We start from the raw sequence: 115,343 nt of genomic DNA, 5'->3' as shown, positions 1-115,343 counted from the left end.
GTTAATCCGCCCAGGGTGAGTCGGGACCTAAGACGAGGCCGACAGGCGTAGCCGATGGACAACGGGTTGATATTCCCGTACCCGTGTGAACGCGCCCCTGGTGAATCAGTGATACTAACCACCCTGAAACCGCGTGTGAACCTTCGGGTTCGTGCGTGGCGGATGCGTGGGACCTGATCTGGTAGTAGCCAAGCGATGGGGTGACGCAGGAAGGTAGCTGAGCCAGTCAGTGGTAATACTGGTGTAAGCCTGTAGGGAGTGACCTAGGCAAATCCGGGTCACACATATCCTGAGAGGTGACGCATAGCCGAATGAGGCGAATTCAGTGATCCTATGCTGCCGAGAAAAGCCTCTAGCGAGCTTTCACACGGCCCGTACCCCAAACCGACACAGGTGGTCAGGTAGAGAATACTAAGGCGATCGAGATAACTATGGTTAAGGAACTCGGCAAAATGCCCCCGTAACTTCGGGAGAAGGGGGGCCTCGTCTGGTGATCACTCTTGCAGTGTGAGCTGGGTGGGGCCGCAGAGACCAGTGAGAAGCGACTGTTTACTAAAAACACAGGTCCGTGCGAAGTCGTAAGACGATGTATACGGACTGACGCCTGCCCGGTGCTGGAAGGTTAAGAGGACCGGTTAGCCATTTCGGTGGCGAAGCTGAGAATTTAAGCCCCAGTAAACGGCGGTGGTAACTATAACCATCCTAAGGTAGCGAAATTCCTTGTCGGGTAAGTTCCGACCTGCACGAATGGCGTAACGACTTCTCAGCTGTCTCAACCATAGACTCGGCGAAATTGCATTACGAGTAAAGATGCTCGTTACGCGCGGCAGGACGAAAAGACCCCGGGACCTTCACTACAGCTTGGTATTGGTGTTCGGTTCGGTTTGTGTAGGATAGGTGGGAGACTGTGAAGCGCTCACGCCAGTGAGTGTGGAGTCGTTGTTGAAATACCACTCTGATCGTATTGGACCTCTAACCTCGGACCATGATCTGGTTCAGGGACAGTGCCTGGTGGGTAGTTTAACTGGGGCGGTTGCCTCCCAAAATGTAACGGAGGCGCCCAAAGGTTCCCTCAGCCTGGTTGGCAATCAGGTGTCGAGTGCAAGTGCACAAGGGAGCTTGACTGTGAGACTGACAAGTCGAGCAGGGACGAAAGTCGGGACTAGTGATCCGGCACCGGCAAGTGGAAGCGGTGTCGCTCAACGGATAAAAGGTACCCCGGGGATAACAGGCTGATCTTCCCCAAGAGTCCATATCGACGGGATGGTTTGGCACCTCGATGTCGGCTCGTCGCATCCTGGGGCTGGAGTAGGTCCCAAGGGTTGGGCTGTTCGCCCATTAAAGCGGCACGCGAGCTGGGTTTAGAACGTCGTGAGACAGTTCGGTCTCTATCCGCCGCGCGCGTTAGAAACTTGAGGAAGGCTGTCCCTAGTACGAGAGGACCGGGACGGACGAACCTCTGGTGTGCCAGTTGTTCCACCAGGAGCACCGCTGGTTAGCTACGTTCGGAAGGGATAACCGCTGAAAGCATCTAAGCGGGAAGCCTGTTCCAAGATGAGGTTTCTCACCCCCTCGAGGGGGTAAGGCCCCCGGCAGACCACCGGGTTGATAGGCCAGAACTGGAAGCCCAGTAATGGGTGTAGGTGACTGGTACTAATAGGCCGAGGACTTACCACAAAGAAGCTACGCGTCCACTGTGCAGTATCTGAAACAACACACAGATACCCTTTTCCCTTTACGGAACCCCCGACAAGTTCCGCACCCACCCGGGTGCGTGGCCACGGAGGGGAAACCGGAAAAGGGACGATGGGTGTGACAGTTTCATAGAGTTACGGCGGCCATAGCGGAGGGGAAACGCCCGGCCCCATTCCGAACCCGGAAGCTAAGCCCTCCAGCGCCGATGGTACTGCACTCGACAGGGTGTGGGAGAGTAGGACACCGCCGAACATCCGTTACCGAAAGGGGACCCAATATACTGGGTCCCCTTTCGTGCTTTGTGTGAAAGGAATGACTGTGTCGGAGAGCGACGACGGACGTCGATCCTTCCGCGGAGGCGGTGCCTCTAATTCTGGACGAGGCGGTGCCTCTAATTCTGGACGAGGCGGTGCCTCTAATTCTGGACGAGGCGGTGCTTCCGGTTCGGACCGAGGCAGTGCCTCAGGGTCGAGCAGAGGTGGCCCGTCGGGTGGTCGTGGTGGATCGTTCGGCGGACCGCGAGGTGATTCTCGTGGCGGTGCCGGCAATGACCGGCGGGGTGGGCAGCGCCGTGGGGGCGAGGGCGGATTCACTCCGCGGGGTCGTGATGGTGACCGCCCGCAGCGGCAGGATGCCCGTCCCGACGAACCCGACCTGCCGGAAAATGTCGAGGCCGGTGAACTTGATCCGACTGTCCGGCGTGACCTGCTGAGCTTGGACAAGACGAACGCGAATACCGTTGCGCGGCATCTGGTGATGGCGGGCAAGTTGGTTGACGACGATCCCCGACTGGCCCTGGCGCATGCGCGTGCGGCGCGGCAGCGGGCCGGACGTATCGCCGTCGTTCGTGAGGCCGCGGGCATCACCGCGTACCACGCTGGTGAATGGGCAGAAGCGCTGTCCGAGCTGCGGGCCGCACGTCGGATGGCTGGCGGTCCCGGACTCCTCGCCGTGATGGCGGATTGCGAACGTGGACTGGGCCGACCAGAACGGGCGATCGAACTGGGTCGGAGCGATGAAGCAGCGGCTCTGTCTGGTGACGATGCCGCCGAGCTGCGCATCGTAGTTGCAGGTGCGCGCATGGACCTCGGGCAGTTCGATCAGGCCGTGGTCACGTTGCAGACGCCGGACCTCGACGCTTCCCGTACCGGTCCGGGCGCTGCGCGTCTCTTCTATGCGTATGCCGACGCCCTGGTGGCCGCCGGCCGTATCGAGGATGGCCTGAAGTGGTTCCTCAATTCGGCTGCGGCGGACCTCGAAGGTGATACCGACGCAGAGGAGCGTGTGGCCGAGCTGACCGGAGACGATCAGTGACGGTGGAGAACGGTGTGGCGTCGTCGCTGCGTGAGGGATATGACGCTCTGCTACTCGACCTGGACGGCACCCTGTATGAGGGTCCGCTGGCAATTCCCGGTGCCCGGGCCGCGCTGGCGCCGGGAACGCAAGCCCTCTATTACGTGACCAACAATGCGAGTCGTAGCCCAAGTGAGGTCGCCGCACACCTGACCGAGCTCGGTTTCGACGCCTCGGAGTCGAGGGTGGTCACGAGTTCGCAATCCGCAGCTCGACTCCTCGCTGAGAAGATCGAACCCGGTGCTGCAGTGCTGGTGGTCGGGACGGAAGCCCTGGCGGATGAAGTGGCGCGGGTCCGCTTGCGCCCGGTGCGGTTGTTCGCGGATTCGCCCGTCGCGGTGGTGCAGGGCCATTCTCCGACAACCGACTGGGCGATTCTTGCGGAGGCGACTCTCGCCATCCGGTCGGGAGCTCTCTGGGTAGCGGCCAATGTCGATTCCACGCTCCCTACCGAGCGTGGGCTGGTGCTGGGCAACGGATCTATGGTGGCCGCTCTGCGCACCGCAACGTCCTGCGTACCTTTGGTTGCCGGTAAACCGGCAGCGCCTTTGATGGAAGACGCGATACGCCGTAGTGGGAGTTCGCGCCCTCTGGTTGTGGGCGACAGACTCGACACCGACATCGAGGGCGCCAACGCGGTGGGTCTCGAATCCCTGTTGGTGCTCACCGGGGTCAGCACTGCCATCGACGTCCTTCGGGCAACCGAGGAACAACGCCCGACCTTCATCGCGTCCGAACTGGATGCCCTCAACCGGCCTGCTGACGAATCGCGGGTCGGCGAGGACCGCCGGTTCTCCGTCGAGTTCGATGGCACTGATCTGGTGATCGAACCGAAAGGCGAATCGATCGGCACTGCCGATTCGGTGACGCTGCTCCGGCACGTGGCTGTGTCAGCATGGAAGTACCCGGAGTTCGGCCGCGTCACGTCCACTCACCCGGCAGTCAGCGCGCTCGTGTCCGATTGGGGTGCTTGACCGCGCAACTCGAGTGCCCGCAGATCCTTTGTGTCCGCGGTGCGGTTCGCTGTATGCGTATCCGAAGGGGATCGACTAGCGTTGTGCCCGATGAGCACGCCAATACCGCGCCCGGGAGCCCATCTACCTGGGCCAACGCCGATTGTCGACCCCGAGAAGATTTCCGCGGAGGTGGACGGATTGCTGACGCGGCTGCACGCCGTCGAACCAGATCCCGAGGACCCACACGGAGTCGGTGTCATTCCGAAGAAAGCGCATCTGCTCGAGAAGGCCCACGACGTTCTGGTGGAAGCGCTGGCCGCCGTGGACAAGATCTGAGGTGGCCCGACGCGCGCGGGTGGATGCCGAACTCGTTCGGCGTGGACTGGCCCGGTCCCGTGAACACGCCCAGGAACTCATAACATCCGGCAGAGTGCTGATCTCCGGAGTAGCTGCGACCAAACCCGCTACCGCCGTCGAAGCGGGAACACCGCTACGGGTGGTCGAGGTGGACAACGAGGTGTCCTGGGCTTCGCGGGGCGCCCACAAGTTGCTCGGAGCTCTCGAAGCGTTCGGACCCGGCGGGCTCTCGGTCGACGGAAAGCGGTGTCTCGACGCCGGCGCCTCGACGGGGGGTTTCACGGATGTACTTCTCCACCACGGCGCCCGGGAGGTGGTCGCGGTGGATGTCGGATACGGCCAGTTGGTGTGGCGGTTGCAGTCGGACGATCGGGTTCGTGTGGTCGACCGCACCAACGTGCGTGCTATCGACGCCGAGCGCATCGGCGGACCTGTCGATCTCGTGGTCGCCGACCTGTCGTTCATTTCCCTCGAACTCGTGCTGCCGGCCTTCGTCGCGTGTGTGACTGCCGGGGCAGATCTCGTTCCGATGGTGAAGCCGCAGTTCGAAGTCGGTAAAGATCATGTCGGGTCGGGCGGAGTTGTCCGTGACCCGGAACTGCGGGTGGCTGCCGTGCTCAGGGTGGCAAGGGCCGCGGAGTCCCTGGGGCTGCGTACGCTGGGAGCCGTCGCGAGCCCGTTGCCAGGTCCCTCCGGAAATGTCGAGTATTTCCTGTGGCTCCGTTCGGGTGCCACTGCGGTGCCGGAACCGGGTGTCGTACCCGGGGTTGATGATGAACCGGTCGACTCGATCGAAGAGTTGATCCGCACCGCGGTGCAGGAAGGACCACAGTGAGCGGGGGAAGCAGCGGCACGGCACGCGAGATTCTGCTGGTGGCGCACCCGGGCCGGGCCGAAATCACTGAGACGGCACGGCGCGTCGGTGAGATCTTCAAGAGCGCTGGAATCGGACTGCGCGTCCTCGTCGACGAGGTCGACAACACGCGCATCGAACCAATGGACGGCATGGCGCCCGACGAGTTCCTCGTGCCGGGATTCGAGGTGACGATCGTCCAGGCCGGTCCGCACGCCGCCCTCGGCTGCGAAATGGTGCTGGTCCTCGGAGGAGATGGGACTTTCCTTCGCGCCGCGGAACTTGCTCAGGCCGCGTCCATTCCGGTGCTGGGTATCAACCTCGGGCGCATCGGCTTCCTCGCCGAAACGGAGGCCGAACATCTGGACGAGGCACTCGGTCAGGTGGTGCGCCGCGAATACCGGGTGGAACAGCGCATGACGCTGGACGTCGTCGTCCGGGTGGACGACGAGATCATCGAGCGGGGCTGGGCGCTCAACGAAGCGAGCATCGAGAACCGGTCCCGGCTCGGTGTTCTCGAAGTAGTGCTCGAAGTCGACGGCCGCCCCGTGTCGGCGTTCGGATGCGACGGAGTGCTCATCTCGACACCGACCGGGTCGACGGCCTACGCCTTCTCCGCCGGCGGTCCCGTCGTGTGGCCCGAACTCGAAGCCCTGCTGGTTGTCCCGAGCAATGCCCACGCACTCTTCGCGCGGCCGCTCGTCACCAGCCCGGAGTCGATCATTGCTGTCGAGACGGTGGCCGGTAGTCATGATGGCTTGGTGTTCTGTGATGGCAGGAGAACTCTCGAACTTCCTGCGGGTGCGCGGGTGGAGGTGGTGCGCGGTAAGGAAGCTGTTCGCTGGGTGCGACTCGACTCGGCTCCCTTCGCCGATCGCATGGTGCGAAAGTTCGAGCTGCCCGTCACCGGGTGGCGAGGAAGGAAACCCTAGACGTGCTGGCAGAGATCAGGATCGACAACCTCGGTGTGATCTCCGAGGCGTCCGCGCAGTTCCACGAAGGCTTGACAGTACTCACCGGTGAGACAGGCGCCGGAAAGACGATGGTGGTGACCAGCCTCCATCTCCTCAGCGGTGCCCGGGCAGACGCGGGCCGGGTGCGTCTCGGGGCGCCGCGAGCCGTCGTCGAAGGTCGTTTCGTGACGGACGAGAATTCCGAACGCGTCGAGCGGGCCGTTGCCGAGTTGCTCGAGTCGACCGGCGCGGAGCGGGACGAAGACGGCACCATCATCGCTGTGCGGACGGTCAGCAGCGACGGCCGCTCGCGCGCGCACCTCGGCGGCCGCAGTGTCCCGGCAGGAGTGCTGTCCGACTTCACCGACCCGCTACTCACCGTGCACGGGCAGAACGACCAACTGCGGCTGTTACGACCCGACCAGCAGCGTGCTGCGCTCGACCGATTCGCGGAGAAAACCGTCGGCCCTCTGCTGGCGCGGTACCGCAAGCACCGCGACGAGTGGCTGACCGCACGATCGGAGTTGATCGAGCGAACCGGCCGCACGCGCGAACTCGCGCAGGAGGCCGATCAGCTGACGTTTGCCCTCAACGAAATCGACGGCATCGCACCCACCCCGGGGGAGGACGAGTCGATCGTCGCGGAGGTGCGCAGGCTCAGCGAACTCGACTCCTTGCGGTCGGCAGCGCAGGAGGCGCAGACCGCGCTTGCCGGCGGCGACGAGATGGACGGTGACGGCGTGTCGCCGCCCGCCCTCGACTTGTTGTCCGAAGCCCGCGCCCGTATCGAGTCCGCCACCGATCCGGAGCTCGACGGGCTGGGTTCGCGTCTTGCCGATGCCATCGCCGTGGTCACGGACGTGTCGGCCGACCTCACCACCTACCTGGCCGGACTGCCCGCGGACCCCGGCGCGCTCGATTCGCTGTTGTCGAGGCAGGCGGAGCTCAAGAACCTCACGCGCAAGTACGCTGCGGACGTCGACGGCGTGCTCGAGTGGGCTGAGAACGCGCGGGCGCGGCTCGAGAAGATCGATGTGTCGTCCGATGCGCTGGCCGCGCTGACGAAGCAGGTGGAGGAGTCGGCGGCGGCGACTGCGGAGGCGGCATCGAAACTCACCGCCGCCCGTGTCAAGGCTGCGGCCAAGCTCGCCAAGGCAGTGAGTTCGGAGCTGTCCGGTCTCGCGATGGGCCGCGCAGCTCTCGACGTGTCGGTACGCGCACGTGCGGCGGGCCCTCAGGACACCGCTCCGCTCACCGTCGAGGGCGCACAGGTGCATGCCGGGTCCTCTGGTGTCGACGAAGTCGAATTCAGGTTGTCGGCCCATAGTGGTGCACAGTCGCTGCCGATCAGCAAGAGCGCCTCGGGCGGTGAACTTTCCCGGGTGATGCTGGCACTCGAGGTGGTGCTTGCCGGATCCGATTCGGGTGCGACCATGGTGTTCGACGAGGTCGACGCAGGAGTAGGCGGTCGCGCTGCGGTCGAGATCGGCAAGCGACTGGCCCGGCTGGCGAGAACCCACCAGGTGATCGTCGTGACCCACCTGCCGCAGGTGGCGGCATTCGCCGATACCCATCTGGTGGTCGACAAGGTCGACGACACCGACGGAGTCGTCAGTAGCGGGGTGCGCACCCTCACCGATGACGAGCGGGTTGTGGAACTGGCCAGGATGCTCGCCGGTCTCGACGACACCGAAACCGGTCGTGCACACGCGGAGGAACTGCTGGCCACGGCAAAAGCGGAACGCGCTGTCTGAGCGAAAACTGTTGGTGATGGTGGGACCGATGTGGTAGCTGGTTCGGCGCGCCTCCACAGGTGGGCTGTGCATCCGCGTCATCATCGAAGCCATGAAGATGCCGGCACTGCTGTCACGTAACACCGAAACTTTGCCTGGGGTCAGCGGCATCGCCAGGGTGGACCGCAACACAGCCAAGCTGCTGAGGCGTGTCGGGCCAGGTGACGTCGTCGTTCTCGACGAGCTCGACCTCGATCGCGGTACCGCGGACGCCTTGGTCAAGGCCGGCGTTCTCGCAGTGGTCAACGCGTCTCCGTCGATTTCGGGGCGCTATCCGAATCTGGGACCGGAGGTGATCGTCGCCAACGGGATCCTCCTGATCGATTCCGCGGGAACCGAGGTTTTCAAGAGCATCAAGGACGGAAGCAAGGTCCGGATCGACGGCGGCTGCGTTTATTCGGGGGAGCGGCGCATCGCCAAGGGCGACGAGCAGACCGAGGCCGAAATCTCCGATCGGATGATCGAGGCGAAGACGGGACTGGTCGATCACCTGGAAGCGTTCTCCGGCAATACGATCGAGTTCATTCGCACCGAAAGTCCGCTTCTCATCGACGGGGTGGGAGTGCCGGATGTCGACGTCGACATGAAGGATCGGCACGTGGTGATCGTGTCCGACGGAGCGGATCACGCGTCGGATCTGAAAAACCTCAAACCGTTCATCAAGGAATACTCGCCGATCCTCATCGGGGTGGGGGCAGGCGCCGACGTTCTCAGATCTGCCGGCTACCGGCCCGACCTCATCGTCGGTGACCCGGAGGACATCACCAGCGCGACGCTGAAGTCCGGCGCCGAGGTGGTGTTGCCGGCAGACCAGGACGGGCATGCCTCGGGCTTGTCGCGTATCCAGGACCTGGGCATCGGGGCGATGACGTTCCCGGCTTCCGGGTCTCCGTCGGACCTGGCACTGCTCCTTGCCGATCACCACGGTGCCTCGTTGATCGTGACCGTGGGCAATACGGTCTCTCTCGACGAGTTCTTCGACCGCGGCCGCCGCGACAGCAATCCGTCGGCGTTCATGACCCGATTGAAAGTCGGACCCAAGCTGGTGGACGCCAAGGCCGTGGCGACCCTTTACCGCAGCAGGGTGTCGGGAGGCGCCATCGCTCTGCTCGTACTGGCCGCTCTGGTTGCGGTGATCGTGGCCCTCGTGGTGTCGAATGTCGGTGGGGAAGCTCTGGACTGGGCTATCGCGACCTGGAATAGCTTTGCGCTGTGGGTGCAGGGGTTCTTCAAGTGATTTCTCTGCGTCAACATGCCATTTCGATCGCAGCGATCTTCCTGGCGCTGGCAATCGGGGTGGTGCTGGGATCCGGCCTGCTGTCGAGCGGTCTGGTGTCCGGTCTCCGCGATGACAAGGTTGATTTGCAGAACGACATCGAAAAAGCGAACGAACGCAACAACCAGCTGACCGAGCAGCTGAATTCGGCCGATGGTTTCGACTCGGCGGTGGCCGGCCGGGTGGTGGCCGACGCCCTTGGGGGGCGAACTGTCGTCGTGGTGACAACGCCCGACGCCGACCCTGCCGACCTCGACGGGGTGAACCGGATGATCGGGGCGGCCGGTGGCAGCGTCACGGGACGGGTGTCGCTGACGGACTCGTTCGTCGACGCTACTGGTGGTGACCGGCTGCGCACGGTCGTCAACAATGTCATCCCCGCCGGTGTCACTTTGAAGACGGGTGCCGTGGATCAGGGCAGCCTGGCGGGTGACCTCCTGGGCTCGGTGGTTCTGCTCGGCAAGGAGACCGGTCAGCCGCAGAGTTCACCGCAGGAGAGGGCGCTCGCTCTGGAAACGTTGCGAGGTGCGGGTTTCATCACCTACGACGACGGCGGGGTCGAGCCCGCCCAGCTCGCGGTGGTGCTCACGGGGGACCGTGACGTGGAGGACGGCGCCAGCGGTAACCGGGGCGCGGTGGTTGCCCGGTTCGCGGGAGCGTTGGACTCGCGTGGCGGTGGAACCGTCCTCGCCGGTCGTCCGGCTTCAGCGCAGGGAAACGGTGCGGTCGCCGTTGCCCGTGCCGATGCCGCACTGTCGGCGGCGCTCACGACGATCGACAACATCGACCGCGAAGCAGGGAAGATTACCGTTCCGCTGTCGTTGCAGGAGCAGCTCGGCGGCGGCGCCGGCCGGTATGGGACCGGACCCGGAACCACCGGAGTCACGGTCGGGGGGACGCCCGCGTAGTGCACGTCACACCATGGGGGAGTGCAATCTCGGCGCGTTGTTTCCCGCAGGTCTGCCGAGGTGTTACCGTGAAGTCCCGTGGGTCGGCAGGCCCCAGCATTGCTCGAACAGACCAAGCCCTGCACAGTCGTCACGGGAGCCCCTTTGCCACAGTCACGCACTTCTTCGCGTACCGCCACCAAGCACATCTTCGTCAGCGGCGGCGTCGCCTCCTCGCTCGGCAAGGGCCTCACAGCCTCGAGTCTGGGACAATTGCTGACCGCGCGAGGGATGCGCGTGACCATGCAGAAACTGGATCCGTACCTCAACGTCGATCCGGGAACGATGAATCCCTTCCAGCACGGAGAAGTGTTCGTGACGGAAGACGGCGCCGAAACCGACCTCGATGTCGGCCACTACGAGCGCTTCCTCGATCGCGACCTTTCCGGTCAGGCGAATGTGACCACGGGGCAGGTGTATTCGACGGTCATCGCCAAGGAACGGCGGGGTGAGTATCTCGGGGACACGGTCCAGGTCATTCCGCACATCACGGACGAAATCAAGAGCCGCATCCTCGCCATGAGTGGGCCGGACCTGCAGGGTCAGCGTCCCGATGTGGTGATCACCGAGATCGGCGGCACCGTCGGCGACATCGAGTCGCAGCCGTTCCTCGAGGCGGCACGTCAGGTGCGACACGACGTCGGCCGCGACAATGTCTTCTTCCTCCACGTCTCACTGGTTCCGTACCTGGCGCCGTCGGGTGAGCTGAAGACGAAACCCACACAGCACTCGGTTGCCGCGCTGAGGAACATCGGTATCCAGCCCGACGCGCTGATCCTGCGCTGCGACCGTGAGGTCCCGCCGGCGCTGAAGAACAAGATCGCGCTGATGTGCGATGTCGACGTCGACGGATGTATCTCGACACCCGACGCGCCGTCGATCTACGACATTCCGAAGGTTCTCCACAGCGAGGGTCTCGACGCATACGTCGTGCGTCAGCTGGGACTACCGTTCCGGGACGTGGACTGGACGGTCTGGGGAAATCTGCTCGAGCGCGTCCACCAGCCGCGCGAGACGGTGCGGATCGCGCTCGTCGGCAAGTACGTCGACCTTCCCGACGCGTACCTGTCGGTCACCGAGGCACTGCGAGCCGGAGGCTTCGCTCACCGATCCAAGGTGGAGATCTCCTGGGTTCCCTCGGACGCCTGTGAGACCGAAGCCGGAGCGCAGGCAGCGCTGGGGGATGTGGACGGGGTGCTGATTCCCGGCGGTTTCGGGATCCGCGGCATCGAGGGCAAGCTCGGCGCCATCCGGTATGCACGCCACCGCAAGATCCCACTGCTCGGCCTGTGCCTCGGCTTGCAGTGCGTCGTGATCGAGGCCGCCCGCAGCGTGGGGCTCGAGGATGCCAACTCTGCGGAGTTCGAGCCCGAGACGACGCATCCGGTCATCTCCACGATGGCCGATCAGGAAGACGTCGTGGCCGGCGAAGCCGACCTCGGTGGAACGATGCGCCTCGGCGCCTATCCCGCCGTGCTGGCCAAGGGGTCGGTCGTTGCGCGGGCGTACGGCAGCGAGCAGGTTTCCGAGCGTCATCGGCACCGCTACGAGGTCAACAATGCCTACCGCGACCGCATCGCCAAGAGCGGACTTCTCTTCAGTGGGACCTCGCCGGACGGGCACCTCGTCGAGTTCGTCGAGTACCCAGCGAAGCAGCATCCGTTCTTCGTCGCAACGCAGGCCCACCCGGAGCTCAAGAGCCGTCCGACTCGTCCGCATCCCTTGTTCGCGGCATTCGTCGCAGCGGCGTTGACGTACAAGCTCGAAGAACGTCTTCCCGTCGACGTCCACGGTGAGGAGCGGACGGTCGAGGTCGCCGTGGCGGACGAGGTGGCTGCCGCCACCGACCGGGCGTCGATCGACAGTGCCGGATAAGTAGAGCCGGCGCATGACCGACACCGATCGGCACGAATTCGACATTCTCGACTCGCGCGTCGTCTACAGCGGGGCCATCCTGGCATTGCGTCTGGACGAGGTGGCGATGCCGAATGGGCGGACAGCCGAACGAGAGGTCGTCGAGCATCACGGCGCAGTTGCCGTCGTGGTGCTCGACGACGAGAACCGGCTCGTCCTCATCCACCAGTACCGCCACCCGGTGGGCCGCCGGCTGTGGGAGATTCCGGCGGGCCTCCTCGACGAACCGGACGAGGACCCGCTCGAGGCTGCGAAGCGGGAGCTGGCCGAGGAAACAGGACTCGCGGCGAAACAGTGGGCGGTCCTCGTGGATGTGGCTGTCTCGCCCGGCTTCACCGACGAGTCGGTGCGGGTGTTTCTCGCGGAGGACCTCTACACCGTCCACCGGCCCGAACCGGAGCACGAAGAGGCGGACCTCGAGATAGAGCGGTTCCCGCTCGACGAGGCGGTGGCGATGGTCCTGCGCGGTGAGATCGTCAACGCCACCGCGGTTTCCGGGATCATGTCGTTGGCCGCAATCAAGTCGCGACCCGACACGCCACTACGCGACCGGGATGCACCGTGGGTCGATCGTCCGGCGAGTTTCAGTGAGAGAGAACGCTCACGTGCCGGGGTCGAAGCCGCGGGAGAATGATCCGGTGATCGCGCGGCAGGTCGAAACCTACATCGATCACCTGGCAGTCGAACGCGGTGCTGCCCGCAACACCATCTCGTCGTATCGGCGTGACCTGTCGCGGTACACACAATTCCTCGCCGATCGAGGGATCACGGACATCGGACGGGTCCGCGAGCAGGATGTCAGTGAATTCGTCGTCGCGCTGCGCAGCGGTGACCCCGAGCGCGGCCTGCCGGCGCTGGCCGCGAGTTCGGCCGCCCGCGCGTTGATCGCGGTGCGCGGGTTTCACCGTTTTGCCGCCGCTGAGGGGATGGCGGCGGTGGACGTGGCTCGGGTAGTCCGACCACCCTCGCCGGCCACCCGGCTTCCCAAATCGTTGCCCGTCCGCGAGGTGCTGTCGCTACTCGAGGCCGTCGGCGGCGCAGGGCCCGCCGACGGGCCCAGAGCGGTGCGCGACCGCGCTCTTCTCGAGTTGCTGTACTCCACGGGGGCCCGGATCTCCGAAGCGGTCGGCCTCGATGTAGACGACATCGACACCGAGAACCGCTCCGTCCTGCTCCGGGGCAAGGGCGGAAAGCATCGTGTCGTCCCCGTGGGCAGGCCCGCGGTCGAAGCCCTCGACGCCTACCTCGTCCGCGGCCGGCCGGCGCTGATGTCGCGGGGCACGCCCGCGCTCTTCCTCAATGTCCGCGGTGGTCGACTGTCACGGCAGAGCGCTTGGAAGGTGTTGCAGACTGCGGCGGAGGCTGCCGGGATCACGGTAGCGGTCTCGCCACACACGCTGCGGCACTCGTTTGCCACTCACCTTTTGGACGGGGGCGCCGACGTGCGCGTCGTCCAAGAGTTGCTCGGACACGCCTCCGTCACGACGACGCAGATATATACCCTGGTCACGGTGGGTTCGCTGCGCGAAGTGTGGGCACACGCCCACCCTCGGGCGCGGTAGGCGAACGCGTGTCGAGGGGAATATTCATGGTACGAAGCGGTAGCGTTCGTATAACGATGTGTGATCGACAGCGAGCATCGAGAGAACAGGGGATCATCGGACCGTGATGACACCGCAGCCGCCAGCAGCGGAGTCAGGGCACTCGCAATCGGAGGGCGACATGTTCGACATGCGACAGACCGACCCCGCAGCCCTGTTCGACGACACCGTCGTCGAATCGGGTGAGCTCGGCCCCACCGGGAGACCGACCCGTGCCGTGCCGGAACCTGCGCCGCTGCCATCCCACGGTCCCGCGAGGATCGTCGCGATGTGCAACCAGAAAGGCGGAGTCGGGAAGACGACGTCCACGATCAACCTGGGGGCGTCCCTCGCCGAGTACGGCCGTCGGGTCCTGCTCGTCGATCTCGACCCGCAGGGCGCGCTGTCTGCCGGCCTGGGGGTCGCGCACCACGACCTCGACCTCACCGTGCACAACCTGCTCGTCGAACCCCGCGTGTCGATCGACGATGTGCTGATGCGGACACGCGTCGAAAATCTCGACCTGTTACCGAGCAACATCGACCTTTCCGCCGCGGAGATTCAGCTCGTCACCGAGGTCGGACGGGAACAGACCCTGGGCCGGGTGCTGCATCCCGTGCTGGACCGGTACGACTACGTCCTCATCGATTGCCAGCCGTCCCTCGGCCTGCTCACCGTCAACGCTCTCGCCTGCGCGGACTCGGTGATCATCCCCATGGAATGCGAATACTTCAGCCTGCGTGGACTGGCGCTGCTCAACGACACCGTCGAAAAGGTGCACGACCGACTGAACCCGAAGCTCGAACTCGCCGGGATCGTGGTGACCATGTTCGACGCCCGCACGCTCCACGCCCGCGAGGTGATGGCCAGGGTGGTCGAGGTGTTCGGCGAGGTGGTGTATGACACGGTGATCAACCGGACCGTGCGATTCCCGGAAACCTCTGTGGCCGGTGAGCCGATCACCACCTGGGCGCCGAAGTCGCCCGGTGCCGAGGCGTACCGCGCGTTGGCCCGTGAGGTCATCCACCGTTCCGGCCGGTAAGTGGTGAACACCCAGGACGTCGTGGCTCCATCGCATACCGAGAATCCCGGCGCGGCATCGGTGCCGGCCGAGTCGAACGATCAGCAGGCCTCCGCCGTCAAGGCCGGCTTCCGGGTGACCCTGCGGAACTTCGAGGGACCCTTCGACCTGCTGCTCACGCTCATCAACCAGCGTGAGCTCGACGTAACGGAAGTCGCGCTCCATCAGGTGACCGACGACTTCATCGTTTACACCCGCGAACTCGGTGCGGAGATGGGCCTCGACCAGACCACCGAGTTCCTGGTGGTCGCCGCAACACTCCTCGACCTCAAGGCGGCGCGACTCCTTCCTGCCGGACAGGTGGAGGACGCCGAGGATCTGGCCCTGCTGGAGGCCCGTGACCTGCTGTTTGCCCGACTGCTCCAATATCGCGCGTACAAGCAGGCGGCCCAGCTGTTCGGCGAACTCGAAGCGGCGGCCCTTCGGCGATATCCGCGATCGGTCGCACTGGAAGACCAGTTCACAAGCCTGCTTCCCGAGGTTTTGCTCGGTGTCGACCCGCAGCGATTCGCCGAGATCGCCGCAACCGTGTTCACCCCACGCCCGACTCCGACCGTGGGACTCGACCACCTGCACGACATGCACGCGGTGTCGGTGCCGGAGCAGGCCGCCCGGATACTGGAACTGCTTCGCGGACGTGGCGCGAATCAATGGGCGAGCTTCGGTGAACTGGTGTCGGAATGTGAGGTAGCAGTCGAGATCGTGGCACGATTTCTCGCGCTGCTCGAGCTGTACCGCGAGCAGTCGGTGCTGTTCGAGCAACCCGAGCCTCTCGGTGAATTGTTGGTGAGCTGGACCGGGGGCGACGTCCGTCTCCCGGTGACCGAGGAGGATTACGGATGAGCTCGGCCCCGCACGACGAGCCCCACCAGCCCCATGCCTCCGGCGGTGACGACGAGCCGGCTTCGCTCGGCTGTGACGACGAGCCGGCTTCGCTCGGCGGTGTCGATGAGCCGGCTTCGCTCGGCGGTGACGACGAACTGTCGGACGCCGAGCTCGAGGCCGTTCTGGAGTCGCTGCTGTTGATCGTCGATTCGCCTGCCGGGGTCGATCTGCTGTCCTCCGTGACCGGGGCTTCTGTGAAACGCATCACCGAGACCCTCAACCGGATGTCCGCCGAGCTCACGGCCCGCAGTAGTGGCATGGACCTCCGATATGCCGGTGACGGTTGGCGTCTCTATACCCGCACCGTCTACGCGCCCTACGTGGAGCGCCTGCTGCTGGATGGGGCACGCTCCAAGCTGACGAGGGCTGCTTTGGAGACTCTTGCTGTCGTGGCATACCGTCAACCGTTGACCCGCGCACGGATCAGTGCGGTGCGCGGCGTCAACGTGGATGGTGTGGTGCGCACGCTTCTCGCTCGTGGATTGATCGCCGAAGCCGGGGTCGATCCCGATACCAACGCCACGCAGTACTCGACGACGGAGCTCTTTCTGGAACGGCTGGGCTTGGCCTCTCTGGCCGATCTGCCCGCCCTGGCCCCGTTGCTGCCGGACGTGGACCTGATAGACGACATCAGCGACAGTCTGGAATCTGACCCACGATTTGCGAGAATGAATAAAGCTACGGCGTCCACGGACAAGTTGGACACCGGGCTCGACACCGAAGACTGACAGGGATCGTAGAAAAAAGTGAAGAAACCCGCTCGCCGAGATGGCACACCGGATCGCAACAACAACAAGCATCGCACCGACAAGACGGAGACCGGCCACAGGTCGGGCCGGTCGGACACCGGCCAGCGTCCAGGTCGGCCGGAGGCCGCAAAGACCCGAACAGGTCGGCCGGACGCCGCGAAGACCCGAACAGGTCGGCCGGACGCCGCGAAGGGCCGCTCAGGTAGGCCGGACGCCGCGAAGACTCGAACCGGCAGGCCGGAAGCCCCGGTCGCCACGAACAAGCGAGGCAAGCCGAAATCGGCCAAACCCCAGCGCGCGCAAACTCAGGCCCCCAAGGTCAGCAATGCCAAGCCCGCCCGGCACCAGCATGCAGACGCCGAAAGGCCCGTCGGGCCCCCACAGGGCGACGGTGTGCGGCTGCAGAAGGTGCTCGCCCAGGCCGGAGTCGCGTCACGTCGCGCCGCCGAGGAACTGATCTCCCGGGGGCGGGTCGAGGTCGACGGTCGCATCGTGATCGAGCAGGGATTGCGGATCGACCCCGAAAACGCTGTCGTTCGCGTGGACGGGGTACGCGTCGTCGTCCAGAAGGATCTGGTCCATCTCGCGCTGAACAAGCCTCGCGGCTGGCAGTCGACCATGTCCGACGACCTCGGTCGTCCGTGCGTGGGTGACATCGTCTCCGAAAGGGTCGCGGCCGGTCAGCGGCTGTTCCACGTGGGCCGCCTCGACGCCGACACCGAGGGTCTGCTGCTGCTGACCAACGACGGCGATCTGGCCCATCGGCTCATGCACCCGTCGTTCGAGGTGTCGAAGACCTATCTGGCGACCGTGTCCGGTGCACTCGAGCGCGGTGTCGGGAAGAAGCTCAAAGAGGGCGTCGAACTCGACGACGGGCCGGCGAAAGTCGACACCTTCACCCTCCTCGACATCAACGAGGGCAAGTCTTTGGTTCGGGTCACGCTGCATGAAGGCCGCAAGCACATCGTGCGCCGACTGTTCGACGCAGTCGGGCACCCGGTGATTCGGCTCGTCCGGACGGACATCGGTCCCGTGGCCCTGGGTGAACAGCGCCCGGGAACGCTGCGAGTCCTCGGCCGCGGCGAGGTCGGCGGCCTGTACGGGGCGGTGGGTCTGTGAGCGCCGCCTCGCTTGTCGTCGCCATGGACGGACCGTCCGGAACCGGCAAGTCGAGTGTGTCTCGGCAGCTGGCGCAGGAGCTCGGAGCCCGCTACCTCGACACCGGTGCCATGTACCGGATCGCTACCTTGCATGTACTTCGCAAGGGAGTGGACCTCGGGGATCCCGACGCGATTGCCGACGCCACCGCCGGTCTGCCCTGGTCGATCGGCACCGACCCCACCCGTGAGCAGGTTCTGCTCGACGGTGAGGACGTCGCCCAGGAGATTCGAGGTGACGCGGTCACCAAAGCTGTCTCTGCCGTCTCCGCCGTCCCTGCCGTTCGCGCTCGCCTCGTCGAGGCGCAGCGTCGTCTGACAGCGGAGGCGGACCGGATCGTCGTGGAAGGGCGGGACATCGGGACGGTCGTCCTGCCCGACGCCGACGTAAAGATCTTTCTCACCGCTTCGTCGGCCGCCCGCGCTCAGCGCAGGAACGCGCAGAATCTCGCGGAGGGGCGAGGTGACGATTACGCCGCGGTCCTCGCCGACGTCGAGCGTCGCGACCACCTCGACTCCACACGCGCCGTGTCGCCGCTGCGGCCGGCAGAAGATTCTGTGCTGGTCGACACCAGCGAACTCGGAATCGACGACGTGATCGGCAGGTTGCTGCTGGTGGTAAGCGAGAGAACTGGAGCAGTGCAGTGACCGAACAATTCACAACTGAATTCGCGGGCGACGGAACGTGGAGCGAAGAGTCCGACTGGGAAGTCGTCGATCTGGAGGACGGAACCGACGGCGAAGCCCATATTCCCGTACCCACCGTTGCGGTGGTAGGCCGTCCGAATGTGGGTAAATCCACGCTGGTCAACCGCATCATTGGTCGTCGCGAGGCGGTCGTCGAGGACATTCCGGGTGTCACCCGCGACCGCGTTTCCTATGAGGCCAACTGGAGCGGTCGCCGATTCCTGGTACAGGACACCGGTGGTTGGGAGCCCGATGCGAAGGGTCTCCAGCAGTCCGTGGCGCGGCAGGCGGAACTGGCGATGCAGACCGCGGATGCGATTCTCCTCGTGGTCGACGCCGTTGTCGGCGCTACCGCCACCGATGAGGCCGTCGCCAAGGTCCTGCGCCGCTCCAAAACTCCAGTCTTGCTGGTAGCGAACAAGGTTGACGACGGGCGCACCGAATCCGAGGTTGCGGCCCTGTGGTCGCTGGGTCTCGGGCAACCGCACTCGGTGAGTGCGACACACGGTCGAGGTACCGGCGACCTCCTGGACGAGGTTCTCGCCGCGCTGCCCGAAACCCCTCGCGAAGGTATCCCGGGTGGCGGTCCGAGGCGTGTCGCTCTGGTCGGGAAACCGAACGTCGGCAAGTCGAGTCTGCTGAACAAGCTGTCGGGTGACGAGCGTTCCGTCGTCCACAACGTCGCGGGCACTACCGTCGACCCGGTCGACTCGATCGTCGAGCTCGGTGGCCGGCCGTGGCGGTTCGTCGACACGGCAGGCTTGCGTAAGCGCGTCAGTCACGCCAGCGGCGCCGAGTTCTACGCCTCCCTTCGCACGAAGAGTGCCATCGAGGCCGCCGAGGTCGCGATTCTGCTCATCGATGCGTCAGAGCCGATCTCGGAGCAGGACCTGCGCGTGCTCAGCATGGTGGCCGATGCGGGTCGCGCGCTCGTGATCGCCTTCAACAAGTGGGATCTCGTCGACGAGGATCGCCGCCTTCAGCTCGATCGGGAAGTCGACCGGGACCTGGTCCGGGTGCCGTGGGCCCAGCGGGTCAACATCTCGGCGCACACAGGTCGGGCGGTACAGAAGTTGGTACCCGCGCTGGACACGGCGCTCGAATCCTGGGACAAGCGCATTCCGACCGGCCGGCTCAACAACTGGCTGAAGGAAGTCGTGGCTGCCACTCCGCCGCCGATGCGTGGGGGACGTCTCCCACGGGTGATGTTCGCCACCCAGGCCGGAACGCGGCCGCCGACCTTCGTACTGTTCACCACCGGTTTCCTCGAGGCCGGGTACCGGCGATTCCTCGAGCGGCGCCTGCGTGAGGAGTTCAACTTCGACGGCAGCCCCGTCCGGATCTCGGTTCGTGTCCGGGAGAAGCGGGACCGACGCGGACGGTAGCTCGGGAGAATCGCCCTGACCAGGCGATTAGCGTTCAGGACTGCCACTGATGTAATCTCATCGAGCACCTGAACGAGGGTGTGGACGGGCTGTGGCGCAGCTTGGTAGCGCACTTGACTGGGGGTCAAGTGGTCGCAGGTTCAAATCCTGTCAGCCCGACCGCACATGACCTGGTGGACGAACATGTCCGCCAGGTCATTGTCGTTTCTGGCCTTGCTCCCTCGCGCGAGACTCGCGGACACCGGGAAGGCAATGGCCGAGGGAGCGCGGACGGTGACGCATCCGCGCTGTTCTGGCGTCAGTTCGTGACGATGACGGGGTCACCGATCTTGGCGTGGTCGTAGAACCATCGCGCATTCTCGATGCTGAGATTGATACAGCCGTGACTGACGTTCTCGCGCCCCTGCGAGGCGACCGACCAGGGCGCGCCGTGGATGAAGATCCCGCCCCAGGTGATGCGGGTGGCGTACTCCACGTAAAGCCGGTACCCCTCCGGGGAGTCGATCGGGACGCCGTACGTCGACGAGTCCATCACCATGTCGCGGAACTTCTCGAGGACGGGGAACGTGCCCAGCGGCGTTTCGTAGCCGGGTTTACCAAACGACGCCGGCATGGTGTGCACTACGCGGTCGTTGATGCTCACGGTGAACTGGTGTGTCGTAGTGTTCGCTACGGCGACCAGCGCGTCGCCGACCTGGAACTGGGTCTTCGATCCCGCGAATTCGACGGTGACCGCGGTGTGCGCCGGCCAGAAAGCGTCCGGGCTCCACCGCAGTTCGCTGTCATCGATCCACGAATAGTGTCCGGTCACAGGCGTCGACGGGGAGATCGCGACGGAGCGTTCGGCGCTCGCCCGGTCGGCGACGGGCGATCGGAACCGGATGATGATCGGATGCGCGACGCCGACGACCTCACCGCTCGAGGGTGCGATGGCCGGAGCGACGACTTTCGCAACGACGGCCGACGGTACAGCGGTGCCGGTGGCACTCACCCCGCACAAGGCCAGGATGGCGAGAACCGCCACGAGAAACAGGCGTGCACCGTGCTGCTGCGCTCTACGCATGGCCGTCAGCCCTTCGCATCACTGTGAGCTCATTTCAGTGAAACACAGCGTCGTCCGGGAACGGAACCGAGGAGATGTCACGACTTCATGACTGCTCGACGGTCCCGCGAGTAGCGTCAGTTCCGGGATGTCAGCGAAGCGGAGGCGCACATGTCCGGACGATTCGAAGGCACCGTGGTGATCGACCGCCCCATCGAGTACGTGTTCGCCTATCTCGCGGCAGGCGTCAACGACCCGGATTTCAGTCCCCGTGTGCAGAAGATCACGAAGTCCACCGACGGACCACCCGGAGTCGGGACGGTGTTCGTCAGCACCGTGAAAGATGCCGGAATGACCACCACACGGGAATTCGAGCTGACCGAATTCGAGGCACCGAGAAAGATCCGGTGGACCGAACGATCCAAGAACATCGTGACGGCGAAGGAAGGCGGCTACGACCTCGAGCCGGCCGGAGCCGCCACGAAAGTCACCATCTACAACGAGCTGGAAGGCCACGGAATCGGCAAGCTGATCGCTCCTCTCGCGCTCCGCGCTGCACGCAAGGACGCGCCGAACTTCGCTCGGCGAATCAAGGCGGCCGCGGAGAAATGATTCTCCTGTGTGCCGGCCGACAGCGTGACGTACCGAGAGATTCAAACGGCAGGAAATCACGCGCAGGGGCGGATAGTGTCGGGTGATGGTTGATGCGCCCGTCCTCGACAGAAACCACCTCGCCGACGCGCTCGCACACTTCGAACCGCGGATAGTCGATCCGACCAATCGTCGATCGGCGGCAGTCGTGATCGCCGTGATGAGCGACGGATCGGGTGGGCAGGCCATTCCACTCACCATGCGCCCGACCAAGATGCGAGCGCACCCGGGCCAATTCGCATTGCCCGGGGGCGGCGTGGATGCGGGGGAGACCGGGGCGGACGCGGCGCGCCGTGAATTGCACGAAGAGCTCGGTCTCGATGTGGAGCCGTCCGCGGTTCTCGGCCGCCTCGACGACTACGTCACCCGCTCCGGCTACGTCATCACACCGTTCGTCGTGTGGTCGGATCGATCGATCACTACTCTCGTTCCCCATCTCGAGGAGGTGGCGGAAGTCTTCGCGGTGGGACTCTCCGAAATCGACACCGAGCCGCGGTTCGTCGACATCCCCGAATCGTCGAAGCCGGTGATCCAATGGCCGTTCCGGCGCCACCTGGTACACGCGCCGACCGGCGCCGTGGTGTACCAATTCCGGGAAGTCGCGCTCCACGGCCGCCACACCCGCATCGACGGGTTCGACCAACCGGTCTTCGCTTGGCGTTAGCCGAATCACGGTGGGGTTGCCGCGACTAGGGTCATACCCTGTGACCATCTTCGAGTCCGTGGCTCGCAAACTCGACCGCACCGGCGTCGACCCTGTCGTCTGGCATGCTCCCGCACCGCCCACTCCCACAGGTCTTCTCGCGCCCAACCGAGTGCTCGACGATGCCGAGCGATGGCAGCTGCCGTCCGGTGAAGGCCCGGAAGACGTCGCCGTCGATGCCGAGGGACGGGTGATCACCGGGGGCAACGACGGTCGGATCTGGCGGTTCGATATCCACGGGAAGGCGATCCCGATCGCCGACACCGGCGGGCGCCCCCTCGGGATCGAGGTGCTGGACGACGGCCGATTTCTCGTGTGTGATGCCGCGCGCGGGGTCCTGCGGGTAGATGACAGTGGGCACGTCGAGGTGCTGGCCGAATCCGCTGTGGGGCGACCGATCCTGGCGTGCAACAACTCTGCCGTCGGCCGTGACGGGATCGTGTATTTCACCGACTCGTCGGCCCGCTTCACCATCGATGATCATCGGTACGATCTTCTCGAGCACCGGGGGACCGGCCGACTGCTTCGGTTGGACCCGAAGACGGGGGAGACCGATCTCCTCGCAGAGGGGTTGCAGTTCGCCAACGGCGTCGGATTGGCGGCAGATGAATCCTTCGTCCTGGTCGCCGAGACCGGGGCCTATCGAATTTCTCGCGTCGACCTCACGGGCCCGTCTCGGGGAAGCGTGTCGGTATGGGCGGAGAACCTCCCCGGCATTCCCGACAACATGACGTCGCACACGTCGGCCGGTCTGTTCTGGGTGGCGCTCTACAGTCCGCGCATGAGAGTGCTCGACATGCTCGCGCCGTATCCGACGTTACGGATTCTGGCAGCAAATCTGCCCGAAGCGGTGCAGCCCGCCCCGCAGCGTGCCGGCTGGGTGATCGCCCTCGACTCGAACGGGACGATCGTGCACAGCCTGCGCGGTGGTAAAGGAAGCTACTCACCCGTCACCGGTGTCCGGGAGCATGAGGGGTGGCTGTATCTGGGAAGTCTGACCGCGGACTGTGTTGCCCGAGTCCGAGCGCCGCGATGATCGGACTCGGTTCGCATATCGACGAGTGACACGTGGCTGAGGTGGCCCACGGTCGCCTGAAGCCCGGACCCGTTGTGGAAGAGTGGCGAGAGCGTTGCGAGGAGCAGCGCGCGACACTTCGCAATCGAGGGCTGGGGAGACTGTGGTGGATTCGGTGGACCGGGACATCGTGCGGTCGGACCGCATCGTGACCGTGCCCAACGTCCTCAGTGTCATCCGCTTGATCGGCGTGCCGCTGTTCGTCTATCTCTTGCTCGTCACCCACGCCGACGGGTGGGCGCTGGCCATCCTCATGATCAGTGGATTCACCGACTGGCTCGACGGCAAGCTGGCGCGGGTACTGAACCAGTCCTCGAAGCTGGGTGCGCTCCTCGACCCCTTCGTCGACCGCCTCTACGTCGTGACCACCTTGGTGACTTTCGTGGTGCGCGGGTTCATTCCCTGGTGGGTGGCCGCCATCCTCATCGGGCGTGACGCCGTTCTGGCACTGACCCTGCTCATCTACCGGCGCCGCGGACTGCCCCCACCGGACGTGATCTATCTGGGTAAGGGTGCAACCTTCCTGCTCATGTTCGCGCTGCCGATGATCCTCGCCGCGCACGTCGACTGGGATTTCGCCCCGGTCGCGCAGCCTGCGGGTGCCGCTCTCCTCATCTGGGGCACAGCGTTGTACCTCTGGACCGGTCTGCTGTACATCGCCAACGCATTCGTCGTCGCACGTACCGTTCCCGTGCGAGCCCCGGGTGGCGACGACCGCGAGGTCCGCTGATGAAACGGATCGACACCGGCGTCCGCCGAAATCCGGTGCCGTCCCTTCTCCGGTCCCTGATGAACGATCACTTGGACCCCGGCTACGAGGGCGCCGCCGAGGATCGCGAACACGGCCATGCGCGGCAGACCCGGTGGGGGAACCGGGTATGGATTTCGCTCGGTGCGCTGCTGATCGGCCTAGTGCTCGCGGTGGCGTACCGCCAGGCCACCGAACGCCTGCCGGGTACCGAACAGGTCCGGGCAGAACTGCTCGGCAAGGTACACGACGCCGAAGCCCGCGTCGGGAGTCTCGAGGACACCCGCGACGGCCTGTCCGTGCACACGGACGACGCCCGCGCCGCAGCCTTGGCGGGTGATGCCCGTGGATCCGCCGTCCTCACGGAGCTGCGCGCCCTCGAGGGTGACGCCGCGGTCGAGGCCGTCCGCGGTCCAGGACTCACCGTGACACTGACCGATCCCGCGGCTCGGCCCAACCTGTCCGACTCGTCGCAGCGCTCGGTGGGCGGAAAGGCTGTGGTGCTCGACCGCGACCTCCAATCAGTCGTCAACTCGTTGTGGGCCACCGGAGCCGAGGCCGTGGCGGTCGGTGATGTACGGATCGGTCCTACCGTGACGATCCGGCAGGCGGGCGGCGCGATGCTCGTAGACAATCAGCCCGTGTTCTCGCCATACGTGGTGTCTGCGATCGGACCGCAGAGGCCGATGCAGACGGGATTCGTGGTGAGCGATGCGTATTTGCGGATGTCGAGTATTGCTCAGCTGTACGGCATCGGCTTCTCGGTGGCCGAAGCAGACGAACTCGACCTTCCCGCGGCCCCGGCTCGCGAGGTGCGCTCGGCGCAGGTGGCAGGAACTCGATGAGACGGCGGAGTGACGAGGAACTCGATGAGAGGGCTAGTGACATGGAGGCGGCGCTCGGATGAAGGCAGTGCTCGGATGAAGGCAGTGCTCGGATGAAGGCAGTGCTCAAGGGTGGATCGGCGGTGTACGGCGTCCTCGCGCTGGTGGTGGGCATCGTGCTCGGAGTGGTGTTCAGCCCTCAGGTGCCCGATGCCGTGCAGCCCTACCTGCCGATCGCTGTGGTGGCGGCGCTCGACGCCGTGTTCGGCGGACTGCGTGCCTACCTGGACGAGATCTTCGATTCGAAGGTGTTCGTCGTCTCGTTCGTGTTCAACGTTCTGGTGGCCGCGCTGATCGTGTGGCTGGGGGATCAACTGGGAGTGGGCACCCAGTTATCGACCGCGATCGTCGTGGTCCTCGGTATCCGGATCTTCGGCAACGCGGCGGCTCTCCGCCGTCGCCTCTTCGGAGCGTGATCGGGCAATGAGCGGTCACGAGGGCAGACACGAACTCCACCAGGACGAATCGGCGTCGCGCCGGTCTCATGTCGTCTTCGCCGTGCTGGCCGCACTTCTTCTCGGTGGCCTGGGAATCGCGATCGTGACTCAGGTGAAGAACACCGGCTCCGGTGACACGCTCGACTCCGCGAGTCCGGCGGACCTCCTGGTCGTGCTCGATACGCTGAACCAGCGGGAGGCGGCCCTGCGGCAGGAGATCGCTACCCTCGAGCAGACGCTGGACACTTTACGACGAAGTGGTAGCTCGGGTGCCGCCCTCGACGAGGCACGCGCACGCCTGACCGCGTTGTCGATCCAAGTGGGGAGCGCACCGGCCACGGGGCCCGGGGTGACGATGAGCATCACCGACCCAGGGAAAGGGGTGGGCTCCGAAGTGCTCCTCGACCTCGTGCAGGAGTTGCGGGCGGCGGGTGCCGAGGCCATCTCACTGCAAGGCGCGCAGGGTGCTCCCATCCGGATCGGCGTCGACTCCTGGGTATCGGGGTCTGCAGGCGATCTGTCGGTGGACGGTCAGCGCGTGACCGCGCCGTACAGCGTTGTCGCGATCGGGGATCCGCCCACCCTCGCGGCCGCTCTCAACATTCCCGGCGGGGTGGTCGACACCGTCGCGCGCAGCGGTGGACAGCTCGAGATCGAACAATCACAGCAGGTCACGATCTCCGCCTTGCGGGAGTCGAAACCTCGCCAATACGCTCAGCCCGGAAATTGATCTTCGCATCCGCCCGCGGATTGCCATCGAAAGGACGCCACTGTGAGTGAGCTCGAAATTCCCGCCGATCGTCGGTACACAGCCGAACACGAGTGGGTCGAGCGGACCGGAGCCACGACGGTGCGGATCGGCATCACCGATTTCGCGCAGTCCCAGCTCGGTGACGTGGTGTTCGTCCAGCTGCCCGCTGTCGACGACGAGGTGACTGCGGGCGAATCGCTCGGCGAAGTGGAATCCACCAAGAGTGTGTCCGACATCTTCGCGCCCCTCACGGCGAAAGTCGTTGCCGCAAATGCTGATCTGGACGGCAACCCGGAACTCGTGAACTCGGCGCCGTACGCGCAGGGCTGGCTCGTCGATCTCGGGGTCGACGACGAGGCGACGCTCGACGCCGCCCTCGCGGAGATGTTGGATGCGGCAGCCTATGCCGACATCACCGCAGGCTGATCTCGGCGGGCTGAGGAAGCGGTGTTCCGCCGCCTCCGGGAACCCGGCGGCCCCCGTCTCGGTCACGACGGGTCGATCCGGCGGCGTATTACCGGTTCGTAATGTGCTGGCGGCCTGTCTTACTACACGCACCGGCGCGCGCAGGGTACGGTCGAGGTGAACGCATGTGCCGTGTCGGGGCGCAGGTCCGTAGTTTGACTGTGGTTGTGGCAGTGCACGGAAGATAATGTGCACAAATATCGAATTATGTAGAACCGAGTGGCATTGCGTAGTCCAGCGAATCTTGCTGGATGATCGAACTAGGAGGAGAAACGGTGAGCGAGAACGGCAATGACGCGGTTTATGGGGAGTCCCCGGCGGAAACGACGTCGGTCTTCCGCGCGGACTTCCTCAACGAGCTCGACACCTCCTCGGCAACCCAGGCGCCGGAGGCTCCGGTGTCGGGTGTGGAGGGACTGCCAGCAGGTTCCGCTCTGCTCGTCGTCAAGCGCGGACCCAACGCGGGTTCACGCTTCCTGCTCGACCAGCCGACGACCTCTGCGGGGCGCCATCCCGACAGCGACATCTTCCTCGACGACGTGACGGTCAGCCGTCGTCATGCGGAGTTCCGCCAGGAGGACGACGAATTCCAGGTCGTCGACGTAGGAAGCCTCAACGGCACGTACGTCAACCGGGAACCGGTCGACTCCGCGGTGCTGGCCAACGGTGACGAGGTCCAGATCGGGAAGTTCCGTCTGGTGTTCCTGACGGGTCCGCGTACCACCGCGGGTGGCTCGCAGATCGGTGAGACGTCAGCTGGTGCGGGTAGCCAATGACCGCGGTGCGGCAGCAGCAGGCGCAATCGGGAATGTCGATCGGCTCGGTGCTGGATCGACTGCGGCCCGATTTCCCTGATGTGACGATCTCGAAGATCCGATTCCTCGAAGCCGAGGGTCTCATCAGCCCCCAGCGGACTCCGTCGGGTTATCGGCGCTTCTCGATCGCCGACTGCGAACGTCTGCGCTACGTCCTCACTGCGCAGCGAGACCAGTATCTGCCGCTGAAGGTCATCAAAGAGCAGCTCGAGGCCATCGACAGAGGTGTGGCCACGGTCGGTGCCGGCGACTCGTCGCCGCGCCGGCCGCGGGCCCTCACTGTCGCTCCGGGTGAGGTGTCACCCGAGGAGTTCCTCACCGATCGGGAAGTCCGGATCAGCCGCGACGACCTGATTTCCCGGGCAGGCATCGACGAGAAATTCCTCGTGGAACTCACCCGAGGAGGTCTCGTCGTGCCCGGCCCGGCCGGCTTCTTCGACGAGGATGCCGTGACGCTTGCACGCACGGCGCGGGCGATGTCCGAGTTCGGCCTCGAAGTGCGGCACCTGCGGGCATTCAAGCTCGCCGCCGACCGTGAGGCAGGGCTGGTGGCCCAGATAGCCGGGCCGGTGGCCAAGGGACGTGACGCGGGTGCCCGTGACCGCGCCGAGGAAATGGTCCGGGAACTGGCGGCGTTGTCGCTGACTCTGCATACGTGTCTGGTGAAGTCCGCTGTGCGCGGTGCCCTGGACCGGTGAGTTGTTGCCAGGCACGCCTCTGACGGGGAACTTCTCAACGACGCTGCGCTCGAACGGCTGTACGGTCGACAGCGGACACGAATCGAATAGAATCCTGGTAGGCACGGTGTGCCGCGTACGGACCATTGCAGGGTGGAGGCAGACGCGATGAGCGAAATGCACGTGATCGGAGTTCGTGTCGAGCAGCCTCAGAGCCAGCCTGTTCTGCTGCTGCGCGAAACTGACGGCGACCGGTACCTCCCTATTTGGATCGGGCAGACCGAGGCCACCGCAATCGCACTCGAACAACAGGGTGTCGAGCCTGCCCGGCCTCTCACACATGATCTGATCAAGAATTTGATCGAGGCCCTCGGCCGCACCCTCAAAGAAGTGCGCATCGTCGAACTCCGCGAAGGCACGTTCTACGCCGATCTCGTGTTCGATCAGAACACGCGGGTCTCCGCTCGGCCTTCCGACTCGATCGCCATCGCGTTGCGTATCGGAGTCCCCATTTTCGCCGAAGAGTCGGTTTTGTCGGAGGCGGGACTCGTCATGCCGGACGAGCGTGAAGACGAGGTCGAGAAGTTCAAAGAGTTTCTCGAATCCGTCTCGCCGGACGACTTCAAGGCCACCGACGGCTAGGGCTCCTCTTCGCCCAGTAACGGTTGAGGTTCTTCCGGCGCGTTGCGTTGACCCTGACTGCTCGGAGTCATAGCGTTCGGTGCAGTGATTTTCTGCCTTGCAGATTCGATCGGGCGTACGCTGAGTAGGTTCAGGGTATGGATGTGCTCGGTGTCACTGGTGGCGACTACGCCGCCCGAGTGCTGTGGTGCATGCGCCGCGGCTACTGGCGACGCGTGTCACAGGCGCACTGATCGTCGGGTTCAGTGCAACATGCGAGAGGGAGTAGTCAGTGGGAGATCGGCCGCAGGAGAATCCGCTGAATCTTGCGCCCGGCGACAACGTTGCCGAGCCAGAGTTCAGCTCCGAAGAGATCCAGCCGGGCCTCTTCCCCGACGATTCCGTGCCTGACGACCTCGTCGGATACCGCGTCCCCATCGCCTGCCAGATCGCCGGAATCACCTACCGGCAGCTCGACTACTGGGCGCGGACGTCACTGGTGGTGCCGTCCATCCGTGGGGCGGCCGGCTCGGGGAGCCAGCGCCTGTACTCGTTCAAAGACATCCTCGTTCTCAAGATCGTCAAGCGCCTGCTCGATACCGGCATATCCTTGCAGAACATTCGTGTGGCCGTCGACCATCTGCGTAAGCGTGGGGTGCGCGACTTGGCCAAGATCACACTCTTCTCCGACGGCACCACTGTCTACGAGTGCACGTCCGCCGAAGAGGTTGTCGACTTACTGCAGGGTGGCCAGGGCGTGTTCGGTATCGCCGTGAGCGGTGCCATGCGTGAGCTGACCGGCACCATCGCGGACTTCCCGGCGGAGCGTGCCGATGGTGGCGCGCTCGAGCAGAGTCCCGAAGACGAACTCGCGTCCCGGCGGAAGACTCGCGCAAGCCGTAAGACGGGCTAAGTTCTCGTCGGGCAGACAAGCGCCGGGTGACGCCCGGTCGATTCCACCGCAGAAATGCGTGACATGGGCGTGCGTGAAATGGTCGCGGGTGACATAGACTGTCGGTGCGTCGACGCCGTGCGGGAGAGTTCCGGGCACTGCATGCACAGAAAATCGTGTGTGGAGGACCCGGGCGCCGAAGGAGCAGCACCTCCCCGTCAATCTCTCAGGCACACAGGACCGTGCGGGCTCCGACGTCTCTGGAAAGCGGTGGGAGCACCCACCCGCCCACGGGGAAAGGGCCCGTCCACACCTGGACGCCGGTACCGAATCTCTCAGGCGCTCGAACGCGAGCAGGCGACAGAGGGGGAGGGACGCACCGCTGCGCGGGGCGGGTCCTAGTCCTCCGAACTGCTTGGGAGTTGTCGTGATCGACGCTGGAAGCCGTACATTCGCTGACCGCCATGTCGGCCCGAACGCGGCGGAACTCGCGCACATCCTCGACGTCGTGGGTGCCGGATCCCTGGACGACCTGGCGTCGAAGGCGGTCCCGGCCGCCATTCTCGACGGCGTCACGAATGGTGTGGCCGACGGGCTCGACGCTCTGCCTGCCCCGGTGTCCGAGCACGAGGCTCTCGCCGAGCTTTCTGCACTCGCCGCCCAGAACACCGTGGCGACCACGATGATCGGACTCGGGTACTACGACACCCTTACGCCTCCGGTTCTGCTCCGGAACATCATCGAGAATCCTGCGTGGTATACCGCCTACACCCCGTACCAGCCGGAGATCAGCCAAGGGCGTCTCGAGGCCCTTCTGAACTTTCAGACGATGGTGGCCGATCTCACCGGTATGGAGGTCGCGAATTCGTCAATGCTCGACGAGGCGACCGCAGCCGCTGAGGCCATGACACTCCTGCGGCGCGCGAACAAGTCCAAGTCGCCGCGGTTCGTGGTGGATGCCGATCTGTACCCGCAGACCCTCGCCGTGGTCGAGACCCGGGCCGAGCCTCTCGGTATCGACATCGTCGTCGCTGATCTGTCCGCCGGGCTGCCCGATGGTGACTTCTTCGGTGTCCTCGCTCAACTGCCGGGCGCGTCCGGCCGCATCGTCGACTACACCGACGTCATCGCCGAGGCTCACGAGCGCGGCGCCCTCGTCGCGCTCGGCGCCGACCTCCTGGCCCTCACCCTGATCACGCCGCCCGGCGACATCGGCGCGGACGCCTGCTTCGGCACCACTCAGCGGTTCGGTGTCCCGATGGGGTTCGGCGGTCCGCACGCCGGGTACCTTGCCGTGCACACCAAGCATGCCCGCCAGCTACCCGGCCGCCTCGTCGGCGTGTCCGTGGACGCCGATGGTGACAAGGCGTATCGACTGGCTTTGCAGACCCGTGAGCAGCACATTCGCCGGGAGAAGGCTACGTCGAACATCTGCACCGCCCAGGTGTTGCTTGCCGTCCTCGCGGCCATGTACGCGAGTTATCACGGTGCGGAAGGCCTGAAGGCGATCGCGGAGCGTGTCGCGAATGCTGCGCACTCGCTCGCCGCCGCCCTCCGCAAGGCTGGGGTGACCGTGGTGCACGAGCACTTCTTCGACACCGTCCTCGTTCGCGTCGAGGGGCAGGCGTCGGCAGTCGTGGCGAAAGCCAAGGAGTCGGGAATCAACCTCCGCTTCGTCGATGCCGATCACGTCGGCATCGCCTGTGACGAAGCGACGACCCCAGCACACCTCGAGAGCGTTCTCGCGGCATTCGGCGGTGCCGGTGCGGTCGGCGTCGAACCGGGCACCGCGGTGCCCCACCCTCAGCGCCGCGGCTCCGACTATCTCCAGCACGAGGCCTTCACGCGGTATCGCACCGAAACCGGGATGCTGCGGTATCTGCGAGCGTTATCGGACAAGGACATCGCACTCGACCGCAGCATGATCCCGTTGGGTTCGTGCACCATGAAGCTCAACGCGACCGCCGAAATGGAAGCAATCACCTGGCCGGCGTTCGCCCGACTACACCCGTTCGCACCCACCGGCGACGCGCCGGGGATTCTCCGCATCATCGAGGACCTCGAGAACTGGCTGGTGGACGTGACCGGTTACGACGCGGTCAGCCTGCAGCCGAATGCCGGCAGTCAGGGCGAGTACGCGGGACTTCTGGCGATCCGCAACTATCACCTGAGCCGCGGCGACGACCACCGCGACACCTGCTTGATTCCCTCGAGCGCCCACGGCACCAACGCGGCGTCCGCCGTCATGGCCGGTATGCGCGTGGAAGTGGTGGCCTGCCGACCCAACGGTGACGTCGACCTCGACGACCTGCGGGCGAAAATCGCCGACCATGCCGAGCGCCTCGCGGCGATCATGATCACCTACCCGTCCACCCATGGCGTGTATGAGCACGAGATCGCCGACATCTGCGCGGCCGTCCACGACGCCGGGGGTCAGGTCTACGTGGACGGCGCCAACCTCAACGCCCTCGTCGGGCTGGCCCGACCCGGTCGGTTCGGCGGCGACGTCAGTCACCTGAACCTGCACAAGACGTTCTGCATCCCGCATGGCGGCGGTGGCCCCGGTGTCGGACCCATCGGCGTGCGCTCCCACCTGACGCCGTTCCTGCCCGGGCACCCGCTGGCGCCGGAACTCGGCACTGCCGGACCGATTTCTGCGGCACCCTATGGAAGCGCCTCCATCCTGCCCATCACCTGGGCCTACATTCGGATGATGGGCGCGGTTGGACTGCGCCGGGCCAGCCTGACGGCCATCGCCTCGGCCAACTACATCGCACGCCGCCTCGACGAGTACTTTCCCGTCCTCTACACGGGCGAGGGTGGAATGGTGGCCCACGAATGCATTCTCGACCTGCGTCCGATCACCAAGGACACCGGTGTCACTGTGGACGATGTGGCAAAGCGTCTCGCTGACTACGGTTTCCACGCCCCGACGATGAGCTTCCCGGTAGCCGGGACGCTGATGGTCGAGCCCACCGAGAGTGAGAATCTCGAGGAGATCGACGCCTTCTGTGAGGCGATGATCGCGATCCGTGCCGAAATCGACAGGGTAGGGGCAGGCGAGTGGCCGGTCGACGACAATCCGCTGCGCGGAGCCCCGCACACGGCGGGCTGCCTCGTTGCCGAGTGGAACCACCCGTACTCGCGAGAGGTCGCTGTCTTCCCCCGAGGCAAGGCTCGGCCGAAGGTGTGGCCTGCCGTGCGTCGCATCGACGGAGCGCACGGTGACCGCAATCTCGTATGCTCCTGCCCGCCGATCTCGGCATTCGAAGGGGCCTGACGGCTGGGCCCGCCCTGCTCACCCGGGGCGGGCCCGGACCGGGTCAGTCGGCGCGCACCAGTTCGAGGATCGTGATCTCCGGCGGTGCGGCGACGCGTACCGGCGGGCCCCAGGCGCCGACTCCGCGCGTGGTGTAGAGAACCGTGTTCCCGATCCGATCCAGACCGGTCACCGAAGGTTGCTGCAGCGGCACGAGATAGCGGAGCGGCCACATCTGCCCGCCGTGCGTATGCCCCGATAGCTGCAGGTCCACGCCCAGATCCGACGCCTCCAGCGCCTGCCGCGGTTCGTGGGCGAGCAACATCACGAACGTCGACGGGTCACGTCCCGCGAGGGCTGCAGACAGGTCGGGCTCGTAGGGCGCCGGCGACGAGTAATCGTGAATGCCTGCGATGTCGATCGTTGCTTCGCCGCGGCGGAGAGCCACCCGTTGGTTCCGGAGGGTGGCGATGCCGAGACGGTCCCAGACATCCAGCCAGCGGCCGCCGTCGTCGGCGTAGAACTCGTGGTTTCCGCTGACACCGAAAATCCCCATCGGTGCGCGAAGATCCGCGAGGGGTTCGAGGTCGGGCGCGACCTTGGACACCGTTCCGTCCACCAGGTCTCCCACAATCGCCACCAGGTCGGGTTCCTGCGCGTTGATCACATCCACGACCTCGCGGGTGAAGCCCACTCCTCGTGCCGGACCCACGTGGAGATCGGACACGAGGGCGACGCGCACACCGTCGAACTCGGGAGGAAGGCGCCGTAGCGGGACACGGACGCGTACCACCTTCGGGCGGGCGGCCTCGGCGACCCCGTATCCGGCGGCCACGACGGCGCCGACCGCGACAATCGACGTCGCGAGGCGCAGGGTGCGGCGCCGGGACAGGTCGACCTGATCGGCACTCTCGCCCCTGTGGCGCAACCGCGCGACAACGCGAACGACCAGCGAACCGATCGCCACCAGGAGCAGGCCCAGCACCAGATACAGCAGTGCTCCGAGCCACGCCCACCCCACGAAACCGGGAGGTCGCGCCCATCCGGTGTCGAATACCTCACCGCTGCCGGCGCCGATCACGGCAAGAACCCACAGCACGACGAGGACGACATCGACGACGACGGACCACGGCCGGGTCAGGCCCGTGGCCCGCACGAGCCGCCGGTGAAGCCACCAGGTGAGCAGGGCGAGGACGACGCCGAAGACAACGACCCTTGTCATCGGACTACCGCGGGGGAAGCGGCCCGCTGTGACACGGGTACGAGCGGGTGAGGGAGTCGAATCTGCGGATACATGGCGGTGCTTTCTGTCACGGTGTCGTCGCACCCGTCGACGACGTCAGCGGGGTCCTTGCAAGGTGATGTTCCGGGCCGACGGCACGCAGCTGCGCTCGTGCTAGTGCGGTCGAGCGCCGATGCCCGACTTCCGGCGCGGAAAGGGTCAAGACAACAACTTGCCGATGGCTGTGGCCAAAGCGGGTCCGTCGGAGGACGGGACCTTCTCGAGCGACCCGCCGGTGCGATCGGCGACGGCCTGAAGGGTATTGAGATCAGAGTTCTGCCCGATGGTCACGACGTCGATGCGAACAGGCTTCGACGGATCGCCCGCGGCTGCGAGGGACGCCAGGAGATCGGCGCGCGTGAGCGAACCGTCGTCGTTAGCGCCGTCGGTCAGGAGCAGCACCGAGTTCGTGCGTCCCGGGGTGTATCCGGCGACCGCGCTCTTGTACGCCGCCTCGAGCGAGGCGTAGGTGGCCGTGCCTGCGGCCGGGACGGCCTTCGCCAGCCGGGCACCCAGGGCTTGCCTGCGGCTTCCCTCAATGAAACCACCGGCCGAGAGCGGGCCGGTGGCAACCACCGTCGTGTAGGGGCGGGTTCCGTCGAGGTTGGTGCTGTATTCCCACAACCCCAGGCTCGAGGCGTCCGGCGAGCGGCTGACCTGGGCCGCCAGTGCAGCAGTCGTATTCGTCAAGCGTGAGGTGGCTCCCTCGCCGGCACCCATCGAACTGGAGACGTCGAGCAGAATTGTCGACGTCCGTTCGGTCACGGGATTGCGGATGACCCCCATCATCGCTTCGGCGGCCGCGGAATCGGCGGGCAACAGCGTGGTGGGGAAGCCGGGGAACGTCAAGGCTGTGTCATCCGGCCTGCCAAGTCCCTCCACCCTGAAGCCCGCATCAGCGAGCACCTGACCCTGCTCCGGCTCGCGAAGAAACTCCGTGAACTGGGCAGCGGCCCGGCTCTGCGTCTCGTCGACAGCGGGCCCCGACAAGATGGCCGCCGGATGATCCGCTACCGGGGTCGCGCCCTTCGGCACGAAAGTGGTGACATCTGAGCCAGGGGCCTCGCGCAGCGCCCGGTAGACCTGCTGTTCGGTGACCGGTACCGCGTGAATGCCCTCCATGGACGGGTCGTCCGCGTCGGCGAGGAGGGTGAGGGCCTCGCGCGTCGTCGCCGGCTTCGCGCCGGGCAGTGCTTGATACCCGAGCGCCAGCCCGGTGAGCGCGGAGGTGACCTGGGTCGATCCGGCCTGCTCGGCCGTGACCGGGCCGGCAGAATCGCCGGCAACGGAGGCGGCGACGGCTTCGACCGCCAATTCTGTACTGCCGGAGCCGGATCCGACGGGTAGCGCCAATCCCAGGCTTCCCCACTCGGAGAGCCCAAGGGTCGCCAATGACCCTCGCCCTGTCTGCAGCGACGGCAGATCTTTCCACTCGACCGCAGCGGTGGTCAGGGCGTTCTCGAACTCGGACCTCACGGCGAGCACCACGGGGCTCGCGGCAAGGGGGCGAGCCTCGCCGTTGACGACGGCGGGCGGCACCTGACGGACCCATTGTGAACTGGACGGAATCCACAATGCAGGACGCGGGCCGAGAAGCTTGTCGTCCCACGCGCCGTCCGGGCCTGCGATCAGGGCATCGCGCACCTCGCCGGAGTCGACCGGCGTGACGGTGACGGAGATGCAGTGATCACGGATGACGGGGGAGGTAGCGGTGAAGCGGTCCGCGAGAGTCCGGATATCTGCGGCGATGTCCGGGTCGGCTGCGACAGTGAGCACACTGTCACCCTCGACACACGCGCCGGCCGCTGCGGCACCCTGATCTTCGATTCGGTCGGCCAGCTGGAACCAACCGAACACCCCAACGACGATCACCACGACGAGGCCGAGCGCGATCAGGGGTCCCTTACTGATACCCCTGGCGCCCTTTCCACCGCGATGATTTCCCACGTGGTTACCTGCTCCTGTCGGTCGAGTCGATCGAAGTCGACTTCCGCAGTGTAGTGAAGCGCGGAGCGGAAGCCGGAAAAGCGGCCCCCGCCACCAGATGATGACGAGGGCCGCTGACCGTGCGCAGTACTCAGGCGTTGGCGGCCTTGTACTCGCGACGACGGCGATGCAGGATCGGTTCCGTGTAACCGCTGGGCTGCTTGCCGCCTTCGAGGATCAGTTCCTTCGCCGCCTGGAATGCGATGCTGTCATCGAAGTTCGGCGCCATCGGGCGGTACGTCACATCAGCCTCGTTCTGGCGGTCGACCACCGGTGCCATCCGCTCGAGGCTGGCGACCACGTCGTCCTCCGTGACGATGTCGTGGCGCAGCCAGTTCGCGAGGAGCTGGCTGGAGATCCGCAGCGTGGCACGGTCCTCCATCAAGGCGACGTCGTGGATGTCGGGCACCTTCGAGCAGCCGACGCCGGCGGTGATCCAGCGGACGACGTAACCGAGGATGGACTGGCAGTTGTTGTCCAGTTCCTCCTTCTTCTCTGCCTCGGACCAGTCGGTGCTCGGGGCGAGAGGAATGGTCAGGATGTCGTCGAGGGTGGCCCGGGGCTTGCCCTTCAGTTCGTCCTGAACAGCGAAAACGTCGACCTGGTGGTAATGGGTGGCGTGCAGGGTGGCGCCGGTGGGGGACGGAACCCACGCGGTGTTCGCGCCGGCCCGTGGGTGACCGATCTTCTGCTCGAGCATCTCGGCCATCAATTCGGTCATGGCCCACATGCCCTTGCCGATCTGGGCCTTACCCTGCAGTCCGGCAGCCAGACCGGTGTCGACGTTCCAGTCCTCGTAGGCAGCGATCCACTTCTGCTTCTTCATCTCGGCCTTGCGGACCATCGGTCCGGCCTCCATCGACGTGTGAATTTCGTCGCCGGTGCGGTCGAGGAATCCGGTGTTGATGAACACCACCCGCTCCGACGCCTCCTTGATGCAGGCGGCCAGGTTGACCGTGGTGCGGCGCTCCTCGTCCATGATCCCCACCTTGAGGGTGTTGGCGGGCAGCCCGAGGACTTCCTCGACACGGCTGAAGAGTTCGGTGGTGAACGCGACTTCCTCGGGACCGTGCTGCTTGGGCTTGACGATGTAGATGGAACCGGTCCGGCTGTTGTCGAGGGGGCCGTTGGCCTCGCTGATGGACAGTCCGTGGACCGCGCAGAGGCTGGTGACAAGGGCGTCGAGGATGCCCTCGGGCACTTCGTTGCCGTCCGAGTCGAGCACTGCCGGGTTGGTCATCAAGTGACCGACGTTGCGCACGAACAGCAGTGACCGTCCGTGCAGCGAGAGTTCTTTGCCGTCGGGTGCGGTGTAGGTGCGGTCGGCGTTGAGCTTGCGCGTGAAGGACTTTCCGCCCTTGGCGATCTCCTCGACCAGGTCGCCGCGGTTGAGGCCGAGCCAGTTCCGGTAACCGATCACCTTGTCGTCCGCGTCGACCGCGGCAACCGAGTCTTCGAAGTCCATGATCGTGGTGACCGCGGACTCGAGGACGACGTCCTTGACACCGGCGGCGTCGGTCTTGCCGATCGGGGACTCGGCGTCGATCTGGATCTCGGCGTGCAATCCGTTGTTGCGGAGCAGAACGCTCGTGGGGGAGTCCTTCTCACCGAGGTAGCCGACGAACTTCTCCGGCTGCGCGAGAGTCGTGATGTTGCCGCCGTCGAGTTCGACCTTCAGCTTCGCCCCGTCGACGAAGTACCGGGTGGAGTCGGCGTGCGACCCGGACGACAGGGGTGCCGCGGTGTCGAGGAACTGGCGAGCCCACGCAATAACCTTGTCGCCACGGACCTTGTTGTACCCGCTGCCCTTCTCCGCGCCGCCTTCCTCGGAGATGGCGTTGGTGCCGTAGAGGGCGTCGTACAGCGATCCCCACCGCGCGTTCGAGGCGTTGAGTGCGAACCGTGCGTTCAGAATGGGCACGACCAGCTGCGGGCCGGCCGTCGACGTGATCTCGGTGTCGACGTTCGCGGTCGAGACCTCGAACGGTTCCGGAGCGGGAACCAGGTAGCCGATCTCCTCGAGGAATGCCTTGTACTCCGCCGTGTCGATGGGCTTGCCGGCGCGGTCACGGTGCCATCCGTCGATGCGGGACTGCAGTTCGTCACGCTTCGCGAGGAGGTCCCGGTTCTTCGGGGCGAGGTCGTGAACAACCTTGTCGGCGCCGGCCCAGAAGGCGTCGACATCGACTCCGGTTCCGGGAAGAGCTTCATTCCCGACGAAGTCGTAGAGAACCTTGGCGACCTGAAGACCGCCGACCTGAACACGCTCAGTCATGAATAGCCTCACTCTTCCGCTATCGGAGCACCGGACGGGTGCCATGAATCGCGACCAATGTTACCTGGGAGTAAAGGCGTGGGGCCGATGACGTCCGGCCTGGCGGATGCGCTCAGACCTTCCCGCCGGTGGAAGGCTCGAAGACCGGGGTTTCCGGCAGTGCGGACAACTCGGGGCCGGTGCCGAAACGCTGCAAGTCGCCCGCGGCCTCCGCTGCGCTGAGGCGCGAGCGGCGCCATGCGACGACCAGCAGTCCCGCCCACAACCCGACGAGCACGACGTAGCCGAATGCCGACAGCGCTCCACTCACGTCGAACGTCGAAAAGAGCTTCTGTGCGTTGGTGATCACGATGATTCCCCCGACACCGGTCCCGAGCAGCGTCGCCGGGACCCGGCTCACCAGCCACGCCGCCAGGGGTGCAGCGAGGACTCCGCCCAGCGCCAGTCCGGCGATGATCAGCAGGTTGTCGAAGAAGGCGCTACCGAGGCCGAAGATGAAGCCGAGACTGGCCGCACCGGACACCAGGAACTCCGAGGCGCTGACAGACCCGATGACGGTCCGCGGTGCAGTTTTGCCGCGGGAGAGCAGGGTGCTCGACGTGATCGGACCCCAACCACCGCCACCGCTGGCGTCGATGAATCCACCGAACAAACCCAGCGGCGACAGAAATGCGGCCGTGTGAGGGGACGTTCGGGCGCCGTCGACCGCCGGCGGCCGGATCGAGAACCGGAGCAGCACATAGATTCCGATGGCCAGCAGAATGGTGGCTGTCACCGGGGCCGCCGCTGCGGTCGACAAGCTGGACAGGACGACGGCACCGAAAAAGGACCCGATCGCGCCGGGCACGCCGAGTCGCAGGACGAGTGACCAGTCGATGTTGCGGAATCGCCAATGCGCCGCCCCGGAAGCGAGGGTCGTGCCGACCTCCGCGAAATGAACGGCAGCGCTCGCCTGCGCCGGCCCGACCCCACTGACGACGAGCAGGGTCGTGGCCGTCACACCGAAAGCCATCCCGAGCGCTCCGTCTACCAGTTGGGCACCCACGCCGACCAGCGTGAAGATCAAGAGCTTGAACATCGGGACTCCGAGCAGGGGGAAGCGAACGTCAGGACAGCGAAAGACCGGCCCGAAGGCCGGTCAGCAACATCCCTGATCGAAAGCATGACCCCGGCGCGACGGCCAGAACGGCATGAGAGCGAGCACGGCCGCGGGGCCTGACATCGCGCTCGAGCCGTTCATGGATACTCCGTATGCCGTGAGAGGAGGCGCGGCCTACCCGCGCACGTCGTTCGAGATTAGCGGGGCGGTTCGACGCCTGTCACGTCGACCCGCCCGGCCCGTCACAACTTGCGTGCCGAGATTTCCAGACCCGCGTCGCGGAGGCGGGTGACCAGGACGTCACCGAGCGCCGTCGCCGGAGTGAGGACACCGGCCGCGTCGGGGAGCGCATCGCCGCCGAGAACCAGGCCGAGCGCGGATTCACCCAACATGACCGCGGTGGCGCGGTACCCCGGATCGCCTTGGGCCTTCACCCGAGCGGTGTACCGGGCACCCGTCGTGGTGGTCGTATAGATGTCGATCGTGAAGTGGCCTTTGCGTTGCGCATCCTCGCTCGGACCTTCGCCGGGTGCGGGAAGCACCCGGTCGAGGAGGTAGCGGGTGGGCGGGACGCTGAGGCCGAGTACCAAGCCGCCCAGACCGACGGCGACGGCACCGGCGATGAGAGGCGAGACCGGAGACTTGCCGACGCTCATGACCTCGCGATACTTGAATTCGCGCCCGTACGCCCATTTCCGGAGGGCGTTGCTGCGCCGCACGACGCGGGTGTTGTAGGACGCCATCACGAACGGCGCCTTCCAGCCCTCGAGTTCGGGGGCGATGTCCTTACCGTTGACCACGCTGACATCGGACTGTTTTCCGAGATCGGGTTCCTGAGACCGGTCCGGGCTGAGCGAATAGGGCGATGCCGCGAGCCGGCGCAGCGCCGAATCCTTCTTCGACACGTCGACCTGGGTCCGAAGGGAGTCGATGGTCCCTCCACTCACGCCGCCTCGGAGCGAGGTGACGACCAAGGTGGTGTCGGTGAGTTCGCCGGCCCCGTCGGCCTGCACGGCTTCGTGGAGTACATGCACTCCGATGTCGGACGGAATGGAGTCGAAACCGCAGGAATGCACGATTCGTGCGCCGGTCTCACGGGCTTTGTCGTGGTTGGCGTCGATGCTGTCGCGGGCGAACAGCACCTCACCCGTGAGGTCGACGTAGTCGGTGCCGGCCTCGGCGCATGCAGCGACGAGGCCGTGCCCGTACTTGGCGTAGGGACCCACCGTCGTGGCGACCACTCTGGTACCGGCGGCCAAGGCGGCGAGCGACGCCTGATCGTCCGAGTTCGCGACGATGATCGGCCACTGTGCTGCGCGGGGGCCGAGCGACGATCGCACCGATTCGAGCTTGGCCTGCGAGCGTCCGGCAAGGCCGATTCGCACATCGTTGGGCGCTGTGCGGGCGAGATAGTCGGCGAGAAGTTTGCCGACGAAGCCGGAAGCCCCGTAGACGACCAGATCCAGTTCACGTGCGCTGTCTGTCATGGCTCGACACTACAAGCTCGTCCAGCCACTCCGGGGGCTACGAACCGGCGTGACCGGAAGGGGTGTGCGCGAATGTGCTGCGGGCCCGGACACGGAGAATGCCGTACCCGGCCCAGGAGAGGACGACGCCGAGGGCGGCCGATATCTGGATCGCGCCGGCAGCCGACTCTGGGTACAGAACTCCGGTCAAGTAGTGGTCGATGAACCCGGAGGACGGCAGTGGAGCCTGTCCGGCCTGCACCCGGGCCCAGCTCTCGAGATGCGTGAGTGGGCAGTCGATACCTACGAGGAGTCCGGTGAAACCCCAGGCGACGGCCGCGACGTGGAGGCCGATCGTGCGCGGCAGGCGCCAGGCGAGGAAGCCGCCGGCGGCGACATACAGGATGAAGGCCAGGTGCACGACGACCGTCGCGTCGGCAACCACCCTGTAGAAAGCTGCACTCCCCATCGGTGTACTCCTGGTTCCGGGACCCGCCCTGTCATCCTAGGCGCGGCGGCGGCCCGGCCGCCGGAAGAGCGTTCAGGCGGAACCGTGCAGTTCTTCCTTGACGACGAGAACCGGGATGTCGACCTCGAGGAGGAGCCGTTGCAGCCAGCGTTCGAGAAGGAACTTGCCGATCGGTGACATGCGTCGGGTACCTACGACGAGGAGGTCGGCACCACTACGGTCCACCAAGGTGTGCAGCGCACTGACCTGGTCGCCGTCGCCCGCCTCGGTGCGCAACTCCCACGAGGCCTCGCCGACGCCGTTACCCTCGAGCGTGGCCTGGACTTCGGCGCACAGAGCGGAACGATCCGATTCGGCGTCCGCATCCGCAACCTCGTCGACGACGGAGAGAACCACGAGCTGTTCGTGTCGATGCACGGCCTCACGGGCGGCGTGGACGATCGCCGCCCGGCCCTCGGGGCTGTCTCGGTGGACAACGGCGATCGCCATGTGTGGTGCCTCCAGTTCAGGATTCGTTTCGAACCCCATTATCCCCGTGCACCAGTGTCCTTCGGCTGTGTTGATGCTCTCTGGCGCGCCGGATGGGGTGCTCGGTCACCAGGGGGAGGGTTCGTAATCCTTCAGGAAGCAGCCGTGCAGGTCGATGCCCTGCTCACCCTGCACGATCGGGTCGTACACCCGCGCCGCGCCGTCGACGAGGTCCAGGGGGGCGTGGAAACCCTCGTCGGCCAGCCGCATCTTCGTGTAGTGCGGTCTCTCGTCGGTGATCCAGCCGGTGTCGACCGCCGTCATGAGGATGCCGTCGTCGAGCATTTCCTTGGAACTGGTCCGCGTCAGCATGTTCAGCGCTGCCTTCGCCATATTGGTGTGCGGATGCCCTGGTCCTTTGTATGCCCGGCTGAATTGACCTTCCATCGCCGACACGTTCACCACATACTTGCGCCGGGCGGCGGCCGCCGCCATCGCGGGTCGCAGCCGGGATACCAGGATGAACGGCGCTACCGAATTGCACAATTGCACTTCGAGCAGCTCGATCGGGTCGACCTCCTCGACGGTCTGGACCCAGCTGTTCGTGTGCGCGAGATCGGGCAGGAGGCCCCCGGCGTCGATGGCGAGACCCTGCGCGATGCGATCGGGGGAGGCGGATTTGGCGACGAGTGCGAGGGAGCTGACGGATTCCGGTGCCATCGCCGCACCGGCCATGGCCGACACGTCGGACAGGGAGCCGGCCAAAGCCGCCGGGTGCGCGTCGCTGGTCTTTCCAAAAGTCAGGACGTCGGGAAGAACACCGGCGGGCAAGGCGCCCGATTCCGCGTCCGCCAGTGCGCTGTAGGCGCCGGGGGAGCGCCGCACCGTCTGGGCGGCATTGTTGATGAGAATGTCGAGGGGGCCCTGGGCGGCAACGGAATCGGCGAGAGCGACCACCTGCGCGGGATCGCGGAGGTCGATACCCACCACCCGCAGACGGTGGATCCAGTCGGCGCTGTCCTCCATCGCCTTGAACCGTCGGATCGCGTCGTTGGGGAACCGTGTGGTGATCGTGGTGTGCGCGCCGTCGCGGAGCAAGCGCAACGCAATGTACATCCCGATCTTGGCGCGACCACCGGTGAGGAGCGCCCGGCGTCCCGTGAGGTCGGTGCGTGCGTCCCTCTTCGCGCGGCTCTTCCCGGCGCAGTCGGGGCACAGTTGGTGATAGAACGCGTCGACCCGCGTGTACCGCTGTTTGCAGATGTAACAGGGGCGGGGACGGATCAGCGTGCCCGCGGTGGCGCCGTCGGCGTTCGACGTGAGCGGAATGCCGGCGGTCTCGTCGTCTATCCGATCAGGCGACCCGGTCGCCGTGGCGGCGACCACCCGGCGGTCCGCCTCGGCGACAGCATCCCGGGCGGCGAGTCGGCGCCGCTTCTTCAACTTCTTGAAGAGATGGCCCACGGCGCGCTGCACGGTGACCGAATCAGGGTCGGATTCGTCCAGACTTGCGGCCTGATCGAGAACCCGCAAACAGATCTCCAGATCTGCCGGATCGATTGCCGTCGCTGTTTCACCCATCGAACTTCGCCCTCTCACGAAGAAGGCCCCGGTTCGATGAACCGGGGCCTTTTCGTCTGTCTCAACTCAGAGTGTCCGAGGGGGGACTTGAACCCCCACGTCCGTTAATAGGACACTAGCACCTCAAGCTAGCGCGTCTGCCATTCCGCCACTCGGACTCGCACCCATTTCCTGGGCGCTGGGAAAGACTATCCGATGAAGCGCCACGGCCCAAATCGCCCCTTTCACCTGAGCGTTTCCGGTGGCGCGGTGGTAGGAAAGTGAAGTGCCGACTACACAGGAAACGCCAGGCCGGGGTCGCGCCGAAGCCGAGGTCGTCGAGCTCGTCAGCTCACTGATCCGCTTCGACACGTCCAACACCGGGGAACTCGCCACGACCAAGGGTGAGCGTGAGTGTGCGGAGTGGGTCGCCGCTCAGCTCCAGGAAGTGGGATACGAGACGGAATACGTCGAATCGGGGGCGCCGGGGCGGGGGAACGTCTTCGCGAGGCTGAAGGGGTCGGACCCCACCCGCGGTGCGCTGATGTTGCACGGTCACCTCGACGTCGTGCCCGCCGAGCCCGCCGATTGGCGCGTCCACCCGTTCGCCGGCGCCGTCGAGGACGGCTACGTGTGGGGCCGCGGCGCCGTCGACATGAAAGATATGGTCGGCATGATCCTGGCGGTGGCCCGCCAGTTCAAGGCCGAGGGAATCGTTCCGCCGAGGGATCTCGTGTTCGCGTTCGTCGCCGACGAGGAGGCCGGGGGCAAATACGGCTGCCAGTGGCTCGTACAGAATCGTCCCGACCTGTTCGAAGGTGTCACCGAAGCCGTCGGCGAAGTCGGTGGGTTCTCGCTCACCGTTCCGCGCCCGGACGGCACCGAGCGACGGCTGTATCTGGTGGAGACCGCGGAAAAGGGTCTCGGCTGGATGCGTCTGACGGCCAAGGGCAGGGCCGGGCACGGCTCGTTCCTGCACACCGACAATGCCGTCACCATTCTCGCGCAGGCAGTCGCCCGCCTGGGTGCGCACACCTTTCCGCTGGTCATTTCCGATTCGGTCGTCGAATTCCTCGCCGCTGCAGGCGAGGAAACGGGCCTCGATTTCGATGCGACGTCGCCCGACCTCGACGGCACCCTGGCGAAACTGGGCAGTATCGCCAATATCATCGGCGCCACGCTGCGGGACACCGCGAACCCCACCATGCTGTCCGCCGGCTACAAGGCCAACGTCATCCCGCAGACCGCGGAGGCCGTGGTCGACTGCCGCATCCTGCCCGGTCGGCAGGCCGAGTTCGAGGCCACCGTCGACGAGCTGATCGGGCCCGACGTGCAGCGGGAGTGGATCACCAACCTCGACTCCTACGAGACGACGTTCGACGGTCACCTGGTGGACGCCATGAACGAGGCGATCCTCGCGCACGATCCCGGTGCGCGGACCGTGCCGTACATGTTGTCCGGCGGCACGGACGCCAAGGCATTCGCCAAGCTGGGTATCCGATGCTTCGGCTTTGCGCCGCTGCAGCTGCCTCCCGACCTCGACTTCAGTGCCCTGTTCCACGGCGTCGACGAACGGGTACCGGTCGACGCACTACTGTTCGGGACGCGTGTGCTGGAGCACTTTCTGCTCCACAGCTGATCCATCGCCCATTCGCGACAAGAGAGGAACCGCATGTCCTACGACCCGTACGAAGCACTTCCCGACCTGCCGAGTTTCGAGCTGACCTCCGCCGACGTCACCGACGGGCAGCCGCTGAAGAAGGATCAGGTCAGTGGAATCATGGGAGCCGGCGGCTTCGACAACTCGCCACAGCTGTCGTGGTCGGGATTTCCGCCCGAGACCAAGAGTTTCGCGGTCACCGTGTTCGACCCGGATGCGCCGACCGCCTCGGGTTTCTGGCACTGGGTAGTGGCGAACATCCCGGCGGACTGCACGTCTTTGGTGAACGGTGCCGGTGACGACGACGGTACCGGGCTCCCGAATGGCGCGATCCAGCTGCGGAACGACGCCGGGCAGCGCCGCTTCATCGGGGCAGCCCCGCCCCAGGGGCACGGCCCGCACCGCTACATCGTCGCTGTCCACGCTCTGGACGTCGATACCCTCGACGGCGTGAGCGAGGATTCGACTCCGGCATTTCTGGGATTCAACCTGTTCTCGCACGCCATCGCCCGGGCGAGGATCACCGGCACCTACGAGCAGTAGGTCAGACAAGCAGCAGGTCGGAAATCGGTTGCCGGCGACTTCTCTCGGAAGTCGCCGGCCACCGGTCGTTGAGGCACCCGTATCAGCGGATTACTCCCGCGCCCACCGCGTCCGCGATGCTGTCGAAGCCGGCGTCGCGGACCTTGCGCGCCAACCCCTTGTGGATACGGCGCGCCCAGAACGGTCCGCCGTAGATGAAACCCGTATACCCCTGGACCAGGGTGGCCCCGGCCAGGATGCGTTCCCAGGCCTGCTCCGTGGTCTCGATCCCGCCCACCGAGATCAGCACCAGCCGATCGCCGACCCGCGCGTGCAAGCGGCGCAGCACTTCGAGGGACCGTTCCGCGACCGGTGCGCCCGACAGCCCGCCCGCCCCGATCGCGGTGACCTCGGCTTTCGGGGTCCGCAGGCCGTCACGCCGGATGGTGGTGTTGGTGGCGACGATCCCGGCGAGACCCAACTCGACCGCGAGATCGGCGACGGCGTCGACGTCGTCGTCCGACAGGTCGGGGGCGATCTTCACCAGGACGGGAACGTTGACGGTCTCCTGAACTGCGCGAAGCAACGGCCGCAGCGACTCGACAGCTTGCAGGTCGCGTAGTCCCGGTGTGTTGGGTGAACTGACGTTGACTACCAAGAAATCGGCAAGGGGCCCGAGAAGCCGCGCACTTGCTGTGTAGTCGGCGGGCGCTTCAGCCGCGTCGACGATCTTGGTCTTGCCGATGTTCGCCCCGATCGGAACACTCGCGCGTCGCTGCCGGAGGTGGTTCGCGGCATTGCCTGCGCCGTGGTTGTTGAACCCCATTCGGTTGATCAGGGCGCGGTCGGCGGGCAGCCGGAACAAGCGGGGAGCTGGGTTGCCGGGCTGAGCCTGCGCCGTCACGGTTCCCACCTCGGCGAAACCGAATCCGAGGGGACCCCACGCGTCCACACCGGTGGCGTCTTTGTCGAAGCCGGCGGCCAGTCCCAGCGGGGCGGGGAAGTCCAGTCCGAACACGGTGTTCCTCAGCACCGGATCATTGACCACGAGGACCTTGCCAACCAGCTGGCGCAGCGGGGTGACGCCTGTGGCCAGGCGCATCGCCTTGAAGGCCAGATGATGAATGCGCTCCGGGGGAACGAGGAACATCAGCCGCAGGAGCAGGTGATACAACGGGATCTCCCTAGATAGCGGGGTCGGGAACATGGTGGGTGGTCTTTCGTCGTTTGAGCAGTACGCGCCGGCTGCCGTCGGAGTACAGCCGCACGCGCGAGAGCTCCCAGCCACCGAACTCCGCCTGTATGGCGAGTCTCATCGACGCACTGACGCGGGTGACGTCCGGTGGCAACCGCAGCGGCACGTACTCGAAGTCTTCGGACTCGATTTCCCAGCCGGAGGGGAGACGGCGTGAATGCGACGACATCTATGAGCTCCTCGTCGGTATCTGCTGCAACCCGTCACCCGTGCCGGAACCGATGAGTAGATCACCGCTGACGGTGTCCACCGCGATCGAGTTGGGCTGGCGGACCGTGGGATAGCGTGCGGTTTCCACCCCGACGCCGCTGGCGAGGTCGTAGGCGACCACCTCGTTCGTACCGGTCGACGTGACCCACGCCCGGTTGGCCTCGTCGTCGTAAGCGACGCCGTAGGGTGCATCTCCCGCCGGAAACCGCTGGCGCAGCATCAGAGTGTCTGTCGTGTACGCCAGCAACTCGTCACCGGCCGTATCGGTCACCAGAATGCGACCGAAGTGATCGGTGGTGAGTTGAGTCGCACCTTCACCGGCGCGGAGAGCGGCACCGAGGGAGGATTTCGGAATGTCGACTTCCGTGACGGAAGTTTGACCGCGGTCGAGTGCGGTGAGCGACTCGCCGACAACGGCCAGTGCATCTACCGAGGTCAATCCGTCGATCACTTGTGACTCGGCGCCCTCGCTGCCGGTGATGTGAATTTCGCCATTGCCGAGTCCTACGGCCAGCCGTCCGTCGGGCAGCTGCGCCACCGACCGGACGTCCCCGTCCGCCGAGACGGAGTCGAGCTCGGCGGATCGGAGGTCCAGCCGTCCCACCTGGCCATTCATGGCGAGCAGTGCAGTTCCGCCGGGGGCTAGGGACACCTGCGTCACAGTCTCGTTCAACCGAATCGAACGCGGTGCGGCGCCGAGGTCGCCGCCGGCGAACAGAAGAACTTCCCTCCGGTCGCCGACCAGGACGACGGCGGTACGCGTGTCGGGGTCGATTGTGACCGACTCGATAGGTTGCCCGATCGGATGGACGACACCGGCAGGCGTCGTGGCCTGTGCGGGTGACTGAGCTGCACTGGCCGGCGCAATGGTGACTGCTTGATCCTCGTCGTTGCTCGAAGAACAGCCCGTGACCAGCAAAAATGCCGCTCCGACGCACGACGCGACGACGCGCGCTCCAGGTCTGCCCATGCGCTGCTCCTCGGGTTTCTCTTCTGTCCGTACCTGCACAACTGTCCACCAAGCATCCCTGATTCGCGAAACACCGGGCAAAGCGGTCGGTGCCCAGCGCGTCGCGAGGCGATACCGTAGGGGCTATCGACCCCACGTGCGGTTGTTCCCGACAACCGGACGAGGTCATCGAGGAGAACACCGTGGAACTACCCGAAACACCGACGTTCACCGTCGAAGACGTCTCGGTCGGCCCGCACGCGCACGGCTTCGGTCGCACCGCAGAGGGGAACTCCTATGCCTTCCGGGTACGGAAGAGCACCCTGTTCGTCGAGGTGTACCGGGCGGACGTCGAGACGGATGTGCCGGCACCGGACGACATCATCGCGACGGCTCGTCGCTCGATTCGCGAGATCGATCTGACCGACGAACGCTCCATCGTCGCGGTGGTGCGGGATGCGGTAGCCGCCCCCGATTCGGTTGTCGTCGGACAGGAAGACGGCAGAACGGTCCGCGCTGTACTGAGCCGCCTCGGCGCCGTCATCGACGGACTCTGACACCCATACGGCCTCAGCGTCGGTCACGTCGAGGTAGGACAAGGGGCGTCCCGGTTTCCGGGTGCGCGATGACCTCCACCGGATGGCCGTAGACGCGGGTGAGGAGCTCCGGGGCCAGCACTTCCCGGGGTGGGCCGTCGGCGGCGACGCGGCCGTTCTCGAGCACGACGATCCGGTCCGCATAGGCGGCGGCGAGCGCAAGGTCGTGCAGCACCACCACCACAGCGGTGCCGGCGCGGGCACGGTCGCGTGCAAGCCGCATCACTGTCTCCTGGTGACCGAGGTCGAGCGCTGCGGTCGGTTCGTCGAGCAGAATCGTCTCGGTGCGCTGAGCGAGCACTCGTGCCAGCGCGACGCGAGCACGCTCACCGCCGGAGAGAGCGGTGAAAGGTCGATCGGCGAAGGGCTCGACATCGCAGATTCTCATCGCCTCGGCGACTGCGGTGACGTCCTCGTCCGACCGGGACGTTCTGGCCCACGGGGACCGGCCCATCGTGATGACCTGGCGTGCGGTGAACGAGAATCCCACCGTGTTCTGCTGGGGGAGTACGGCGCGGCGCTGAGCCATCTGGAGGGGCGTCCACGTGTCGACGTCCCGGTCGTCGAGGTGGACGAAGCCCGACTGCACGTTCTGATCGCCCGACAGCGCCGCGAGGAGGGTTGATTTGCCGGCGCCGTTGGGTCCGACGAGTACGAGTACCTCACCGACGCGCACGTCCACCGACACCTTGTCCAGCACGGGTCGTCCCCCGCGGTGGACGTCGATGTCGACCGCGCACAGTGTTACCGCGCCCGGGCGGGGTACCTGCGGAACCGGATCGGTCCGGCGGAGGAAATTCTGCGCGAGAGCTTCCCGGATTCTCGTCCGCAGACGGCTGGGGCTCACGCCCAACCGCCCTGGCGGGCTCGGGTACGGCGGAGCAGCCAGAAGAAGAACGGTCCACCGACCAGAGCAGTCAGCATGCCGAGGGGAAGGTCCGCGTTGGCCACCAGGGACCGGGCGCCCAGGTCGGCGAGGAGGAGCACCAGCGACCCGCACAACGCGCTGGCCGGAATGAGCACTCGGTGCCCCGGACCGACGGCGATACGCATGAGGTGGGGTACCACCAGGCCGACGAACAGAATGATCCCGGTGAAGGCCACGCTCGACGACACCAGTAGCGCGACGATGAGGACGGCGATCAGGCGCAAACGCTCGACGTCGAGTCCCAGATGTCGCGCTGCGCTCTCACCGAGCGAGAGTAGGTCGAGTTTTGCCGCGATCACCATGGTCGCGGCGATACCGGCGACGGTCATCGGCGCCACTACCGCGACAGCGCTCCACGTGGCGCCGTTGAGGCTTCCCAGCTGCCAGAACACGATCTGGTCACGGGCGGCCGGCGAGGCAATGAAGGTGAAGAAGGCGATCAGTCCGCCCGCGAAGGCATTGACCGCGACGCCTGTGAGTACGAGGGTGACCACCTCGGTGCGGCCGTCGTGGCGGGCGAGGACGTACACGGCGACAGTCGTGATGAGTCCGGCGATGAACGCGGACGCGGCCACGGTCCACCCGGCCGCGAACGCCCCGCCGACGACGATGGCGGCACTGGCACCGACGGCTGCCCCGGCGGAGACCCCGATGACGCCCGGCTCGGCCAGAGGGTTGGCGAAGACGCCCTGCAGGAGAGCACCGGCGCAGCCGAGAGCCGCGCCGACGAGGATCGCGAGGACGACCCGGGGGAAGCGGACCTCCCACAGCGTGACCTCACCGCTGGGATGTGCGGGGAGGGGACCCAGGTCGAGTCCTACGCGGTGCGCGATGCTGCCGAGCACCTCGCCCGGTCCGGTGGGCACCTGGCCGATGCACGCGGAGAACACTGCGGCGACCGCGAGCGCGATCAGCAACCCGGCCAGCACGATGCCGGTGCGTGTTCGAGAAGAAGCCTGAGCTGGTGTGACGGTGCCGAGGCTCATCGATCGGCCGGCTGATAGACGGCGTCCGCCAAGGCGTCCAGCACACGACCGGTGTTGGGTCCGAAGCTGAGAAGCACCCCGTCCTCCATGTCGACGACACGCTGGTTCTTTCCTGCAGGGGTCTGCGCGACACCGGGAATCTTCGCGAGTCCGTCGATCCCCCCGATCGATTCGAGGCCACCCGTCATCATCAGGATCACATCGGGTGCTGCGGCGATGAGGGCCTCGCTGGTGATGGGCGCGAACTGCTGGGTGATTCCGGAGGCCGTGCCTGCGTCGACGGCTCCGAGGGCCTCGATCAACGAGTCGGCCCCGGATCCCCGCCCGCCGATCATGGTGATCGCGGTGCCGCGCAGATAGAGGAAGGCGATCTTCAACGGATTCTCACCGTCGGGCGCCCGGCTGCGGGCCGCTGCGATCTCGTGGTCGGTGCGGGCAGCGAGTTCGGCTCCGCGCTCGGGGACACCGAGCGCGTTCGCCACCGCGATGATCTGCGGGGACACGCCGGCGAGGGTGCGCGTCGGGTCGAAGTAGACCACCGGAACGCCCGCCGCGCGCAATTGATCCTGAACGCCTTTCGGTCCGATGCTTGTGTCGGTGAGAATGACCGTCGGCGCGAGATCGAGTATTGCCTCGGCGCTGAGTGACTGGCCGCCCGGCGTCACCACCGGCACATCGGCGGCGGCGGGGAACTCGGCTGCGATGTCGCGGCCGACCACGTTGTCGCCGAGCCCGAGAGCGAAGACCGTCTCCGTCAGAGTGCCGTAGCGGTCGGCGGTCACGATCCGGCTCACGTCGTCGATCGTGACGTCCACGCCGTCGAAGCTGCGGACCGTAGTGGGCAGCAGCGGTGCGGCCGTCGACGCGACAGGTTGCGGATCGAGATCGTCCAGCACCGCGGTGTGCGCGCCGTGTGGGCCCGTCCCACCGTCACCGGTTGCGGATGTGCATGCGGAAGCGCCGACGGCGGCGACGAGCACCACTGCAAGTACTGCGAGAACTGATCGGAGAGTGCACGTGCGGACCACGGGCCTCACCGCGCGAGGTAGCTGTCGATGTCGGCTTCGAGATCGGCGAACAGGTCACCGTTGAGTCGATACGCGAGGTTCACCTCGTCGATCACTCGTTGCTGATCGGCCGCGGACAACGGGGCGGCGTCGAGTTTCGCGCGGTACGCATCCTTGAACAGTTTCGGTTTCGGGATCTCCTCGAAGATGTAGAACCGCAGGCCGTTCTCGGTGTATCCATATGCTCGTTCGAGCATCCGGCGAATGATCTGACCACCGGACAGATCGCCCATGTACCGAATGTAGTGGTGCGCAACGAAACCGGCGGGCCAGTCGTACGCCACCTCACGCAGCCGCTCGAGGTACCGGGTGGTGGCGGCGAGCGGGGACACGGTGTCGCGCCACGACGAACCGCGCAGGTAGGCCAAATCCGCTTCCAGGGCCGGTACGCGTATCAGCTTCTCGGACAGAAACGGTGAGGCCACCGGATCATCCGTGTGGGTGCGTCCGGCGTCTTCCAATTCGCGGTAGACGAGATAGGTCTGCGCAAGCAGTTCGGCGTAGCCGTCCGAAGTCAACTCTCCGGCGAGTAACGCTCCGACGAACCGGGACTGTTCGGTCTCGCGGTGAGCGGAGTCCGTGCCGTCCTTGATGCGCTCGGCGAAACCGACCGCTCGGCGATCGGCCGCGTCGGCCTCGTTCAGCGTGGTCATGAGCTCTCCTGCATCTACGACGTCGACCGTTGAGCACCAGGTTAGCCTGGCCTGCTTTATCGCGGCATTCGCACGGAGGGCGCCCCACGGCCCCTCAGGCGCTGACGTCGTCGAGAGCCGCCGAGATGGCGGGCGGCAATTCGAGTTCCTCGGCGACGAGGACACCGGTCAGCTGGGCGATGTCCCGGGCGCCGACTACGGCGCTCGCGACACCGGGACGGTCCCGTGCCCAGGCGAGCGCGACCGCAAGCGGTGAGGTTCCGAGCCCGTCCGCGGCGGTGACGACGGCATCGACGACACCGACCGAGGAGTCGGTGAGGTAGTTCTGCACGTCCTGGGAGTGCGCGTCGTCGGCCCCGCGGGAGTCGACGGGAATCCCGTTTCGGTATTTGCCGGTCAGGACGCCGCCCGCAAGGGGCACCGCCGCGAACACCCCGATCCCGTGATGTGCGGCGGCAGGAAGAAGTTCCTCTTCGACCCCGCGCGCGAGCAGGGAGTACTCCACCTGCGTGGCGACGAGGGTGGTACCGCGAGAGGCTCCCGCAGCGGTGGCCAGCTGCCACCCGAGGTAGCCGCGGGCGCCGACATACCGGACGCGGCCACTCGAGACCGCGAAATCCAGTGTCGCGGCCACCTCGTCGACCGGGGTGAACGGATCCCAGGTGGCGACCTGCCACATGTCGAGGTAGTCGGTTCCGAGTTCGCGGAGGGTGGCATCGAGTTGAGCGAGCAGCCCTCGGCGCGAGCAGTCGACCCGCAAGGGGCCGTGCGGGTTGATGCCGGCACTCGAACTCAGGACGAGTTCGGTTCGGGGTACCACGTCGTCGAGCAGTTCCGCCAGAATGCGCTGCGCTGCACCGTCACCGTAGGCGGGCGAGGTGTCTACGAGGGTGCCGCCGGCATCGACGAAGGCCGCGATCTGCGCGGCGGCTTCGTCGCCGTCGGTGTCGCGTCCCCAGGTGAGTGTGCCCAGGCCGAGGCGTGACACCCGCAGACCACTTGCTCCGACCGATCTCTGTTCCATAACCGCCTGCGTCTCGTGCTGTTTCCCCGGACGGCGACTGCCACCCGGGACGGGCCACCACAGGAGCAGAGTAGTGGTGTCGCGCGGAACCGGCCGTCCTGCCACGCCGGATTCTGCTGCGACCGGGGCCTCCCGGTACCGTGGCGCCGGTGAATGACGAACGCGACATGGGAAATTGGCGTCCTGACAGCAGATTCGAGGCCTCGCGGGCCGGTGTGTTTCACCTCGGGACGGGTGAGTGATGGGGGAGGCGATGTCGTGGCTCCAGGCGATCGTCCTCGGAGTCGTCCAGGGGTTGACGGAGTTTCTGCCCATCTCCTCGTCCGGCCATCTGCGGATCGTGTCCGAGGTCTTCTTCGGTGACGACGCAGGCGCCTCCTTCACCGCCGTCACCCAGCTCGGCACCGAGGCGGCCGTTCTCATCTACTTCGCCCGAGACATCGGCCGGATCGTCGTCGCGTGGTTTCGCGGATTGCTGCATCCCGAGCATCGAGGTGACCTCGATTACCGGATGGGCTGGTACGTGATCATCGGCACCCTTCCGGTCGGAATTCTCGGCTTCCTCTTCAAGGATCAGATCCGCACCGGGGCACGCAATCTCTGGCTGATCGCCACCATGTTGATCGTCTTCGCGCTCGTCATCGCAGCGGCGGAGTACTACGGACGCAAGGTCCGTCCGGTCGAGGACCTTCGCGCCAAGGACGGCATCCTCATGGGTTCGGCCCAGGCACTCGCGTTGATACCCGGCGTCTCGCGGTCCGGCGGCACGATCAGCGCGGGCCTGTTCCTCGGACTGACCCGAGAAGCCGCGGCACGCTATTCGTTCCTGCTGGCTATTCCGGCCGTGGTCGCATCGGGTCTGTTCAGCCTCCCCGACGCCTTCGAGCCCGCGGGGGAGGGCCTCAACGCGAGCGGTGCCCAGTTGCTCGTTGCGACGCTGATCGCCTTCGCCATCGGGTACGCCTCGATCGCGTGGTTGCTCCGCTTCGTCGTCGACCACTCGATGTACTGGTTCGTCGGCTACCGGATCATTCTCGGCGTCGTGGTGCTGTCACTCCTGGCAACTGGTGTCGTGTCGGCAACCTGAGATCGGGCGGCCTGCGGGTGCGCGACACTAGGCTGGGCCAATGACTGTTGTCCTGCTGCGCCATGGGCGGTCGACCTCCAACACTGCACGCACGCTCGCCGGCCGGTCGCCGGGAGTCGAACTCGACGACCACGGCCGGGAGCAGGCAGAGGCGGTTGTCGCCCGGCTCGCGGACGTCGTGATCGAGGAAATCGTGCACTCACCGTTGTTGCGGTGTGAGCAGACGGTGCAGCCACTCGCGCGGGCGCGGGGGCTCACCCCGGTGGTCGAACACCGGCTCGTCGAGGTCGACTACGGCGACTGGACCGGCCGTGAACTGAAGGCCCTGCTGGAGGAGCCGCTGTGGAAGGTCGTCCAGCAACATGCGTCCGCCGCGGTTTTTCCGGGCGGCGAGGGCCTCGCCCAGGTGCAGGCCCGGGCAGTCGCAGCCATCCGTGAGCACGATGCCCGGCTCGCGGAACGGCACGGCCGGGACGTGGTGTGGGTGGCATGCTCGCACGGTGACGTGATCAAGGCGGTGCTCGCGGATGCGCTCGGCTCCCATCTCGACGGCTTCCAGCGGATCGTCGCCGAACCCGCGTCGATCAGCGTCGTCCGCTACACCTCCACCCGGCCGTACGTGCTCAAGATGAACGACACCGGCCACGACCTGTCGGCGGTCAACACTCCACCGGCGTCGGGGGACGGTGCCGCCGCCGAAGTTTCGGGGTCGGTCCCCGGCGGGGAGGTTCGCCTGTAACGATTGACGGATAATGAACGGGGCACGCTGCTAGGAAGAGTCCCAGACGGATCAACGAGTGGGCAGCGCCGCAGAAGGGCCCGGCTCCAGCTGAAGGAGGTGCAATGTCACGCGCAATTCACGTATTCCGCACTCCTGACCGGTTCATTGCGGGAACGGTGGGTGAGCCCGGCGACAGGACGTTCTATCTCCAGGCGGTTCACGAGACACGTGTCGTCAGCGTGTTGTTGGAGAAGCAGCAGGTTCAGGTACTCGCGGATCGGATGGGACTCCTGCTCGAGGAAGTACACCGCCGGTTCGGTACGGAAGTACCACCGCAGGGCGCCGAACTCGATGACGCGAGCCCGCTCGTCACCCCCATCGACGCCGAATTCCGGGTCGGAACCATGGGCCTGGGCTGGGACGCGGACGCCGGAGCCGTCGTCGTGGAGCTGCTGGCCGTCACCGAGACCGAGTTCGACGAGTCCGTCGTTCTCGACGACTCCGAGGACGGCCCGGATGCCGTACGGGTCTTTCTCACCCCGTTGCAGGCCAGGGACTTCTCGCTGCGTTCCGAACGAGTCATCGCCGCCGGCCGGGCGCCGTGCCCGCTGTGCGGGGAGCCGCTCGCGCCGGAGGGGCACATTTGTATCCGCACCAACGGATACCGCCGCGGCCACAGCTTCGGCCTCACCCCGGAAACGGACGAGGAGGACTGACAGTTGCCCGCCGAGGAGTCGGACCCTCTGGAGTTCGGCGAACTGACCCTCATCGGCCAGATCACCCACGCCAGTAACGCGACATTGGTCTGTGATGCGATGATCGGTGAGACCGCGGTCCGGTGTGTGTACAAACCGATTCGCGGGGAGCGGCCGCTGTGGGACTTCCCCGACGGAACCCTCGCCGGCAGGGAGTACGCGTCGTATCTGGTGTCCGAACAGCTCGGATGGGGTGTGATTCCGCGCACTCTCCTTCGGGACGGTCCATTCGGACGGGGGATGGTGCAGCAATGGGTGGACACGGCCGACCGCCACGGAGACGATCGGCCCGGACTTGATCTGGTCGACATCTGCGCGCCCGGCGCGGTGCCGGACGGTTGGTTCGAAATTCTTCGCGCCAGCGACATGGATGGCGAGCCGGTGGCCCTCATCCACGCCGACGACCCCCGGCTGCAGCGCATGGCTGTCCTCGACGTACTCATCAACAACGCCGACCGCAAGGGTGGGCATGCGCTCGAAGGACTCGACGGTTCCGTGTACGGAGTCGACCACGGCATCTGCCTGCACAGGGAGAACAAATTACGGACCGTGCTGTGGGGGTGGGCGGGGACGCAGGTGCCGGGTGCCCTGGTGGTCGACATCGCCGAATTGATACCCGCGCTCGAGGGCGACTTCGGTGCGCGGCTCGCGGAGCACATCACCTCCGCCGAGGTCGCGGCGCTCTACGAACGGGCGGTCGACCTGCTCGACGCCCCCGTGATGCCGCGTCCCAACGGGCACCGGCCGATCCCGTGGCCCGCATTCTGAGACGTTCGTGCACGACCCAGGAATCCGGGTTCCCGGCGACGGGCGGCGGCTCCCTCGAGGGCGGTGACGCCGGTCCACTAGGCTCGCAAGCATGCAGTCTTGGTCCGATACCGCTGTCCCGTCCGTCCCTGGCCAGGGTCCCCCTCTGCGGTTGTTCGATACCGCTGACCGGCAGGTTCGACCGGTCACCCCGGGGCGCACGGCGACCATGTACGTGTGCGGTATCACTCCCTACGACGCCACCCACCTCGGCCACGCCGCCACCTACCTGACATTCGATCTGGTCAACCGGCTGTGGCGTGACGCCGGGCACGAGGTGCATTACGTCCAGAACGTTACCGATGTCGACGACCCGCTGTTCGAGCGCGCCGCCCGTGACGGCGAAGACTGGGTCGTCCTCGGCATGCGGGAGACGGCGCTCTTCCGCGAGGACATGGAGGCCCTACGGGTCATCCCGCCCCGCGACTACATCGGCGCGGTCGAATCCGTCAACGAAGTGGTGGAACTCGTCGAGAAATTCCTCGCCTCCGGTGCCGCGTACATCGTTGACGACGCAGAGTTCCCCGATGTGTACTTCCGCACCGGTGCCACCGAGCAGTTCGGTTACGAGTCCGGATACGACCGCGAGACGATGGAGAAATTCTTCGCCGAGCGCGGGGGAGACCCCGACCGCCCCGGCAAGGAAGACCCCCTCGACGCCCTGGTGTGGCGTGCCGCCCGCCCCGGCGAACCGTCGTGGCCGGCACCGTTCGGGCAGGGCCGTCCCGGCTGGCACATCGAGTGTTCAGCTATCGCCCTCAATCGCATCGGCTCGGGCTTCGACGTGCAGGGCGGAGGCAGTGACCTGATCTTTCCGCACCACGAGTACTCGGCTGCACATGCCGAATCCGTGACCGGCGACCGTCGCTTCGCACGCCACTACGTGCACACCGGGATGATCGGTCTCGACGGCGAGAAGATGTCGAAGAGCCGTGGCAACCTCGTGTTCGTGTCGAAGCTGCGGGGCGAAGGCGTCGACCCCGCTGCCATCCGGCTCGGACTGCTGTCGGGGCACTACCGGCAGGACCGTCCGTGGACCGAGCAGGTGCTCGCCGACGCGCACACCCGGCTGAAGCTGTGGAAGGACGCCGCCGCCCTCGAGTCGGCGCAGTCGGCGACGGACACGATCGCCCGGCTGCGTCAGCATCTCGCCGACGACCTCGACACCCCCAAGGCGCTCGACGCACTCGACGGCTGGGCCCGCCGCGCGCTCGATCACGGCGGTTCCGACACCGATGCCCCGCGCCAATTCGCTGCAGCGGTCGACGCGCTGCTCGGCGTCCGACTCCACCCGTGAGTACTTCTTAACCAACCGAGGTTAAGAAGTACTCACGGCTCCCGGTAGTCACACCTCGGCGAATTCGAGCCCGCCCTCGACGGGGGAGGGCACTCGTCGACGCAGGGGTGATCCGAGTGCCCGCGCCAGATCGGTGCCGTCGTGTTCGGCGAGCAGTTCGCCGTCTGCCCATACCAGCAGTGCGGCGCTGACGCTGTGTTCCGCCGTCGAGTGCGCGAGGTCGTAGTGTGCACACCCCGGGACCCCGGCGTAGGTGATCCAGAGGTCGTACCCGGTCATGAACAGGTCGAGGTCGAATTGGACGCTCAAACCGAGGAGTTCACCCCGACCGTTGTCGTCGACGCCGGCGAAGGCCTCGTCCAGGGCGAGAAGTCGCGGTGCGTGTGGATCAGCGGAGTCGAGCATCACGTGGGCGGCCGCGAACAGTGGCAGGTGGAGCGACACCGACTGTTCACCGCCGGACAGTGCACTGTGGCGGGCGACGGTGAGGCGGTCTTCGCTGCCGTCTCCGCCGACGAGGGTGAAGGAGAACACCCGCCATCTGCGGTAGTCGAGTGCGGAGGCGAGGATCTCGGGGTACGAGCGTTCGGGGTGCGCGGCCCGGGCGATGCGAATCTGGGCTGCGAAATGTGCACGCATGGCAGCGAGATCGTCCGGACTCAGCGCGGACGCGTCGCGATCGAGCAGCTTCGAGATGGCGCGGGCGTTGTCGTCGAGGTTGTCCGCGAGAACCCAGTGCACGCCGATCGTGTTACCGGAAGACATCCGCCGCTCCCGCATCTCCGAACCCATTCGCGCGATCAGGTCGCGGGCGTCGACGGTGCGTTCGTGGATCTGCTGAGCGAGTCCGGTGAGCAGGGCGTCCTCGAGTATGCGCCGTTCCGAGTCGGTGAGGAGCAGTTCCTGATCAGCCCGGGCAGCGGCGATGCGGGACGCGAACGCACCCACCGACGAGTAACCCTGATCGTCTTGCACCTGTACCACGGTGAGCCCGTCGGGTGCATCCCATTGCACGCGGTAGTCCTGACCCGCGGATGCGAGGCCGGCGTCGAAGTCCTGCAGGGCTGTGGTGAGCGCGGTGCGGGTGGACTTGCGTGCCGCCTCGCTTACTCGCACCGCGTCGGTGGCCGAGTCCAGCGCGCTGTACAGGGCGAGCACCTCGGCGGGCAAGACCTGTGCTGTGCTGTCCGCGTTCTGAATTCGGTAGACGAGCTGATCCGCGTTCATCCAGGCCGCAGGACTCGCCGGCCATACGTGGTCGGTGTCGACGCCGAGTAGTTCGAGGAGGTCGCGTCGTGCGTACGGGGCCAGGCGCGCCGCATCGTTGTGGGTTTCGGTGAGCGCGATGCGCAGGGTGGCGACTGCCGCCGCGTAGGCGCCCTCCGCTTTGCCGATCGCCTCTCCCGCATCCTTGTCCGCTTTGCGGGCCTCCCGCTGCCGCTGCTTGCACGCCTCGATCCGGGCATGCGCTTCCTCGAGTTGAGCATCGATGTGTTCGGCGCTGGCGCCGAGGCTCTCGCGAAGGGTGTCCAGCCGTTGGACCTGTGTTGCGAGACTCTCTTCGGCGATGGCCGCCTCCTCGGCGAACTCCTCCGCGTTGCCGCGTGCTTCCGCGAGCCGCTCGTGCGTTTCCCGGGTGTGCTCGAGTTCCTTGAGATGCTCACGCCGACAGCGCAATACCAGCTCGCCCTGCTTCTCGAAGTGCCGGATGGCTGCGGCCAGTGAGTCGATCTCGCGTGCCACGTGTGGAGTTCGGTGGGTGACGGCCGCGGTGCGCAGCTGCTTCTCTTTGCCCGACAGGTCGGCGATGGCCTGATCGAGATCACGATCCGCCGCCGCAGACGCCTCGGTGCGTGAGCGGAGCATCCCCGCATTCTCGGTCACCGATTTGAGTGCGCGGAGAACCGATGCGGTGCGGGGCAGTGACCGGCTGGTCGTGGCGACCTGCGCGGACAGCGCGACGGCCTCCGCCTCGGCGGTGCGGGCGTCGGTCAGCGCTGCCTCGGACTCGTCGATGGTCCGATCGAGTTCGGCGATGCGGGCCGCACGCCTGCGCGCACGTGCCGTCGCGCCGATATACTCCGCGTCGCCCTTGGCATGCGAACCCTGTTGTACGCCTTGTCGATACCCGCCCGCACCATCGACGGCGACCGTTGTGCCGGACACCGAGGTGCTGTCGGGCACCCAGGCGATGGACTCGAGGACGGCCTGCACGCGATCGGCGGGGACGCCGGTGTCGGGCTCGACCTCGAGGACGTCGGCCAGGGTGGGACCGTTTGGGCGATCGCCCGTCGGTAGTGGCAGCAGAAATTGCTCGGACTCGGTATCCGGCAGCGGTCCGTCGCCGCCGAAGATCCACCCGTCGAGGAGGTTGGCGGCCTGTAGCGCGGACTCGACGCCGGTCGCGACTGCGGCCTCCACGTTGTCGCGGAAGCGGACCAGACGCCACAGTGGTGCGCCGGGCAAGTCCTTCCGCGACCCCGTTCGGGCCGCGAAGGGCGCCGGGGCGTCGTCGTGCTCGGCGGCAACCTCCGCACGGTTGGCCCGCAGGTCGCTGATCCGTTCGGTCAGGGTCGCAATGTCCGATTCCGCGCGCCGACGACGGAATTGGAGCGACTCGACGCCGTCGGCGGTATGTGCGGTGAGCACTTCGGCCAAGGTGGGTGCGTCGTCGTCGCCGACTCGGTGCAGCGCAGCGTCGAGTGCGTCGAACAGCGATGCGGGCACTCCGAGGGACGTGTAGAGCGGCGCATGTTCGACCCACCAGGACCGCAGGGCGACAGCGGTTTCGCTGCGTGCGAGCTCGACAGCCGCTTCGGCTTCGAGGACCGCGGCCCTGGCCTGCTCGAGTTGCTCGCGACTGCGACGCGCTGCGGCGTCGGCGCGGGTTCGTTCGGTGGCGGCTTTCTCGACCGTGCTCAACGCGGCCCGCACGGCCCGCACGTCGCCGTCCCGCTCCGCGGCGTGCCCGTGCAGCGCAGCAGTCAGCTGGTCGGAGCGGGCACCGGCGGGCAGTGGGGTCCACGTGATGCCGGCGTCCTCGGCAGCGACGTGCAGTTCGTCCTCGGCGCGCGCGAGCGCCTCCACCAGTTTCGCGACAGCGGCGTCTGCCCGTTCGGCTTCCTCGGTGCGCTGCGACAGCGTGGCCCGCGCTTTGGCCGCCTTGTCGACCTGTTGCTCGGTGGCCTTCTCGAGAGTGGCCACGGCTTGGGCGAGATCGTCGAGTTGTGTGCGTCCCTCGTAGGCGGTGGAACGCTTGAGGGCGTCGAGGTTTTCGGTCGCCTGATCCAGTGCCCGCTCGGCGTCGATGAAGCCCTGTTCGGCCGCTTCGCGTGCTTCCCGGCTGCGGGTCTGCTCGGCCGCAGTCTCCCGTAGTGCGGTAATCCCGTTCTCGACGGCGTCGAGTCGCCCGGCCAGCTGGTCGACATCCGAACGCGCCTGCTGGCGCAGGTATTTGGTGTACACACCGATGAACCGTTGGGTTGCCCCGTCCGCCGCGGCGAGGCCTTCGAGGGCACGTCCGACTTCTTCCATGTCGCTGAACGAGCGCGCAGCCTCGAGGACCAGTTGCTCGTCGAGGGGTCGCAGCCCGTCGGTCAAGGCCTGGGACAACCCCTTGGGATCGAGGTTCTTGGCAAGCTGTGGACGCCGGAGGGTGAGGATCAGGTTGATCAACTGGTCGTATCGCTCGGCGCCGAGGCCGAACATGCGTGCATCGATCGCAGCGCGATAGTCCACCGGCCGATCGGTCAGACAATCGGTTCCGATCTGCTCGCCCAACTGCTTCTTCGTCAGCGGGCGATCGTCTGCGCCGAGCAGGGAGAAGTCGACGCCGACGCGACCGTCGGCGACGAAATACCACCGGGTGACCTTGTCGTTGGACCTCGTCGCGCGCATGCCGACACCGACCGTCACGGCCTCGGGATCATCCTTCGGCCCTCGACAGAACTCCATCCACACGTACGAATACGCGCTGTCCTGGCCACGGTAGAGAAGGTTCGACTTCATCGTCCGCTCCTCACCCGCAAATGGATTGAGGCGCCGCGGTTCGATGCGGCCGTCGAGGACGAACGGGAACAGGACTTCGAGCGCCTTGGTCTTGCCCGACCCGTTGGGTCCCCGCAACACCAATCGTCCGTCGGCGAAGGAGAACTCCTGGTCGCGGTAGTCCCAGAGGTTGATGATTCCGGCACGGGTGGGCCGGAAGCGCGCGCTGGTCATGCGAAGGTGTCCTTGCTGTCGTTCGAGGAATGGGGGAACAGATCGATTTCGGGGGTGCGGTCGCGAATGTTGACCACGACTCCGCGATACCGCGCCAGCGCCGGTAGTACGAGAATCCCGCCGGGAACGGCGGCGACCAGGCTGAGGCGGTCGAGCAGTGCGACTGCGGCACGTCCCAAACCCTCGGGATCTGCCTGCCACCCGGCAGCGAACGTCTTGCCGAATCGATCGACCAGCGACGCCATGGTCAGTCGAATCCGGCTGTCCTCGACGAACGGATACGCAACCGGTTCGGCGGCCGGTAGCGGCGCCGCGTTGTCGGGGGCATCTGTGGCCAGGCTGTCGAAAATTCCGGACAGGGGAACGGCACCGTCCAACTGCTCGATCAGAGCTGTCGCCTGTCGGTCGGGCACCGGCAGCTGCACTGGTTCGGCCCCGTCGGGATCGAGCAGGTGATCCGCGAGTTCGCCCGCCAACAACAACGCGACCTGCGCGACGGTGCCGGTGCCCGGAAACCGGATGTCGGACAGACGTCCCGAGGAGTCGATCATGGCGACGCCCTCACGCCGCCTTTCGGCGACCAGTCCGGTGAGAAGTTCGACGTCGGCTGCCGTTCGAGGGAGGGCGAGCTGCAATTGTTCGTCCTCCTCGAGTTCGGCCGCGTAGACGACGGGACGCTCGATGAGGGCGCGTCGGACGCGCCGAGCTACTTCCTTGGTGTCGACGGCGCGGTCGAACGCCGCGGGATCGGAGTCGCCGCCGCGCCCGGAAAGAAGTTCACGGACCGACCGGAGATGCTGGAGAGCGCGGGACGGCCGGAACAAGGCGATGACCACCGAGCGGTCGATGTCGTACAGCGCCTCACCCGCATCGGGATTGGCTGCCCAGCTACCCGCGTCACCGTCGGCCAGCGCTATCGCGCCCCGGGTCGCGAGCCAGCCGACCGCGTCGACGAAGGCGTCCCGGTCGGCGGCCCGCTCGGTGGCGAGTTCGATGCCCTCGACCTGCGCCGCGGAGGCGGCCACGTGGTCTGCAAGTTCGGACAGGGTGATCTGATTGCCCGCCCGCCCCAGCGCGGCCAGTGCCAGTGCAAGGTATGCATAGCGGTACCGGTCGAACGTTCGATCCGTCGCGGTCTTGGCCGGGGCCCCGGCGTCGAGTCGATCGGCAATGGTGAACAACCGCGCGGTCGTTTCGGTGACTTCGAGTCGATATCCGAACAGATCGAGCAGGTCATCGCGTAACTCGGTGGCCCACCGGCGGAGCAGCGGAAGCGCGATCCGATCCGGGTAGGTCTGTGTCACCAGATGATTGGACAGAATGATGCGGGCCGCCCGCTGGTAGGAGTCGAGTGCGAGCGGAGGTATCTCCCGTGCCCTCACTGGACCGTCACCCGCAGTCCGTCGAGGTGGAGCCGGCCGCGGGCCGTGTGTACCACCGTCGATTCCGAATGGGGAGTCAGCGTGAGTTTCACCCCGTTACCGGATCCGGACGCGCCGCCGACTCTCCCGCTCACGGGGACACGAGCCGTCAACGCAGCGTCGAGCAGGCTGAGAAGAACATCGGTTTCCGCGTTGTCGAGCACCCGTTCGTGCACTCCTCCCGACGCGAGCGATTTCGCCGCCGAGGCTCGGGCCCGCTGACCGGCCAGCTGCTCTTCTCGTAACCGTCTGATGCCGGCGTCGTTCCGCTGGACACGGGCGGGGGCGCCGGGGGAGGGCGCACGTCCCGTCTCGGCGAGCGTGCGGGAGATCTCGACGGGCGGTGCCTCCCACCACGACCGCGAGTCGGGAATGATATCGGCGTCCGGATGCACCATGGACAGATGGCGGGGGCGGCCGAGGTCGAACACGGAGCGGAACAGCGCGTGCGCCGCTTCCTCGGAGGGAGTGGCAGCGAACCAAGCGGCGAGGTGCCGCAGCTGGCTTTCCCGGCTGACGCCTCCCCGCCGCGTCTCGGTGACCCGGCGTAGCAGCGACAGCACGGCGGCGATAGCGCTCATGGTCCCTTCGCGGAGTCGTTCCGACTCACTCGGCCCGGACTCCGGTGGCAGAAACCAGTGTGTGAGGCCGTTCCATCGTGCTCGCCAGTCGGCTTCCCGCTCGGCGGGCGGCAGGAATACCCGCTCGTCGCTCATCGCGGCCCTCCGGAGGAGGTCGTCGATCCCGGTGTCCTCGACCTCTCTGATCGCTTCGGCCAGTTTCGGTGCGTAGCGGGACAAGTCGGAACTGAACTCGCGCATGTGGGTGAGGAGCGCATCTTTGTGGGACAGGAATGTTTCGGGCGTGATTTCGGTGGTGCGCACCAGATCGCCGAGTGTGAGATAGAAGTGAGCGGCACGGGTAGCCATGTCGGACAGCGTGGCGTCGAGGCGACTGAGTTTCCGGAAGATCACGTCGTTGTCGGCGGCCCTGTTGGCGGCAGCGAGTTCCTTCATGTCCGCCAGCAGTTCGGGTAGCGCGAGCCGGGAGAGTGAGGCGTCGTCGAGGCGGGCGGCGAGGACGTCCTCGACGGCCCGGAACACTTGGTAACCGGCCTGGCTGAATTGGTAGACGAAGTGCCGATTTCGGTACTCGGCGAGGCTGGCGGCCCGCGTTCCGTCGTAGCTGCGTTCGAGAACCTCCCATACGTGGAGTTGCTCGAGCAGGGGAGTGACCTCGGCAGGGGAGAGCTGCCCGGACGCGTCGTCGGCGGCGATGCGGCCGAGGATGGTGGCCACCTCTGCGGCATGCAGGAGCACGACGTAATTGGCGCGGGCATGGTCGAATGCCCGGAGCACCCACAGATACTCGACGCGTTTCTCGGCGGTGGCGAAGGAGAACAGCTTCAACCGATCGTCGCGTACGAGGAGATCGGGGAGTGGCCCCTCGGGACGCGACCACTCACGGGAGTTGCCTGATTCGCTCACCGGAACAGGTTATGCGGTCGGGTACCCCGCGGCCGAACGCCGTGGCCACCTGCGCCGTCATCTTTCGATGATGAATCGGGCCGGGACGGAAACGCGGAATTTCGCGAACTGGCGATCCCGCGCGGGTAGGCGACAACAGCCGTCGCCGCCACCAGCGCAAGTCCCGACCGAACACACCCAGTCCGTAAGACCTCTAGGCGGAGAGCAGGTCGGCTGTCACAGGACGAACAGGACGAAGACGATGGCGACCAGCACGAGCGCCAAGCCGACTACCGCTGCGACCAACCAGGAACTGCGGGTGTCGGAGCCGGCAATGGGCGCGTCCTGCGCGACGGCGCGCGGTTCCGGCGGTGTCGCGACCGCCGTTGCACCCGTGGCACGCGCAGGGGAGGCACCCACTGCCGCGGCAGATGCGGGGTCTGTTGTGCGCGCCGCGGATCCTCTCGGCGTCTCGGCCGCTGCGGGCAAAGGCTCGCCGACAACGGCGTCGATCACCTCGGTGACGTCGTAAGAGGGCGGGAGGCCGATCGGGGTGACCCGGTGCGTCGTCGGATTGAAGCCCGCCGCGCGAATAGCAGCGCCGAGGGCAGCTGTCTGTTCGGGGCCGGGGCCGACCACACACCGCACGTCGAACTTCTCGCTCACCGTGGTCGCGAAGCCTCGAATCGCTGCTGCATCCCGCGCAATCAGCCCGTCACCGGTGACCACGACCGCGTCGAGGTTGCTCGGAAGCCACCCGAACGCACCGAGTGCGGTGGCGATCTGGGCGGAGGGAGTTCCCCCCGACGCGAAGCGGAAGGCCTTTCCCGCCTCGACTCCTGAACGGATCAACGCAACCGTCGCACCAGTGTCGTCGACATGATAAATACCGACCAATTGTCCGGGACGTTCGGCAATTTCGGATTCGAACCAGGCGGCCGCGGCTTCGGCGTCCGATACCAAGGACAGGTACGACATGTCGGCGTAGTCCAGGGCGTCGCGGAGGGCGGCAACTGCAGTCGAGTCCCACCGAGTGGGGTACGACGCCATGATGTCGGGAGCGCCGCCGGTTCGCCCACCGTGGTCGGGCAGTGGTTCACACTCCCGGAGCAGGCAGCGCATGGCGCCCGCGACCAAGTCTTCGGCCCGGTAACGGGTGCCGTCACCCAGCGCGACGCCGGCAGGGTCACCGACCCGAGGAAGGAATCCCGACACGGTGTGCGTCCGACCGAGGGTCTGTGGTGCCGAACCACCGAGGATCGCGGTGCCGTCCGGGCACATGTGCAGGACGGTGTCCCTGACGATCACGACAGGATCCGGTGACCCCGGGTCGTTCGACGCGACCACCGCTGTGGACACGACACTGCCGATCCTGAGCCCGACTCCCATGGACATGCAAGTACCCCTATTCGTGTGCGAACGGATTGTGAATTCCGCCTGGCCGTTCCGACGCGCTCGGCGCGGCCACAAGATGTACATCCTGCTACTCGGAGGGGCCTGTGCCCGCCATCACGCGCGGCGTGGCGGCGGCGTGTCGCTCGTATCGACCACTTTCCTCAATTATTTGGGCGGTCGCAGTCACAAAGGAGTGTGTGGGGCGAGTGGGGTTCGCCATTCGCTCTCGTGGTCGGCGAGCCAGCTGAGGAGATGCTCAGCCTCTTGGGGATGACGCCCGGTTCCGGCAAGCAAGTCGGCGAAGGCCTGCGTCGGGGCCACCAAGCGAACGTTCTCGCGGAACAGCGTGCGCTCGAACACGGCAGCTGACCGGGGAGTGGCGATGAGGACGTTGGCGCCTTCGTCGACGGGGCGCAAGTGGAGGGCCTTGGCGAGGGCCTCGCCGTGATCGGCATAGATCTGCACCTGGTGCGCCGGTGCGTAGTCGACGAATGCTGCCGCAGCGACCGAGCCCGTAACTGCATACAGCTGATCTGCGTGCTTTGCGAGACCGGCGAGGACGGAGGCGACGCCTTCGGGGGCGAAGTAACCGACAGTGGGGGAGTCCTTGAAACTGGCGTCGCTGCTCCAGGCACGCAACATGTGCTGCCACCGCACCCCCGTCACGGGTCCGCGGGGGAGTCGCTCCAGTAGATCGCGTTCTTCGAGCGTTTCGACGACTCGATAGGTGGCTCCAGTCGAGGCCCCGGAGAGCCGGACGAGTTGAGGGACGGTGAGTTGACCGGAGTGGTCGGCGAGCGCCCGCACCACCCGGGCGGCCGGGTCACCGGTCAACTGGGCCGCGGGCCGGCCGGGACCGCGCCAGGGGTCGGCGTCGGCACCACGATCACGTACCCAGATTGCCGGCCGGTCGGCAGACAGCGAGGTATTTCCTGTGGCATCCGCATAGGAGAGGCCCCGCGCATCGAGTTGACGCCGAACCGGATCGGAAAGATAACGCGCGCAAACGAATCCGCGATCAGAATCGGAAAGGCTGTCTGCAAATCTGGCCGCGTCCCCAGCCAGCACACCGCGAGCGGGGATGACCGAGAAGGAGGCTACCTCGCCGTTCGGCGCACCCACGAGGAGGCGTTCCGGGGCGTCGGGGAGCGAGCGGGACTTACCGGACGTCAACGTCCAGCCGTGGGGGAGCGCCGCCTGGAGCGTCGCGATCGACCGGCGGTAGAGGTCGACGTCGCGCTCCGGCTTGGGAAATGGCACTTTTTGCTCGCGACCCGCGAATTCAGTGTTCTCCTGACCCGGCACGCCACAACAGTAACATCTGTCACAGACGGAACGCCCGGAAAGTCCGAATGGGGTCCGCGTTTCCGGTGCAGCTGAGGGGTCGGTTTTCGCAAGAACCTCACCGCGCCACCTCGACGACTATCCAACAGCCACGGGGGAGTCGCCGATATGTGCGGCGGATCTCGATGACCGGGCTTCCCAAGGGGAGCGTCGAGCTCCATCGGGGAGGGGATTGGCACGGTGAATTCGTCCGCGGGGGAGCGCGCTTTACCGGCCGGCGTCGGTACCCGCTGGTGGGGGAGCGTCTGTGCGCCTTTCTGGTTGTTCCAGTTACCAGAAAGGCGCACAGGTGAAGCTAAATCTGTCCCGGACGGAATACTCCCATTTACCGAACAATCCAGTAGTGCTGTCGGCCCCCAACCGACTGGCCAGCTCAGCCAAACACCTCACCTCCACTCGAACCACCATCGCAACCGCCACGACACCGGCCAGCCCGAGCCGTACGTGTCGGGCCGGAAGGCCGCGTAATTCGGCATTCGGTCACCTGGGATAGCCTCGGCTTCACACGACGAGTTCGGGTGGCACGGTGTACGGGATGCGGGCCGAAACGAGGAGAGATCGACGATGAGTGAACGCACCCCCAGCCAATGGGAGGAACTCGCAGCCGCCGACCCAGCGCATTCCACGTGGTACGTGGAGCGGTTCCGGACGATGGCGGCCGAGGGAAAAGACATCTTCGGGGAGGCTCGGCTGGTCGACGCGATGCTCGGCCGTGGGGGCCGGGTTCTCGATGCCGGGTGCGGGCCGGGTCGCCTGGGTGGCTATCTGCACGAGGCTGGGCACGTCGTGGTCGGTGTCGATGTGGATCCGGTGCTGATTGCGGCTGCCGAGGAGGACTATCCCGGCCCGACCTGGCTGGTCGGTGATCTCGCCGAGTTGGATCTGCCGGGCCGCGGGGTGAAAGCGGACTTCGATGTCATCGTCTGCGCCGGGAACGTCATGACGTTCCTCGCGCCGTCCACGCGGGAAGCGGTGTTGGCGGGGTTCGCTCGCCACCTCGGCCCCGCAGGCCGGGTGGTTGTGGGGTTCGGTGCCGACCGCGGGTACGACTTCTCACAATTCCTGACCGACGCCGCGACTGCTGGTCTCGCCGTGGATCTGCGACTCTCGACGTGGGATCTGCGCCCGTTCACCGACGAGTCACAGTTTCTGGTGGCGGTGTTCTCGCGAGCAGGTGCCTAGACACACAGGGTGAGAATCCCGTCCCGCACCGATGCGGGGTAGGTGCGTACCGACTCGACGCCCTCGGACGTGCAGGCTCCGGTGTCGAAGGAGAACGCGTACTGATGCAGCGGGCACATCACGACCGCGTCGTCGATCTGCCCGTCGGCGAGGGGGCCGCCCTTATGTGGGCACACGGCGTCCATGGCCCGAACGGTGCCGTCCGACAGCAGGAATACGGCGACCTGTCGGCCCTGCACGACGTACGTGCGGCCCTCGCCGGGCGTGAGTTCGTGGACTGGGCCGAGTGCAATCTCCGATGCACCCTCGATGGTCGCGGTCATCGAACCGGCACCTGGGGGAGCGGGAGGAGAGGAAGCGACGGCGCGAACTGTGCCGGTGATTTCGGTGCGCTGCGTTCCTTCCATGGATCTCGGTAGCCGTCGACTGCCGTCTGCATGCGTTGATCCAACCCTGCCACGATGCCCTCCTCGTCTCGGACCAAAACCGCCTGAAGGTGCTCGAGTCCGACTCTCGGCACGAAGTCGTAGGTGCGCTCGAGCCATTTCGCGTTCTCGCGGTAGTACTGGATGAACCGTCCGCCCAGTTCGACTACGGCTTCGGGCGATTCGACGGTCGCCAAGAGATCACCCTTGCGCACGTGGGCGCCCGCTGCGCCGCCGACATATATTTCCCAGCGGCCGTCGCCCACGGCGACGACGCCGAAGTCTTTGCACAGCGCCTCGGAGCAGTTGCGCGGGCAGCCGGCCACAGCCAGTTTCAGTTTTGCCGGCGTTTCCAGGCCTTGGAAGCGTTCTTCGATCGCAATGCCGAGACTCGTCGAATCGCCCAGGCCGTACCGGCAGAAGTCGGTACCGACACAGGTTTTCACCGTGCGCATGCTCTTCCCGTAGGCGAAACCTGAGGGCATGTCCAGATCACCCCACACCTTGGGGAGGTCTTCCTTCTTGATGCCCAGCAGGTCGATACGCTGTCCGCCCGTCACTTTCACGAGTGGCACGCCGTATTTGTCGGCTACATCGGCGATCTTGCGGAGCTGATCCGGGGTGGTGACGCCGCCTTTCATCTGTGGCACCACCGAGAAGGTGCCGTCACGCTGAATGTTCGCGTGCACCCGGTCGTTGATGAACAAGGCGCCGCGTTCGTCCACCCAGTCCGGACCCCAGACGGTCCGCAGCAGTGAAGCCAACGGCATCTTCGCCGCCGCGTCCTCCTTGCCGTCGGTCGCGAGTTTCGCGAACACCTGCGACACGGCCCGCAGGTCGCGTTCGCGGATCGTAGCGATCAAGTCGGGCTTGGACATCGGGATGCAGGGCACATACCAGTCGGCGGCCGGGTCGACCTCCAGTTCACCACCCGCTGCGGCTGCCACGATGTCGGCGACGAGTCCCTTGCAGGACCCGCAGCCCTTACCTGCCCGCGTCTGCGCGCACACTGCGGACAGTGTTGTGGCCCCGGAGTGCACACACGCGACCAGATCGCCCTTGCTGACTCCGTTGCAGTTACACACCTGCAGGTCGTCGGGCAGATCCGCGGCACTGGCCGCGACGCTGGGTGTGCCGAGGTCGAAGAGCATACTGATGCGTTCTTCGGGCAGCGGGACCTTCCCGTCGAATGCCTGAGTGAGGTAGCCGGCCTTGCTGATGTCGCCCATGAGGGTGGCGCCGATCAACTTTCCGTCGCGGACGACGAGGCTCTTGTAGGTGCCGCTGCGGGGTTCGTAATACTGGACGAATTCGTCTTCGGCGGTTTCCGGACCTTTGACACCCATTGCCGCCACATCGACGCCCGCCACCTTCAGTTGTGTGGTTGTGCGCGAACCGACATATGCGGCTTCGGGGTTCGTGCCGGTGAGAACCTCAGCGAGAATGACGGACTGCTCCCACACCGGGGCGACGAGACCGTACGTTTCGCCGCGGTGCTGTGCGCACTCGCCGACGGCATACACCGAACCCTCGTCCTCACACCGCATCTGGTCATCGACCACGATGCCCCGCTCGACCACCAGCCCGGCCGCCCGCGCCATTTCGACGTTGGGCCGAATACCGGCGGTGACCACGACCATGTCGGCGTCCAAAGTGCTGCCGTCGACGAACGAGACACCCGTGACACGTCCCGCATCGTCGCGCAGAACCGCGGTGGTCCGCATCGAGGTATGGACCCCGACACCGAGTTTCTCGATCTCGGAGCGGAGCATGCTGCCGCCGCGCTCGTCGAGTTGCTGATTCATGAGGTGGCCGGGGGAGTGCACCACGTTGACCTCGAGGCCCTGGGTGCGGAGCCCGTAGGCAGCCTCGAGTCCGAGGAGGCCACCACCGATGACGACGGCGGACACGTCGTCGTGGGCCTGCGCCATCTGCAGCATGCCGTTGGTGTCGGCGATGTTCCGGAATCCGAACACACCGCGGGCGAGCCTTCCGTCGGCTTCCCGGAGACCGTCCATGTTGGGGAAGAACGTGTTGCTTCCGGTCGCGATGATCAACACGTCGTAGTCGACGACGCGGCCACTCTCACACGTGACGGTCTTCGCGAAGCGGTCGAGGGCAACCGCCCGATCGCCGGCGTGGAGGGTGACGCCGTTCGCGGTATACCAACCCATCGGGTTGAGGATCAGGTCCTCGTCGTCGACCGCCGCCTCGCCGGACAAGACGTGCGAAAGCATGATGCGGTTGTAGTTGCCGTAAGGCTCGTCGCCGATCATGGTGATCTCGAATCGCTCGCGGCCGCCGCGGTTGATGATCTCCTCGACGGTGCGTGCGCCGGCCATACCGTTGCCGACGACCAGCAGCTTGCTCGAACTCGGTGTGTTGGCCATAGGACGAGGCTCCGCCCCCGCCGTGTCGTAACGGCTGCGCGGAAGTTACATGGGAATCAGGAACATCTCACAGGCTCCGCGGAAGTTGCGTCAGACGGAACTGTCGCGCGGCATGAGAAGGGGAGCCGCCACCGCGAGCAGCACGGCAGGAAGTAGAAACCCCGCTGCCGGGGAGATCGCATAGACGGGGGTGAGAGTAATGGGTGCCAGCGCATTGCCCGTGAACCTCAATGCCTGGACCACCGATACCGCCCCACCCCGATTCGGTCCGGAAGACCCGAGAACTGCAGCGTTGACGCCGACCAGGATGAACTGGCCCGCGGCTCCGGCCGCGAACCAGGCCACGGCCACGACGGCGAGGAGTGAGACGGTGCCGGCGGCGGCGATGAGCACGGCACCGGCAACGGCACCGATCACGACGGCCGTCCGTGCGCCGATCCTGTCGATCACTCCGCCGACGAGGCGCGCAGTGAGGATTCCGGCCACTCCGAAGCCGGTGAGCAGGAGGCCCCGCTGGGTCGGGCTCAGGCCGAAGACGTCCTCGGCACGGAACGCCACCAGAAAGCTGAGTCCCCCCAGGGCGCCCCAGCCGAGGAGTGCCACAACACCCATTCGCAGTACCGGCAGTGTCAGCGCGTCGCGCAGGCGTGGACGCGCGGCCCCCGGCTCGTCGCGGGCAGCCTCCGGTATCCCGATGAGGCCGAACGCCGCGGCGACGAGGGCGATGACGAGGAACGACAGCCGCCAGTCGATCTCGGCGGCCAGTCCGCCGACGAGCGGCGCACTCGACTGACCTGCAGCTTGGAAGGCGCCGAAGATCCCGAGTGCACGTCCGAGACGCTTCTTCGGCGTGGAGGCGGCGAGCGCAGCCAGCAGGAGGGGTGTGGTGAACGAGTTGGAGCATCCCTGCAACACCCGCGCGCCGAGAAACAACGGGAGCGTGGGGGCGAGGAAGCACGCGAGCGACGACACCAGGTAGACGGCGTAGGCCGCCCGCACGGTCCGAGTGCGACCCCAGCGCGCCCCCAGTGTTCCCGACACGAGCATCACCAGCGCGAAGGGCAGCAGGTACGCCGTCAGGGAACTGGCGGCGGCTGCGGCGCCCACGCCCAGGTCGTCACCGATCTCGGGGAGGATCGAGACGACGACGCCGCCGCCGAAGGGTCCGAGGAAGCCACCACCGTAGAGGGCGAGGCGTTGCAGTGCAGAATGAAGCGACTCGGGAGAGCGCTCCGTCACAGCCCGAAGCTGCCGGGCCCACGCCGGCGGAGGTACCGCTCGAACTCGGCCGCCAATGCGTCACCGTCGATCTTCGAGATCGCCTCGGAAATGTCGGTCTCGGCGTCGCCGCGTTCCTCGAGCGAGCGGACGTAGTCGCCGATCTCTTCGTCGTCGGCGGTCATCTCCGTGACGGCTTCCTGCCAGTCGTCGGCTTGGCTCGGCAGCTCACCGAGCGGAACCTCGATGTCGAGAACATCCTCGACGCGTTGGAGCAGAGCGACGGTGGCCTTCGGGTTCGGTGGCTGCGACACGTAGTGGGGCACGGCCGCCCAGAACGACACCGCGGGCACACCGGCCCGGACGCAGGCGTCCTGCAGCACCCCGGTGATGCCGGTAGGCCCCTCGTACCGCGTCTGCTCGAGCTTGAACCGCTCGGCGGCCTCACTGCTGTACGCGCTGCCGGTGACGGGGACCGGCCGGGTGTGCGGCGTATCCGCGAGGAGCGCCCCCAGGATGACGACGGTGCTGATCTCGAGTTGGTCGATCAGCTCGAGGAGGTCCTCGCAGAAGCTGCGCCAGCGCATGTTCGGTTCGATACCGCGAAGAAGGACGACGTCACGCTCACTGCCGGGTGGAGAGCACACGGACAGGCGGGTGGCCGGCCACACGATCTCCCGGGTGACGCCGTCGACCTGCCGGACGGTGGGGCGATTGACCTGGTAGTCGTAGTATTCCTCGGAATCCAGCTCGGCCAGCGGCTGGGCGTCCCAGGTCAACTCCAGGTGTTCGACGGCCCCGCTCGCGGCGTCGCCGGCGTCGTTCCAGCCTTCGAAGGCGGCGACCATGACAGGGTCACGCAGCACGGGAACGCCGTTGTCTTCGGCGCCGGCATCCGCGGTGTCGAAGGCGTCGTCGTCGCGGCCCGCGGGCGTGACAGGGAACTCACTGGAACTCACCCACCCAGCCTACGGCCAGCATCCGCCCCCGCGCCCATTAGTCTGGACGGCATGTCTGCGCCATTTCACTCTGCCCTGCTCGATGCGTTGAACCAGCGCGTTGTCATCGGCGACGGCGCCATGGGCACCATGTTGCAGGCCGCAGATCTCACCTTGGACGACTTCCTGGGCCTCGAGGGCTGCAACGAAATTCTCAACCACACCCGCCCCGACGTGCTGAAAGACATCCATCGCGCGTACTTCGAGGCCGGGGCCGACGCCGTCGAAACCAACACGTTCGGCTGCAACCTGCCCAACCTGGCGGACTACGACATCCAGGACCGGATCCGCGAACTGGCCGAGAAAGGTACTCGGCTGGCACGTGAGGTCGCCGACGAGATGGGGCCGGGGCGCGACGGCATGGGCCGGTTCGTGCTGGGGTCGATGGGCCCGGGCACCAAGCTGCCGACACTCGGTCACGCATCGTTCGCGAGCCTGCGGGACGCGTACGCCGAGGCGGCGATGGGAATGATCGACGGGGGCGCCGATGCGATCCTCGTCGAGACGTGCCAGGACCTTCTGCAGGTGAAAGCCGCGATTCTCGGCAGTCGCATGGCGATGGACAAGCTCGGCTCCCGGCTGCCGATCATGACGCACGTCACCGTGGAGACCACCGGAACGATGCTTCTCGGCAGTGAGATCGGTGCGGCGCTGACCGCCCTCGAGCCGCTCGGAATCGACATGATCGGACTCAACTGCGCTACCGGTCCGGCCGAGATGAGCGAGCACCTTCGGCACCTGTCGAAGTACTCGACGCTGCCGGTGTCGGTCATGCCCAACGCCGGTCTGCCGACGCTGGGGGCCAATGGCGCCGAGTACCCGCTCACGGCGGAGGAGCTGGCGGAGGCGCTCAGCGGGTTCGTCAGCGAGTACGGGCTCGCGCTGGTGGGTGGTTGCTGCGGCACCACCCCGGAGCACATCCGGGAGGTGGCCGAGGCGGTGCGCCTGGTCGAGAAGGCCGAGCGTAATCCGGTACGCGAGTCGGGGACGTCCTCGCTCTACACCGCAGTGCCGTTCCAGCAGGATGCGAGCATCCTGATGATCGGCGAGCGCACGAACTCCAACGGATCGAAGGCGTTCCGTGAGGCGATGATCGCCGAGGACTACCAGAAGTGCCTCGACATCGCCAAGGACCAGACCCGCGACGGCGCCCACATGCTGGACCTCAACGTGGACTACGTCGGCCGCGACGGTGCCGCAGACATGGCCGCTCTGGCGAGCCGGTTCGCGACGGCGTCGACGTTGCCGATCATGCTGGACTCCACCGAGCCCGCAGTGCTGCAGGCGGGCCTCGAACATCTCGGTGGTCGGTGCGCCGTCAACTCCGTGAACTACGAGGACGGCGACGGGCCGGATTCGCGGTTCCAGAAGATCATGCGGCTGGTGAAGGAACATGGCGCCGCCGTGGTGGCCCTGACCATCGACGAGGAGGGTCAGGCGCGTACCGCGGAGCACAAGGTCCGGATCGCCGAGCGGCTCCTCGAGGACATCACCACCAACTGGGGTCTCGACGAGTCCGACATCATCATCGACGCGCTCACGTTCCCGATCTCCACCGGTCAGGAGGAAGTGCGCCGGGACGGCATCGAGACCATCGAGGCGATCCGGGAGCTGAAGAAGCGGCACCCTGAGGTGCACTTCACCCTCGGTGTGTCGAACATCTCGTTCGGTCTCAATCCGGCCGCGCGGCAGGTGCTCAACTCGGTATTCCTGCACGAGTGCACCGAGGCCGGTCTCGACACGGCGATCGTCCACGCGTCCAAGATCTTGCCGATGGCCCGCATCCCCGACGAGCAGCGGGAAACGGCCCTCGACCTGGTCTACGACCGTCGCAGCGAGGGTTACGACCCACTGCAGAAGCTGATGCAACTCTTCGAGGGTGTCTCGGCGGCGTCGGCGCGTGAATCGCGCGCCCAGGAACTTGCTGCTCTGCCGCTGTTCGAACGGCTCGAGCGACGGATCGTGGACGGGGAGCGCAACGGTCTCGACGAGGACCTCACCGAGGCCATGACGCAGAAGCCGCCGCTCGAGATCATCAACGAGACGCTGCTCTCGGGCATGAAGACCGTCGGCGAACTCTTCGGCTCCGGTCAGATGCAGCTACCGTTCGTCCTCCAGTCCGCCGAGGTGATGAAGGCGGCGGTGGCGTACCTCGAGCCACACATGGAGGCCACCGACGAGGACGGCAAGGGTCGCATCGTCATCGCCACTGTGAAGGGCGACGTCCACGACATCGGCAAGAACCTGGTCGACATCATCCTGAGCAACAACGGATACGACGTCGTGAACCTGGGCATCAAGCAGCCGATCGCCACCATTCTCGATGCCGCGATCGAGCAGCGGGCCGATGTGATCGGCATGTCCGGTCTGCTGGTGAAGTCGACCGTGGTGATGAAGGACAATCTGCAGGAGCTCAACGCCAAGGGCGTCGCGGAGAAGTTCCCTGTGCTGCTCGGGGGAGCGGCCCTTACCCGGTCTTATGTGGAGAACGACCTCGCCGAGGTGTACGAGGGTGAGGTCAGTTATGCGCGGGACGCTTTCGAGGGCCTGCACCGGATGGACGAGATCATGGCCGTCAAGCGCGGCGGTGGACCCGATCCGGACAGCCCGGAGGCGATCGCGGCCCGCGAGAAGGCGGCGGAGCGCAAGGCCCGCCACGAACGATCGAAAAGGATCGCCGAGAAACGCAAGGCCGCCGAAACGCCGATCGAGGTGCCCGAGCGGTCCGACGTGGCCACCGACATCGACGTCCCGAATCCGCCCTTCTGGGGTAACCGGATCGTCAAGGGCGTCTCGCTGTCCGAGTATTCGGGACTTCTCGACGAGCGTGCCCTGTTCCTCGGACAGTGGGGTCTGCGCGGACAGCGGTCCGGCGACGGTCCTACCTATGAGGAGCTGGTGGAGACCGAGGGTCGCCCACGGCTGCGGTATTGGCTCGATCGCCTGAGCACGGAAGGAATTCTCGCGCACGCCGCGGTGGTGTACGGGTACTTCCCGGCCGTGTCCGAGGGTGACGACGTGGTGGTGCTCACCGAACCGAAGCCCGATGCGGACGAGCGTTTCCGGTTCACGTTCCCGCGTCAGCACCGTGACCGCTTTCTCTGCGTCGCCGACTTCGTCCGCTCGCGGACCGAAGCGAAGGAAACCGGGCAGGTCGATGTGTTCCCGATGCAGTTGGTCACCATGGGGCAGCCCATTGCGGACTTCGCGAACGAGCTGTTCGCTGCAAACGCGTATCGCGACTACCTCGAGGTGCACGGCATCGGTGTGCAGTTGACGGAATCGTTGGCCGAGTACTGGCATCGCCGCGTGCGGGAGGAACTGGTGCTGCCCGGCGGACACAATGTGGCGGAACAGGACCCGTCGGAGGTGTCCGGATTCTTCGACCTGGCGTATCGCGGTGCCCGCTACTCGTTCGGCTACGGCGCGTGCCCCAACCTGGAAGACAGGGCCAAGATGGTAGCTCTGCTCGAGCCCGAGCGGATCGGTGTGAAGTTGTCCGAGGAGTTGCAGTTGCATCCGGAACAGTCCACGGATGCGTTCGTTCTGCACCATCCCGAGGCGAAGTACTTCAATGTCTGAGGCGGGCAACGAACTCGCAGGTGTTCTGTGGGACATGGACGGAACGCTGCTCGATTCGGAGAAGATGTGGGACGTCGCGGTGCGGGAGTTGTCGCTGCACCTCGGCGGTCCCATGACCGAGGAGACACGGCTGAAGACGATCGGTGCATCCAGTGCCGATGCTCTCGGCGTCATCTTCGACGCTCTCGGCCTCGAGCAGGACCCGGTTTCGCTCGCCGAGGCCAAGGAGTGGATGTTCACTCGCGTCGAAGAGTTGTTCGCCGACGGCATCCCGTGGCGTCCCGGCGCACTGCGGGCATTGCAGGCGGTGCGTGAACACGGCCTGAGTACAGCCCTGGTGACCAACACCGAGCGTCGTCTCACCGAGCGCGCACTCGACACGCTCGGGCGGCAGCACTTCGACCATTCGGTGTGTGGTGACGAGGTGCCGTTCGGCAAGCCGCACCCCGGCCCGTATCTGCGAGGTGCTGAACTGCTGGGGCTGGACGCTGCTCAGTGCCTCGCCATCGAGGACTCTCCCACCGGTGCCGCGTCGGCGCAGGCCGCCGGATGCGTCGTGCTCGTCATCCCCTGCGAGGTCGTCGTACCGCAGGGCCCGGGCAGAGTGTTCCGGGACAGTCTCGAAGGGCTCACGGGCGTAGAACTCGGCGCACTGTGGTCGCAGCCGCAAGCGGAGCTGAGCGGCCTGCAGCTTTAGGTATCCTGGTTTCCCGTGGCTGTGCCGAAGATTGTGCTGTTCTATGTGTTCACACCGCTCGCCGACCCGGACGCGATCCGGCTGTGGCAGCACACCCTCGCCGAGGCCAACGCTCTCACCGGCCGGATCCTGATCTCCGAGCACGGCATCAACGCCACGGTGGGCGGCGACATCCGGGACGTCAAGAAGTATGTCAAGGGCACCCGGAGTTACGCACCCTTCCGCGACGCCGACATCAAATGGTCCGATGGGCGCGGCGCCGACTTTCCCCGGCTCAGCGTCCGGGTACGGCCCGAGGTCGTGTCCTTCGGTGCGCCCGACGAGCTGAAAGTCGACACGACCGGGGTGGTGGGCGGCGGCACCCACCTGGCGCCACACGAGGTGCACGAACTGGTCGAGGGTAGGGGCGAGGACGTCGTGTTCTTCGACGGCCGCAACGCCTTCGAGGCGGAGATCGGCCGATTCCGGGGGGCCGTCGTCCCCGATGTGTCGACGACCCGGGACTTCGTCCACGAACTCGACAGCGGCAAGTACGACCACCTCAAGAACAAGGCGGTGGTGACGTATTGCACGGGCGGGGTGCGCTGTGAGGTGCTGTCGTCGTTGATGCGCTCGCGCGGTTTCGGGGAGGTATATCAACTCGAGGGCGGCATCGTCCGGTACGGCGAAGCCTTCGGTGACAGCGGTCTGTGGGAAGGGTCGCTGTATGTCTTCGACAAGCGGATGTCCGTGAACTTCAGCGAGCGGGCGAGCGTCCTGGGAACCTGCACCGTATGCGGGGATCCCACGTCCCGTTACGAGAATCTGCCCGAGAATCAGGGGCGTGCCCTTGCGTTGGTGTGTGAGGGCTGCACCGCCGACAGTTGGGTCGGCTGACGTGGCCGGCGCCCCGCTGCCCGTCCGTAACGGGCTCGGCCCGGACCGCATCCGGATGCCCGCCGACCTCGACACGAAGACCGTTGCCGACTTTCTGCTGCGGACCTACCCGGACGACAGTGCGCACTGGCTCACGCTGATCGACAGTGGTGGTGTGGTCGACGAACACGGGCGGGTGGTCGATCGCCGAACACGGTACTCGCCGACGCGATTCGTGTATTTCTACCGTGATCCTGCCCCCGAGATTCCGGTGCCGTTCGACATCGACATCCTCCACCACGACGACCGGCTCGTCGTGGTCGACAAACCGCACTTTCTCGCGACCATCCCGCGTGGCGCCCACATCACCGAGACTGCGGTGGTACGACTGCGTAAGGCCCTCGACCTCCCCGAACTGACGCCGGCGCACCGGCTCGACCGGATGACGGCGGGTGTGCTCGTGTTCCTCGTCCGGCGTGAGGATCGTCGACCGTATCAGGAGTTGTTCGTCTCCCGGCAGGTGACGAAAGAGTATGAGGCGCTTGCCGGTACCGCTTCGGCGTTGACCTTTCCGCGCACCGTTCGCAGCCGTATCGTGAAGGAACACGGGGTGATGACGGCAACGGAGGAACCGGGGGAGCCGAACAGTGAAACCGTGATCGACCTGCTCGAGTCGAGGAATGGTCGCGGACGTTACCGCCTGCTGCCGAGGACAGGTCGCACGCACCAGCTGCGGTTGCACATGTCGTCGCTGGGATTGCCGATCGAGGGCGACAACTACTACCCGACCTTCCGGCGCTCGGTGCCCGGTGACTTCTCGTCGCCCCTGCAGTTGCTCGCGCGGGCCATCGAGTTCATCGACCCGGTGTCGGGTGGGGTCCGCCGGTTCGAGAGTCGCCGCACTCTCGGGTGGTGACCGGTTCCGAGGGGACCGCGGTGGCGTGAAACAATGGGTCCTCGTGAAGACCTTCGAATCCCTGTTCGCCGAGCTGACTGAACGCGCCGCCACCCGTCCCGAGGGCTCCGGCACCGTTGCCGCCCTGGACGCCGGCGTCCATTCGCAGGGAAAGAAGATCCTCGAAGAGGCCGGTGAGGTGTGGATTGCCGCCGAGCACGAGAGCGACGACGCGCTCTCCGAGGAGATCTCCCAGCTGCTCTACTGGGTTCAGGTGCTGATGGTGGGTAAGGGGCTGAAACTCGAGGACGTCTACCGACATCTGTGATCGGTCGATCGAGCCTTCCCTCACCCCGCGTCGTCTCCGAAAGGACCCCTCCCATGCTGCGCGTTGCAGTCCCGAACAAGGGCTCGCTGTCCGAGTCCGCCGCCGAAATCCTCAGCGAAGCCGGTTACCGGCGCCGCACCGACTCCCGCGATCTGACCGTTCTCGACCCGTCGAACCAGGTCGAATTCTTCTTCTTGCGGCCCAAGGACATCGCGATCTACGTCGGTTCGGGTGAACTCGACCTCGGGATCACCGGCCGCGACCTCGCCCGCGATTCGGGCGCCCCTGTCTCCGAACGGCTCTCACTCGGCTTCGGCCGGTCCACCTTCCGGTACGCCGCCCCTGCCGGGAAGGATTGGTCCGTGGAGGACCTCGCGGGGCTGCGGATCGCCACGTCCTACCCCAACCTGGTGCGCGACGATCTGTCGGCCCGCGGCATCGAGGCCTCGGTGATCCGCCTCGACGGCGCGGTCGAGATCTCGATTCAGCTCGGTGTCGCGGACGCGATCGCCGACGTGGTGGGGTCGGGACGCACACTGCGCCAGCACAACCTGGTGGCCTTCGGGAACACCCTCTGCGACTCCGAGGGTGTGCTCATCGAACGCGCGGGTTCGCCCGCCGACAATTCGGCCCGCAACCAGTTGGTGGAGCGGGTGCGGGGCATCGTGTTCGCGCAGCAGAATCTCATGCTCGATTACGACTGCCCCAAGACGATCCTCGACGACGCGTTGAAGATCACCCCGGGTCTGGAATCCCCGACACTGTCCCCGCTGGCCGACGAGAACTGGGTGGCAGTGCGGGCGATGGTGCCGATCAAGGGGCACAACGGTGTGATGGACGAGCTCGCCGAACTGGGTGCCAAGGCGATTCTGGCCTCGAACATCCGGTCGTGCCGGGCTCTGTGAGTCCGCGTTCCGCTTCGGTTCGCGCTCGTTCCGAGTTCAGGGGCGGGCGCGGACCTGTACGGATTGGGTGATGCGCCCGACCGCACCGGCGTCGTCGTAGAGCACGCCTGCGCACATGCCCACCCCGTCGGGGCCGATCGACGTTTCCGCGCTGACACCCACCCAGCTTCCCGACGGCACCCGGAACACGTGCACCGTCAGGTCCGTGTTCAGGAACGTCCACTGCGTCGGGTCGAGTTTGGAGCCGACGCCGTTGGCGATATCGGCCACCGAGAACAACCGCTCGAGCGGAGTCATCTGCTCACCCCGGACGAGGGCGGCTTTCGGCCTCGCCCACATCGCGGCGGGACCTTCGCCGCCGATCTCGGTGATCCACCGGTAGTCGAGGGTGTCGAGGTAACCGGATGCGGGGAAACGCCACACGGCACCGTCGCGGCCTGCTTCCGGCGGTGGGAGAGGTGTGTCGGCGGTGTGCACCGTGGCGGCGGTATCGACGGTCTCCATTCGCCACCCGGTAGCCCTGGCCACCGCGCGCGGTCGGCCGGCGGTATCGGTGCTCCACAGTTCCGCGACCACCAGCTCCACCCGCCGCCCGGGACGCTGTACCCAGGAGCGGACCTCGAGTTCGGCGATCGGGATGGGGCCGAGGATGTCGACGGCGACCCGGGTGACCCGCACGTCGGTTCGGGCGTCGCAGCGCTCGAGCGCGCGAAGGAGGAGGGCGGACGGGGGCGCGCCGTGTTGCATGGTGTCGGCCCACACGCTGACGGTCAGGTCGGTACTCGCGAACCGCTCGATGGTGACCTTCCGATCCGGATCGGACGCTGCAGCGCTCAGCGACTCCGAACCGACCGGAACGTAGTAGGACTCCGCACTCATTCGACGATCTCCTCGAATCCAGGGGTCTCCTCGGCCGGGCCCTCGGGCCATCCCGGATAGGGCGGCGGTGTTCCGCCGAACGACGGGCACAGGGCCTTGTGATCGCACCAGTCGCACAGTCGGCTGGGCTTGGGGCGGAAGTCCCCGGTCGCACCCGCTGTCAGAATCGCTTTCCAGATGGCCGAGAGCGTGCGTTCGAATCGCAGCAGTTCGTCCTCGTCGGGCGCGTAGGTGAGCACGATGCCGGAGGCGAGGTACAGCAGGCGCAACTGGGCGGGCACGATCCCCCGGGTCCGGAGCAGCACCAGGGCGTAGAACTTCATCTGGAACAGGGCCTTGGACTCGCTCATTTCCCGCGGGGCGCGACCCGTCTTGTAGTCGACCACCCGCACCTCGCCGGTGGGCGCGACGTCGATGCGGTCGACGAAGCCGCGCAGCAACACCCCGTCGGCGAGTTCGGTCTCCACCCGCAGCTCACACGACTCGGCCTCGAACCGCGTCGGATCTTCCAGACCGTAGTAGGCGGTGACCAGGGAGCGGGCCTCGTCGAGGAACCCTTCACGCTCCTCGGCGGGTACCAATTCGATCAGTTCGGGGGTCTCGGCGAGCATCCGTTCCCATGAGGGATGGACGAGGTCGACGGCGCGCTCGGGCACACGCTCAGCGGCGGGTAACCCGAACAGGGTTTCCAGCGCCGCATGCACCACAGTGCCTTTCACCTGCGCCCGCGAGGGCGCCTCGGGGAGTCGGTCGACGGCCCGGAACCGGTAGAGCAACGGGCACTGCTTGAAGTCGCCGGCCCGGGAGGGGGAGAGCGCGGGGCGCCTGCGGGTTGCCGTTCCCGCTCCGAGCTGCAATGGGGAACCCTTCGTCTGTGATGGGGGACCCTCTGTCACAGGGGCTGCCGACTCTGAGATGCTCACACCTGGCAGGGTAGGCGCCTGGTCCGACAGTCTCGTCGCGGCCGCCGGCGAGTACGACGGCCGGAACGAACAGGCTGAGGAGTCGTTGACACATGGTAGGACGCGAAACGCGACCGAGCGGACCGTTTCGGGTGGGCGATCGCGTCCAGCTGACCGACGCCAAGGGCCGGCATTACACGGTCAACCTGGAGGCGGGCAAGGAGTTCCACACCCACCGCGGCGGCATCCTGCACGACGACCTGATCGGCACCGACGAGGGCAGTGTCGTCAAGTCCACCAACGGCACCCCCTACCTGGCGTTGCGGCCGCTGCTGGTCGACTACATCCTGTCGATGCCGCGCGGCGCCCAGGTGATCTACCCGAAGGACGCCGCGCAGATCGTGCACGAGGGTGACGTGTTCCCCGGTGCGCGGGTGCTCGAGGCGGGCGCCGGATCCGGGGCGCTGACTTGTTCTCTTCTCCGTGCGGTGGGACCGCAGGGCCGGGTCATCTCCTACGAGGTTCGGGACGACCACGCCGAGCATGCGGTGCGCAACGTCGAGACCTTCTTCGGGGAACGACCGGAGAACTGGGATCTGACCATCGCCGATGTCGCCGAGTTCGACGCCGAGGCGGCCGGCGGACAGGTGGATCGGGTCGTTCTCGACATGCTGGCGCCGTGGGACGCCCTGCCCGCTGTGTCGAAGGCGCTGGTTCCGGGCGGCGTTCTCGTCGTCTACGTCGCTACTGTGACGCAGCTCTCAAAAGTCGTCGAGGCGATGCGGGAGCAGGAGTGCTGGACCGAGCCCCGGTCGTGGGAGTCGATCGTGCGGGGCTGGCACGTGGTCGGCCTGGCGGTGCGCCCCGAGCACCGGATGCAGGGCCACACCGCGTTCCTCGTCAGTGCCCGGCGTCTCGCCGAGGGCACCGTCACCCCCAAGCCGCAGCGCAGGTCCGGTAAGGGCTGACCGACGAAAGCGGCGGCGTCCGAAGGGACGCCGCCGCGGAAACGGTCTCGCAGGTCTGTTCTAGCTGCAGCCGGTGCGGGCCATGCCCAGCAACGCGCAGGTGCTCTCGTCCGACACCTTCCAGGTGCCGTCGACGTTCTCCCATGTCCACTGGGTGGGAGCGGCGGTGCCGTGCGGGCTCGTCACCGCCACCTTCGCGGTGGCAATATCACCGTCTACCTGCACGTCCGTGACAGTGAACGACACCGGGTAGTTGGCGGTGGCGGCGGTCATGGCCTCGATGTTGGAGCGGCGCTCGTCACCCTCGACCACCACGGCGGTCTTCTCGTCGACCGGGCGTGCGGGATCGACGAGAACCTGCAGCGTGGTGAGCAGTTCGTCCGAGCTGGGCGCGGCCACGGAGTCCTCGGCCGACGTCGCGGCCGCGGCCGTCGTGGCGGTGGCCGGTGTGGTGTCCGCGGTGTCGTCGGACGAGCACGATGCCAGGCCGAGCGCGAGGACGACGGCGCCGGTGGCGACCGCAGTCCTGCCGACGAGGGAAGTGCCGATCAGCGATGTGCGGATTATCACGACGAGCCCTTTCGTTACACAGAAGAGAGACACTGCTCAGCAGGTAGGCAAGGCTAACATGATGGAACTGGAGGTTCGGGTCTCTCGTTGGCCGATTCGCAATCGGCAGATTCCGTGTCACGGCGCAGAATTCGGGCGGTGCCGGTAGCGTTGATAGATCTTCATTGGGAGGAGACGCACATGAGCTCGACAGAGAACCCCGATTCGGTTGCGGCCGCACGAGAGCTCGAGGCGTTGCGCGCAGAGGCGTCGGCATTGCGGAGGCAGCTCGCGGAGTCGCCGGAACAGCTCCGTGAGATGGAATCGCGAGTGGACTCGTTGTCCATCCGTAACACCAAGCTGATGGACACCCTCAAGGAAGCACGCCAGCAGCTCATCGCTCTTCGAGAGGAAGTCGATCGCCTCGGCCAGCCGCCGAGCGGATACGGCGTCCTCCTCGGAGTGCACGACGACCAGACCGTGGACGTGTTCACCTCCGGTCGCAAGATGCGGTTGACGTGCTCACCGAACGTCGAGGCCGAGACGCTCAAGCTCGGTCAGACCGTGCGCCTCAACGAGGCCCTCACCATCGTCGAGGCCGGCACCTTCGAGCGTGTGGGCGAGATCAGCACCCTGCGCGAGATCCTCGACGACGGCCAGCGTGCCCTCGTGGTGGGTCACGCCGACGAGGAACGCATCGTCTGGCTGGCCGAACCCCTCGCCGCGGTCTTCGCCGACAGTGAGCGAGAGTCGGTCGCGTACGACGCGGAGTCACCCACCCGCAAGTTGCGGCCCGGTGATTCTCTGCTGGTCGACACCAAGGCCGGGTACGCGTTCGAGCGGATACCGAAGGCCGAAGTCGAGGATCTCGTCCTCGAAGAGGTCCCGGACGTGCACTACGACGACATCGGCGGGCTCGGACGGCAGATCGAGCAGATCCGCGACGCGGTGGAGTTGCCGTTCCTGCACAAGGACCTCTTCCACGAGTACGCGCTCCGCCCACCCAAGGGTGTGCTCCTGTACGGCCCGCCCGGTTGCGGTAAGACACTCATCGCGAAGGCTGTCGCGAACTCGCTGGCCAAGAAGATCGCCGAGGCCCGCGGTGAGGACAGCAAGGAAGCGAAGTCGTTCTTCCTCAACATCAAGGGTCCCGAACTGCTCAACAAGTTCGTCGGCGAGACGGAACGGCACATCCGGCTCATCTTCCAGCGGGCTCGCGAGAAGGCATCGGAGGGTACTCCCGTCATCGTGTTCTTCGACGAGATGGACTCGATCTTCCGTACCCGCGGATCGGGTGTCTCGTCCGACGTCGAGACCACCGTCGTCCCGCAGTTGCTCAGCGAGATCGACGGTGTCGAGGGGCTCGAGAACGTCATCGTGATCGGCGCCTCCAACCGCGAGGACATGATCGACCCCGCGATCCTCCGTCCGGGCCGTCTGGACGTGAAGATCAAGATCGAGCGTCCCGACGCGGAATCGGCACAGGACATTTTCTCCAAGTACCTGACCGAGACGCTGCCCGTCCACGCCGACGACCTGGCCGAGTTCGGTGGGGACCGCACCGCCTGCATTCGGGCGATGATCGAGCGGGTCGTCGACCGCATGTACGCCGAAAGTGAGGAGAACCGCTTCCTCGAGGTCACCTATGCCAACGGTGACAAGGAGGTGCTGTACTTCAAGGACTTCAACTCGGGTGCGATGATCCAGAACATCGTCGACCGGGCCAAGAAGTACGCGATCAAGTCGGTGCTCGACACCGGGGCCCCCGGCCTGCGGGTCCAGCACCTGTTCGATTCGATCGTCGACGAGTTCTCGGAGAACGAGGACCTGCCGAACACCACGAACCCGGACGACTGGGCACGCATTTCCGGCAAGAAGGGCGAGCGGATCGTCTACATCCGCACGTTGGTCACCGGCAAGAACGCGAGCGCGAGCCGCGCCATCGACACCGAGTCCAACACCGGCCAGTACCTGTAGCGGATTGCCCATACCGGCACGGCGGGAACATCATTCGTTTCCCGCCGTGCCGGTCTGTTCTCCGGGTCGGTTCTCGTCCGGGGCGACACGGTTTCCGAGCAGTGCGCGGGTGTCGGGAGCGAACGGCCATGCCGGGTCGCGGAGGTGGGTGAGCAGCTCTTCGGGGGTCCACCACCAGCCGGCCGCGATTTCGCTCTCCTGGTGAACGATCGGGCCGTCCCAATGGGTTTCGTAGGCGTAGAGGTGGCAGCGCAGGCGCAGCCCCTGCCACCGGCCGTTCCAGGACACCCTAGCGATCGGGGTGAGCACGGCACCGGTAATGCCCAGCTCCTCGGCCAATTCCCGGCCGGCGGCCTGTTCGGGGGTCTCGCCGGGATCGAGCACACCGCCCGCCAGGCAGTCGTGATGACCGGCGAACACCCTCTTGGTGTCGGACCGCCGGTGCACGTAGAGACGTTTTCCGTCGCCCGACCGCACGAGCACTCCGGCGCTGGCATGCCACAGCCCCTCGTCGTAGACCCGTGATCGTTCGGCGGACCCGACCGGGTGGCCTGCGTCGTCGAACACCGCCACCACTTCGTGTGCCTGTCGTGAAGTGTCCGGCGCGGAATCCATGCGTCCGATCCTGCCAGCAGCACGGTGACCCCGTCCCCGTCGGCGTCGGGGTGTTCAGGGCCTTGGCACGGCCGGTCGCTCGATTTCGGTGGAGGCCGGGGCACGTTCCGTCGACCGCTACCGGGAGTGCGCGCAGGCCTGACCGTCTCGGGAACCGGTGATCGCATAGGCTCGCAGCATGCAGCGGATCATCGGTGTCGAAGTCGAGTACGGAATCTCCTCGCCCAGCGAGCCGTCGGCCAATCCGATTCTGACCTCGACCCAGGCGGTGCTCGCCTATGCGGCAGCGGCCGGGGTGCCCCGGGCCAAGCGGACGCGATGGGACTACGAGGTGGAGTCGCCCCTGCGCGACGCCCGCGGATTCGACCTCGGCCGGCTCAGCGGTCCGGCACCGGTCATCGACGCCGACGAGGTCGGTGCCGCCAACATGATCCTCACCAACGGCGCGCGCCTGTACGTCGACCACGCCCATCCGGAGTATTCCGCCCCCGAGGTCACCGACCCGCTCGACGCGGTGATCTGGGACAAGGCGGGCGAACGGGTGATGGAAGCCGCCGCCCGGCACGCGTCGAGTGTGCCCGGTGCACCGCGGCTGCAGCTGTACAAGAACAACGTGGACGGCAAGGGCGCCTCCTACGGCACCCACGAGAATTACCTCATGTCGCGGGCTACCCCGTTCTCCGCGGTGATCAACGGCCTCACCCCGTTCTTCGCGTCCCGTCAGGTGATCACCGGGTCCGGGCGGGTGGGCATCGGTCAGTCCGGCGACGAGGCCGGTTTCCAGTTGTCGCAGCGGGCCGACTACATCGAGGTGGAGGTCGGCCTCGAGACGACGCTCAAGCGTGGGATCATCAACACCCGCGACGAACCCCATGCCGATGCGGACAAGTACCGCCGGCTCCACGTCATCATCGGTGACGCCAACCTGGCCGAGATGTCGACGTACCTCAAAGTCGGCACCACCGCCCTGGTTCTCGATCTCATCGAGGCCGGCGTCGATCTCACCGACCTCCAGCTGGCTCGCCCGGTGACCGCCGTGCACCACATCAGTCACGACCCCACCTTGCGGGCCACTGTGGCGTTGGCCGACGGCCGGGAGCTGACCGGGCTTGCCCTGCAGCGGATCTATCACGACCGGGTTGCGAAATTCGTCTCCGCCGAGGGCAACGACGACCCCCGCGTCACCGATCTGCTCGAAAAATGGGCCATGGTGCTCGACCTGCTCGAGCGTGATCCGCTGGAGTGCTCACACCTACTGGACTGGCCGGCGAAGCTGCGTCTCCTGGAGGGTGCGCGCAGCCGGGAGGGCCTCGGATGGGCCGCCCCCAAATTGCACCTGATCGACCTCCAGTACTCCGACGTGCGTCTCGACAAGGGGCTGTACAACCTCCTGGTGTCGCGCGGGTCGATGGAACGGCTCGTCACCGAGCAGCAGGTCCTGGACGCCGTCGATGCACCGCCGATCGACACCCGCGCGTACTTCCGCGGCGAGTGCCTGCGCAAGTTCGGTGCCGACATTGCGGCTGCGAGCTGGGATTCGGTGATCTTCGACCTGGGTGGAGACTCCCTGGTCCGTATCCCGACTCTCGAGCCGCTCCGGGGCAGCAAAGCCCACGTCGGAGCGTTGCTGGAGTCGGCGACCACCGCGAAGGAGCTCGTCGACGAGCTCACGAACTGAGCCCTCCGGTCGGTCACGGTGGGCCCCGCCGGTGAACTCGCCGCCGCGTCGGCACACGTGGGGCGTCGGCGCTCGGTAGGGTGAAGGTCCGAGCGGATGATCAGTCAGACTGCTTGGCAGAACAGGACGCTCGGAAGAAGAGCTCCCTTTACACAAGGAGGTCGGCGGCGATGGCACAGGAGCAGACCAAACGTACTGGTGGCGGCGATGAGGACGACACCCCCGGCGGTGACGGAGCTGCAGGTCAGGAACGTCGTGAAAAGCTGGCAGAAGACACCGACGACCTCCTCGACGAGATCGACGACGTGCTCGAGGAGAATGCCGAGGACTTCGTCCGGGCCTATGTCCAGAAGGGCGGCCAGTGACGGCGGATCGACCGGCACTGCGGATACACAACGGTGACACGAGGCTCAGCTTCGGCTCGAACCTGTCCTCGTTCACCGAGTATCTGCGTGGTCATGCACCAGAATTGCTGCCGGAGAATCGGATCGGCCTTCGCTCGCACTCGACCGCACGGGGTGGTGACGGGATGGACAGCGGTGATCTCGCACCGCACGGAACGACGATCGTGGCGCTCACCTACAAAGGTGGGGTGCTCATCGCCGGTGACCGGCGAGCGACACAGGGAAACCTGATCGCCAGTCGCGACGTGGAAAAGGTGTACATCACCGACGAATACTCGGCTGCCGGAATCGCAGGCACCGCCGGTATCGCGATCGAGTTGGTGCGGCTCTTCGCCGTCGAGCTCGAGCATTACGAGAAGATCGAGGGCGTTCAGCTCACGTTCGACGGCAAGGCGAATCGCCTGGCATCGATGGTGCGCGGCAATCTCGGGGCCGCGATGCAGGGCCTCGCCGTGGTGCCGCTCCTCGTCGGCTACGACCTCGACGCGGACGACGACGCGCGGGCGGGCCGGATCGTGTCCTACGACGTGGTCGGCGGTCGCTACGAGGAACGCTCCGGATACCACGCGGTCGGTTCGGGTTCGTTGTTCGCGAAGTCGTCGCTGAAGAAGCTGTATACGCCGGAGAGTGACGAGGAGACCGCGTTGCGCGCGGCCATCGAGTCGCTGTACGACGCCGCTGACGACGACTCTGCCACCGGCGGGCCGGATGTGACCAGGGGTATCTACCCGACAGCGGTGACGATCACGCAGGCCGGGGCGGTGCACGTGTCCGAAGACACGACGTCGGAGTTGGCGCGGCGCATCGTCGCCGAGCGGACCGAAGAAGGGGGGTCGGCGCGATGACCATGCCGTACTACGCATCAGCCGAGCAGATCATGCGGGATCGCTCGGAGCTGGCGCGCAAGGGCATCGCCCGGGGGCGTAGCGTCGTGGTGCTCACCTTCCACGACGGTGTGTTGTTCGTCGCGGAGAATCCGTCGACCGCCCTGCACAAGGTGAGCGAGCTGTATGACCGCCTCGGGTTCGCGGCGGTGGGGAAATACAACGAGTTCGAGAATTTGCGCCGGGCCGGCATCGTGCACGCCGACATGCGCGGTTACTCCTACGACCGCCGCGATGTGACGGGTCGGTCGCTGGCCAACGCCTATGCGCAGACGCTGGGCACGATCTTCACCGAGCAGCCCAAGCCCTACGAGGTGGAAATCTGCGTCGCCGAGGTGGGGCGGGTGGGAAGTCCCAAGGCGCCGCAGTTGTACCGCATCACCTACGACGGATCCATCGTCGACGAGCAGGACTTCGTGGTGATGGGTGGCACGACGGAACCGATCGCCACTGCCATGCGTGAGTCCTATCGCGCCGATCTGGGCCTCGAGGACGCGGTCGGGGTCGCGGTCAACGCATTGCGGCAGGGCGGTGCGGGCGACGGTGAACGCCGCAACGTCGATGTGTCGGCTCTCGAGGTGGCGGTGCTCGATCAGACCCGTCCCCGGCGCGCGTTCCGGCGGATCGTCGGGAGTGCGCTCGAGGGGCTGCTTCCGGAGCCGCCCGCCGCCCCGTCGGAATCGGCCGCAGAGCCGACTCCGGACAACGGGACGACGTCGACCGAATCTCAGGGCTGAGGGCGGTACACCGCGAGCGCTTCGGGCTCGGCCCGGAAGTCGAAGGTGCGGGCGTCGGCGACTACTTCGCCGTCGGTCGCCAGAGCGACCGGTGATCCGTCGACCTGCACGGTCAGCCTCGGCACCAGCGACCGGACGTACACCGGTGTGGTGCCGAGGGTGCCGGTCGCCGCGGCGAACAGCAGCCGGGATCGTGAGGCGCGGCGGTCTGCCCGCACATATCGCACATCGAGCATTCCGCCGGTGATCGCCGGGCGTGACATCGGAACCTGATCGGCCGGCGAGTACCGGCCGTTTCCGACGAACAGCATCCAGATCAGCACCGGTTCCTCGTCGATGGTGACGGCAAGGGGTGCGGCGGCGGACAGGATCCGGATCATTGCGGCGCAGGCGGCCGGCCATTTCCCGAGCCGCGGCTGCCACTTTTCCCGTAGTCGCACGGCGTCCGGGTATCCACCCAGGCTGGCAGTGTTGAGGAACGGAGCCGGCGCTGCGACGTCGGTGACGACGACGGCCTTGTCGACGTGCCGGGCGCGCCCCTCCTCGACAGCCTCCGCCGTTCCGGCGATGTCGGTGACGCCCGCGTCGCGGGCGAAGTGATTGAGGGTGCCCCCGGGGAAGACCGCCAGCGGCAGCGTGTGGCGGACCGCTGCCGCTGCCACCGCGACCACCGTGCCGTCGCCGCCGCAGACCCCGAGCGCCTGCGGTCGGGTCCCGCCGATCCAGGTGTCGAGCTGCTCGGCGAAATCCTGGTCCATGTCGAGGGTGCGCACCAGTGCACTCGGCAAGGCGGCGCCGATCTCGTCGGTCGGCGCATCGTCGCCGGGTCCGGATCCGGGATTGACCACCACGAGTAGTCCTTCGCCACCGCGTAGTGCGGGAACGTCGGCCGCGGAACCGAGGTCGGCCGGGTCCTCCGAGCGGACCGCCCACCAGCGTCGGGTGCTCGAGGCCACGACACCACCGAACGCGAGCCCGACGAGCACGTCACTCGGCCAGTGGACTCCGTTGTGGACGCGGGAGTAGGCGACTGCCGCCGCGAGCGGTGCCAGCACGGCCCCGGTGACCGGCGACTCGAGGGCGACCCCGGTGGTGAAGGCGGCCGCGGATGCGGCATGCCCGGACGGGAACGACGACGACAGCGGAATGCGCACCCCCCGCAGCACGCTGGCCCATTGCCGGGCGGTGGGCCGCCGCCGAGGGAACAGCGGTTTCAGGATCCCGTTGGCCAGCATGCTGGCCAGGGCGAGGGACAGCAGACCGCGGACACCGCCGCGCCGCGCCCGCCCGCCGACGGCGGTGAGTACTGCTGCGGCTGCCCACCACAGCACCCCTTTGTCGGCGGCACGGCTGAGGAAACGCATCACCCGGTCGGCCTCGGACGGACGTAGATTGGCGCTGCGATCGAACACGAATTCGTCGGCTCTGTGGATCCGGTGTAACGGTGGCTTCACGACCTCAGAGTATGCGTGCGGTGTCGCCGATGGTTTTCTCGCTCCGCCGCGTGATCCGCGTTGTACTGTCGAGGTGTGCAGCGACGAATCATGGGTATTGAGACTGAGTTCGGTGTGACCTGCACCTTCCATGGTCACAGGCGACTGAGCCCCGACGAGGTTGCGCGCTACCTGTTCCGGCGGGTGGTGTCGTGGGGCCGTAGTTCCAACGTGTTCCTCCGGAACGGTGCCCGCCTGTATCTGGATGTCGGCTCGCACCCCGAGTACGCGACGGCGGAGTGCGACAACCTGATCCAGTTGGTCAATCACGACCGGGCGGGGGAGCGGGTTCTCGAGGAACTGCTCATCGACGCGGAGCAGCGGCTCGCCGAAGAAGGCATCGGCGGCGACATCTACCTGTTCAAGAACAACACCGACTCCGCCGGTAACTCGTACGGCTGCCACGAGAACTTCCTGGTGGCGCGGGCCGGGGAGTTCTCCCGGATCTCCGACGTCCTGTTGCCGTTCCTGGTGACGCGGCAGCTGATCTGCGGTGCCGGCAAGGTCCTGCAAACTCCCAAGGCGGCCACTTTCTGCCTGTCGCAGCGGGCGGAGCACATCTGGGAGGGGGTGTCCTCGGCGACTACCCGGTCGCGGCCCATCATCAATACGCGCGACGAACCGCACGCCGACGCCGAGAAGTACCGTCGCCTCCACGTGATCGTCGGTGATTCCAACATGTCGGAGTCGACCACCATGCTGAAGGTGGGAACCGCGGCCCTCGTCCTGGAGATGATCGAGGCCGGGGTCTCGTTCCGCGATTTCGCGCTCGACAACCCGATCCGCGCCATCCGTGAGGTCAGTCATGACGTCACCGGACGTCGCCCGGTGCGGTTGGCCGGCGGCCGGCAGGCCAGTGCACTGGACATTCAGCGCGAGTACCACGCGCGCGCGGTGGAACACCTGCAGAACCGCGAACCCGACGCACAGGTCAGCCAGGTGGTGGATCTGTGGGGCCGGATGCTCGATGCGGTGGAGTCGCAGGACTTCGCCAAGGTGGACACGGAGATCGACTGGGTGATCAAGCGCAAGCTGTTCCAGCGCTACCAGGACCGGGACGGGTTCGAGCTCGCCGACCCGAAGATCGCGCAACTCGACCTGGCGTACCACGACATCAAACGTGGTCGCGGTGTGTTCGACCTGCTCCAGCGCAAGGGGCTGGTGAAGCGGATCACCGAGGACGAGACGATCGAGGCTGCCGTGGACACCCCGCCGCAGACGACCCGCGCGAAGCTGCGCGGTGAGTTCATCACCGCAGCTCAGGAGGCCGGCCGCGACTTCACCGTCGACTGGGTGCACCTCAAGCTCAACGATCAGGCGCAGCGGACCGTCCTGTGCAAGGACCCGTTCCGGTCGGTCGACGAACGGGTGGAGCGGTTGATTGCCTCGATGTAACCGCGCTGCGGGAGTTCGGAACCAACCCACCCACTAGGCTTCCGGGCGTGCCGACATCCAAGATCGAGCGCTTGATGAACCTGGTGATCTGTCTGCTGTCCACCAGGCAGTTCCTCACGGCCGAGAAGATTCGCGAGAGCGTAGCCGGATACGCCGACTCCGCCAGCGACGAGGCCTTCAGTCGCATGTTCGAACGCGACAAGAACGAACTCCGTGACCTCGGTGTGCCCCTCGAGACCGGGCAGGCGTCGCGTTTTTCCACGGTCGAGGGCTACCGCATCAACCGCAACGCGTACGAACTTCCCGACATCGACCTCACCCGGGAGGAATCGGCGGCCGTGGCGGTGGCGGTGCAGTTGTGGGAGTCGCCGGAATTGACCTCGGCAGCACAGGGTGCGTTGCTGAAATTGCGGGCGGCGGGGGTGCAGGTGGATCCCGACTCTGCGGCCACCCCCGTTACCGCCGTCCCGGCACGCACACGAGGGTCGGAACCGGCGCTGGGCAAGCTGCTGGCCGCGATCGATGCCGGTCGTGCGGTGCACTTTCCCCACCGGGGTGCGCTCAACGAGCCGTACACCGAACGCACGGTCGAGCCGTGGGGTGTCGTCACAGCGCACGGTCGCTGGTATCTCGTCGGCCACGACGTCGACCGTGGTGCCGTGCGGACGTTCCGGCTCTCGCGGATCGGTGACGAGGTGACGGCGTTCGGCCCGGCCGGTGTGGTGCACAAGCCGGCCGACGTCGATCTTCGTGCAATCGTGGATCGGGTCACCGGATCGGGTGCGGTCACCGGCACCGCAACGGTGTGGGTGGCCGAGGGGCGCGCCCAGGAGTTGCGGCGGCTGGGCACCACGACCGGGGAACAACAAGTGGCCCAGCGCAGCGGCAGTGTTCTGCAGATTCCGGTGCGGTCGCGGGACTGGATCGCCCGGCTGATCGCCGGACACGGGGCGGATGCATTGGTCCTCGACCCACCGGAACTGCGCGACGACGTGCTGGCCAAGCTGCGGGACGCGGCGGAACAGGGGGCGCGGAGTGAGTAACAGATTGTCGTCGAGACTCTCGCGGCTACTCAATCTGGTGCCGTACTTCATCGCGAATCCGGGAATGAGCGCAGCGGAAGCCGCCGCCGAACTCGGGGTGACGACCACCCAGCTGATGACCGACCTCAATCAATTGTGGGTGTGCGGGTTGCCGGGGTACGGCCCCGGCGACCTGATCGACCTCTCGTTCTCCGAGGAAAGCATCGAGGTGACGTTCTCGGCAGGCATCGACCGTCCGTTGCGGTTGACGTCCACCGAGGCGACCGCGCTGCTGATTGCTCTGCGTTCGCTGGTCGAGATGCCCGGCATGGTCGACCCGTCGGCGGCGCACAGCGCGATCGCGAAGATCGAGGACGCCGCCGGCACGGCCGCGGCGCGTACCCCGGCAACGGTGTCGCCAGGCCGGGAGACTGCCGAGGACGTGGAGGAAGACCCCATCGCCGCAACGGTCCGCGCCGCCCTCCATCATCGCCGTGCACTCGACCTCACCTACTATTCCGCCTCGCGGGACCGGGTGAGTGAACGCACGGTGGATCCGGTCCGCATCGTGCTGGTCGACAACCACAGCTACCTGCAGGCGTGGTGCCGTCAGGCCGAAGGGGTGCGTCTCTTCCGGCTCGACCGCATCGACGCCGCCACCGAACTGGAGGAGCCCTCCACACCGCCGGCGCAGGCGCTGGTGCGGGATTCGAATTTGGAACTGTTCAGTGGCGACCCCTCCCTTCCGCATGCCCGGCTGCACATCACCGCCGAGTGCGTGTGGGTGCTCGACTACTACCCGATGGATGTGCTGGCCGTGGGTGCGGACGGTGCCGTCGAGGCGAGCATGAGCTACGGGGCACTCGAGTGGATGGCGCGGCTCGTCCTCGGCTTCGGTGGTGGCATCACCGTCCTCGAACCGGTCGAGCTCGTCGAGGAGGTGCGGCGCCGCGCGGTCGAGGCCCTCGCGGCGTATGAGGCCGTGGACGTCTGAGTCAGCGTTCGGTGAGGAAACCGACAGTCGAATCGCAGCGTGACTAGCCGGTTTCGACGCGGCTGGTCCGGGGCCGGTCCGGTAGCATCGGGATCACCTGATCTTTTGGAGGTTTCATCATGGGAGCCATGAGCCCCTGGCACTGGGCCATCGTTGCGTTGGTCGTTGTCATCCTTTTCGGTTCCAAGAAGCTGCCCGACGCAGCTCGTGGACTCGGCCGCTCGCTTCGCATCTTCAAGAGCGAGGTCAAGGAGATGCAGAACGACAACAACGCTCCGGCGCCCACCGCGCAGCAGAGCGCACCCGCCGAACTGCCCGTGGCGGATACCACCACCACGCCCGTCACGCCTCCCGCTCCGGTGCAGCCGCAGCACCCCGAGCACAAGTCGGCGTAGTCCGAGCCGTCAAGCAACCGGGGTGACCTCGTCACCCCGGTTGCTTGCTGACCGAGACCGGTTCGCCTGCTGATCAAGACTAGGGCCCATAGTGCGTATTCCGTTCGATCCGCGACACAGCAAGCGGAGGACCAATCCCGACGGCACCATGTCGTTGGTCGATCACCTTTACGAGTTGCGCACGCGACTGCTCCTGTCCGTGCTGGCGATCCTCGTCACTACCGCGGTCGGCTTCTTCTGGTATTCCCATCAGCTTCTCGGCATCGAGAGCCTGGGTGAGCTGCTGCGCGGGCCGTACTGTTCACTGCCCGACTCGAGCCGGGCGGATCTCAGTAGCGACGGCGCGTGCCGGCTGCTCGCCACCGGACCGTTCGAGCAGTTCATGTTGCGGTTCAAGGTGGCTTTCACCGCGGGCATCGTTCTGGCGTGCCCGATCTGGCTGTACGAGCTGTGGGCCTTCATCACGCCCGGCCTGTATGCGAAGGAACGCCGCTACGCCATCGGCTTCGTGGTGTCGGGGGCGCTGCTGTTCGTCGCCGGCGCGGTGCTGGCGTACGTGGTGGTCGCCAAGGCGTTGCACTTCCTGTTGACGATCGGCGACAACGTTCAGATCACGGCGCTCGGTGGTGCCGAGTACTTCGGGTTCATCGTCAATCTCCTGATCATCTTCGGTGTCAGTTTCGAGATTCCGTTGCTCATCGTCGCGCTGAACTTCGTCGGCATCTTGCCGTACGCCAAGCTCAAGGCATGGCGGCGCGGGTTGATCTTCGCCTTGTTCGTCTTCGCCGCGATCGCCACGCCCGGGCAGGACCCGTTCTCGATGCTGGCGCTCGCGCTGGCCCTGACGGTGCTGTTCGAAATCGCCGTGCAGATCGCCCGCCTCAACGACCGAAGGAAGGCGCGGCGCAGCGAGCAGGAATGGGGGGCGCTGGACGACGACGAAGCGTCGCCGATCGCCGCCCCGAAGGATCTGGACGAGGCCTTCGACGCCGCGCCGACCCCGGTTCCCGAGCCCGCCGGCCGCTTCCGGCGTGGCCGCAAATCCGGCCGGTCCGGTTCAGCGATCCAGAGTGACGGCGCCACCACGACCGGCCCCAACACACCGGGTCAGGACTTTTCCGACACCCTGTGACAATCTGACGGGGTGGCTGTAACAACAGGCGAGGCAACCGGCGGCACCGAGCTCGACGTGTTCTCGGCGCTGCTCGGTTTCGTCCTCGACCCCTTCCAGATCAATGCCTGCCGCGCGCTCGAGGCCGGGCACGGTGTCCTCGTGTGCGCACCGACCGGTGCAGGCAAGACGGTGGTCGGTGAGTTCGCCGTGCACCTGGCCCTCGCGTCGGGGCGCAAATGCTTCTACACCACGCCCATCAAGGCGCTGAGCAACCAGAAGTACGCCGAGTTGGTGCGCAGGTACGGCAAGAATTCGGTGGGTTTGCTGACCGGCGATTCGAGCATCAACTCCGACGCCCCCGTGGTGGTGATGACCACCGAGGTCCTGCGCAACATGCTGTACGCCGACTCGCCGGCGTTGCGCGGTCTGTCCCACGTGGTGATGGACGAGGTGCACTTTTTGGCGGATCGGTTCCGCGGCGCGGTGTGGGAAGAGGTGATCCTGCACCTGTCCGAGGACGTGCGGCTGGTCAGCCTGTCGGCGACGGTCAGCAACGCCGAGGAATTCGGTGCCTGGATGGAAACCGTCCGGGGTGACACCACCGTGGTCGTCGACGAAACCCGCCCGATCCCGCTGTGGCAGCACATCATGGTCGGCCGTCGACTGTTCGACCTCTTCGACACCCGGGCCCGCACCACGGACGGCCGCCACGACCTGGTGGTCGACCAGGACCTGGTCCGGCACGTCAAACAGCGGCAGGCACTCGACCGGGTCGACCCTTGGGAGTCCCGTGAACGTGGGCGCCGAGGAGGCCGCGGTGGGGTTCCGAGCGACTTCCGCCCGCTGCCCCGTCCGGAGGTCATTGCCCGCCTCGACGACGAGGGACTGCTCCCGGCCATCACTTTCATCTTCAGCAGGGCCGGCTGCGACGCCGCCCTGGCGCAGTGCCTGCGGTCGCGGCTCGACCTGACGAGTGCCGAGCAGGTAGCCGAGATCCGCACGATCATCGACGCCCACACCGGTGACCTACCGAAGGCGGATCTCGAAGTGCTCGGCTACTGGGAGTGGCGGAAGGCGCTCGAGCGGGGACTCGCCGCGCACCACGCCGGCATGCTGCCCGCGTTCCGTCAGACCGTCGAGGAGTTGTTCGTCAAAGGTCTGGTCCGCGCGGTCTTCGCCACGGAGACATTGGCGCTCGGCATCAACATGCCCGCCCGCACGGTGGTCCTGGAACGGCTCGTGAAGTACAACGGCGAAGCGCACGCCGAATTGACGCCGGGGGAGTACACCCAGCTCACCGGCCGCGCCGGTCGCCGCGGCATCGACGTCGAGGGGCACGCGGTGGTGCTGTGGCAGCCCGGGGTGGAGCCGGTGGACGTCGCGGGCCTCGCCTCCACCCGTACCTTCCCGCTACGCAGTTCGTTCCGTCCCGGCTACAACATGACGATCAACCTGATCGACCGGATGGGTGCTGCCGAATCGCGGGCCCTGTTGGAGAGGTCGTTCGCTCAGTTCCAGGCCGACCGTTCCGTGGTCGGGCTGACGCGGGGTATCGAACGCAACGAGGCGGCGATGGCCACCCTGCGGGAGCGGCTCGGCGGCGAAGACGGCGAGTACTTCGAATACGCGCGGCTGCGGGAAGAACTGAGCAGCAGGGAGCGGGCCCTCGAGCGACAGGGCCGCAGCGAGCGCCGCGACGCCGCCGTCGAGTCCCTCACCTCGTTGCGGCGCGGTGACGTGATCGCGATTCCGGTGGGCAGGCATTCGGGTCTGGCCGTCGTCCTGGAACCCGACCGGGATCCGACCGATCCGAAGCCGCTGATTTTGACGGAAGGGAAGTGGGCGGGCCGGGTGTCGGCCGGCGACTTCCCCGAGCCCGCGCGGTCGCTGGGCTCGATGCGGATGCCTCGCCGAGTCGACCATCACACCGCCCGGGTTCGCCGCGATCTGGCTTCGGCGTTGCGCAGCACCGGCATTGTCGTGCCGGGACGCCGCAAGAAGAAGAAAGCGGGCGCCGCCGACGACGCGGAGATCGCGCGGCTGCGGCGGGCGATCCGTCAGCATCCCTGCCACTCCTGGCCCGACCGTGAACAGTTGAGCCGGATCGGTGAGCGGTACAACCGGCTGGCCCGCGAGACCGAGACCATGCGGCAGAAGGTGGCCGCCACGACCAACTCGTTGGCCCGCACCTTCGACCGCATCCTGGCGCTGCTGACCGAACGTGGGTATGTCACTGCGGGTGAGCATCCGGAGGCCACCGAGGACGGCGCCCGACTGAGCCGAATCTACTCGGAGAGTGACCTTCTCGTCGCCGAGTGCCTACGCCAGGGTGTGTGGAAGGGGCTGGGTCCCGCCGAGCTCGCCGCCGTCGTCTCGTCCGTGGTCTTCGAATCGCGGCGCGAAGGCGACACCATCGAACAGGGTGGGCCCGGGGCGTTGCGGTACGCGCTCGACGAGACGGTGCGGGTGTGGCGGGATCTGCGGGCCGAGGAGATCCGGTACAAACTGCCGCCGACGCGTGAACCCGATTTGGGGTTCGCCTCGGCCATTTTCCAATGGGCGAGCGAGAATTCGTTGGTCGACGCGTTGATCGCCGCCGGCGATCAGGGACGTGCTCTCTCGGCGGGTGACTTCGTCCGCTGGTGCCGACAGGTGATCGATCTGCTCGAGCAGGTCCGCTCGACGTCACCGGACCCCGGGGTGAGCAGGGCGGCCGGCCGCGCGGTGTCCGCGATACGTCGTGGTGTCGTCGCGGTGGATGCAGCGTGACCCGGCGACTGTGTGGTTCGATTCGCACGCCGTCCGACGACCCGAATGCGGGTGCGGGGCGCTACGGTATGACGACAAGTGACACGTGAGCGGGAGGCGACGATGAGCGGCCCTTACGGACCGAACGACCCGAACGGACAGTGGGGCCCGGGTCAGGGTAACCCTGACCAGACCGGCGGCCAGTACGGGTCGCCCCAGTACGGTCAGCAACCACCCGCCCAGCCGTGGGGACAACCGGCACCCGGGGGTCAGCCGGGGCAACCGCAGTGGGGTCAGCAACCGCAGCAGCCCGGCCAACCCCAGCAGCCCGGCCAACCGCAGTGGGGTCAACAGCCGCAACCCGGCCAGCTCGGTCAACCGGGTCAGCAGCAATGGGGTCAACAGCCCGGCCAACCCCAGTGGGGTCAGCAGCCCGGGCAACCTCAGCAGTGGGGACAGGCACCCGGTCAGCAGCAGTGGGGTCAGCCGCCGGCGTCGTCCGGCAAGTCGAAGGTGCCGTGGATCATCGGCGGTGTGGTGGCGCTGCTGGTGGTCGTGGGCGTGGCACTGGCCCTCGCGTTCACCGTGTTCGGCACCGACACCCTCGACCAGAAGGCCGCCGAGGAGGGTGTCGAGCGCATCGTCACCGAATCGTACGGTGCCGAGAACGTGTCCGGCGTGTCCTGCCCGGCTGACCAGGAAGTGAAGGAGGGCAACAGCTTCGAGTGCACACTCACAGTCGATGGTGAGAAGAAGCAAGTCACCCTGACCTTCACCGACGACAAGGGCACCTACGAGGTCAGCCGTCCCAGTTAGATCCGGTAATCCGCCGCGGTCGGTTCCTACGGGACCTGCGCGGCGGCCACCGACTGCATCGCCGCCGTGAGGCGGGCAACGGAACTGCCGATTCCGAGTTCTTCCGCCAGTCCGCCGAGCCGGTCCGCATCGACCGGTTCGGCGGGCAACGTGTCTTCACGGGACAACACGACGTCGGCGTCGCGTACCACCCGTACCACCGGCAGGGCGGCGTCGAGATAGTCCGCGGCCGCAGCGAATTTCGCGCGCGCCCCCTTCGCCATGTCCGATTCCGGATCGAGTGCGGCGGCCCGCAGATTCGCGAGCGATCCGTACTGCATGATCAGGCTCGATGCGGTCTTCTCGCCGATGCCCTTCACCCCGGGCAACCCGTCCGAGGAGTCGCCGCGCAGCAGGGCGAGTTCGGCGTAGGCGTCGCCGGCCCGGTCCGCCGGCACCCCGTATTTGGCGGCCACCTCCGCCGGACCCAGAAGTTCGGCCTTCGCCAGGCCGCGCACCACGTACAGGACGCGGACCGGCACCGGTTCGTCGGCCACCACCTGCAGGAGGTCGCGGTCGCCGCTGACCACGATGGTCGGGTCGCGGGTCTCGGTGGCGGCGAGGGTGCCGAGCACGTCGTCCGCCTCGAGACCCTCGGCGCCGGCCGTTGCGATCCCGGCGGCGGCGAGGACGTCGAGGATCATCGGCACTTGAGGGGACAGGGTGTCGGGCACCTCTTCCTCGGCCCCATCGCTCTCCGCGGCGACCCGGTGCGCCTTGTAGGTGGGCACTGCGGCCACCCGGAACGCCGGCCGCCAATCGAGATCGAGGCACACGGCGAGCCGGGCGGGCCGGTGGGTGGTGATCAGCGCGGCCATCATGTCGGTGAATCCGCGTACGGCGTTGACCGGTCGGCCGTCCGGGGACGTGATGGAATCGGGCAGCGCGTAGTAGGCGCGAAACCACAGGCTGGCACCGTCGAGGAGAAGCAGGGGCTTACTCATGGCTCACATACTGCCAAACGGCATTAACCTGAGCGCATGAGTTCCCTCGGAGCGTCCACGTCCCGCTTCCCCGCAGCCAGTTACGCCGACCGGATTGCCCGGGCCGGCGCGCTCGCCCGCGAGTCCGGACTCGACGGCCTGCTCATTACACCCGGCCCCGACCTGCGGTATCTGCTCGGTTCCCGCGCCGAATCCTTCGAAAGGCTCACCTGCCTGGTGATTCCGGCGAACGGTGAGACCGCCTCGGTGGTCGTGCCGCGCCTCGAATTGGCATCGCTCACCGAGTCGGCGGCGTCCGAACTCGGCGTGAGGGTGCTCGACTGGGTCGACGGGGTCGACCCGTATGCCCTGGTCGCCGGAGCGCTTCCGGCGCCGGCGCGAACCGCCGTCACCGACGCCATGCCGGCGTTGCATCTGCTGCCCCTGGCCCAGGAGCTCGGCGCGCTGCCCGTTCTCGCAACCGGGGTGCTGCGCGAGTTGCGGATGGTCAAGGACGAGGCCGAGATCGACGCCCTTCGCCGGGCAGGTCGGGCGATCGACCGGGTGCATGCCCGGATGGGCGAGTTCTTGACGGTAGGCCGCACCGAAGCCGAGGTCGCCGCGGACATCACCGCCGCCATACTCGACGAGGGGCACACGGAAGCCGCCTTCGTGATCGTCGGATCGGGCCCGCACGGCGCCGATCCCCATCACGAGGTGTCGGACCGGGTAATCGAATCGGGTGACGTGGTGGTCATCGACATCGGCGGCCCCGTGGACCCGGGGTACAACTCCGACTCCACCCGCACCTACTGCATGGGCGAACCGGATCCGGGTGTGGCGGCCCGGGTGGCCGTCCTCGAGGCGGCGCAGGCGGCGGCCGTCGACCTCGTTCGTCCGGGGGTGGCGGCGGAGGCCGTCGATGCGGCCGCGCGGGACCTGCTGGCGGCGGAGGGCCTGGCCGACGCCTTCGTCCACCGCACCGGTCATGGCATCGGTCTTTCCGTACACGAGGAGCCGTACATCGTGTCCGGCAACGCGATCGAGCTGACGGAGGGGATGGCGTTCAGTGTGGAACCGGGAATCTACTTCCCCGGGCAGTGGGGGGCTCGCATCGAGGACATCGTCGTCGTCACCGCCGACGGCTGCGAATCCCTCAACACCCGGCCGCACGGGTTGACGGTCCTTCCCGGCTGATCCGGCTCGGCCGATCCGGACGTGCGGCAGGGCCTGCCGCCACGGGTAGTAACATCTACCCTTTGTTCGCGACCGCACTCGCCGCCGCCCGTCGGCGGCGGGTCGGGATCACAGATCAATCGAAGGTGTCATGGAGAGCGTCGCCCCGAAGGTAACCGTCGTCGTACCGACGTACAACGAACGCGACAACCTGCCCAAGCTCGTCGAATTTCTCGACGCGTTGCAGATCGCGAACATGCACGTGCTCGTGGTCGACGACAACTCGCCGGACGGCACCGGTGACGTCGCCGAAAAGCTCGCGATCGACGCGCCCATCCCGGTGGGCGTCCTGCACCGCACCGTCAAGGACGGGCTCGGGCGCGCCTACGTGGCCGGGATGACACGGGCGCTCGACGAGGGCGCCGACATCGTCATTCAGATGGACGCCGACCTGTCGCACCCCGCCGAGGCGATCCCGCGGATGGTCGAGACGCTGACGCAGACGGATGCCGCGGTGGTGCTCGGTTCTCGCTACGTGGCCGGCGGTGCGGTTGCCAGCGACTGGCCCTGGCACCGTAAAGCGCTGTCGGCGTGGGCCAATTTCTACGTCAACGCGATTCTGCGGCTGCGGGTGAAGGATGCCACCGCCGGGTTCAAGGCCTGGCACGCCGACACTCTGCGGGCGATCGACGTTCACGGGGTGCAGAGCAACGGCTACGCCTTCCAGGTCGAGATGAACTACCGGACCGTGCAGCGCGGCATGCGCATCGCCGAGGTGCCCATCCGTTTCGAGGAGCGCACCGATGGTGTGTCGAAGATGAGCCTGGGTGTGCAGATGGAGTCGGCGCTGGTGCCGTGGAAACTGCGGTTCAGTGGCCGCGCAGCGAAGCGGAACCGAGCACGCGGCTGACCGCGATCTCGACCACCACCCGGGTCGGATTCTCGCGCGGCTGCCGGTAGCGGGCCGCGTACCGCGCGACCGCATCCGCCACCGCCTCCGGGTCGGTGAGCACCCGGGACGGCCCCTCGAGGGTCATCCACCGCGGGCCGTCGACCTGGCTCACTGCGGCATACCCGCCACGGTCGGCGTTAAGCGCCTTTTGTGACGAACCGTTGGTGATCACCCGTGCGATGCCGTGCTCCTGATCCCAGGTGAAGCCGACGGCCACCACATGGGGGGTGCCGTTCTTGCGCAGTGTGGTGAGGGTGCCGAGGTGATATTCACCGAGGAAGGTGAGCGCTGAATCGGTGAGGCGAATCGGTGCCTGGGGGGTGCGGTCCATGACCCGACGGTAATCCAGGACACTGGACCGGTGAGCCTGGGATCGAAGAGGAACAGCCGACAGCATGTGGACGACGGGGCGGTACTCCTGCTGGGCGGGCGCAGCGAGATCGGTCTCGAGATCGCGACCCGGCTGGCGCCCGGCCGCACGATCGTCCTGGCGGCGCGCCGAAGCGGCGACCTCGCCGCCGAACGGCAAGCGTTGCTCGACGCCGGTGCGTCGGCCGTGGAGTGCGTGGAATTCGATGCCGACGACCTCGGCAGCCACGAGGGCCTCCTCCGGTCCGTCGTGACCGCGCACGGCCCGGTGTCGGTGGCGATCCTCGCGTTCGGCATTCTGGGCGATCAGGCGCGCGCCGAGCGGGACGCACGACACGCCGTGGCGGTGGTGCACACCGATTACGTCGCACAGATCAGTGTGCTGACTCATCTGGCCACCCTGCTCCGCGCCCAGGGGTCGGGACGCCTGGTGGTGTTCTCGTCCGTCGCCGGAGTGCGGGTACGGCGGGCCAACTACGTGTACGGGTCCGCGAAGGCCGGGCTCGACGGATTCGCCTCCGGACTCGGGGACGCCCTCCACGGCAGCGGGGTGTCCCTCATGCTGGTCCGGCCGGGTTTCGTCGTCGGACGGATGACGGAGGGGATGTCCGCGGCACCGATGTCGAGTACGCCCGGGCAGGTCGCGGACGCTGTGGTCCGCGGGCTGCGCCGAGGGTCGGCCCGGGTGTGGGTGCCGGGACGGCTGCGCCCGGTGTTCTTCGTTCTGCGGCTGCTGCCGCAGGCACTCTGGCGCCGGATGCCGCGATGAGTGATGTCGTCGTCGTGGTGGGTATCGGCGCGGACGGCTGGGACGGGCTGTCCCCGCGCGGGCAACGGGAGATCCGGGAAGCCGACGTGCTGATGGGCTCGAGCAGGCAACTCACGCTGATCCCCGAATCTCCTGCGCTGCGGGTTGCATGGCCGTCGCCGCTGGTGCCGGCGCTCGGTGGTCTGTTGGACGCTCATGCCGGCCGGAAGGTGTGCGTGCTGGCGAGCGGCGACCCGATGTTCCACGGCATCGGGGTGACACTGGTCGAGCTGCTGGGTCCGGAACGGGTGCGTGTCGTCAGCCATCCGTCTTCGGCGACGCTGGCCTGCGCCCGGTTGGGCTGGCCGGCGCACGACACTCCCGTGGTGAGCCTGGTGAACCGGCCGCCGGAGACTGTGTTGCCCGCCCTGCACGATCAGGCGCGCATTCTGGTGCTCAGCCGCGACGAACACACCCCGGCCGCGGTGGCCGCGCTGCTGCGAGGTCACGGGTTCGGCGACTCGCGCCTCACTGTGCTGGGGGAGCTGGGCGGGCCCGGGGAATCCCGGGTCGACGGGACGGCGTCGATGTGGAACCACGACGCCGGGGCCCGGCTGAACGTGATCGCCGTGGCGTGCCGCGCGAGCGCAGACGGCCCACGGCTGACCAGGCTTCCCGGCCTTGCCGATGCGGCGTACTCGGGTGACGGCCAGATGACCAAGCATGAGATCCGGGCACTGACGCTGTGCGCCCTGGCGCCCGCTCCGGGAGAGGTTCTCTGGGATGTGGGCGGCGGGTCGGGCACGATCGCGATCGAATGGATGCGCAGTCATCCCCGGTGCCGGGCCGTCGCGTTCGAGCGTGAGCGCGCGCGCGTCGCCCAGATCGAGGCGAACGCAACCGCACTCGGGGTGCCCGCCCTCGCCGTCCACGGTGCCGCGCCCGCGGCGTTCGGTGACGTACGGGAACAGGAGGGACGCGTGCCGGACGCCATTTTCGTCGGAGGCGGCCTCACCGAGGACGGTGTTCTCGACGGGTGCTGGTCCCGGCTCCGTGACGGCGGCCGATTGGTGGCCAACGCCGTGACGGCGGAATCGGAGGCGCTGCTGCTGCGGTGGTTCTCCGTGCACGGCGGGCAGCTTCGCAAATTCCAGGTGTATCGCGGCCAACCGCTCGGCGGATTCACCGCCTGGCGTCCACAATTGCCGGTCGCGCAATGGTCGGTGACGAAGCAGGCGAAAGGTGACTCAGCATGACGGTCTACTTCATCGGGGCCGGTCCGGGAGCGGCCGACCTCGTCACCGTGCGGGCGCAGCGCATCATCGCGGCCAGCCCGGTGTGCCTCTACGCGGGAAGTCTCGTTCCCCGAGAGTTGCTCGCCGAATGCCCTGACGACGCACGGGTGATCGACACCGCCCGCCTGAGTCTCGACGAAATCGTCGCCCTGCTGATCGAGGCCGACGCCGCCGGTCAGGATGTGGCGCGGCTGCATTCGGGGGATCCGTCGATCTTCAGTGCGGTCGCCGAGCAGGCGCGCAGGCTCGACGCCGCGGGCGTCGAGTACACCATGGTGCCCGGAGTTCCCGCGTTCACCGCTGCGGCAGCGTCGCTCGGGCGGGAACTGACGGTGCCCGGCGTGTCCCAGTCGATCGTGCTGACCCGGGTGTCCACGTTGTCCACCGCCATGCCGGAGGGAGAGGATCTGCGGTCGCTGGGTCGCAGTCGCGCCACCCTCGTGGTGCATCTCGGGGCGCACCGGATCGAGCAGATCGCCCTGGAACTGACCGAGAACTACGGTCGCGACTGCCCGGCCGCCGTCGTCGCCTTCGCATCCCGACCCGACGAGATCGTGTTGCGCGGCACCCTCGCGACTATCGCGGACCAGGTGAAAGCTGTCGGCGTCACGAAGACGGCTGTTGTGATCGTCGGCAAAGTCCTTGCTGCCGAGGGCTTCCCGGACAGCTACCTGTATTCGGCCGCCCGCGAGCGCACCACCCACTGACCGTGCGGCGGATATTGATCCTCGGAGGTACCGGGGAGGCGAGGTCGCTGGCAGCGGCGCTGGCGGATGATCCGTCGATCGACACCGTGTCCTCCCTCGCCGGCCGGGTTCGGGATCCGCGGATCCCCGCCGGCGACGTCCGGATCGGCGGATTCGGTGGAGAGGACGGCCTCGCGGACTGGTTGCGGGGCAACCCCGTCGACGCGATCGTCGATGCCACCCACCCGTTCGCCGCACGCATCACCGAGAACGCGGCCGAGGCGGCCCGGCGCTGCAGAATTCCCCTGGTCGTGCTGCGACGACCCCAGTGGTCACCCGTGCCGGGTGACGACTGGCGCCGCGTCCCGGACCTCTCCGCGGCGGCCGCACTCCTTCCCGGGCTCGGAACGCGCATCTTCCTCACGGTGGGACGGCAGGGTGTCGGGGCATTCGCCGACCTGGGTGCACTGTGGTTCCTCGTGCGCGCGATCGATCCACCGGACGTCGACCTTCCCGCGCGCTCGACTCTGCTTCTGGCCCGCGGGCCGTTCACCGTGCCGGCGGAAATCGACCTCATGCGGGAGCACCGCATCGACGTACTCGTCACCAAGAACAGCGGTGGTGAACAGACCGCCGCGAAACTGCATGCGGCTCGCGACCTCGGGCTTCCCGTGGTGATGATCGACCGCCCACCGTTACCCTCCGCCGCCGCGATCGTCGGCGACGTTGCGGGCGCACTCGACTGGATCCGCTCGGACCGGTAGGTCCCGGCACAGCGTCAACACGTGACGGCGGGCGCGTCCTCCGACAGGGGTTTGCCCGCCGGTTCGGTGTAGAACGCCAGCAGAACCAGTGGAACCTCACCCAGATTGGAACCGATGTGCACGTGGTCGCTGCCGAAGTTCTCGGTGATCGCCTGCCCGGCGGCGGTCACCACTGTGGTGCAGTCGTCCAGAGTTCTTGTGAGAACCCCTGATTCGACGAACGCGTAGACAGGACCGTCGTGGTAGTGCCACCCCGTGGTGCCGTCGGGTGCGATTTCGATGCGGCGCAGGGTGAGATCGGTGGCACCGGTCTCCGCGGAACCGGTCATGGCGGGCACGGTGGTTTCGAACAGGATCTGCGCCGTCACGCCCGACGACGGAGTGGCCTGCGCAGGGGAAGGAAGAAGCACTGCCAGGGCCACGCAGGACAACGCAGCCAGACTCGGTTTGACGGACATCGCCACCACCTCTCGGGGCACGGAAGTGCCCGAACACCCCAGCCTACGGTTGACCGGGTGACCCACGGGCGCGTTTCGGGAGCGGATACTTCGGGCCCATTTTCGCCTCCCGCTCCCATCACACCGGGTTACAGTCGGAACGGTTTTTCCTTCGTCAGCAGGGTGGGATCACGATGAACTTGGTGAAGAAGACAGTAGCGTCGGCTCTCGTTGCGGGAGCGTTGACCATGGGAGCGGGTACGGCGCACGCCGATCCGGTGGAGCCGAGCGGTATCGTGCCCGCTCAGGTTGTTCCCTTCCGGCACGAGGTCGACAAGCAGAAAGCCCTCGAGAACATGCTCAACGAGCTCGGCGTCGGCTGGGCCAACGGCGGAGCGGCGGGGACGGCGATCGGCGCCCTGATCGGTCTCGGGGTGGGGTGTGTGTCGATGTTCCCCGGTAGCCTCGCCGGTTGCATGATCGGGACCCCCATCGGTGCCATTACGGGCGCCATCGTGGGTATCGGTAACGGAAATCCCAGGGCGCAGCAGGCCATTCAGGAGTACATCACGACGCCGTAGCGGTGAGCGGTGGCCCGGACGGTGACCGTCCGGGTCACCCACGCTTGCGGAGAGCGTCGATGACGGGCGCGAATACCTCCATGTAGGGGTCGTGGACGGTGATGTACGAGAAGCCATACCGTTCGCGGTGCCGCGCGAGTTGTTCGGCATCTCGTCGACGGTTCCCAACAGCAGGTACGGCGTATCGAGCACGGCGTCGGCTGTCATGCTTCCGGTCATCCGTTCGGCGATGCGCCGCGCCGCGGATTCTCGGTCGTCTGTCTCGACGACCATCTGCACGAGCAGGTGCCATTCGATGCCGTCCGCCCGACTTCCGGCGTGCTTGCGCACGAATCGGATTCGTTCGTCGGTTTCTTCTGCTGTGGCGAGCCGGAACGTTCCCGGCGGCTTACCGGGAATCTGGAATGTGCCCGCCACCCCGACGGTGTCCGCGTGTGCCGCAGCGATGCGCAGCACACGATCACCGGTGCCGCCGATCAGCAGGGGCGGCCCCGACCCTTCGAAGCCCGACCGCTGAAGTGGTCGGGGTGCGTCCCGTTCTTCGGGGAGTTCGTCGAAATCGGTGGTGAAGAACGTGTGCAGGTTCTCGACCGTGGCCGCCAACTGTTCGACCCGCCCACCGAACGGTTTCCACTCGATGTCGGCGGCGTCGAACTCCCACTTCATGTGCCCCGCGCCGAGACCGATCTCGAGCCGGCCGTCGGTGAGGACGTCGGTGGTCGCGATCTCCCGCGCGAGGAGGGCCGCGTTCCAGAACGGCGCATTGAGCACCAGGGTGCCGACCCGCTGCGGGGTGGCGTCGGCGATGGCCACCAGCAGCGGAAACGGTGCCGGTGCGCCGAGATGGTCGGCGGCGAGCACGACGTCGTAGCCCAGTTCCGCGCTGCGGCGACAGCGATCGATCAGCGCGTCGCGGGAACCGACATCGAGGATGTTGAAGGAGAACCGGAAATCGCGCATGACCACCACGATGCCTGATCGGCGGGGGAGTGCGCAGGAAATCCGGGACCGCTGTCGTGAAGCGATGGTAACGATAGCTCTGCGGTGAACGACCTAACGGCACAGAACTGTCGTGTCCCCGCCACGTGAAGGAGCTTTCGTGCAGAAGAAGTCCGTTCGGCGAACCGCAGCACTCGTCGGCCTCCTGGCCGCACCCCTCGTTCTCGGATCCACCGTCGGGGCAGGCACGGCCGGGGCCGACCCCTGGCATGTCGGCCCCGTCTACCGCGCCGAGACGTCCGGTGAAGGTGGCGAGTACTTCTGCAACAAGGCAGCAGCGCTCGAGAAGACCACCGGTTACATCATCATCCCCTGCACCTTCGATTCCGCGGCGGACGTGTGGTATCGGGTGGTGTTCAACCCGGTCAACTGGGCTTTCGACATCTGACCCGTGACGAGACGGGTCGGCACACCTGACGAAGCGGCAGCTTTGTGTGCCGGGCACACTCCACTTCGGCGAGTGTGCCCGGGTGCCGGTCTCGAGCAGACTGTCGAGCATGGCAGAGCGTAGAGCGACATGAGTATCGACATGGTCCGGACCTCGTCGGTCGATATCCTGATGGCCCGCAGCTGGTTTCTGGTTCCCGCAGTCGATTCCGAAACACTCACCGCCGCAGCACAGTCCGGAACCGACTGCCTCGTCGTCGACCTGGAGGACGGGCTGCCTTCGGCCGCAAAGGGCGACGGACGTGCCTGCGTTGCCGGATGGCTCGACAGTCAGCGCGGCTGGGTACGTCTCAATGACGCGACCACCGACCACTGGCAGCGTGACCTGGAGTCGATCCAGGGGTCGAAGGGCCTGCAGGGGGTGATGTTGTCGAAAACGGATTCGCCCGAACAGGTTCGTGCCACCGCCGCGGCACTTCCCGGTGTGCCGGTGGTTGCCCTGATCGAATCGGCCGCCGCGGTGGTGGCCGCCGACGAGATCGCCCGCACTGCGCCGGTGGTGCGGCTGGCATTCGGGATCGGCGACTACTGCCGCGACATCGGCGCGGGCCGCAGCCCGATGGCGCTCGCGTACGCGCGATCACGGCTGGTCAACGCCAGTCGTGCCGCGGGTATCGGTGCGCCCGTCGACGGGCCGACACTCGTGCTCGACGCCGAGGTGACGCGGTCCGATGCCCGGCTTGCTCTCGACATGGGTGTGACGGGCAAGCTGACCTTGTCGAGCGAGCAGGTCCCGGTGATCAATTCGGCCTTGGCCCCGGATGCGGACGAGGTGGTCTGGGCCGAGACGATCATCGACCGTCTCGGCGCCGACGGCAGTCGCGCCACCCATGGCGGTCACCGACCTCAGCTCGCCCGTGCCCATGACATCTTGCGGCGATCCGCGCACTTCACGGGGCGTCGAGTGCTCCGATGACCGCGGTGGTGGTCTCGGCAATGGCGTCGCTGTTCGGTTGAGCTGCTTCTTGATTGGTCGAACTGTCGGTCAGGATGACGAGCACGAGGGGGTTGCCCTCCCGATCCCACACCACGCCGGCGTCGTTGGCGGTTCCGAATCGTCCGGTTCCGGTCTTGTCGGCGGCGGACCACCCCGGCGGCAACCCTGCCCGGATACGCGTGTCGGAGGTGGTGCTGGCGCGTAGCCAGTCGAGCAACTGCCGTCGGTGGGTGGGCTCGAGCTCGTCGCCGAGGAGCAGTGCCCGGTAGCCCTCGGCGAGGCCGTCTGTCGTGGACGTGTCGCGGGGATCGCCGCGGAGGGCGGTGTTCAGTTCGGTCTCCCAGCGGTCGAGTCGGGTGGTGTCGTCACCGATGCTGCGAGCGAGTGCGGTGATGGCCTGCGGACCCCCGATTTCCGTCAACAGTAGGTTTCCGGCGGTGTTGTCGCTGCGAGTGAGGGCCGCTTCGGCGAGCTCCGCCAGCGTCATCGAGGTGCCCACTGCCGCCGCGGTGACCGGTGAATTCTCCACCAGAGCAGAGGCTTCGACGGGAACCGCCTTGTCGAGTGACGAGGTGCCTTCACTCGTGCGGCGGAGAACCTCTGCGGCGGCGTACGTCTTGAACGTCGAGCACAGGGCGAACCTTTCGGCGCCGCGATGCCGGTACACGGCCCCGGTGGTGGGATCGACTGCCGTGACACCGATGCGGGTCGAGTGTCGCGCCTCCAGCTCAGCGATGCGTGAGTCGAGGAAAGCTGCCTGCGCCGACGAGACCGCCGACGCGACGGCCGGTGCCGACGTGGCGGGTGGAACGGATTCCGCGGCGTCCGTGCAGGCGCCGAGCAGCAGAGGCAGTGCGAGCGCGAGGGTGTAGACGTGGCGAGGAAATCGTGGTCGGGTCATGGACACAATCTCGGGCTGATGGGGCGCGAACGCAAAGACGCGAACGCCGCCCCGCCGAGTCGTCTTCGATATCACCGCAGCGTGGCACCCGTCCGCACAGGACCATTTTGGTGGACGCACGCGGCCGCGTTGTTCGCCGCTGGTTCAATGGTGGGCATGGATCTTCTCCGCCATCTCAGTTTCTTTGTCGCCGTTGCGGAAGAGGGTCACTTCGGAAACGCCGCAACCCGGCTGGGGATGACACAGCCGCCGCTGTCGCAGGGAGTTCGGCGGCTCGAACAGCGACTCGGCACCGAACTCGTTTCCCGCAGCGCGCGCGGTGTCGGGCTGACGGAGGCGGGACGGCACCTGTTGCCGCGGGCGCGGCTGCTCGTCAACGATGCCGCCCGGTTCGAGGACGAGGCGCGCCGCCTCGCCGGCGGAAGCGACGCGGTGGTGCGATGGGGTGTGACGCCCGCGCTGGGCGACGATGTCGTGGTGCGGTGTGTTCGTGCCCTCCGCGACGCGGACCGAGCCCACCGGACGAGGGTGGTGACGCGAACCGCGGCAACGACCGACTTGGTGGAAGAGGTCCGCAGCGGCAGTCTCGACGTGGCGGTGATCGAACATCCCGCGCTGCTCACCGGGCTCGGCAGTGGGCCTGTCCTGAAGATCCGGCGCTGGGTGGTGGTTCCGGACGATCACCCCGCAGCGACCGCCCGACAGCCGCAGGTCCGAATGTTGCGGGGGTTGACGCTGTCGACCGGCCCACGCTCGGACAACCCACCGGCGCACGATCTGTTCGTCGACCTGTGGCGGGCCCGCGGCCTCGACCCGGACGTCGTCGTCGCGCCGGGACCACGGGAGGTGCTCGCCCACGTGGCGGCCGGTGGCTGTTTCGGGGTGACCACGACTTCGCCGACGGACATGCCGGGGGTGGCCTGGCTCGACCTGGTCCGCCACGACCTGGCCTTGCGCGTGCGCATCGTCTGGCGGTCGGGCAGCGACGTCTCCGTCTCCGCAGGCGCACTCGACCGGGTGCTGTTCAAGGGCGGGCGATGACTTCGCCGCCCGAGAAACGGATCCGTGACGTCTTCGCCGACGCCGGGTGCATCGGCTGGCTCCACGCACGCCGGGTCGGCCCGACCGATGACGGCGTTCCGGCCGTCTCCGTCGACGGTGACGACCTGGTCGTCACCGCGTCGGTGTACAAACTGCCGCTGCTGGTCGCCCTCTGCCGCGCCTTCGACGCGGGCACTCTGTCGCCGACGTCGACGGTGCGTGTCAACCCGGCGGACTGCACGCCGGGGCCGACCGGGGTGTCGATGTTCCGCGATCCCGTGGTGATGAGCTGGCGGGATCTCGCGCTGTCGATGATGACCGTCTCCGACAACGCCGCGGCTGATCTCGTTCTCGGCGGAGTCGGTCTCGACGCCGTCGACAAGGTGCTCACCGACCTGTGTCTGACGCGGACCCGCATCGTGGGCGGGACAGCGGACGCGCATCGGAAACTGGTGATCGACTCCCACGCGCACACCACTGCGGAAGCGTTCGCCGCGCTCGCCGACAACGACGATGCGTGGACGGTGTCGGCCTACGACCCGTCGTACGCGAGTGCCACCACCCCGCAAGAGATGACGGCGCTGCTCGACGCGATCTGGACGGACCGGGCGGTGTCGCCGGTGCAGGGCGAGTTCATCCGGCAGGTGATGGCCGCGCAGGTGTGGCAACACCGAATCCGCTCGGGATTTCCCTATGCCGACGTCACGGTGGCAGGGAAGACCGGCACCATCGGGGCGATCCGCAACGAGGCGGCCGTGGTCACCTTCCCGGGCGAGATCCCGGTGGCCGTGGCCGTGTTCACCCGGGCCGCGCGGGCGGATCCCCTTCTGCCCGTGGTGGATCAGGCGATCGGCCGCGCCGCCCAGATCGCGGTGTCCGAACTTCGGTCCGGACGCATCGAGTGAGACCCGGTGTCGATGTGCTGCGTCCGCTCAGCCGGGGTAGCGGCGGGGGGTGAAGACCCGGGTGCCGTGTTCGTTCTCGACGACGGTGGTCATCGAGGAGCCGACGATCAGCAGGCACCGCATGTCGATCTCGGCGGGGTCGAGATCGGCGAGGCGGACCACCCGCACCGATTCCTGCACGCCGGCCACATCGCGTCCGATGATCACGGGGGTGTCGGGGGAGCGGTGCTCGAGCACGAGGTCGCGCATCGCGGCCACCTGCCAGGTCCGTGACTTCGACGCCGGGTTGTAGACGGCGAACGCCATGTCGGCGCTCGCGACCGCGGAAATACGTTGCGCCACGATGTCCCACGGCTTCAGCCGGTCCGACAGGGACAGGACGGCGTAGTCGTGGCCGAGGGGAGCACCGACACGGCTCGCCACCGCGTTGGCGGCGGTCATGCCGGGGAGCACGCGGACGGGAACGTCACGCCACTGGTCCTCGGCAGCCACCTCGAGCACGGCCGCGGCCATGGCGAACACCCCCGGGTCACCGGAGGACACCACGGCCACCCGGGCACCGTTCTTGGCCAGGTCGAGCGCCATCGCCGCGCGTTCGGCTTCGACGCGGTTGTCGCTGGCATGCCGGCGTTGACCGGGCCGTTCGGGCACCCTGTCGATGTACGGACCGTAGCCGACGACATCGGTGGCGAGGGACAATTCGTACTGCACTTCGGGGGTGGTCCAGGCCTGATCGCCGGGACCCAGCCCGACGACGACGAGTTCGCCGGTGGGTGCCGTGGTGTCCCCGCGGCTGTTGGACGGGCTCGGGATCACGGCGATCGAGAAGTAGGGCACGTCGCTGTCCGACACCTCGTCCGCGGAGGCGATCCGTTCCCGGTCGGTGCTGGCCCGCTCGACATACCAGGCCTCGTCGATGCGGCCGGAATCTTTCAGCGCCTGGCGGACCGCCGGATAGGTGCGCCCGAGCTTGAGGATCGCGGCGGCGTCGGTCTCGCGGAGGCGCCGGGTCAGTTCCGCCTGCGGCAACGTTCCGGGCAGGACGGTGAGCACTTCCTCACCTTCGACCAGCGGCATGGCCACGGCGGCCGAGGCGGCGCTCACGGCAGTGACACCGGGAATCACCTCGGCCTCGAACCGCTGCGCCAACCTTTTGTGCATGTGCATGTACGAGCTGTAGAACAGCGGATCACCCGCGGCGAGCAGCGCGACCGAACGACCGGCCTCGAGATGCGCGGCGAGCCGCCCCGACGCGTCCTCGTAGAACTCGTCCATCGCCCCCTGATAGCCGCCGGGGTGATCGATCGTCTCGGTGGTGACGGGGTAGACGAGGTGCTCCTCGATCTGGTCCTCACGCATGTACGGGGCCGCGACACCGCGGGAGATACTCTTGCCGTGCCGGGCGCTGTGGAACGCCACCACGTCGGCCTCGGCGATGACCCGCGCCGCCTTGACCGTCATCAGTTCGGGATCGCCCGGACCGATCCC

Annotated in this window: 105 protein-coding genes, 2 tRNA genes, 2 rRNA genes, 1 pseudogene and 1 riboswitch (2 of these 111 only partly in view); of the genes and pseudogenes, 72 read left to right on the top strand and 38 right to left on the bottom strand. The window is 66.7% G+C overall.

Annotated features, from left to right (window positions below; translation table 11 throughout):
• From L1080_RS12175 to L1080_RS12080, 20 genes are all read left to right on the top strand, one after another.
• Positions 1–1,677 (top strand): 23S ribosomal RNA (locus L1080_RS12175); it begins 1,458 nt to the left of the window's first position.
• A 153-nt stretch (positions 1,678–1,830) separates the two neighbouring features.
• Positions 1,831–1,947: ribosomal RNA gene (gene rrf / locus L1080_RS12170) — 5S ribosomal RNA — on the top strand.
• Positions 1,948–2,007: 60 nt separating this feature from the next.
• Entirely contained in the window at positions 2,008–3,009 is a 1,002-nt protein-coding gene (locus tag L1080_RS12165; protein ID WP_250768557.1) for a tetratricopeptide repeat protein, read from the top strand.
• Positions 3,006–4,022: an HAD-IIA family hydrolase gene (locus L1080_RS12160; RefSeq protein ID WP_236603452.1), complete on the top strand. Its 1,017-nt coding sequence runs from the start codon at positions 3,006–3,008 to the stop codon at positions 4,020–4,022. Before L1080_RS12165 ends, L1080_RS12160 begins: the two co-directional genes overlap by 4 nt.
• A gap of 90 nt (positions 4,023–4,112) precedes the next feature.
• Positions 4,113–4,340, top strand: a complete 228-nt coding sequence (locus tag L1080_RS12155; protein WP_250768554.1) for a hypothetical protein — start codon at positions 4,113–4,115, stop codon at positions 4,338–4,340.
• 1 nt (position 4,341) lies between these two features.
• Positions 4,342–5,196, top strand: a complete 855-nt coding sequence (locus L1080_RS12150) for a TlyA family RNA methyltransferase (RefSeq protein ID WP_159921911.1) — start codon at positions 4,342–4,344, stop codon at positions 5,194–5,196.
• Positions 5,193–6,146, top strand: a complete 954-nt coding sequence (locus L1080_RS12145) for an NAD kinase (RefSeq protein ID WP_109329442.1) — start codon at positions 5,193–5,195, stop codon at positions 6,144–6,146. Before L1080_RS12150 ends, L1080_RS12145 begins: the two co-directional genes overlap by 4 nt.
• A gap of 2 nt (positions 6,147–6,148) precedes the next feature.
• Positions 6,149–7,921 carry a DNA repair protein RecN gene (recN, locus tag L1080_RS12140; RefSeq protein ID WP_250768551.1) on the top strand — a complete coding sequence of 591 codons (1,773 nt, stop codon included), beginning with the start codon at positions 6,149–6,151 and terminating at the stop codon, positions 7,919–7,921.
• A gap of 91 nt (positions 7,922–8,012) precedes the next feature.
• Complete coding sequence (gene steA, locus L1080_RS12135) at positions 8,013–9,197, top strand: putative cytokinetic ring protein SteA (RefSeq protein WP_250768548.1); 1,185 nt, start codon at positions 8,013–8,015, stop codon at positions 9,195–9,197.
• Positions 9,194–10,144: a copper transporter gene (locus L1080_RS12130; RefSeq protein WP_250768545.1), complete on the top strand. Its 951-nt coding sequence runs from the start codon at positions 9,194–9,196 to the stop codon at positions 10,142–10,144. The genes steA and L1080_RS12130 overlap by 4 nt, the downstream gene beginning before the upstream one ends.
• A 144-nt stretch (positions 10,145–10,288) precedes the next feature.
• Positions 10,289–12,058, top strand: coding sequence for a CTP synthase (locus L1080_RS12125; RefSeq protein ID WP_208961752.1), 1,770 nt, complete (start codon positions 10,289–10,291; stop codon positions 12,056–12,058).
• A 13-nt stretch (positions 12,059–12,071) separates the two neighbouring features.
• Entirely contained in the window at positions 12,072–12,731 is a 660-nt protein-coding gene (locus L1080_RS12120) for an NUDIX domain-containing protein (protein ID WP_159921921.1), read from the top strand.
• Positions 12,732–12,735: 4 nt separating this feature from the next.
• Entirely contained in the window at positions 12,736–13,659 is a 924-nt protein-coding gene (gene xerD, locus L1080_RS12115) for a site-specific tyrosine recombinase XerD (RefSeq protein WP_236603453.1), read from the top strand.
• 160 nt (positions 13,660–13,819) lie between these two features.
• Positions 13,820–14,719, top strand: coding sequence for a ParA family protein (locus L1080_RS12110; RefSeq protein ID WP_236603454.1), 900 nt, complete (start codon positions 13,820–13,822; stop codon positions 14,717–14,719).
• Entirely contained in the window at positions 14,720–15,601 is an 882-nt protein-coding gene (locus L1080_RS12105) for a segregation and condensation protein A (protein ID WP_159921925.1), read from the top strand.
• A complete protein-coding gene (gene scpB, locus L1080_RS12100) occupies positions 15,598–16,371 on the top strand; it encodes an SMC-Scp complex subunit ScpB (RefSeq protein ID WP_250768542.1) in 774 nt (257 codons plus the stop codon). The genes L1080_RS12105 and scpB overlap by 4 nt, the downstream gene beginning before the upstream one ends.
• Before the next feature lie 18 nt (positions 16,372–16,389).
• Positions 16,390–17,511, top strand: coding sequence for a pseudouridine synthase (locus L1080_RS12095; protein ID WP_250768539.1), 1,122 nt, complete (start codon positions 16,390–16,392; stop codon positions 17,509–17,511).
• Positions 17,508–18,197 carry a (d)CMP kinase gene (gene cmk / locus L1080_RS12090; RefSeq protein ID WP_159921931.1) on the top strand — a complete coding sequence of 230 codons (690 nt, stop codon included), beginning with the start codon at positions 17,508–17,510 and terminating at the stop codon, positions 18,195–18,197. Before L1080_RS12095 ends, cmk begins: the two co-directional genes overlap by 4 nt.
• Positions 18,194–19,621, top strand: coding sequence for a ribosome biogenesis GTPase Der (gene der / locus L1080_RS12085; protein WP_109329462.1), 1,428 nt, complete (start codon positions 18,194–18,196; stop codon positions 19,619–19,621). The genes cmk and der overlap by 4 nt, the downstream gene beginning before the upstream one ends.
• An 85-nt stretch (positions 19,622–19,706) precedes the next feature.
• Positions 19,707–19,780: transfer RNA gene (locus L1080_RS12080), tRNA-Pro, on the top strand.
• 139 nt (positions 19,781–19,919) lie between these two features.
• Here L1080_RS12080 and L1080_RS12075 read toward each other — a convergent pair.
• A complete protein-coding gene (locus L1080_RS12075; RefSeq protein ID WP_250768537.1) occupies positions 19,920–20,684 on the bottom strand; it encodes a L,D-transpeptidase in 765 nt (254 codons plus the stop codon).
• Positions 20,685–20,834: 150 nt separating this feature from the next.
• On the opposite strand from L1080_RS12075, the gene L1080_RS12070 reads away from it, so the two are divergent.
• The 13 genes from L1080_RS12070 to gcvP all read left to right on the top strand — a co-directional run bounded on the left by L1080_RS12070 (position 20,835) and on the right by gcvP (position 32,662).
• Positions 20,835–21,275, top strand: coding sequence for an SRPBCC family protein (locus L1080_RS12070; RefSeq protein WP_159921935.1), 441 nt, complete (start codon positions 20,835–20,837; stop codon positions 21,273–21,275).
• An 85-nt stretch (positions 21,276–21,360) separates the two neighbouring features.
• Positions 21,361–21,978, top strand: coding sequence for an NUDIX hydrolase (locus tag L1080_RS12065; protein ID WP_159921937.1), 618 nt, complete (start codon positions 21,361–21,363; stop codon positions 21,976–21,978).
• 40 nt (positions 21,979–22,018) lie between these two features.
• Entirely contained in the window at positions 22,019–23,053 is a 1,035-nt protein-coding gene (locus tag L1080_RS12060; protein WP_250768535.1) for an SMP-30/gluconolactonase/LRE family protein, read from the top strand.
• 145 nt (positions 23,054–23,198) lie between these two features.
• Positions 23,199–23,822 (top strand): CDP-alcohol phosphatidyltransferase family protein, encoded by a 624-nt coding sequence (locus tag L1080_RS12055; protein WP_159921941.1) that lies wholly within the window; start codon positions 23,199–23,201, stop codon positions 23,820–23,822.
• Positions 23,822–24,685, top strand: coding sequence for a DUF881 domain-containing protein (locus L1080_RS12050; protein ID WP_250768533.1), 864 nt, complete (start codon positions 23,822–23,824; stop codon positions 24,683–24,685). The genes L1080_RS12055 and L1080_RS12050 overlap by 1 nt, the downstream gene beginning before the upstream one ends.
• Before the next feature lie 92 nt (positions 24,686–24,777).
• Positions 24,778–25,140: a small basic family protein gene (locus L1080_RS12045; protein ID WP_159921945.1), complete on the top strand. Its 363-nt coding sequence runs from the start codon at positions 24,778–24,780 to the stop codon at positions 25,138–25,140.
• Between the two features lie 7 nt (positions 25,141–25,147).
• On the top strand, positions 25,148–25,891 hold the full coding sequence (locus L1080_RS12040) for a DUF881 domain-containing protein (RefSeq protein WP_159921947.1): 744 nt from the start codon (positions 25,148–25,150) through the stop codon (positions 25,889–25,891).
• A 42-nt stretch (positions 25,892–25,933) separates the two neighbouring features.
• Positions 25,934–26,338, top strand: a complete 405-nt coding sequence (gcvH, locus tag L1080_RS12035) for a glycine cleavage system protein GcvH (protein WP_109329480.1) — start codon at positions 25,934–25,936, stop codon at positions 26,336–26,338.
• A gap of 314 nt (positions 26,339–26,652) precedes the next feature.
• Positions 26,653–27,153 carry a glycogen accumulation regulator GarA gene (gene garA, locus L1080_RS12030; RefSeq protein ID WP_109335060.1) on the top strand — a complete coding sequence of 167 codons (501 nt, stop codon included), beginning with the start codon at positions 26,653–26,655 and terminating at the stop codon, positions 27,151–27,153.
• On the top strand, positions 27,150–27,890 hold the full coding sequence (gene ftsR, locus L1080_RS12025) for a transcriptional regulator FtsR (protein WP_159921951.1): 741 nt from the start codon (positions 27,150–27,152) through the stop codon (positions 27,888–27,890). Before garA ends, ftsR begins: the two co-directional genes overlap by 4 nt.
• A gap of 147 nt (positions 27,891–28,037) precedes the next feature.
• The gene (locus L1080_RS12020; RefSeq protein WP_109335061.1) at positions 28,038–28,511 is read left to right on the top strand and encodes a bifunctional nuclease family protein; all 474 of its coding nucleotides are present in this window, start codon (positions 28,038–28,040) and stop codon (positions 28,509–28,511) included.
• A gap of 271 nt (positions 28,512–28,782) precedes the next feature.
• Positions 28,783–29,403: a MerR family transcriptional regulator gene (locus L1080_RS12015; protein ID WP_109329483.1), complete on the top strand. Its 621-nt coding sequence runs from the start codon at positions 28,783–28,785 to the stop codon at positions 29,401–29,403.
• A 110-nt stretch (positions 29,404–29,513) separates the two neighbouring features.
• A riboswitch (glycine riboswitch) is annotated at positions 29,514–29,635 on the top strand.
• A 174-nt stretch (positions 29,636–29,809) separates the two neighbouring features.
• Positions 29,810–32,662 carry an aminomethyl-transferring glycine dehydrogenase gene (gcvP, locus tag L1080_RS12010; RefSeq protein WP_250768531.1) on the top strand — a complete coding sequence of 951 codons (2,853 nt, stop codon included), beginning with the start codon at positions 29,810–29,812 and terminating at the stop codon, positions 32,660–32,662.
• A gap of 43 nt (positions 32,663–32,705) precedes the next feature.
• Here gcvP and L1080_RS12005 read toward each other — a convergent pair whose 3' ends face one another.
• The 9 genes from L1080_RS12005 to L1080_RS11965 form a co-directional block, all read right to left on the bottom strand.
• A complete protein-coding gene (locus tag L1080_RS12005) occupies positions 32,706–33,863 on the bottom strand; it encodes a metallophosphoesterase (protein WP_250768529.1) in 1,158 nt (385 codons plus the stop codon).
• Positions 33,864–34,082: 219 nt separating this feature from the next.
• Positions 34,083–35,870, bottom strand: coding sequence for a substrate-binding domain-containing protein (locus L1080_RS12000; RefSeq protein WP_250768527.1), 1,788 nt, complete (start codon positions 35,868–35,870; stop codon positions 34,083–34,085).
• A 130-nt stretch (positions 35,871–36,000) separates the two neighbouring features.
• On the bottom strand, positions 36,001–38,184 hold the full coding sequence (locus L1080_RS11995; protein WP_250768525.1) for a malate synthase G: 2,184 nt from the start codon (positions 38,182–38,184) through the stop codon (positions 36,001–36,003).
• Between the two features lie 112 nt (positions 38,185–38,296).
• Positions 38,297–39,262 (bottom strand): sulfite exporter TauE/SafE family protein, encoded by a 966-nt coding sequence (locus L1080_RS11990; protein WP_159921961.1) that lies wholly within the window; start codon positions 39,260–39,262, stop codon positions 38,297–38,299.
• Positions 39,263–39,525: 263 nt separating this feature from the next.
• Positions 39,526–40,770, bottom strand: a complete 1,245-nt coding sequence (locus L1080_RS11985; RefSeq protein ID WP_250768523.1) for a saccharopine dehydrogenase family protein — start codon at positions 40,768–40,770, stop codon at positions 39,526–39,528.
• A gap of 37 nt (positions 40,771–40,807) precedes the next feature.
• Positions 40,808–41,218, bottom strand: a complete 411-nt coding sequence (locus tag L1080_RS11980; protein ID WP_159921965.1) for a DUF2784 domain-containing protein — start codon at positions 41,216–41,218, stop codon at positions 40,808–40,810.
• A gap of 72 nt (positions 41,219–41,290) precedes the next feature.
• Positions 41,291–41,707 carry a universal stress protein gene (locus L1080_RS11975; RefSeq protein ID WP_159921967.1) on the bottom strand — a complete coding sequence of 139 codons (417 nt, stop codon included), beginning with the start codon at positions 41,705–41,707 and terminating at the stop codon, positions 41,291–41,293.
• A gap of 105 nt (positions 41,708–41,812) precedes the next feature.
• On the bottom strand, positions 41,813–43,267 hold the full coding sequence (locus L1080_RS11970; RefSeq protein WP_250768521.1) for an SDR family NAD(P)-dependent oxidoreductase: 1,455 nt from the start codon (positions 43,265–43,267) through the stop codon (positions 41,813–41,815).
• Between the two features lie 72 nt (positions 43,268–43,339).
• Positions 43,340–43,425 (bottom strand) — tRNA-Leu (locus tag L1080_RS11965).
• A 107-nt stretch (positions 43,426–43,532) separates the two neighbouring features.
• On the opposite strand from L1080_RS11965, the gene L1080_RS11960 reads away from it, so the two are divergent.
• A complete protein-coding gene (locus L1080_RS11960) occupies positions 43,533–44,885 on the top strand; it encodes a M20/M25/M40 family metallo-hydrolase (protein ID WP_250768519.1) in 1,353 nt (450 codons plus the stop codon).
• 33 nt (positions 44,886–44,918) lie between these two features.
• Positions 44,919–45,449 carry a YbhB/YbcL family Raf kinase inhibitor-like protein gene (locus L1080_RS11955; RefSeq protein WP_159921973.1) on the top strand — a complete coding sequence of 177 codons (531 nt, stop codon included), beginning with the start codon at positions 44,919–44,921 and terminating at the stop codon, positions 45,447–45,449.
• 82 nt (positions 45,450–45,531) lie between these two features.
• Here L1080_RS11955 and L1080_RS11950 read toward each other — a convergent pair whose 3' ends face one another.
• The 3 genes from L1080_RS11950 to L1080_RS11940 are packed head-to-tail and all read right to left on the bottom strand — an operon-like array spanning position 45,532 to position 47,863.
• A complete protein-coding gene (locus L1080_RS11950; RefSeq protein WP_250768517.1) occupies positions 45,532–46,602 on the bottom strand; it encodes a quinone-dependent dihydroorotate dehydrogenase in 1,071 nt (356 codons plus the stop codon).
• 10 nt (positions 46,603–46,612) lie between these two features.
• Positions 46,613–46,852 carry a DUF5703 family protein gene (locus tag L1080_RS11945; protein WP_109329507.1) on the bottom strand — a complete coding sequence of 80 codons (240 nt, stop codon included), beginning with the start codon at positions 46,850–46,852 and terminating at the stop codon, positions 46,613–46,615.
• Positions 46,853–47,863 (bottom strand): YncE family protein, encoded by a 1,011-nt coding sequence (locus L1080_RS11940; RefSeq protein ID WP_250768515.1) that lies wholly within the window; start codon positions 47,861–47,863, stop codon positions 46,853–46,855.
• Positions 47,864–48,045: 182 nt separating this feature from the next.
• Between L1080_RS11940 and L1080_RS11935 the strand changes: the two genes are divergently transcribed.
• Positions 48,046–48,399, top strand: coding sequence for a hypothetical protein (locus L1080_RS11935; protein WP_109329511.1), 354 nt, complete (start codon positions 48,046–48,048; stop codon positions 48,397–48,399).
• A 13-nt stretch (positions 48,400–48,412) separates the two neighbouring features.
• On the opposite strand, the gene L1080_RS11930 is transcribed toward L1080_RS11935, so the two are convergent.
• From L1080_RS11930 to L1080_RS11910, 5 genes are all read right to left on the bottom strand, one after another.
• Positions 48,413–49,285 carry a heme ABC transporter ATP-binding protein gene (locus L1080_RS11930; protein WP_159921979.1) on the bottom strand — a complete coding sequence of 291 codons (873 nt, stop codon included), beginning with the start codon at positions 49,283–49,285 and terminating at the stop codon, positions 48,413–48,415.
• Complete coding sequence (locus tag L1080_RS11925; RefSeq protein WP_109329515.1) at positions 49,282–50,352, bottom strand: FecCD family ABC transporter permease; 1,071 nt, start codon at positions 50,350–50,352, stop codon at positions 49,282–49,284. Before L1080_RS11925 ends, L1080_RS11930 begins: the two co-directional genes overlap by 4 nt.
• A complete protein-coding gene (locus L1080_RS11920; protein WP_250768513.1) occupies positions 50,349–51,389 on the bottom strand; it encodes a heme/hemin ABC transporter substrate-binding protein in 1,041 nt (346 codons plus the stop codon). The genes L1080_RS11925 and L1080_RS11920 overlap by 4 nt, the downstream gene beginning before the upstream one ends.
• Positions 51,386–52,072, bottom strand: coding sequence for a biliverdin-producing heme oxygenase (locus tag L1080_RS11915; RefSeq protein ID WP_159921983.1), 687 nt, complete (start codon positions 52,070–52,072; stop codon positions 51,386–51,388). The genes L1080_RS11920 and L1080_RS11915 overlap by 4 nt, the downstream gene beginning before the upstream one ends.
• A 94-nt stretch (positions 52,073–52,166) precedes the next feature.
• Positions 52,167–53,096: an aldo/keto reductase gene (locus L1080_RS11910; protein ID WP_109329521.1), complete on the bottom strand. Its 930-nt coding sequence runs from the start codon at positions 53,094–53,096 to the stop codon at positions 52,167–52,169.
• A gap of 241 nt (positions 53,097–53,337) precedes the next feature.
• Between L1080_RS11910 and L1080_RS11905 the strand changes: the two genes are divergently transcribed.
• The 5 genes from L1080_RS11905 (at position 53,338) to mshC (ending at position 57,763) form a co-directional block, all read left to right on the top strand.
• Complete coding sequence (locus L1080_RS11905; RefSeq protein WP_250768510.1) at positions 53,338–54,183, top strand: undecaprenyl-diphosphate phosphatase; 846 nt, start codon at positions 53,338–53,340, stop codon at positions 54,181–54,183.
• A gap of 40 nt (positions 54,184–54,223) precedes the next feature.
• Positions 54,224–54,922 (top strand): histidine phosphatase family protein, encoded by a 699-nt coding sequence (locus L1080_RS11900; protein ID WP_159921985.1) that lies wholly within the window; start codon positions 54,224–54,226, stop codon positions 54,920–54,922.
• Positions 54,923–55,026: 104 nt separating this feature from the next.
• Complete coding sequence (locus L1080_RS11895; protein ID WP_159921987.1) at positions 55,027–55,620, top strand: DUF3090 domain-containing protein; 594 nt, start codon at positions 55,027–55,029, stop codon at positions 55,618–55,620.
• Positions 55,621–55,623: 3 nt separating this feature from the next.
• Positions 55,624–56,427, top strand: a complete 804-nt coding sequence (locus L1080_RS11890) for an SCO1664 family protein (RefSeq protein ID WP_250768506.1) — start codon at positions 55,624–55,626, stop codon at positions 56,425–56,427.
• Between the two features lie 91 nt (positions 56,428–56,518).
• On the top strand, positions 56,519–57,763 hold the full coding sequence (gene mshC / locus L1080_RS11885) for a cysteine--1-D-myo-inosityl 2-amino-2-deoxy-alpha-D-glucopyranoside ligase (RefSeq protein WP_159921989.1): 1,245 nt from the start codon (positions 56,519–56,521) through the stop codon (positions 57,761–57,763).
• A gap of 48 nt (positions 57,764–57,811) precedes the next feature.
• Here the strand turns inward: mshC and L1080_RS11880 are convergent, their stop codons facing one another.
• The 5 genes from L1080_RS11880 to L1080_RS11860 all read right to left on the bottom strand — a co-directional run bounded on the left by L1080_RS11880 (position 57,812) and on the right by L1080_RS11860 (position 67,571).
• Positions 57,812–61,984 carry a TIGR02680 family protein gene (locus tag L1080_RS11880; RefSeq protein ID WP_159921991.1) on the bottom strand — a complete coding sequence of 1,391 codons (4,173 nt, stop codon included), beginning with the start codon at positions 61,982–61,984 and terminating at the stop codon, positions 57,812–57,814.
• Positions 61,981–63,366, bottom strand: a complete 1,386-nt coding sequence (locus L1080_RS11875; protein ID WP_159921993.1) for a DUF2398 family protein — start codon at positions 63,364–63,366, stop codon at positions 61,981–61,983. Before L1080_RS11875 ends, L1080_RS11880 begins: the two co-directional genes overlap by 4 nt.
• Positions 63,363–64,814, bottom strand: coding sequence for a TIGR02677 family protein (locus L1080_RS11870; protein ID WP_250768626.1), 1,452 nt, complete (start codon positions 64,812–64,814; stop codon positions 63,363–63,365). The genes L1080_RS11875 and L1080_RS11870 overlap by 4 nt, the downstream gene beginning before the upstream one ends.
• 294 nt (positions 64,815–65,108) lie before the next feature.
• On the bottom strand, positions 65,109–66,266 hold the full coding sequence (locus tag L1080_RS11865) for a hypothetical protein (RefSeq protein WP_159921995.1): 1,158 nt from the start codon (positions 66,264–66,266) through the stop codon (positions 65,109–65,111).
• Positions 66,267–66,449: 183 nt separating this feature from the next.
• Positions 66,450–67,571 carry a helix-turn-helix domain-containing protein gene (locus L1080_RS11860; RefSeq protein WP_250768499.1) on the bottom strand — a complete coding sequence of 374 codons (1,122 nt, stop codon included), beginning with the start codon at positions 67,569–67,571 and terminating at the stop codon, positions 66,450–66,452.
• 603 nt (positions 67,572–68,174) lie between these two features.
• Between L1080_RS11860 and L1080_RS11855 the strand changes: the two genes are divergently transcribed.
• The gene (locus L1080_RS11855; protein WP_250768496.1) at positions 68,175–68,792 is read left to right on the top strand and encodes a class I SAM-dependent methyltransferase; all 618 of its coding nucleotides are present in this window, start codon (positions 68,175–68,177) and stop codon (positions 68,790–68,792) included.
• On the opposite strand, the gene L1080_RS11850 is transcribed toward L1080_RS11855, so the two are convergent.
• From L1080_RS11850 to L1080_RS11835, 4 genes are all read right to left on the bottom strand, one after another.
• Positions 68,789–69,115, bottom strand: coding sequence for a Rieske (2Fe-2S) protein (locus tag L1080_RS11850; RefSeq protein WP_250768493.1), 327 nt, complete (start codon positions 69,113–69,115; stop codon positions 68,789–68,791). The two genes, L1080_RS11855 and L1080_RS11850, sit on opposite strands and share 4 nt — an antisense overlap.
• Complete coding sequence (gene nirB, locus L1080_RS11845) at positions 69,112–71,607, bottom strand: nitrite reductase large subunit NirB (protein ID WP_250768490.1); 2,496 nt, start codon at positions 71,605–71,607, stop codon at positions 69,112–69,114. The genes L1080_RS11850 and nirB overlap by 4 nt, the downstream gene beginning before the upstream one ends.
• A gap of 90 nt (positions 71,608–71,697) precedes the next feature.
• Positions 71,698–72,846, bottom strand: coding sequence for an MFS transporter (locus tag L1080_RS11840; RefSeq protein WP_250768487.1), 1,149 nt, complete (start codon positions 72,844–72,846; stop codon positions 71,698–71,700).
• Entirely contained in the window at positions 72,843–73,784 is a 942-nt protein-coding gene (locus L1080_RS11835; protein ID WP_159922007.1) for a PAC2 family protein, read from the bottom strand. Before L1080_RS11835 ends, L1080_RS11840 begins: the two co-directional genes overlap by 4 nt.
• A gap of 51 nt (positions 73,785–73,835) precedes the next feature.
• Here L1080_RS11835 and metH point away from each other — a divergent pair, with 51 nt between their 5' ends.
• Genes metH through hisG form a run of 6 tightly spaced genes read left to right on the top strand, consistent with a single transcriptional unit; the run spans position 73,836 to position 81,085 of the window.
• The gene (metH, locus tag L1080_RS11830) at positions 73,836–77,405 is read left to right on the top strand and encodes a methionine synthase (RefSeq protein WP_250768483.1); all 3,570 of its coding nucleotides are present in this window, start codon (positions 73,836–73,838) and stop codon (positions 77,403–77,405) included.
• The gene (locus L1080_RS11825) at positions 77,398–78,102 is read left to right on the top strand and encodes an HAD family hydrolase (RefSeq protein ID WP_250768481.1); all 705 of its coding nucleotides are present in this window, start codon (positions 77,398–77,400) and stop codon (positions 78,100–78,102) included. The genes metH and L1080_RS11825 overlap by 8 nt, the downstream gene beginning before the upstream one ends.
• A 15-nt stretch (positions 78,103–78,117) precedes the next feature.
• The gene (trhO, locus tag L1080_RS11820; protein WP_250768479.1) at positions 78,118–78,978 is read left to right on the top strand and encodes an oxygen-dependent tRNA uridine(34) hydroxylase TrhO; all 861 of its coding nucleotides are present in this window, start codon (positions 78,118–78,120) and stop codon (positions 78,976–78,978) included.
• Between the two features lies 1 nt (position 78,979).
• Positions 78,980–79,873, top strand: a complete 894-nt coding sequence (locus L1080_RS11815; RefSeq protein WP_213578043.1) for a pseudouridine synthase — start codon at positions 78,980–78,982, stop codon at positions 79,871–79,873.
• Positions 79,874–79,898: 25 nt separating this feature from the next.
• Positions 79,899–80,180, top strand: a complete 282-nt coding sequence (locus tag L1080_RS11810; protein WP_201453570.1) for a phosphoribosyl-ATP diphosphatase — start codon at positions 79,899–79,901, stop codon at positions 80,178–80,180.
• Between the two features lie 53 nt (positions 80,181–80,233).
• A complete protein-coding gene (gene hisG, locus L1080_RS11805) occupies positions 80,234–81,085 on the top strand; it encodes an ATP phosphoribosyltransferase (RefSeq protein WP_159922015.1) in 852 nt (283 codons plus the stop codon).
• A 36-nt stretch (positions 81,086–81,121) separates the two neighbouring features.
• On the opposite strand, the gene L1080_RS11800 is transcribed toward hisG, so the two are convergent.
• A complete protein-coding gene (locus L1080_RS11800; RefSeq protein ID WP_250768477.1) occupies positions 81,122–81,964 on the bottom strand; it encodes a thioesterase family protein in 843 nt (280 codons plus the stop codon).
• Complete coding sequence (locus L1080_RS11795; RefSeq protein WP_250768475.1) at positions 81,961–82,887, bottom strand: RecB family exonuclease; 927 nt, start codon at positions 82,885–82,887, stop codon at positions 81,961–81,963. The genes L1080_RS11800 and L1080_RS11795 overlap by 4 nt, the downstream gene beginning before the upstream one ends.
• Positions 82,888–82,979: 92 nt before the next feature.
• On the opposite strand from L1080_RS11795, the gene L1080_RS11790 reads away from it, so the two are divergent.
• A complete protein-coding gene (locus L1080_RS11790; RefSeq protein ID WP_250768473.1) occupies positions 82,980–83,834 on the top strand; it encodes a tRNA (adenine-N1)-methyltransferase in 855 nt (284 codons plus the stop codon).
• A gap of 60 nt (positions 83,835–83,894) precedes the next feature.
• Here the strand turns inward: L1080_RS11790 and L1080_RS11785 are convergent, their stop codons facing one another.
• Complete coding sequence (locus L1080_RS11785) at positions 83,895–84,404, bottom strand: hypothetical protein (protein WP_250768471.1); 510 nt, start codon at positions 84,402–84,404, stop codon at positions 83,895–83,897.
• Positions 84,405–84,584: 180 nt separating this feature from the next.
• Here L1080_RS11785 and arc point away from each other — a divergent pair, with 180 nt between their 5' ends.
• On the top strand, positions 84,585–86,360 hold the full coding sequence (arc, locus tag L1080_RS11780) for a proteasome ATPase (protein ID WP_159922025.1): 1,776 nt from the start codon (positions 84,585–84,587) through the stop codon (positions 86,358–86,360).
• A gap of 30 nt (positions 86,361–86,390) precedes the next feature.
• Here the strand turns inward: arc and L1080_RS11775 are convergent, their stop codons facing one another.
• Entirely contained in the window at positions 86,391–86,975 is a 585-nt protein-coding gene (locus L1080_RS11775) for an NUDIX hydrolase (protein ID WP_159922027.1), read from the bottom strand.
• 178 nt (positions 86,976–87,153) lie between these two features.
• On the opposite strand from L1080_RS11775, the gene dop reads away from it, so the two are divergent.
• The 4 genes from dop (at position 87,154) to prcA (ending at position 90,678) form a co-directional block, all read left to right on the top strand.
• The gene (dop, locus tag L1080_RS11770) at positions 87,154–88,653 is read left to right on the top strand and encodes a depupylase/deamidase Dop (RefSeq protein WP_159922029.1); all 1,500 of its coding nucleotides are present in this window, start codon (positions 87,154–87,156) and stop codon (positions 88,651–88,653) included.
• 170 nt (positions 88,654–88,823) lie between these two features.
• Positions 88,824–89,018, top strand: a complete 195-nt coding sequence (locus tag L1080_RS11765; RefSeq protein ID WP_005242990.1) for a ubiquitin-like protein Pup — start codon at positions 88,824–88,826, stop codon at positions 89,016–89,018.
• Positions 89,015–89,902 (top strand): proteasome subunit beta, encoded by an 888-nt coding sequence (gene prcB / locus L1080_RS11760; protein WP_159922031.1) that lies wholly within the window; start codon positions 89,015–89,017, stop codon positions 89,900–89,902. The genes L1080_RS11765 and prcB overlap by 4 nt, the downstream gene beginning before the upstream one ends.
• On the top strand, positions 89,899–90,678 hold the full coding sequence (prcA, locus tag L1080_RS11755) for a proteasome subunit alpha (protein ID WP_109329571.1): 780 nt from the start codon (positions 89,899–89,901) through the stop codon (positions 90,676–90,678). Before prcB ends, prcA begins: the two co-directional genes overlap by 4 nt.
• Here prcA and L1080_RS11750 read toward each other — a convergent pair.
• A complete protein-coding gene (locus L1080_RS11750) occupies positions 90,669–92,042 on the bottom strand; it encodes a bifunctional phosphatase PAP2/diacylglycerol kinase family protein (RefSeq protein WP_284707626.1) in 1,374 nt (457 codons plus the stop codon). The genes prcA and L1080_RS11750 overlap by 10 nt on opposite strands.
• A gap of 165 nt (positions 92,043–92,207) precedes the next feature.
• On the opposite strand from L1080_RS11750, the gene pafA reads away from it, so the two are divergent.
• The 7 genes from pafA to L1080_RS11715 all read left to right on the top strand — a co-directional run bounded on the left by pafA (position 92,208) and on the right by L1080_RS11715 (position 100,655).
• Positions 92,208–93,566, top strand: coding sequence for a Pup--protein ligase (gene pafA, locus L1080_RS11745; RefSeq protein ID WP_201453571.1), 1,359 nt, complete (start codon positions 92,208–92,210; stop codon positions 93,564–93,566).
• Between the two features lie 47 nt (positions 93,567–93,613).
• Positions 93,614–94,609, top strand: a complete 996-nt coding sequence (locus L1080_RS11740) for a helix-turn-helix transcriptional regulator (RefSeq protein WP_201453572.1) — start codon at positions 93,614–93,616, stop codon at positions 94,607–94,609.
• The gene (locus L1080_RS11735) at positions 94,602–95,582 is read left to right on the top strand and encodes a helix-turn-helix transcriptional regulator (RefSeq protein WP_159922035.1); all 981 of its coding nucleotides are present in this window, start codon (positions 94,602–94,604) and stop codon (positions 95,580–95,582) included. Before L1080_RS11740 ends, L1080_RS11735 begins: the two co-directional genes overlap by 8 nt.
• Before the next feature lie 119 nt (positions 95,583–95,701).
• On the top strand, positions 95,702–95,977 hold the full coding sequence (tatA, locus tag L1080_RS11730) for a Sec-independent protein translocase subunit TatA (RefSeq protein ID WP_159922037.1): 276 nt from the start codon (positions 95,702–95,704) through the stop codon (positions 95,975–95,977).
• Positions 95,978–96,068: 91 nt separating this feature from the next.
• Positions 96,069–97,109, top strand: a complete 1,041-nt coding sequence (gene tatC, locus L1080_RS11725) for a twin-arginine translocase subunit TatC (protein ID WP_159922039.1) — start codon at positions 96,069–96,071, stop codon at positions 97,107–97,109.
• A gap of 12 nt (positions 97,110–97,121) precedes the next feature.
• Positions 97,122–99,860 carry a DEAD/DEAH box helicase gene (locus L1080_RS11720; RefSeq protein ID WP_250768467.1) on the top strand — a complete coding sequence of 913 codons (2,739 nt, stop codon included), beginning with the start codon at positions 97,122–97,124 and terminating at the stop codon, positions 99,858–99,860.
• Between the two features lie 102 nt (positions 99,861–99,962).
• Positions 99,963–100,655, top strand: a complete 693-nt coding sequence (locus L1080_RS11715) for a DUF4333 domain-containing protein (RefSeq protein ID WP_159922043.1) — start codon at positions 99,963–99,965, stop codon at positions 100,653–100,655.
• A gap of 26 nt (positions 100,656–100,681) precedes the next feature.
• Here L1080_RS11715 and L1080_RS11710 read toward each other — a convergent pair whose 3' ends face one another.
• Positions 100,682–101,638, bottom strand: a complete 957-nt coding sequence (locus L1080_RS11710; protein ID WP_250768465.1) for a 5'-3' exonuclease — start codon at positions 101,636–101,638, stop codon at positions 100,682–100,684.
• Between the two features lie 36 nt (positions 101,639–101,674).
• Between L1080_RS11710 and L1080_RS11705 the strand changes: the two genes are divergently transcribed.
• Complete coding sequence (locus tag L1080_RS11705) at positions 101,675–102,814, top strand: M24 family metallopeptidase (RefSeq protein WP_159922047.1); 1,140 nt, start codon at positions 101,675–101,677, stop codon at positions 102,812–102,814.
• A 130-nt stretch (positions 102,815–102,944) separates the two neighbouring features.
• A complete protein-coding gene (locus L1080_RS11700) occupies positions 102,945–103,703 on the top strand; it encodes a polyprenol monophosphomannose synthase (RefSeq protein ID WP_159922049.1) in 759 nt (252 codons plus the stop codon).
• Here the strand turns inward: L1080_RS11700 and L1080_RS11695 are convergent.
• Positions 103,663–104,076, bottom strand: a complete 414-nt coding sequence (locus L1080_RS11695) for a TIGR03618 family F420-dependent PPOX class oxidoreductase (protein ID WP_159922051.1) — start codon at positions 104,074–104,076, stop codon at positions 103,663–103,665. The two genes, L1080_RS11700 and L1080_RS11695, sit on opposite strands and share 41 nt — an antisense overlap.
• A gap of 30 nt (positions 104,077–104,106) precedes the next feature.
• Here L1080_RS11695 and L1080_RS11690 point away from each other — a divergent pair, with 30 nt between their 5' ends.
• The 4 genes from L1080_RS11690 to L1080_RS11675 are packed head-to-tail and all read left to right on the top strand — an operon-like array spanning position 104,107 to position 107,607.
• Entirely contained in the window at positions 104,107–104,883 is a 777-nt protein-coding gene (locus L1080_RS11690) for an SDR family NAD(P)-dependent oxidoreductase (RefSeq protein ID WP_250768463.1), read from the top strand.
• A complete protein-coding gene (cbiE, locus tag L1080_RS11685) occupies positions 104,880–106,118 on the top strand; it encodes a precorrin-6y C5,15-methyltransferase (decarboxylating) subunit CbiE (protein ID WP_250768461.1) in 1,239 nt (412 codons plus the stop codon). Before L1080_RS11690 ends, cbiE begins: the two co-directional genes overlap by 4 nt.
• Positions 106,115–106,864: a precorrin-4 C(11)-methyltransferase gene (cobM, locus tag L1080_RS11680; RefSeq protein WP_250768459.1), complete on the top strand. Its 750-nt coding sequence runs from the start codon at positions 106,115–106,117 to the stop codon at positions 106,862–106,864. Before cbiE ends, cobM begins: the two co-directional genes overlap by 4 nt.
• 2 nt (positions 106,865–106,866) lie before the next feature.
• Positions 106,867–107,607 (top strand): cobalt-precorrin-6A reductase, encoded by a 741-nt coding sequence (locus tag L1080_RS11675; protein WP_250768457.1) that lies wholly within the window; start codon positions 106,867–106,869, stop codon positions 107,605–107,607.
• 14 nt (positions 107,608–107,621) lie between these two features.
• Here the strand turns inward: L1080_RS11675 and L1080_RS11670 are convergent, their stop codons facing one another.
• Entirely contained in the window at positions 107,622–108,065 is a 444-nt protein-coding gene (locus L1080_RS11670) for a cupin domain-containing protein (protein ID WP_250768454.1), read from the bottom strand.
• A 182-nt stretch (positions 108,066–108,247) separates the two neighbouring features.
• Between L1080_RS11670 and L1080_RS11665 the strand changes: the two genes are divergently transcribed.
• The gene (locus tag L1080_RS11665) at positions 108,248–108,625 is read left to right on the top strand and encodes a hypothetical protein (protein WP_250768451.1); all 378 of its coding nucleotides are present in this window, start codon (positions 108,248–108,250) and stop codon (positions 108,623–108,625) included.
• Between the two features lie 34 nt (positions 108,626–108,659).
• On the opposite strand, the pseudogene L1080_RS11660 reads toward L1080_RS11665, so the two are convergent.
• Positions 108,660–109,585: pseudogene (locus L1080_RS11660) on the bottom strand (LLM class F420-dependent oxidoreductase).
• A gap of 139 nt (positions 109,586–109,724) precedes the next feature.
• On the opposite strand from L1080_RS11660, the gene L1080_RS11655 reads away from it, so the two are divergent.
• Positions 109,725–110,012 (top strand): hypothetical protein, encoded by a 288-nt coding sequence (locus tag L1080_RS11655; RefSeq protein WP_159922067.1) that lies wholly within the window; start codon positions 109,725–109,727, stop codon positions 110,010–110,012.
• Between the two features lie 129 nt (positions 110,013–110,141).
• The gene (locus L1080_RS11650) at positions 110,142–110,987 is read left to right on the top strand and encodes an HpcH/HpaI aldolase/citrate lyase family protein (RefSeq protein WP_250768448.1); all 846 of its coding nucleotides are present in this window, start codon (positions 110,142–110,144) and stop codon (positions 110,985–110,987) included.
• Here L1080_RS11650 and bla read toward each other — a convergent pair.
• Positions 110,962–111,909 carry a class A beta-lactamase gene (gene bla / locus L1080_RS11645; protein ID WP_250768445.1) on the bottom strand — a complete coding sequence of 316 codons (948 nt, stop codon included), beginning with the start codon at positions 111,907–111,909 and terminating at the stop codon, positions 110,962–110,964. The two genes, L1080_RS11650 and bla, sit on opposite strands and share 26 nt — an antisense overlap.
• A 147-nt stretch (positions 111,910–112,056) precedes the next feature.
• Here bla and L1080_RS11640 point away from each other — a divergent pair, with 147 nt between their 5' ends.
• Positions 112,057–112,950, top strand: a complete 894-nt coding sequence (locus tag L1080_RS11640; protein ID WP_250768623.1) for a LysR family transcriptional regulator — start codon at positions 112,057–112,059, stop codon at positions 112,948–112,950.
• Positions 112,947–113,855 (top strand): serine hydrolase, encoded by a 909-nt coding sequence (locus tag L1080_RS11635; protein ID WP_250768443.1) that lies wholly within the window; start codon positions 112,947–112,949, stop codon positions 113,853–113,855. Before L1080_RS11640 ends, L1080_RS11635 begins: the two co-directional genes overlap by 4 nt.
• 27 nt (positions 113,856–113,882) lie before the next feature.
• On the opposite strand, the gene L1080_RS11630 is transcribed toward L1080_RS11635, so the two are convergent.
• A protein-coding gene (locus L1080_RS11630) for a precorrin-2 C(20)-methyltransferase (protein WP_250768440.1) crosses the window boundary here: on the bottom strand, positions 113,883–115,343 show its 3' portion. Its footprint extends 42 nt past the window's final position; 1,461 of the gene's 1,503 nt are visible here — the last part of the coding sequence; its start codon lies off the right edge, out of view — the gene reads right to left on this strand; it ends in the stop codon at positions 113,883–113,885.

This window comes from Rhodococcus sp. MSC1_016 (assembly GCF_023667485.2).
GTDB lineage: Bacteria > Actinomycetota > Actinomycetes > Mycobacteriales > Mycobacteriaceae > Rhodococcus_F > Rhodococcus_F oxybenzonivorans.
The sequence above is the reverse complement of the archived record's forward strand: the minus strand, read 5'-3'. Positions and strand labels throughout refer to the sequence as shown.

Bases quoted from the DNA above. Each gene is read 5' to 3' on its own strand.
- mshC (WP_159921989.1), top strand. From the start codon at position 56,519: ATGCAGTCTTGGTCCGATACCGCTGTCCCGTCCGTCCCTGGCCAGGGT.
- L1080_RS11800 (WP_250768477.1), bottom strand. From the start codon at position 81,964: ATGAGTGCGGAGTCCTACTACGTTCCGGTCGGTTCGGAGTCGCTGAGC.
- L1080_RS11850 (WP_250768493.1), bottom strand. From the start codon at position 69,115: ATGACCGCGACCATCGAGGGTGCATCGGAGATTGCACTCGGCCCAGTC.
- L1080_RS11650 (WP_250768448.1), top strand. From the start codon at position 110,142: ATGAGTATCGACATGGTCCGGACCTCGTCGGTCGATATCCTGATGGCC.
- L1080_RS12070 (WP_159921935.1), top strand. From the start codon at position 20,835: ATGTCCGGACGATTCGAAGGCACCGTGGTGATCGACCGCCCCATCGAG.
- L1080_RS11985 (WP_250768523.1), bottom strand. From the start codon at position 40,770: ATGACAGACAGCGCACGTGAACTGGATCTGGTCGTCTACGGGGCTTCC.
- L1080_RS11975 (WP_159921967.1), bottom strand. From the start codon at position 41,707: ATGGCGATCGCCGTTGTCCACCGAGACAGCCCCGAGGGCCGGGCGGCG.
- ftsR (WP_159921951.1), top strand. From the start codon at position 27,150: ATGACCGCGGTGCGGCAGCAGCAGGCGCAATCGGGAATGTCGATCGGC.
- tatA (WP_159922037.1), top strand. From the start codon at position 95,702: ATGGGAGCCATGAGCCCCTGGCACTGGGCCATCGTTGCGTTGGTCGTT.
- cobM (WP_250768459.1), top strand. From the start codon at position 106,115: ATGACGGTCTACTTCATCGGGGCCGGTCCGGGAGCGGCCGACCTCGTC.
- L1080_RS12120 (WP_159921921.1), top strand. From the start codon at position 12,072: ATGACCGACACCGATCGGCACGAATTCGACATTCTCGACTCGCGCGTC.
- L1080_RS11905 (WP_250768510.1), top strand. From the start codon at position 53,338: ATGGGGGAGGCGATGTCGTGGCTCCAGGCGATCGTCCTCGGAGTCGTC.
- L1080_RS11715 (WP_159922043.1), top strand. From the start codon at position 99,963: ATGAGCGGCCCTTACGGACCGAACGACCCGAACGGACAGTGGGGCCCG.
- L1080_RS12075 (WP_250768537.1), bottom strand. From the start codon at position 20,684: ATGCGTAGAGCGCAGCAGCACGGTGCACGCCTGTTTCTCGTGGCGGTT.
- L1080_RS11695 (WP_159922051.1), bottom strand. From the start codon at position 104,076: ATGGACCGCACCCCCCAGGCACCGATTCGCCTCACCGATTCAGCGCTC.
- scpB (WP_250768542.1), top strand. From the start codon at position 15,598: ATGAGCTCGGCCCCGCACGACGAGCCCCACCAGCCCCATGCCTCCGGC.
- bla (WP_250768445.1), bottom strand. From the start codon at position 111,909: ATGACCCGACCACGATTTCCTCGCCACGTCTACACCCTCGCGCTCGCA.
- L1080_RS11915 (WP_159921983.1), bottom strand. From the start codon at position 52,072: ATGACCACGCTGAACGAGGCCGACGCGGCCGATCGCCGAGCGGTCGGT.
- L1080_RS11790 (WP_250768473.1), top strand. From the start codon at position 82,980: ATGGTAGGACGCGAAACGCGACCGAGCGGACCGTTTCGGGTGGGCGAT.
- L1080_RS12005 (WP_250768529.1), bottom strand. From the start codon at position 33,863: ATGACAAGGGTCGTTGTCTTCGGCGTCGTCCTCGCCCTGCTCACCTGG.
- L1080_RS11895 (WP_159921987.1), top strand. From the start codon at position 55,027: ATGTCACGCGCAATTCACGTATTCCGCACTCCTGACCGGTTCATTGCG.
- L1080_RS12165 (WP_250768557.1), top strand. From the start codon at position 2,008: ATGACTGTGTCGGAGAGCGACGACGGACGTCGATCCTTCCGCGGAGGC.
- L1080_RS11910 (WP_109329521.1), bottom strand. From the start codon at position 53,096: ATGGAACAGAGATCGGTCGGAGCAAGTGGTCTGCGGGTGTCACGCCTC.
- L1080_RS11635 (WP_250768443.1), top strand. From the start codon at position 112,947: ATGACTTCGCCGCCCGAGAAACGGATCCGTGACGTCTTCGCCGACGCC.
- L1080_RS11750 (WP_284707626.1), bottom strand. From the start codon at position 92,042: ATGCGTTTCCTCAGCCGTGCCGCCGACAAAGGGGTGCTGTGGTGGGCA.
- L1080_RS11940 (WP_250768515.1), bottom strand. From the start codon at position 47,863: ATGGGCAGACCTGGAGCGCGCGTCGTCGCGTCGTGCGTCGGAGCGGCA.
- L1080_RS11925 (WP_109329515.1), bottom strand. From the start codon at position 50,352: ATGAGCCTCGGCACCGTCACACCAGCTCAGGCTTCTTCTCGAACACGC.
- L1080_RS12020 (WP_109335061.1), top strand. From the start codon at position 28,038: ATGAGCGAAATGCACGTGATCGGAGTTCGTGTCGAGCAGCCTCAGAGC.
- L1080_RS12065 (WP_159921937.1), top strand. From the start codon at position 21,361: ATGGTTGATGCGCCCGTCCTCGACAGAAACCACCTCGCCGACGCGCTC.
- L1080_RS11855 (WP_250768496.1), top strand. From the start codon at position 68,175: ATGAGTGAACGCACCCCCAGCCAATGGGAGGAACTCGCAGCCGCCGAC.
- L1080_RS11640 (WP_250768623.1), top strand. From the start codon at position 112,057: ATGGTGGGCATGGATCTTCTCCGCCATCTCAGTTTCTTTGTCGCCGTT.
- L1080_RS11900 (WP_159921985.1), top strand. From the start codon at position 54,224: ATGACTGTTGTCCTGCTGCGCCATGGGCGGTCGACCTCCAACACTGCA.
- L1080_RS11670 (WP_250768454.1), bottom strand. From the start codon at position 108,065: ATGTCCGTCAAACCGAGTCTGGCTGCGTTGTCCTGCGTGGCCCTGGCA.
- L1080_RS12040 (WP_159921947.1), top strand. From the start codon at position 25,148: ATGAGCGGTCACGAGGGCAGACACGAACTCCACCAGGACGAATCGGCG.
- prcA (WP_109329571.1), top strand. From the start codon at position 89,899: ATGACCATGCCGTACTACGCATCAGCCGAGCAGATCATGCGGGATCGC.
- arc (WP_159922025.1), top strand. From the start codon at position 84,585: ATGAGCTCGACAGAGAACCCCGATTCGGTTGCGGCCGCACGAGAGCTC.
- L1080_RS11775 (WP_159922027.1), bottom strand. From the start codon at position 86,975: ATGGATTCCGCGCCGGACACTTCACGACAGGCACACGAAGTGGTGGCG.
- dop (WP_159922029.1), top strand. From the start codon at position 87,154: ATGCAGCGGATCATCGGTGTCGAAGTCGAGTACGGAATCTCCTCGCCC.
- steA (WP_250768548.1), top strand. From the start codon at position 8,013: ATGAAGATGCCGGCACTGCTGTCACGTAACACCGAAACTTTGCCTGGG.
- L1080_RS11825 (WP_250768481.1), top strand. From the start codon at position 77,398: ATGTCTGAGGCGGGCAACGAACTCGCAGGTGTTCTGTGGGACATGGAC.
- L1080_RS11955 (WP_159921973.1), top strand. From the start codon at position 44,919: ATGTCCTACGACCCGTACGAAGCACTTCCCGACCTGCCGAGTTTCGAG.
- L1080_RS11995 (WP_250768525.1), bottom strand. From the start codon at position 38,184: ATGACTGAGCGTGTTCAGGTCGGCGGTCTTCAGGTCGCCAAGGTTCTC.
- cbiE (WP_250768461.1), top strand. From the start codon at position 104,880: ATGAGTGATGTCGTCGTCGTGGTGGGTATCGGCGCGGACGGCTGGGAC.
- L1080_RS11980 (WP_159921965.1), bottom strand. From the start codon at position 41,218: ATGGGGAGTGCAGCTTTCTACAGGGTGGTTGCCGACGCGACGGTCGTC.
- L1080_RS11880 (WP_159921991.1), bottom strand. From the start codon at position 61,984: ATGACCAGCGCGCGCTTCCGGCCCACCCGTGCCGGAATCATCAACCTC.
- L1080_RS11970 (WP_250768521.1), bottom strand. From the start codon at position 43,267: ATGGGTGAAACAGCGACGGCAATCGATCCGGCAGATCTGGAGATCTGT.
- L1080_RS11990 (WP_159921961.1), bottom strand. From the start codon at position 39,262: ATGTTCAAGCTCTTGATCTTCACGCTGGTCGGCGTGGGTGCCCAACTG.
- L1080_RS11705 (WP_159922047.1), top strand. From the start codon at position 101,675: ATGAGTTCCCTCGGAGCGTCCACGTCCCGCTTCCCCGCAGCCAGTTAC.
- L1080_RS11765 (WP_005242990.1), top strand. From the start codon at position 88,824: ATGGCACAGGAGCAGACCAAACGTACTGGTGGCGGCGATGAGGACGAC.
- L1080_RS11945 (WP_109329507.1), bottom strand. From the start codon at position 46,852: ATGTCGTCGCATTCACGCCGTCTCCCCTCCGGCTGGGAAATCGAGTCC.
- L1080_RS11700 (WP_159922049.1), top strand. From the start codon at position 102,945: ATGGAGAGCGTCGCCCCGAAGGTAACCGTCGTCGTACCGACGTACAAC.
- L1080_RS12110 (WP_236603454.1), top strand. From the start codon at position 13,820: ATGTTCGACATGCGACAGACCGACCCCGCAGCCCTGTTCGACGACACC.
- hisG (WP_159922015.1), top strand. From the start codon at position 80,234: ATGCTGCGCGTTGCAGTCCCGAACAAGGGCTCGCTGTCCGAGTCCGCC.
- L1080_RS12045 (WP_159921945.1), top strand. From the start codon at position 24,778: ATGAAGGCAGTGCTCAAGGGTGGATCGGCGGTGTACGGCGTCCTCGCG.
- L1080_RS12050 (WP_250768533.1), top strand. From the start codon at position 23,822: ATGAAACGGATCGACACCGGCGTCCGCCGAAATCCGGTGCCGTCCCTT.
- L1080_RS11710 (WP_250768465.1), bottom strand. From the start codon at position 101,638: ATGAGTAAGCCCCTGCTTCTCCTCGACGGTGCCAGCCTGTGGTTTCGC.
- nirB (WP_250768490.1), bottom strand. From the start codon at position 71,607: ATGGCCAACACACCGAGTTCGAGCAAGCTGCTGGTCGTCGGCAACGGT.
- L1080_RS11865 (WP_159921995.1), bottom strand. From the start codon at position 66,266: ATGTCCATGGGAGTCGGGCTCAGGATCGGCAGTGTCGTGTCCACAGCG.
- metH (WP_250768483.1), top strand. From the start codon at position 73,836: ATGTCTGCGCCATTTCACTCTGCCCTGCTCGATGCGTTGAACCAGCGC.
- L1080_RS12155 (WP_250768554.1), top strand. From the start codon at position 4,113: ATGAGCACGCCAATACCGCGCCCGGGAGCCCATCTACCTGGGCCAACG.